The sequence below is a fragment of the Pseudomonas chaetocerotis genome, assembly GCF_015712105.2.
GTDB lineage: Bacteria > Pseudomonadota > Gammaproteobacteria > Pseudomonadales > Pseudomonadaceae > Aquipseudomonas > Aquipseudomonas chaetocerotis.
On sequence record NZ_JACFYX020000002.1, the window covers coordinates 56,843 to 171,914 of the forward strand.

Annotated in this window: 100 protein-coding genes, 1 pseudogene and 2 riboswitches (2 of these 103 cut by a window edge); of the genes and pseudogenes, 46 read left to right on the top strand and 55 right to left on the bottom strand. The window is 64.9% G+C overall.

Annotation, left to right across the window (positions count from 1 at the left end; all coding sequences use genetic code 11):
- Positions 1-349 carry the 3' end of a carbonic anhydrase gene (locus tag H3221_RS04265; protein WP_160016531.1) on the top strand. 380 nt of this gene lie to the left of the window's left edge, so 349 of the gene's 729 nt are visible here — the last part of the coding sequence; its start codon lies off the left edge, out of view; the stop codon is at positions 347-349.
- Between the two features lie 179 nt (positions 350-528).
- On the opposite strand, the gene H3221_RS04270 is transcribed toward H3221_RS04265, so the two are convergent.
- The 4 genes from H3221_RS04270 to H3221_RS04285 form a co-directional block, all read right to left on the bottom strand.
- Positions 529-831: a P-II family nitrogen regulator gene (locus H3221_RS04270; RefSeq protein WP_196475625.1), complete on the bottom strand. Its 303-nt coding sequence runs from the start codon at positions 829-831 to the stop codon at positions 529-531.
- A 1-nt stretch (position 832) separates the two neighbouring features.
- Complete coding sequence (locus tag H3221_RS04275; protein ID WP_196475624.1) at positions 833-1,774, bottom strand: sodium-dependent bicarbonate transport family permease; 942 nt, start codon at positions 1,772-1,774, stop codon at positions 833-835.
- Between the two features lie 417 nt (positions 1,775-2,191).
- Positions 2,192-4,003, bottom strand: a complete 1,812-nt coding sequence (oadA, locus tag H3221_RS04280) for a sodium-extruding oxaloacetate decarboxylase subunit alpha (protein WP_196475623.1) — start codon at positions 4,001-4,003, stop codon at positions 2,192-2,194.
- A gap of 8 nt (positions 4,004-4,011) precedes the next feature.
- The gene (locus H3221_RS04285; protein ID WP_106734162.1) at positions 4,012-5,427 is read right to left on the bottom strand and encodes an acetyl-CoA carboxylase biotin carboxylase subunit; all 1,416 of its coding nucleotides are present in this window, start codon (positions 5,425-5,427) and stop codon (positions 4,012-4,014) included.
- A gap of 154 nt (positions 5,428-5,581) precedes the next feature.
- On the opposite strand from H3221_RS04285, the gene H3221_RS04290 reads away from it, so the two are divergent.
- Together H3221_RS04290 and H3221_RS04295 are read left to right on the top strand one after the other, a co-directional pair.
- A complete protein-coding gene (locus H3221_RS04290; RefSeq protein ID WP_318011412.1) occupies positions 5,582-6,556 on the top strand; it encodes a LysR family transcriptional regulator in 975 nt (324 codons plus the stop codon).
- A 71-nt stretch (positions 6,557-6,627) separates the two neighbouring features.
- A complete protein-coding gene (locus H3221_RS04295) occupies positions 6,628-7,815 on the top strand; it encodes an XdhC family protein (RefSeq protein WP_196475622.1) in 1,188 nt (395 codons plus the stop codon).
- 343 nt (positions 7,816-8,158) lie between these two features.
- On the opposite strand, the gene H3221_RS04300 is transcribed toward H3221_RS04295, so the two are convergent.
- From H3221_RS04300 to hexR, 4 genes are all read right to left on the bottom strand, one after another.
- Positions 8,159-10,396 (bottom strand): xanthine dehydrogenase family protein molybdopterin-binding subunit, encoded by a 2,238-nt coding sequence (locus tag H3221_RS04300; protein ID WP_196475621.1) that lies wholly within the window; start codon positions 10,394-10,396, stop codon positions 8,159-8,161.
- A 14-nt stretch (positions 10,397-10,410) separates the two neighbouring features.
- Positions 10,411-10,869, bottom strand: a complete 459-nt coding sequence (locus H3221_RS04305) for a (2Fe-2S)-binding protein (protein WP_196475620.1) — start codon at positions 10,867-10,869, stop codon at positions 10,411-10,413.
- 211 nt (positions 10,870-11,080) lie between these two features.
- A complete protein-coding gene (locus H3221_RS04310; RefSeq protein ID WP_196475619.1) occupies positions 11,081-11,293 on the bottom strand; it encodes a PA3496 family putative envelope integrity protein in 213 nt (70 codons plus the stop codon).
- Between the two features lie 97 nt (positions 11,294-11,390).
- The gene (gene hexR / locus H3221_RS04315; RefSeq protein WP_017676165.1) at positions 11,391-12,257 is read right to left on the bottom strand and encodes a transcriptional regulator HexR; all 867 of its coding nucleotides are present in this window, start codon (positions 12,255-12,257) and stop codon (positions 11,391-11,393) included.
- Positions 12,258-12,525: 268 nt separating this feature from the next.
- Between hexR and zwf the strand changes: the two genes are divergently transcribed.
- Positions 12,526-13,947, top strand: coding sequence for a glucose-6-phosphate dehydrogenase (zwf, locus tag H3221_RS04320; protein ID WP_224490512.1), 1,422 nt, complete (start codon positions 12,526-12,528; stop codon positions 13,945-13,947).
- Between the two features lie 48 nt (positions 13,948-13,995).
- On the opposite strand, the gene H3221_RS04325 is transcribed toward zwf, so the two are convergent.
- Positions 13,996-15,261, bottom strand: a complete 1,266-nt coding sequence (locus tag H3221_RS04325) for an MFS transporter (RefSeq protein ID WP_196475617.1) — start codon at positions 15,259-15,261, stop codon at positions 13,996-13,998.
- Positions 15,262-15,434: 173 nt separating this feature from the next.
- Positions 15,435-16,379 (bottom strand): zinc ABC transporter substrate-binding protein ZnuA, encoded by a 945-nt coding sequence (gene znuA, locus H3221_RS04330; protein WP_196475616.1) that lies wholly within the window; start codon positions 16,377-16,379, stop codon positions 15,435-15,437.
- A gap of 66 nt (positions 16,380-16,445) precedes the next feature.
- Between znuA and zur the strand changes: the two genes are divergently transcribed.
- From zur to H3221_RS04365, 7 genes are all read left to right on the top strand, one after another.
- The gene (gene zur / locus H3221_RS04335) at positions 16,446-16,931 is read left to right on the top strand and encodes a zinc uptake transcriptional repressor Zur (protein WP_160016520.1); all 486 of its coding nucleotides are present in this window, start codon (positions 16,446-16,448) and stop codon (positions 16,929-16,931) included.
- Positions 16,928-17,716: a zinc ABC transporter ATP-binding protein ZnuC gene (gene znuC, locus H3221_RS04340; RefSeq protein ID WP_196475615.1), complete on the top strand. Its 789-nt coding sequence runs from the start codon at positions 16,928-16,930 to the stop codon at positions 17,714-17,716. The genes zur and znuC overlap by 4 nt, the downstream gene beginning before the upstream one ends.
- Positions 17,716-18,504: a zinc ABC transporter permease subunit ZnuB gene (gene znuB / locus H3221_RS04345; protein WP_160016518.1), complete on the top strand. Its 789-nt coding sequence runs from the start codon at positions 17,716-17,718 to the stop codon at positions 18,502-18,504. The genes znuC and znuB overlap by 1 nt, the downstream gene beginning before the upstream one ends.
- Positions 18,505-18,621: 117 nt before the next feature.
- Entirely contained in the window at positions 18,622-19,461 is an 840-nt protein-coding gene (locus H3221_RS04350) for a PA5502 family lipoprotein (RefSeq protein ID WP_196475614.1), read from the top strand.
- 169 nt (positions 19,462-19,630) lie between these two features.
- Entirely contained in the window at positions 19,631-20,638 is a 1,008-nt protein-coding gene (locus tag H3221_RS04355; protein ID WP_196475613.1) for a methionine ABC transporter ATP-binding protein, read from the top strand.
- The gene (locus H3221_RS04360) at positions 20,638-21,306 is read left to right on the top strand and encodes a methionine ABC transporter permease (protein ID WP_074676952.1); all 669 of its coding nucleotides are present in this window, start codon (positions 20,638-20,640) and stop codon (positions 21,304-21,306) included. The genes H3221_RS04355 and H3221_RS04360 overlap by 1 nt, the downstream gene beginning before the upstream one ends.
- 64 nt (positions 21,307-21,370) lie before the next feature.
- Positions 21,371-22,141 carry a MetQ/NlpA family ABC transporter substrate-binding protein gene (locus tag H3221_RS04365; RefSeq protein WP_196475612.1) on the top strand — a complete coding sequence of 257 codons (771 nt, stop codon included), beginning with the start codon at positions 21,371-21,373 and terminating at the stop codon, positions 22,139-22,141.
- Between the two features lie 188 nt (positions 22,142-22,329).
- On the opposite strand, the gene H3221_RS04370 is transcribed toward H3221_RS04365, so the two are convergent.
- Positions 22,330-22,728 (bottom strand): YbaN family protein, encoded by a 399-nt coding sequence (locus H3221_RS04370; protein WP_196447222.1) that lies wholly within the window; start codon positions 22,726-22,728, stop codon positions 22,330-22,332.
- A complete protein-coding gene (locus H3221_RS04375; protein WP_192984421.1) occupies positions 22,721-23,311 on the bottom strand; it encodes a biliverdin-producing heme oxygenase in 591 nt (196 codons plus the stop codon). The genes H3221_RS04370 and H3221_RS04375 overlap by 8 nt, the downstream gene beginning before the upstream one ends.
- Before the next feature lie 240 nt (positions 23,312-23,551).
- On the opposite strand from H3221_RS04375, the gene H3221_RS04380 reads away from it, so the two are divergent.
- From H3221_RS04380 to H3221_RS04390, 3 genes are all read left to right on the top strand, one after another.
- Complete coding sequence (locus tag H3221_RS04380; protein WP_160016512.1) at positions 23,552-24,073, top strand: RNA polymerase sigma factor; 522 nt, start codon at positions 23,552-23,554, stop codon at positions 24,071-24,073.
- A 62-nt stretch (positions 24,074-24,135) separates the two neighbouring features.
- Positions 24,136-25,086: a FecR family protein gene (locus tag H3221_RS04385; protein WP_196447531.1), complete on the top strand. Its 951-nt coding sequence runs from the start codon at positions 24,136-24,138 to the stop codon at positions 25,084-25,086.
- Positions 25,087-25,191: 105 nt separating this feature from the next.
- Positions 25,192-27,804, top strand: coding sequence for a TonB-dependent receptor (locus H3221_RS04390; RefSeq protein WP_196475611.1), 2,613 nt, complete (start codon positions 25,192-25,194; stop codon positions 27,802-27,804).
- 59 nt (positions 27,805-27,863) lie between these two features.
- Here the strand turns inward: H3221_RS04390 and H3221_RS04395 are convergent, their stop codons facing one another.
- The gene (locus H3221_RS04395; protein WP_196475610.1) at positions 27,864-28,733 is read right to left on the bottom strand and encodes a LysR substrate-binding domain-containing protein; all 870 of its coding nucleotides are present in this window, start codon (positions 28,731-28,733) and stop codon (positions 27,864-27,866) included.
- Positions 28,734-28,877: 144 nt separating this feature from the next.
- Between H3221_RS04395 and H3221_RS04400 the strand changes: the two genes are divergently transcribed.
- Positions 28,878-29,303, top strand: a complete 426-nt coding sequence (locus H3221_RS04400) for a VOC family protein (protein ID WP_196475609.1) — start codon at positions 28,878-28,880, stop codon at positions 29,301-29,303.
- Positions 29,304-29,318: 15 nt separating this feature from the next.
- On the opposite strand, the gene H3221_RS04405 is transcribed toward H3221_RS04400, so the two are convergent.
- Positions 29,319-32,201 (bottom strand): EAL domain-containing protein, encoded by a 2,883-nt coding sequence (locus H3221_RS04405; RefSeq protein WP_196475608.1) that lies wholly within the window; start codon positions 32,199-32,201, stop codon positions 29,319-29,321.
- A 324-nt stretch (positions 32,202-32,525) separates the two neighbouring features.
- Here H3221_RS04405 and H3221_RS04410 point away from each other — a divergent pair, with 324 nt between their 5' ends.
- Complete coding sequence (locus H3221_RS04410; RefSeq protein ID WP_196475607.1) at positions 32,526-33,233, top strand: DUF1266 domain-containing protein; 708 nt, start codon at positions 32,526-32,528, stop codon at positions 33,231-33,233.
- Complete coding sequence (locus H3221_RS04415) at positions 33,230-35,890, top strand: DUF805 domain-containing protein (RefSeq protein ID WP_196475606.1); 2,661 nt, start codon at positions 33,230-33,232, stop codon at positions 35,888-35,890. Before H3221_RS04410 ends, H3221_RS04415 begins: the two co-directional genes overlap by 4 nt.
- Positions 35,891-35,962: 72 nt before the next feature.
- On the opposite strand, the gene H3221_RS04420 is transcribed toward H3221_RS04415, so the two are convergent.
- Positions 35,963-37,630 carry a molecular chaperone HscC gene (locus H3221_RS04420; RefSeq protein WP_196475605.1) on the bottom strand — a complete coding sequence of 556 codons (1,668 nt, stop codon included), beginning with the start codon at positions 37,628-37,630 and terminating at the stop codon, positions 35,963-35,965.
- A gap of 118 nt (positions 37,631-37,748) precedes the next feature.
- On the opposite strand from H3221_RS04420, the gene uvrD reads away from it, so the two are divergent.
- The 5 genes from uvrD (at position 37,749) to H3221_RS04445 (ending at position 43,930) form a co-directional block, all read left to right on the top strand.
- Positions 37,749-39,932 (top strand): DNA helicase II, encoded by a 2,184-nt coding sequence (gene uvrD, locus H3221_RS04425; RefSeq protein ID WP_196475604.1) that lies wholly within the window; start codon positions 37,749-37,751, stop codon positions 39,930-39,932.
- A gap of 23 nt (positions 39,933-39,955) precedes the next feature.
- Positions 39,956-41,050, top strand: coding sequence for a TRAP transporter substrate-binding protein (locus H3221_RS04430; RefSeq protein WP_196475603.1), 1,095 nt, complete (start codon positions 39,956-39,958; stop codon positions 41,048-41,050).
- Between the two features lie 53 nt (positions 41,051-41,103).
- Positions 41,104-42,186, top strand: coding sequence for a TRAP transporter substrate-binding protein (locus H3221_RS04435; RefSeq protein ID WP_196475602.1), 1,083 nt, complete (start codon positions 41,104-41,106; stop codon positions 42,184-42,186).
- A 152-nt stretch (positions 42,187-42,338) separates the two neighbouring features.
- Positions 42,339-42,920 carry a TetR/AcrR family transcriptional regulator gene (locus H3221_RS04440; protein ID WP_196475601.1) on the top strand — a complete coding sequence of 194 codons (582 nt, stop codon included), beginning with the start codon at positions 42,339-42,341 and terminating at the stop codon, positions 42,918-42,920.
- Between the two features lie 155 nt (positions 42,921-43,075).
- Positions 43,076-43,930, top strand: coding sequence for a Tim44 domain-containing protein (locus H3221_RS04445; protein WP_196475671.1), 855 nt, complete (start codon positions 43,076-43,078; stop codon positions 43,928-43,930).
- Positions 43,931-44,031: 101 nt separating this feature from the next.
- Here the strand turns inward: H3221_RS04445 and H3221_RS04450 are convergent, their stop codons facing one another.
- Positions 44,032-44,502: a GNAT family N-acetyltransferase gene (locus tag H3221_RS04450; RefSeq protein WP_196475600.1), complete on the bottom strand. Its 471-nt coding sequence runs from the start codon at positions 44,500-44,502 to the stop codon at positions 44,032-44,034.
- A 105-nt stretch (positions 44,503-44,607) separates the two neighbouring features.
- Between H3221_RS04450 and H3221_RS04455 the strand changes: the two genes are divergently transcribed.
- Positions 44,608-45,015: an SMI1/KNR4 family protein gene (locus H3221_RS04455; RefSeq protein WP_017676192.1), complete on the top strand. Its 408-nt coding sequence runs from the start codon at positions 44,608-44,610 to the stop codon at positions 45,013-45,015.
- Positions 45,016-45,188: 173 nt separating this feature from the next.
- Here the strand turns inward: H3221_RS04455 and H3221_RS04460 are convergent, their stop codons facing one another.
- Positions 45,189-45,842, bottom strand: a complete 654-nt coding sequence (locus H3221_RS04460) for a GntR family transcriptional regulator (protein ID WP_196475599.1) — start codon at positions 45,840-45,842, stop codon at positions 45,189-45,191.
- Between the two features lie 247 nt (positions 45,843-46,089).
- Here H3221_RS04460 and H3221_RS04465 point away from each other — a divergent pair, with 247 nt between their 5' ends.
- Together H3221_RS04465 and H3221_RS04470 are read left to right on the top strand one after the other, a co-directional pair.
- Positions 46,090-47,484, top strand: a complete 1,395-nt coding sequence (locus H3221_RS04465; RefSeq protein WP_196475598.1) for an aspartate aminotransferase family protein — start codon at positions 46,090-46,092, stop codon at positions 47,482-47,484.
- Between the two features lie 221 nt (positions 47,485-47,705).
- Positions 47,706-49,073 carry a glutamine synthetase family protein gene (locus H3221_RS04470; protein WP_196475597.1) on the top strand — a complete coding sequence of 456 codons (1,368 nt, stop codon included), beginning with the start codon at positions 47,706-47,708 and terminating at the stop codon, positions 49,071-49,073.
- Positions 49,074-49,106: 33 nt separating this feature from the next.
- Here H3221_RS04470 and H3221_RS04475 read toward each other — a convergent pair whose 3' ends face one another.
- Together H3221_RS04475 and H3221_RS04480 are read right to left on the bottom strand one after the other, a co-directional pair.
- Positions 49,107-50,354: a hypothetical protein gene (locus tag H3221_RS04475; RefSeq protein WP_196475596.1), complete on the bottom strand. Its 1,248-nt coding sequence runs from the start codon at positions 50,352-50,354 to the stop codon at positions 49,107-49,109.
- Positions 50,354-51,064 carry a tetratricopeptide repeat protein gene (locus tag H3221_RS04480; protein WP_196475595.1) on the bottom strand — a complete coding sequence of 237 codons (711 nt, stop codon included), beginning with the start codon at positions 51,062-51,064 and terminating at the stop codon, positions 50,354-50,356. Before H3221_RS04480 ends, H3221_RS04475 begins: the two co-directional genes overlap by 1 nt.
- A 92-nt stretch (positions 51,065-51,156) precedes the next feature.
- Between H3221_RS04480 and H3221_RS04485 the strand changes: the two genes are divergently transcribed.
- Positions 51,157-51,648, top strand: a complete 492-nt coding sequence (locus H3221_RS04485; RefSeq protein WP_196475594.1) for an acyl-CoA thioesterase — start codon at positions 51,157-51,159, stop codon at positions 51,646-51,648.
- 27 nt (positions 51,649-51,675) lie between these two features.
- Here the strand turns inward: H3221_RS04485 and H3221_RS04490 are convergent, their stop codons facing one another.
- On the bottom strand, positions 51,676-52,209 hold the full coding sequence (locus H3221_RS04490; protein WP_196475593.1) for a TFIIB-type zinc ribbon-containing protein: 534 nt from the start codon (positions 52,207-52,209) through the stop codon (positions 51,676-51,678).
- Positions 52,210-52,331: 122 nt separating this feature from the next.
- Between H3221_RS04490 and H3221_RS04495 the strand changes: the two genes are divergently transcribed.
- Positions 52,332-52,727: a DUF3301 domain-containing protein gene (locus H3221_RS04495; protein WP_196475592.1), complete on the top strand. Its 396-nt coding sequence runs from the start codon at positions 52,332-52,334 to the stop codon at positions 52,725-52,727.
- Positions 52,728-52,796: 69 nt separating this feature from the next.
- Here the strand turns inward: H3221_RS04495 and H3221_RS04500 are convergent, their stop codons facing one another.
- Positions 52,797-53,678, bottom strand: a complete 882-nt coding sequence (locus H3221_RS04500) for an alpha/beta fold hydrolase (protein ID WP_196475591.1) — start codon at positions 53,676-53,678, stop codon at positions 52,797-52,799.
- A gap of 38 nt (positions 53,679-53,716) precedes the next feature.
- A complete protein-coding gene (locus H3221_RS04505) occupies positions 53,717-54,694 on the bottom strand; it encodes a CobW family GTP-binding protein (protein ID WP_196475590.1) in 978 nt (325 codons plus the stop codon).
- Positions 54,695-54,789: 95 nt separating this feature from the next.
- Between H3221_RS04505 and H3221_RS04510 the strand changes: the two genes are divergently transcribed.
- Positions 54,790-55,140: an NADH:ubiquinone oxidoreductase gene (locus H3221_RS04510; RefSeq protein ID WP_196475589.1), complete on the top strand. Its 351-nt coding sequence runs from the start codon at positions 54,790-54,792 to the stop codon at positions 55,138-55,140.
- A 276-nt stretch (positions 55,141-55,416) separates the two neighbouring features.
- Here the strand turns inward: H3221_RS04510 and H3221_RS04515 are convergent, their stop codons facing one another.
- Genes H3221_RS04515 through dksA form a run of 3 tightly spaced genes read right to left on the bottom strand, consistent with a single transcriptional unit; the run spans position 55,417 to position 57,703 of the window.
- On the bottom strand, positions 55,417-56,061 hold the full coding sequence (locus tag H3221_RS04515; RefSeq protein ID WP_196475588.1) for a DUF1826 domain-containing protein: 645 nt from the start codon (positions 56,059-56,061) through the stop codon (positions 55,417-55,419).
- Positions 56,061-57,266 carry a zinc metallochaperone GTPase ZigA gene (gene zigA, locus H3221_RS04520; RefSeq protein WP_196475587.1) on the bottom strand — a complete coding sequence of 402 codons (1,206 nt, stop codon included), beginning with the start codon at positions 57,264-57,266 and terminating at the stop codon, positions 56,061-56,063. Before zigA ends, H3221_RS04515 begins: the two co-directional genes overlap by 1 nt.
- Positions 57,267-57,280: 14 nt before the next feature.
- Positions 57,281-57,703, bottom strand: coding sequence for an RNA polymerase-binding protein DksA (gene dksA / locus H3221_RS04525; protein ID WP_160016484.1), 423 nt, complete (start codon positions 57,701-57,703; stop codon positions 57,281-57,283).
- Between the two features lie 71 nt (positions 57,704-57,774).
- Between dksA and folE2 the strand changes: the two genes are divergently transcribed.
- Positions 57,775-58,665 (top strand): GTP cyclohydrolase FolE2, encoded by an 891-nt coding sequence (gene folE2 / locus H3221_RS04530; protein ID WP_196475586.1) that lies wholly within the window; start codon positions 57,775-57,777, stop codon positions 58,663-58,665.
- Between the two features lie 245 nt (positions 58,666-58,910).
- On the opposite strand, the gene H3221_RS04535 is transcribed toward folE2, so the two are convergent.
- The 3 genes from H3221_RS04535 to H3221_RS04545 all read right to left on the bottom strand — a co-directional run bounded on the left by H3221_RS04535 (position 58,911) and on the right by H3221_RS04545 (position 63,440).
- Positions 58,911-60,824, bottom strand: a complete 1,914-nt coding sequence (locus H3221_RS04535; protein WP_196475585.1) for a DUF2207 domain-containing protein — start codon at positions 60,822-60,824, stop codon at positions 58,911-58,913.
- Positions 60,825-60,942: 118 nt separating this feature from the next.
- Positions 60,943-62,871: a DUF2207 domain-containing protein gene (locus H3221_RS04540; protein WP_196475584.1), complete on the bottom strand. Its 1,929-nt coding sequence runs from the start codon at positions 62,869-62,871 to the stop codon at positions 60,943-60,945.
- Positions 62,872-62,873: 2 nt separating this feature from the next.
- Positions 62,874-63,440 (bottom strand): LemA family protein, encoded by a 567-nt coding sequence (locus H3221_RS04545; protein WP_125834124.1) that lies wholly within the window; start codon positions 63,438-63,440, stop codon positions 62,874-62,876.
- 91 nt (positions 63,441-63,531) lie between these two features.
- Between H3221_RS04545 and H3221_RS04550 the strand changes: the two genes are divergently transcribed.
- From H3221_RS04550 to H3221_RS04560, 3 genes and pseudogenes are all read left to right on the top strand, one after another.
- The gene (locus H3221_RS04550) at positions 63,532-65,451 is read left to right on the top strand and encodes a DUF294 nucleotidyltransferase-like domain-containing protein (RefSeq protein ID WP_196475583.1); all 1,920 of its coding nucleotides are present in this window, start codon (positions 63,532-63,534) and stop codon (positions 65,449-65,451) included.
- Positions 65,448-66,155, top strand: coding sequence for a 3'-5' exonuclease (locus H3221_RS04555; protein WP_196475582.1), 708 nt, complete (start codon positions 65,448-65,450; stop codon positions 66,153-66,155). Before H3221_RS04550 ends, H3221_RS04555 begins: the two co-directional genes overlap by 4 nt.
- A gap of 58 nt (positions 66,156-66,213) precedes the next feature.
- A pseudogene (locus tag H3221_RS04560) lies at positions 66,214-66,372 on the top strand (DUF2986 domain-containing protein); the annotation flags it as partial.
- A 207-nt stretch (positions 66,373-66,579) separates the two neighbouring features.
- Here H3221_RS04560 and H3221_RS04565 read toward each other — a convergent pair.
- Positions 66,580-67,482 (bottom strand): LysR family transcriptional regulator, encoded by a 903-nt coding sequence (locus H3221_RS04565; protein ID WP_196475580.1) that lies wholly within the window; start codon positions 67,480-67,482, stop codon positions 66,580-66,582.
- Between the two features lie 184 nt (positions 67,483-67,666).
- On the opposite strand from H3221_RS04565, the gene H3221_RS04570 reads away from it, so the two are divergent.
- Positions 67,667-69,055 carry an L-serine ammonia-lyase gene (locus H3221_RS04570; RefSeq protein ID WP_196475579.1) on the top strand — a complete coding sequence of 463 codons (1,389 nt, stop codon included), beginning with the start codon at positions 67,667-67,669 and terminating at the stop codon, positions 69,053-69,055.
- A 184-nt stretch (positions 69,056-69,239) separates the two neighbouring features.
- Here H3221_RS04570 and H3221_RS04575 read toward each other — a convergent pair whose 3' ends face one another.
- Complete coding sequence (locus tag H3221_RS04575; RefSeq protein WP_196475578.1) at positions 69,240-70,907, bottom strand: BCCT family transporter; 1,668 nt, start codon at positions 70,905-70,907, stop codon at positions 69,240-69,242.
- 282 nt (positions 70,908-71,189) lie between these two features.
- Here H3221_RS04575 and cls point away from each other — a divergent pair, with 282 nt between their 5' ends.
- Complete coding sequence (gene cls, locus H3221_RS04580; protein ID WP_196475577.1) at positions 71,190-72,635, top strand: cardiolipin synthase; 1,446 nt, start codon at positions 71,190-71,192, stop codon at positions 72,633-72,635.
- A 103-nt stretch (positions 72,636-72,738) separates the two neighbouring features.
- Positions 72,739-73,464 (top strand): substrate-binding periplasmic protein, encoded by a 726-nt coding sequence (locus H3221_RS04585; RefSeq protein ID WP_196475576.1) that lies wholly within the window; start codon positions 72,739-72,741, stop codon positions 73,462-73,464.
- 24 nt (positions 73,465-73,488) lie between these two features.
- On the opposite strand, the gene H3221_RS04590 is transcribed toward H3221_RS04585, so the two are convergent.
- The 18 genes from H3221_RS04590 to cbiE all read right to left on the bottom strand — a co-directional run bounded on the left by H3221_RS04590 (position 73,489) and on the right by cbiE (position 95,795).
- Complete coding sequence (locus H3221_RS04590; protein WP_196475575.1) at positions 73,489-75,624, bottom strand: TonB-dependent siderophore receptor; 2,136 nt, start codon at positions 75,622-75,624, stop codon at positions 73,489-73,491.
- Positions 75,625-75,789: 165 nt separating this feature from the next.
- Positions 75,790-76,305 (bottom strand): DUF3617 domain-containing protein, encoded by a 516-nt coding sequence (locus H3221_RS04595; protein ID WP_196475574.1) that lies wholly within the window; start codon positions 76,303-76,305, stop codon positions 75,790-75,792.
- A gap of 145 nt (positions 76,306-76,450) precedes the next feature.
- On the bottom strand, positions 76,451-76,858 hold the full coding sequence (locus H3221_RS04600; protein WP_196475573.1) for a DUF1850 domain-containing protein: 408 nt from the start codon (positions 76,856-76,858) through the stop codon (positions 76,451-76,453).
- A complete protein-coding gene (locus H3221_RS04605; RefSeq protein WP_196475572.1) occupies positions 76,855-78,882 on the bottom strand; it encodes a TRAP transporter permease in 2,028 nt (675 codons plus the stop codon). The genes H3221_RS04600 and H3221_RS04605 overlap by 4 nt, the downstream gene beginning before the upstream one ends.
- 184 nt (positions 78,883-79,066) lie before the next feature.
- On the bottom strand, positions 79,067-80,020 hold the full coding sequence (locus tag H3221_RS04610; RefSeq protein WP_192984313.1) for a TAXI family TRAP transporter solute-binding subunit: 954 nt from the start codon (positions 80,018-80,020) through the stop codon (positions 79,067-79,069).
- 533 nt (positions 80,021-80,553) lie between these two features.
- Positions 80,554-81,894 carry a sigma-54-dependent transcriptional regulator gene (locus H3221_RS04615; RefSeq protein ID WP_196475571.1) on the bottom strand — a complete coding sequence of 447 codons (1,341 nt, stop codon included), beginning with the start codon at positions 81,892-81,894 and terminating at the stop codon, positions 80,554-80,556.
- Between the two features lie 146 nt (positions 81,895-82,040).
- Positions 82,041-83,798 carry a sensor histidine kinase gene (locus H3221_RS04620; protein ID WP_196475570.1) on the bottom strand — a complete coding sequence of 586 codons (1,758 nt, stop codon included), beginning with the start codon at positions 83,796-83,798 and terminating at the stop codon, positions 82,041-82,043.
- 40 nt (positions 83,799-83,838) lie between these two features.
- Positions 83,839-85,023 (bottom strand): C17 cyclopropane fatty acid synthase CfaB, encoded by a 1,185-nt coding sequence (cfaB, locus tag H3221_RS04625; protein WP_196475569.1) that lies wholly within the window; start codon positions 85,021-85,023, stop codon positions 83,839-83,841.
- Between the two features lie 156 nt (positions 85,024-85,179).
- Complete coding sequence (locus H3221_RS04630) at positions 85,180-85,983, bottom strand: HvfC/BufC N-terminal domain-containing protein (RefSeq protein WP_196475568.1); 804 nt, start codon at positions 85,981-85,983, stop codon at positions 85,180-85,182.
- Positions 85,974-86,819, bottom strand: coding sequence for an MNIO family bufferin maturase (gene bufB, locus H3221_RS04635; RefSeq protein WP_196475567.1), 846 nt, complete (start codon positions 86,817-86,819; stop codon positions 85,974-85,976). Before bufB ends, H3221_RS04630 begins: the two co-directional genes overlap by 10 nt.
- A gap of 56 nt (positions 86,820-86,875) precedes the next feature.
- A complete protein-coding gene (gene bufA2, locus H3221_RS04640; RefSeq protein WP_196475566.1) occupies positions 86,876-87,133 on the bottom strand; it encodes a BufA2 family periplasmic bufferin-type metallophore in 258 nt (85 codons plus the stop codon).
- A gap of 115 nt (positions 87,134-87,248) precedes the next feature.
- Entirely contained in the window at positions 87,249-88,256 is a 1,008-nt protein-coding gene (locus H3221_RS04645; RefSeq protein WP_196475565.1) for a FecCD family ABC transporter permease, read from the bottom strand.
- A complete protein-coding gene (locus H3221_RS04650) occupies positions 88,253-89,194 on the bottom strand; it encodes an ABC transporter substrate-binding protein (RefSeq protein WP_196475564.1) in 942 nt (313 codons plus the stop codon). The genes H3221_RS04645 and H3221_RS04650 overlap by 4 nt, the downstream gene beginning before the upstream one ends.
- A 149-nt stretch (positions 89,195-89,343) precedes the next feature.
- On the bottom strand, positions 89,344-90,111 hold the full coding sequence (locus H3221_RS04655) for an ABC transporter ATP-binding protein (protein WP_196475563.1): 768 nt from the start codon (positions 90,109-90,111) through the stop codon (positions 89,344-89,346).
- A complete protein-coding gene (locus H3221_RS04660; RefSeq protein ID WP_397427958.1) occupies positions 90,111-92,219 on the bottom strand; it encodes a TonB-dependent receptor in 2,109 nt (702 codons plus the stop codon). Before H3221_RS04660 ends, H3221_RS04655 begins: the two co-directional genes overlap by 1 nt.
- Before the next feature lie 334 nt (positions 92,220-92,553).
- A riboswitch (cobalamin riboswitch) is annotated at positions 92,554-92,747 on the bottom strand.
- 134 nt (positions 92,748-92,881) lie between these two features.
- Positions 92,882-93,580, bottom strand: a complete 699-nt coding sequence (locus H3221_RS04665; RefSeq protein ID WP_196475562.1) for a (2Fe-2S) ferredoxin domain-containing protein — start codon at positions 93,578-93,580, stop codon at positions 92,882-92,884.
- Between the two features lie 296 nt (positions 93,581-93,876).
- Positions 93,877-94,596, bottom strand: coding sequence for a cobalt-precorrin-6A reductase (locus H3221_RS04670; RefSeq protein ID WP_196475561.1), 720 nt, complete (start codon positions 94,594-94,596; stop codon positions 93,877-93,879).
- Complete coding sequence (cbiE, locus tag H3221_RS04675; RefSeq protein WP_196475560.1) at positions 94,593-95,795, bottom strand: precorrin-6y C5,15-methyltransferase (decarboxylating) subunit CbiE; 1,203 nt, start codon at positions 95,793-95,795, stop codon at positions 94,593-94,595. The genes H3221_RS04670 and cbiE overlap by 4 nt, the downstream gene beginning before the upstream one ends.
- 250 nt (positions 95,796-96,045) lie before the next feature.
- Positions 96,046-96,243, top strand: a riboswitch (cobalamin riboswitch).
- A 92-nt stretch (positions 96,244-96,335) separates the two neighbouring features.
- Here cbiE and cobG point away from each other — a divergent pair.
- The 5 genes from cobG (at position 96,336) to H3221_RS04700 (ending at position 101,824) form a co-directional block, all read left to right on the top strand.
- The gene (gene cobG / locus H3221_RS04680) at positions 96,336-97,670 is read left to right on the top strand and encodes a precorrin-3B synthase (protein WP_224490495.1); all 1,335 of its coding nucleotides are present in this window, start codon (positions 96,336-96,338) and stop codon (positions 97,668-97,670) included.
- On the top strand, positions 97,663-98,289 hold the full coding sequence (locus H3221_RS04685; protein ID WP_196475559.1) for a precorrin-8X methylmutase: 627 nt from the start codon (positions 97,663-97,665) through the stop codon (positions 98,287-98,289). The genes cobG and H3221_RS04685 overlap by 8 nt, the downstream gene beginning before the upstream one ends.
- Positions 98,289-99,029: a precorrin-2 C(20)-methyltransferase gene (locus H3221_RS04690; protein ID WP_196475558.1), complete on the top strand. Its 741-nt coding sequence runs from the start codon at positions 98,289-98,291 to the stop codon at positions 99,027-99,029. Before H3221_RS04685 ends, H3221_RS04690 begins: the two co-directional genes overlap by 1 nt.
- Before the next feature lie 159 nt (positions 99,030-99,188).
- Complete coding sequence (gene cobJ, locus H3221_RS04695; protein ID WP_224490497.1) at positions 99,189-100,838, top strand: precorrin-3B C(17)-methyltransferase; 1,650 nt, start codon at positions 99,189-99,191, stop codon at positions 100,836-100,838.
- Between the two features lie 146 nt (positions 100,839-100,984).
- Entirely contained in the window at positions 100,985-101,824 is an 840-nt protein-coding gene (locus H3221_RS04700; RefSeq protein WP_196474397.1) for an AraC family transcriptional regulator, read from the top strand.
- Positions 101,825-101,889: 65 nt separating this feature from the next.
- Here H3221_RS04700 and H3221_RS04705 read toward each other — a convergent pair whose 3' ends face one another.
- Positions 101,890-102,882, bottom strand: a complete 993-nt coding sequence (locus tag H3221_RS04705; RefSeq protein ID WP_196474396.1) for a GlxA family transcriptional regulator — start codon at positions 102,880-102,882, stop codon at positions 101,890-101,892.
- A gap of 94 nt (positions 102,883-102,976) precedes the next feature.
- Here H3221_RS04705 and H3221_RS04710 point away from each other — a divergent pair, with 94 nt between their 5' ends.
- Both H3221_RS04710 and H3221_RS04715 read left to right on the top strand, forming a co-directional pair.
- Positions 102,977-103,588: a LysE family translocator gene (locus H3221_RS04710; RefSeq protein ID WP_196474395.1), complete on the top strand. Its 612-nt coding sequence runs from the start codon at positions 102,977-102,979 to the stop codon at positions 103,586-103,588.
- A gap of 150 nt (positions 103,589-103,738) precedes the next feature.
- Positions 103,739-104,755 carry an SEL1-like repeat protein gene (locus H3221_RS04715; RefSeq protein ID WP_196474394.1) on the top strand — a complete coding sequence of 339 codons (1,017 nt, stop codon included), beginning with the start codon at positions 103,739-103,741 and terminating at the stop codon, positions 104,753-104,755.
- 46 nt (positions 104,756-104,801) lie between these two features.
- Here H3221_RS04715 and H3221_RS04720 read toward each other — a convergent pair whose 3' ends face one another.
- Entirely contained in the window at positions 104,802-105,371 is a 570-nt protein-coding gene (locus H3221_RS04720) for a flavin reductase family protein (protein WP_196474393.1), read from the bottom strand.
- A gap of 84 nt (positions 105,372-105,455) precedes the next feature.
- Positions 105,456-106,199 carry an SDR family oxidoreductase gene (locus H3221_RS04725; RefSeq protein ID WP_196474392.1) on the bottom strand — a complete coding sequence of 248 codons (744 nt, stop codon included), beginning with the start codon at positions 106,197-106,199 and terminating at the stop codon, positions 105,456-105,458.
- A 140-nt stretch (positions 106,200-106,339) separates the two neighbouring features.
- On the opposite strand from H3221_RS04725, the gene H3221_RS04730 reads away from it, so the two are divergent.
- The 4 genes from H3221_RS04730 to H3221_RS04745 all read left to right on the top strand — a co-directional run bounded on the left by H3221_RS04730 (position 106,340) and on the right by H3221_RS04745 (position 110,805).
- Positions 106,340-107,251, top strand: coding sequence for a LysR family transcriptional regulator (locus H3221_RS04730; RefSeq protein ID WP_196474391.1), 912 nt, complete (start codon positions 106,340-106,342; stop codon positions 107,249-107,251).
- A gap of 166 nt (positions 107,252-107,417) precedes the next feature.
- Positions 107,418-107,897: a carboxymuconolactone decarboxylase family protein gene (locus tag H3221_RS04735; RefSeq protein ID WP_045733537.1), complete on the top strand. Its 480-nt coding sequence runs from the start codon at positions 107,418-107,420 to the stop codon at positions 107,895-107,897.
- Positions 107,898-107,923: 26 nt separating this feature from the next.
- Positions 107,924-108,541: an FMN-dependent NADH-azoreductase gene (locus H3221_RS04740; RefSeq protein WP_196474390.1), complete on the top strand. Its 618-nt coding sequence runs from the start codon at positions 107,924-107,926 to the stop codon at positions 108,539-108,541.
- 119 nt (positions 108,542-108,660) lie between these two features.
- A complete protein-coding gene (locus tag H3221_RS04745) occupies positions 108,661-110,805 on the top strand; it encodes a TonB-dependent receptor family protein (protein ID WP_196474389.1) in 2,145 nt (714 codons plus the stop codon).
- A 95-nt stretch (positions 110,806-110,900) separates the two neighbouring features.
- Here the strand turns inward: H3221_RS04745 and cobF are convergent, their stop codons facing one another.
- The 4 genes from cobF to cobN form a co-directional block, all read right to left on the bottom strand.
- The gene (cobF, locus tag H3221_RS04750; protein WP_196474388.1) at positions 110,901-111,662 is read right to left on the bottom strand and encodes a precorrin-6A synthase (deacetylating); all 762 of its coding nucleotides are present in this window, start codon (positions 111,660-111,662) and stop codon (positions 110,901-110,903) included.
- A complete protein-coding gene (locus tag H3221_RS04755) occupies positions 111,659-112,426 on the bottom strand; it encodes a vWA domain-containing protein (RefSeq protein ID WP_224490514.1) in 768 nt (255 codons plus the stop codon). The genes cobF and H3221_RS04755 overlap by 4 nt, the downstream gene beginning before the upstream one ends.
- Positions 112,408-113,409: an ATP-binding protein gene (locus H3221_RS04760; RefSeq protein ID WP_196474387.1), complete on the bottom strand. Its 1,002-nt coding sequence runs from the start codon at positions 113,407-113,409 to the stop codon at positions 112,408-112,410. Before H3221_RS04760 ends, H3221_RS04755 begins: the two co-directional genes overlap by 19 nt.
- Before the next feature lie 277 nt (positions 113,410-113,686).
- On the bottom strand, positions 113,687-115,072 hold the 3' portion of the coding sequence (cobN, locus tag H3221_RS04765) for a cobaltochelatase subunit CobN (protein ID WP_196474386.1). The gene runs 2,361 nt beyond the window's last position; 1,386 of the gene's 3,747 nt are visible here — the last part of the coding sequence; its start codon lies off the right edge, out of view — the gene reads right to left on this strand; it ends in the stop codon at positions 113,687-113,689.

Sequence of the window (115,072 nt, forward strand, 5' to 3'; positions counted from 1 at the left end):
GGCGGTGCTCAACCCGGCCTCACTGGAAACCATGCCCACTGTAAAAGCCTGGCTACGTCATGCCGAGGTGGCGCGCAGCGTAGTGGCAGAGAACTGCAACTGCAGCGACGACAAGGAAGCCCTGAGCGTACTCACCGAAGAGAACGTGGTGGCGCAGCTCAACCACCTGTGTACCCACCCGTCGGTCGCGGCCAAACTGGCGCGCGGCCAACTGTTCATTCATGGCTGGGTGTATGACATCGAAACCAGCCAGATCAAGGCCTACGATGCAGAGTTGGGCAGCTTCCTGCCGCTCGACGGCGACAAGATTCCAATGGCGACGCCACGCGCACGTTTTCCACAGAGCTGAAAGCCCTTGCAGGGTGGCCGCGCACCGAGCCTCACCCGGTCGCGGCTAAAGTCCCTCCCACAAAACGCACCGTGAACGTGGGAAGGACTTTAGGCCGTAGGGTGCGCCGCGCGCACCAGACTCCCCCCGATCACGGCTAACCTGGGCGGGTGCGCATAGCGCACCCTACCAGGGATCAGTCAGAACTTCTCCCCACGCAGCACTTCCACCTGCGCCAGGTAGCAGACCATGGCGAAGTGGTCGTAGTAGCGGGCCTGCAGATGCTCGGCGATGCGCTCGGCCAGCTCGCGGTTGCAGATGATTTCCAGACGGATATTGCCCTCGGTGTCCCAACCGGCGCTGCGCACGCCTCGGTGTCCACGGCCCCGGGCGTCGGACACGGTCCAGCCGGGTGCGCCGAGCGCTTCAAGATCGGCCAGCAGACGCTTCTCCAGCGCCGCCTCGCAGATCACGGTAAGCAGGGTGCGGCTATGTGCGTTCATCTCAGAACCCCCAGGCGATCAGTCGTTCGGCCAGCGCCAGGTACAGCGGAATGCCGATCAGGATATTGAATGGGAAGGTGATGCCCAGCGAGGCGGTCAGCGACAGCGACGGGTTAGCCTCGGGCAAGGCCAGGCGCATGGCCGCCGGCACCGCGATATAGGACGCCGAGGCCGCGAGCGTGGCAAGCATCGCCGTGCCGCCCAGGCTCAGGCCCATGAAGCGTGCCAGCAAGGCGCCGATCAACGCACCGAGTAGCGGCATCAGCAGGGCGAAGGCCGCCAGACGCACACCGAACTGCTTAAGCGCACCGAGCTGGCCGGAGGCGATCAGGCCCATCTCCAGCAGGAAGAACGCCAGCACCGGCTTGAACATGCTGGTGTAAAGCGGCTCCAGCGGCTTGATCGCCTCCTTGCCGGCGATGGCGCCGATCACCAGGCCGCCGAGCAACAGCATGATGCTCTTGCCGAGAAAGATCTCGCGGCCCAGTTCGCCCCAGTGCGTCTCGCGCGAAATGCCCTTGGCCAGAACGATACCGACCAGGATCGCCGGAATCTCCAGGATGGCCACGAACAGCGGCATGTAACTCTCGAACTCGATACCCTTGGCCAGCATGTAGGCCACCACCACGGCGAAGGTACCGGCACTGACCGAACCGTAGTGCGCCGCCACCGCCGCAGCGTTGACGCGGTCGAAGCGCAGGCTGCGCAGCAGGACGAACGCCAGGATCGGCAGCAGCACGCCGAGCGCCAGCACCAGCGCCGACTGACCGAGCAGCTGCAGGCTGGCCTGCTGTGCCAGCTCCACACCGCCGTGCAGACCGATGGCCAGCAAGAGAATGATCGACAGCGTCTCGTACAGCGCCGCCGGCAGCTTCAGCTCACTCTTGAGCAGGCCGGCGACCAGGCCGAAGACGAAAAACAGCACCACCGGATCCAGACCCACCTCAGTTCACCTCCCCTGCTTCTCAGGGTGCGCTGTGCACACCTGCCACTGTTCACCACCCGCCCCGGTGCGCACGGCGCACCCCACCCGGACGGCCACGTACACGCAAAGGAAAGGGCCATGCCCAGGCACAGGGCAGTGCTGATCGCCCTGCTTTGCCTCGCCACGAAGGCGAAGCGCCGGGGCATGGCCGGAAAGCTTAGCCGGCATACCCGGCTGCCCCCGCGCTGGCGAGTAGCACAAACGCCGTTAGCGTTTTGCGCGGGGCCACCGAGGGGTGAAGCACATGGATGTGCCGTACAAAAAAGGGAGCCTCGCGGCCCCGGGGACAAACCTGCGCCGTGGCGCTGAATAAAAAAGGAGCCCGGGTTACGCCCCGTCAAACTTGCCCATCCAACAGGCCGGGCTCCATAGAGGTTAACCTTCGATTTCCACCAGTACTTCGCCCGGATTGACGCGGTCGCCCTTGGCCACGTGAACGGCCTTGACGGTACCGGCAATCGGCGCCTGCACTTCGGTTTCCATCTTCATTGCTTCGGTGATCAGCACCGCCTGACCAGCCTTGACCATGTCACCTTCCTTGACCAGCACATCGACGATGTTGCCCGGCATGGTGGTGGACACGTCGCCCGGTGCACCGGCCTGCTTGCGCTTGCCAGCGGCGCCTGCGACGTATTCATTGAGCGCCTCGAACACCACTTCTTCCGGCATGCCGTCGATGGACAGATAGAAGTGGCGCTTGCCGTCGCCCTTGACGCCCACACCGGTAATGTCCACGCGGTAGCTTTCGCCATGCACGTCGACCACGAACTCGGTCGGCACGCCTTCACCACCCACCGGCGCGGCCTTGCCCTGGCCATTCGGCACGGGCAGTAACTCTTCCGGCTTGAGGGTGCCGGCCGCACGCTCCTCGAGGAACTTGCGCCCGATATCGGGGAACATGGCGAAGGTCAGCACGTCCTCTTCGGACTTGGCCAGGCTGCCGATCTCTTCACGCAGGCGAGCCAGCTCGGGCTTGAGCAGATCGGCCGGGCGCACGTCGATCACTTCCTCGCTGCCGATGGCCTGCTTGCGCAGTTGCTCGTCGACCTTGCCCGGTGCCTTGCCGTAACGCCCTTGCAGGTAAAGCTTCACTTCGTTGGTGATGGTCTTGTAGCGCTCGCCGGCCAGCACGTTGAAGAAGGCCTGGGTGCCGACAATCTGCGAGGTCGGTGTCACCAGCGGTGGGAAGCCGAGGTCGGCACGCACGCGCGGGATCTCTTCCAGTACTTCGTTCATGCGGTTCAGCGCACCCTGCTCCTTGAGCTGGTTGGCCAGGTTGGAAATCATCCCGCCCGGCACCTGGTTGACCTGCACGCGGGTATCCACGCCGGTGAACTCGCTCTCGAACTGGTGGTACTTCTTGCGCACGGCATGGAAGTACATGCCGATCTCCTGGATCAGCTCCAGGTCGAGGCCGGTGTCGAACTCGCTGCCCTTGAGCGCGGCGACCATCGACTCGGTACCCGGATGGCTGGTGCCCCAGGCCAGGCTGGAGATAGCGGTGTCGATATGGTCGGCACCCGCTTCGATGGCCTTGAGCTGGCACATCGAACCGAGACCGGCCGTATCGTGGCTATGGATGAATACTGGCAGATCCACTTCGCTCTTCAGCGCCTTGACCAGTGCGAAGGTGGCGTACGGCGTGAGCAGACCGGCCATGTCCTTGATCGCGATGGAGTCGATGCCCATCGCCTGCATGGCCTTGGCCTGGGCAACGAACGCCTCGGTGGTATGCACCGGGCTGGTGGTGTAGGCGATGGTGCCCTGGGCGTGCTTGCCGGCAGCCTTCACTGCCTCGATGGCCACGCGCAGGTTACGCACGTCGTTCATCGCGTCGAAGATGCGAAACACGTCGATGCCATTGACCGCCGCCTTGGCCACGAACGCCTTGACCACATCATCGCTGTAGTGGCGGTAGCCGAGCAGGTTCTGCCCGCGCAGAAGCATCTGCAGGCGGGTGTTGGGCAGCGCCGCCTTGAGCTGGCGCAGGCGCTCCCACGGATCTTCCTTGAGGAAGCGCACGCACGAGTCGAAGGTGGCGCCACCCCAGACTTCCAGCGACCAGTAGCCGACGCGGTCGAGCTTGTCGCAGATCGGCAGCATGTCCTCGGTGCGCATGCGCGTGGCCAGCAGCGACTGGTGGGCATCGCGCAGGACGGTATCGGTAACGGTGATCTTCTTGCTCATGATGTCCCCTACAGGCCCGCGTGGGCAGCGATGGCGGTGGCGATGGCGATGGCCAGGTGCGACGGGTTGCGCTTGATCGAGTACTGGGTCAGTTCCGGGTGGCTTTCGACGAAGCTGGTGTTGAACTGGCCGCTACGGAATTCCGGGTTACGCAGGATTTCCTGGTAATAGGGCGCGGTGGTCCGCACGCCCTGCACACGCATGTCGTCCAGCGCGCGCAGGCCACGGTCCATCGCCTCTTCCCAGGTCAGCGCCCAGACGATCAGCTTCAGGCACATCGAGTCGTAATAAGGCGGAATGGTGTAGCCGGTATAGATCGCCGTATCGGTGCGTACGCCGGGGCCGCCGGGCGCGTAGTAACGGGTGATCTTGCCGAACGAGGGCAGGAAGTTGTTCTTCGGGTCCTCGGCATTGATGCGGAACTGCAGGGCATAACCGCGGTGGATGATGTCTTCCTGCTTGACCGACAGTGGCAGGCCGCTGGCGATGCGGATCTGCTCGCGAACGATGTCGATGCCGGTGATTTCCTCGGTGATGGTGTGCTCCACCTGCACCCGAGTGTTCATTTCCATGAAGTACACCTCGCCTTCGGCGAGCAGGAACTCCACGGTACCGGCGTTCTCGTAGCCCACGGCCTGCGCAGCGCGCACGGCCAGGTCGCCGATGTAGGCACGCTGCTCGGGGGTGAGCTGCGGGCTGGGGGCGATTTCGATGAGCTTCTGGTTGCGGCGCTGGATCGAGCAATCGCGCTCGTACAGGTGCACGGTGTTACCGAAGCTGTCGGCGAGGATCTGCGCCTCGATGTGCTTCGGATTGACGATGCATTTTTCCAGGAAGACTTCCGCGCTGCCGAAGGCCTTGGTCGCCTCGGAGATGACGCGCGGGTACGCCTGCTCCAGCTCCTCGCGGCTGTTGCAGCGACGAATGCCGCGACCGCCACCACCGGAGGTGGCCTTGAGCATCACCGGGTAACCGATGCGCTCGGCTTCGCGCAGGGCCTCAGCCAGGTCAGCGACGTTGCCCTCGGTGCCCGGGGTGCAGGGCACACCAGCGGCCATCATGCTGCGGCGGGCTTCGGTCTTGTCGCCCATGCGGCGGATGACTTCCGCACTCGGACCTATGAACTTGATACCGCGTTCGGCGCATATCTCTGCAAGCTCGGCATTTTCGGAAAGAAAACCGTAACCGGGATGCAGCGCGTCGCAACCGGTTTCCACGGCCAGATTGACCAGCTTGCGCGGGTTCAGATAGCCGGCCAGCGGATCTTCGCCAATGCTGTGCGCCTCGTCGGCACGCTTCACATGCAGGGCATGACGGTCCGCATCGGAGTAGATCGCTACCGAGCGGATACCCATCTCGGCGCAGGCCCGCACGATGCGGACGGCGATCTCACCACGGTTGGCGATCAGTATTTTTCTTATCACGATCCAATCCTCAGCGCAGAGCTGCAAGGGCCGCTGCAACAGTTGGTTGCAAACGTGATGAAACCCTATCCGGCTATACGAATTAACAAAAATGAATAATTATTTGATCGTGCATAAGTAATTACTTATGCATTGATCGAACGAGGACGAAACCGTGCGTAAAACCCTGCTGCGCATGACCTTGCGCCAGCTTCAGGTATTCCGTGCCGTGTGCGAGCACGGCTCCTACAGCCGCGCGGCCGAGGAAATGGCGCTGACCCAGCCCGCCGTCAGCCTGCAGATTCGTCAGCTGGAGGAGCTGGTCGGCCAGCCGCTGTTCGAGTACGTCGGCAAGAAGCTCTACCTGACCGAAGCCGCCGACGCACTCAAACGCGCCAGCAGCGATATCTTCGGCCGCCTGGAAAGCCTGGACATGCAGCTGTCTGACCTGCAGGGCTCACTGCAGGGGCAGCTCAACCTGTGCGTGGAATCCAGCGCGAAATATTTCATTCCCCACCTTTTCGCCGAATTTCGCCGCCAATACCCGGAAGTCAGTCTGAATCTCACGGTGGTCAATCACGCGCTGGTGGTGCGTCGCCTGACCCAGAGCCGCGACGACCTGATGATCATGAGCCAGGTGCCGCAGGACATGGCGCTGGACTTCATGCCCTTCCTCAACAACCCCATCATTGCCGTGGTGCCACCGGATCATCCCCTGTGCGAGGCGGACAGCCTGCAGTTGCACGACCTCACGCCCTACCCGCTGCTGATTCGCGAAAGCGGCTCGGGGACCCGCCGCGCCTGTGAGGAGTACTGCCATCAGAAACGTGCGCACTTCCCGAATACCCTGGAAATCGGTTCGCTGGAATCGCAGCGCGAGGCGGTACTGGCCGGACTCGGCATCGCCCTGCTGCCGCGTCATGCCGTGCGCCTGGAATTGCAGCATGGCCTGCTGCGTGAACTGCCGGTGGCCGAGCTGCCATTGCAGCGCAGTTGGTGCGTGGTGAATATCCGTGGCAGGCGCCTGTCGCCAGTGGCGCAGGCCTTCGTCGACTTCATCCGCACCGAGCGCGCGCAAATCGTCAAACTGGCCGAACGCTTCCAGCCCAGCCACGCAGGATCGGGCAAGAATCTCGCAGGATCGGCCTAACCCTTCTTAACTGGCATACGGGACATTGGCAGCCTGGGATCGCTCCACCAAAACCTGCCTGGGAGAAATCAATGCTGTCGGGAATCAGCGCCCTGCTCGGCGCCCTTCGCGCGCTCGAACGCGACAACGGCCAGGCCGTGCTCGCCACCGTGGTCAAGGTCGAAGGCTCAGCCTATCGCCGCCCCGGCGCGCGCATGCTGATCCCGCTCTACGGCGGCACCGTGGGCACCATCAGCGGCGGTTGCCTGGAGTCCGAGGTGGCGAAGAAGGCCTGGTGGCTGACCGATGGCGGCGAAGCCGTGATCCGTCGCTACAGCACCGCCACTCAGGACGACGATGACGATCAGGATGCCGCACTGACCTTCGGGCTCGGCTGCAACGGCACCGTGTATGTACTGCTCGAGCGCCACAGCGCGGAAAAACCGCTGGCCGTGCTCGAACTGCTGCGCCAGGTGCGTGAGAGCGGCCAGGCGGGGGCGGTCGCCACGGTGATCTGCAGTTATCGCAACGCCCGTGTGCGTGTGGGTGAGCGCCTGTTGCTGCATCCATCGCTAAGCGACAATGGCCGCCTGCTCGATCCCGCGCTCGACGCCGAGGTGCGCGCCGACCTGCAGCGAACGCTGGCCACGGGCCGATCGTCACTGCGCAACTACCGCGATGAGCGTGGCGAGATCGAGGTGTTCTGCGAGTACCTGGCGCCGCAGCGGCGGCTGGTGATCTTCGGCGCCGGGCATGACGCACAGCCGCTGACGCATATGGCCAAGGTGCTGGACTGGCACGTCACCGTGGTCGATGGCCGCGCCCATTTCGCCCGCGCCGAACGTTTTCCTGATGCCGACGCCGTACTGCAGGTCGATGCCCGGCCACCCTACGACCTGCACGCGCTCACCGACGGCGCGATGGTGGCGATCATGAGTCACAGCTACAGCCAGGATCGTCATTGGCTGGGCAACGTACTGCAGGGCGCGCCGGCTTACATCGGCCAACTGGGGCCGCGCGACCGTACCGAACGCCTGCTGGACGAGATTCGCCAGCACAGCGAACAACTACCGGCGCTGGAACGGCTGCACTATCCGATTGGCCTGGACATCGGCGGCGACACACCGGAAAGCGTGGCCACGGCGATTCTCGCCGAGATGACCGCCGCCATTAACCTGCGCGCAGGCGGCATGCTCAAGCACCGCCAGGCGGCGATCCATACGCCAACGCCGCTGGACTGCAGCGATATCGAACCCGCGGCCAGACTGACCGCCTCCTGAGCAGCGATAGAGCAGGTGGACAAGCTTCGCGTTGTCCACCCTACGTACTGACCACGGTTGGTGGGCTAAAGCCCACCCTACGGCCTGCAATCCCTCCAGCTCAATTACATCCACTCCACCGCCGAACTCAGACTGGCAGGGTGGGCTTCAGCCCACCACGGCTGGCGGGCCAACGCGGATCGCTGCCCCCACGAGCTGAGTTTGATCCACCTACAGGAGCGAACGGCGGCGCCCCGCTTGATTCGCGCTACCACCGCAGCCCGGATGCAAGCCGGGAAAACCAGCCTCCATAAACGCAAACGCCCGGGATAACCCCGGGCGTTCGTGTTTCCAGTATCGTCCGTCAGGCCTTGATTTGCGCCGGGAACGGCAGCTTGCGCAGACGCACGCCAGTGGCCGCGAACAGGGCGTTGGCCAACGCTGGCGCCAGCGGCGGTACGCCCGGCTCACCGACACCGGTCGGATTCGCCGCCGACGGTACGATATGTACCTCGACCTTGGGCATTTCGTTCAGGCGCAACACCTGGAAGTCGTGGAAGTTCGACTGCTCGACCCGCCCTTCCTTCAAAGTGATCGCGCTGTGCCGGGCGGCCGCCAGGGCGAAGCCGATACCGCCCTCCATCTGCGCCTTGATCACGTCCGGGTTGATGGCGATGCCGCAGTCCACCGCGCACACCACGCGATCCAGACGGTAGCTGCCATCAGCCTTCACCGTGACTTCGGCCACCTGCGCCACGAACGAACCAAACGACTCGTGCACGGCAATGCCACGCCCGCGTTTCTCGCCCTCGGCACCCGCCGCCAGCGGCTTGTCCCAGCCGGCTTGTTTGGCGGCCAGCTCCAGCGCACCGCGATGACGCGGATGACTGTCCAGCAACGCATGGCGGAAGGCGTAAGGGTCCTGGCCTGCAGCGACGGCGGCCTCGTCGATCATGGTTTCAGCGACGTAGCCGGTGTGGGTATGGCCGACCGAGCGCCACCAGAGCACCGGCACCTTGATATGGGTCGGCGTGCTCAGTTCCACCTGCAGGTTGGGCACCGCGTAGGACAGGTTGGAGATCCCCTCCACCGAGGTGTGGTCGATCCCGTCCTTGACCAGGAACGGCTCCATCGAGGTGCCGGCGATGATCGACTGACCAACGATACGGTTGTGCCAGGCCTGCAGCTTGCCGGCTTCATCCAGGCCAATGCGCACGCGGTGCAGGTACAACGGCCGGAAGGAACCGCCACGGGTATCGTCCTCGCGCGTCCAGACCATTTTCACCGGGGCATCCACGCCCTTGTCGCGCGCCGCCTTGGTAATCGCCACCGCCTCCAGCAGGTAGTCCGACACCGAGCTGGCGCGACGACCGAAGCTGCCGCCTGCATACAGTTGGGTCAGCGAAACCTGCTCGGGCGTCAGGCCCAGATAGCTGCTGATGATGGCCTGGTCGACGGTCTGGAACTGCTCGCCGTTCCAGATTTCGCAGCGGTCATTGGACAGCTTCACCAGGCAGTTCATCGGCTCCATCGCCGCGTGGGCCAGATAAGGAAACTCGTACTCGGCCTCGACGGTTTTCGCCGCCCGGGCCAACGCCGCATCGGCGTCGCCTTTGCTCGCTGCTGGCAGGCCTGGCTTGCTGGCGCTGTCGCGGTACTGCGCAAAAATCTCCTCGCTACCCAGAGTGAAGGCCTGGCTCTCGTCCCACTCGATCACCAGCGCATCACGACCCTGCCGCGCCGCCCAGGTGTTCTTCGCCAACACGGCGACACCGGAACGACCGTGGGGCAGATCGCGAAACTCCACCACCTCGACCACATCACGCACGGCTTTTGCCTTGCTACTGTCGACCGAACGCGGCACGCCCCCGAAACGAGGCGGATAGGCGACCATGGCCACCAGCATGCCCGGCAGCTTGAAGTCCTGGGTGAAGATGGCGCTGCCATCGGTCTTGCCCGGGCTGTCCTTGCGGCGCAGCTCGCGTTTGCCGATCAGCTTGAAGTCCTTGGGGTCCTTGAGTTGCACCTGCTCCGGCACCGGCAGTGACGCCGCCGCCTCGACCAGTTCACCGAAGCCGGCGCTACGGCCTGAGCCCGCGTGACTGACCACGCCCTGACTGACGCTGATTTCACCGGCCGGCACGCCCCAGCGCTGTGCAGCGGCAGCCACCAGCATGGCCTTGGCGGTCGCACCGGCATTGCGCATCTGCTCCCATGAGTTGGCCATGGCGGTGCTGCCGCCAGTGCCCTGCATGGGGCCGAAGGCGAGGTTGTTGTAGCGCTTGGCGTCGGCCGGCGCACCTTCGACGCGCACCTTGTCCCAGTCGGCATCCAGCTCTTCGGCGAGCAAGGTGGCCAGGCCGGTGTAGCTGCCCTGGCCCATTTCCAGGTGTTTGGCCAGCACGGTCACGGTGCCGTCGAGGTCGATACGGACGAAGGCGTTCGGCTCCAGCGGGCCGCCGGCCGCCAGCGCGTCCGTACCGCGGATCAGCGGTGCGAAGAAGATGCCCAGCGCCAGGCCACCTGCCCCCTTGAGCAGGGTGCGACGACTGACATTGAGGATGCCGCGAGTGGCGCTATCGGGGGTTTCGATCTTGCCCATGTCTATGCGCCTCCTCAGGCCAGTTTGCCGGCAGCTTCGTGAATGGCGGCACGAATCCGCACATAGGTGGCGCAGCGACAGATGTTGCCGCTCATAGCCGCATCGATATCGGCATCGCTCGGCGCCTTGTTGCTGCTCAGCAGCGCTGTCGCTGCCATGATCTGCCCGGACTGACAGTAGCCGCACTGCACCACGTCCAGTTGCCGCCAGGCTTCCTGCACCACCTTGCCCACGGCGTCTTCGCCGACCGCTTCGATGGTGCTGATGCGCTTGCCAACCACCGCCGATACCGGGGTTACGCAGGAGCGGGTCGGCTGGCCTTCTACGTTCACCGTACAGGCGCCGCACAGGGCCATGCCACAGCCGTACTTGGTGCCAGTGAGATTGGCGACGTCGCGCAATGCCCAGAGCAGCGGCATGTCAGCGGCCACGTCCAGCTCGTGGTCCTGGCCATTGAGATTCAGGGTAATCATGGTCTGCCCACCTTGTTCTGATGGTGTCTGATAGTTCCGGCATGGCGTGCCGGTGGTCACGGTCAACCCCGCACACAGGGGGCCAGATCACCACTGTAGTGGGCGCAAAACCTGCTGTCGCCGCCGATCACCGAGATCGGCAGAACCGGGCAATAAGTTCGTAGAATCGGGCAAGCTCAATGCCCTGCCCGCAGGCAGGGCAACAAGAAAGTCAGGCGGCGCGGCGCGAATCAGCTTCGGCGTGCGGGAGGTAGCTGGCAGAAATCAGCTCGGGGAAGTCGGCAAGCTCGCGTTGCAGCTGGCACTGCTCGGCATAGTGCTCGATGGCCCGGCGATAGGCCATACGGCGCTGGTCTTGCAGTTTGCGCCGGGTCTTGGCGTCAGGTTGGTCGTGCAGTTGCGCGTCATCGAAGATACGAGGCATCTCGGTTCTCCCGGAACGAGGACTGGAGGCCTCAGCTTGTTCCGCGAAGATGACGCTTTGACGGCGTGAAGATGAACAGGCGGTGAACCCGTTTCTCTCAATCCTCGGTGTTGCGCAGCGACTTCGGCGAAAGGCGCAAGCTGCGCAGGCTGCGCTTGACGCTCTTGAGGTGGTTGACCAGGCTCGGCCCGCGCGCCATGGCCACGCCCATGGCCAGCACGTCGATCACCACCAGGTGGGCGATGCGCGAAGTCAGCGGGGTGTAGATCTCGGTATCTTCCTGTACGTCGATGGCCAGGTTGACGGTCGACAGCTCCGCCAGCGGTGTCTGGCTAGGGCACAGGGTGATCAGGCTGGCGCCAGACTCACGCACCAGGTTGGCGGTGATCAGCAGGTCCTTGGAGCGGCCGGACTGGGAAATGCACACCGCCACGTCGCCCGGCTGCAGGGTCACCGCACTCATCGCCTGCATGTGCGGGTCGGAATAGGCCGCGGCGTTGAGCAGCAGGCGGAAGAATTTGTGCTGGGCATCGGCAGCCACCGCGCCGGACGCACCGAAGCCATAGAACTCCACGCGCTGAGCCTTCGAGCAGGCGGCGATGGCGCGCTGCAACGCCTCGGGGTCGAGCTTCTCGCGCACTTCCATCAGCGTATGCAGGGTGGTGTCGAAGATCTTCAGACTGAAGTCGGCGACCGAGTCATCCTCGTGAATCGCGAACTGACCGAAGCTGGCCCCGGCGGCCAGGCTCTGCGCCAGCTTCAGCTTGAGGTCCTGGAAGCCGCTGCAACCGATGGCACGGCAAAAACGCACGATGGTCGGCTCGCTGATGCCGACGCTGTGCGCCAGCTCGGCCATGGAGCTGTGCATCACTGATGCAGGATCGAGCAAGACGTGATCGGCCACCTTGAGCTCGGACTTGCGCAGGAGGTGGCGCGACTGGGCGATGTGTTGCAACAGATTCACGGAGATAGGCTCTATGCAGAAAAGGGTCTACCGCGGCACTCGGCGAGTCATGGCTCGGTTATGATCGGCGGTCGGCGGTTGTAGTGACCTTGTAGTTATACTACATAGCCCGCGCCCGCGCACAGCCAAGCGGCTGCCAATTCGCTGAACGAACTTTCCGGCAGAGGGGCGCACCCGATCTTTTCACTGCCTCTTTGCTGCAAACGCAGGTAGCGTGCAACGGCCTGCCACAACGAGTCGGAGTCTTCCCTTGAGCATCCCCTGCGACATGCTGGTCTTCGGTGGTACGGGCGACCTGGCCCTGCACAAGCTGCTGCCAGCGCTCTATCACCTGCACCGCGAAGGACGCCTGCACGCCGATGTGCGCATCCTCGCCCTGGCCCGAAGCAGCCACAGCCGCGAAGCCTACCAGGCGCTGGCCGAGCGTCACTGCCGCGCTCAGGTGGCGCGCGCCGATTTTGCCAACGAGACCTGGGCCAGCTTCGCCGCACGCCTCGACTACTTCGCCATGGACGCTGCGCAGAGCGCCGACTTCGGCCGCCTGGCCAAACGCCTGGGGCGTGATGACGCGCGCGTACGGGTCTACTACCTGGCCACCGCGCCAAGCCTGTTCGAGGACATCGCCGCACACCTGGCCAACGCCGGCCTGGCAGGCCCGGCGGCGCGCATCGTGCTGGAAAAGCCCATTGGCCACTCGCTGGAATCGGCCCGTGCGATCAACACCGCCATCGGCGCCGTGTTCGACGAAGCGCGGGTGTTTCGCATCGATCACTACCTGGGCAAGGAAACCGTGCAGAATCTCATGGCACTGCGCTTCGCCAACGCCCTGTTCGAGCCGGTATGGCGCGCCGGGCATATCGATCACGTGCAGATCAGCGTGTGCGAAACCCTTGGTGTGGAGAACCGCGGCGGCTACTACGACAAAGCCGGCGCCATGCGCGACATGATCCAGAATCACCTGCTGCAACTGCTCTGCCTGGTGGCCATGGAGGCGCCGGTGCGTTTCGACGCCGAGGCGGTGCGCAACGAAAAAGTGAAGATCCTCGAAGCACTGAAGCCCATCTCCGGCCTCGACGTGCAGGACAAGACCGTGCGCGGCCAGTACACCGCCGGCAAGATCGGTGGCCATGACGTGCCCGCCTACTACTTCGAGAAGAACGTCGACAATGACAGCGACACCGAAACCTTCGTCGCCGTGCAGGTCGAGATCGACAACTGGCGCTGGGCTGGCGTGCCCTTCTACCTGCGCACCGGCAAACGCCTGGCGAAGAAGGCCTCGGAAATTCTCATCCAGTTCAAGCCGGTCCCGCACCGCCTGTTCCACGAAGGCGAAGCCAACCAGTTGCTGATCCGCCTGCAACCGGAAGAGCGCATCAGCCTGCAACTGATGGCCAAGAATCCCGGCAAGGGCATGCACCTCAAACCGGTGGAGCTGGATCTCAACCTCGCCAACGCCTTCAACCAGCAACGTCGCTGGGACGCCTACGAGCGCCTTCTGCTCGATGTGATCGACGGTGATTCGACGCTGTTCATGCGCCGCGATGAAGTGGAGGCGGCCTGGCAGTGGGTCGATCCGATCCTGCAGGGCTGGCACCAGCACTACCAGAGCCCGCGCCCCTACCCGGCCGGCAGCGACGGCCCGGAGCAGTTGCAACACCTGCTGGAACGTCACGGCCGGCACTGGGCCTGAAGGCGTAGCCCGGATGCAAACCGGGGGCTTTCAGCACCGCCACGGATTTCATCCGGGCGACTGGCTTGCAGCTTGTAGCCTAAGGCTGCCTCGGTGTAGCAACACCATCGCCAGCACCAGTACGCCCAGCGCTCCGGCGCCGAGGAACACCCCCTCGTACCCCAGCGCCTTGGCCAGTACCCCGCTGCTGGCCCCGACGAAGCCGGACAACAGCACCTGCGCCGACGCCTGCAGGGTGAAGTCGGCGCCTTCGTGTTCGGGGCGACACATGCGCATCATCGCGGCGAACAGGGCGACGGTGGACATGCCGTCAGCCAGTTGTTCAAACAGCGTCACGGCGTAGACCAGCCCGGTATTACCACCCTGTCCCACCAGCAAGGCCAAGGCGGCAATGCCGATGGCCTGCAGGGCGCCGAACAGGATCAGCGCACGCAGCACGCCGATACGGGCGTAGAGCAGGCCGCCAATCATCGCGCCGACGATGCCGGCCAGGCTGCTGATCAGCGTCAGTTGGCCAAGCTCACTGGTGCTCCAGCCCTGATCCACCAGCATCGGTTTGATCATCGGCGAGCCGAGTGAGTCGCCGAGCTTGAAAGTCAGCACCACCGCCAGCCACAGCAGCATGCCGGGCTGCGCCAGCAGCCCGCGATAGTGGTTCAGCAGCAGACGCGGGCCGAGGGCGGTTTCGGCCAGGGCTGGCTGGAAGGGCAGCACACGACGCTCGGGAAACAGCCAGATCGGCACAGTCATCAGCAGAATCAGGCCGGCCAGCAGACCGAGCGCGAGGCTCCAACCCAGCGGGTCGATCACCAGCAACAGGCCGCTGCCGCTGACGATCATGCCGACCTTGTAGCCGCCTACCTGCAGGCTGTTGCCCAGGCCGCGCCAACGTTCGGGCAACAGGCGCACGGTAAGGCCGTCGGTGGCGATGTCCTGGGTCGAGGCCAGCAGGTTGATCACCAGCAGCAAGCCGAGCAACAACCACAGGCCGGAGCCGAACAGCGTCTGCGGGGCGAGCAGCGCCAGTGCTGCGACACAGGCGATGACGCCGCTTTGCAGCGGCAGTATCCAGCCACGGTGGTGTCCCAGGCGGGGTGATGCCAGTCGATCGACCCAGGGTGCCCAGCACACCTTGAGCAACCAGGGCAGCGCCAGCAGCTTGAGCAGGCCGATCAGGGCCAGGTCGACGCCATGTTGGCGCAGCAGCACCGGCAGCGAGTGGGCGATCAGCCCGGAGGGCAGGCCCTGCGCGCAGTACAGCGAGGCCAGCAGCACCAGTGTGGCGTTGGACGGACGAGGTGCGGTTGGCGACATGGCGAGCGCTCGCGGCAAAAGCGCAAGCCTAGTGGCTTGCGCCAGCGAGCGGCAACGTGAGGATGGTTACAGTTCGTAGGGTGCGCCGTGCGCACCGGGGATGAAGTCAGGCATGGTGCGCGCGGTACGCTCGGCAGGCTACGCGAGGAAGGCCGCGGTGCGCACAGCGGACCCTACAAGCTATTCAGGCACTCGCTCAGGCCGTCGGCCAGGTTTTCCAGCAATTGCTCGTAACCGGTGGCATTCACTGGCAAGGTACCGCCCAGCGCATCCAGTTCCGCCAGCTTGACCGGCAAACCGGCGCTGAGTGTTTCGGCCAGGCGCGGACGCAGCGGCGGTTCGCTGAACACGCAGCTCGGGCCAGCTTCTTGCAGCGTCTTGCGCATGGCAGCGACATGGCGCGCGCCGGGCTGTACTTCGGTCAACACGCTGAATACGCCGGCGTGCTTGAGGCCGTAGGCAGCCTCGAAATAATCGAAGGCCTCGTGGAAGACGAAGTACGGCTTGCCCTGCAAGGCAGCCAACTGCGGACGGATACGGCTATCGAGCGCATCCAGGCGCGCTTCGAAGGCTTGCAGGTTGGCAGCGTAACGCGCGGCGTTGGCAGCATCGAGCTGAGCCAGGTCGGCCGCCATGCGCGCGGCGATCACCTTGGCGTTGTCAGCGGCCAGCCACAGGTGAGCATCCAGGCTGCCTGGGCGGTGATCATGGTCATGACCCAGGTCGTCACCGGCCTGTTCGTGCGCGTGATCATGATCATCGTGGCCATTTTCATGCTCTTCATGACCTTCACCGAAGTGACGCAGGGTCATGCCGGGCAGATCCTGCACCGCCACCTGCGGCTTGTCACGACTGCCCAGCATGCGCGGCAGAAAACTCTCCATGTCCGGGCCGATCCAGTACAGCAGGTCGGCATCATGCACTCGCCGTACGTCGGATGGGCGCAATGCATAGTGATGCGGTGAAGCACCAGGCGGCAGCAGCACCTCAGGCTCGCCAACACCGTCCTGCACTGCCGCAGCGATCAGTTGCAGCGGCTTGATAGTGGTCAGGACACGCACTTCGGCCTGGGCAGTGGCGACGAAAAACAAGGCAAAGAGACAGAAAAGACGCAACACGGGGCATACTCGGATGGACATGAACGGGTAATATAATAACGTCTCTTATCAGCGCCGTCCTTGCCCATGACCGACACGCCCCTGGCAGCACGCCCTCACGACCACTCCCGCTGCGTCAGCCATGCGCTGGCCGAGGCCGAAGCCATCTGCACTCGCCAGGGCCTGCGCCTGACCGCCCTGCGCAAACGCGTACTGGAACTGGTGTGGGCCAGCCATAAGCCGCTCGGTGCCTATGACATTCTCGGCGTGCTGAGTGACGAAGACGGTCGCCGTGCCGCGCCACCTACGGTTTACCGCGCGCTGGATTTCCTGCTGGAAAACGGCCTGGTGCACCGCATCGCCTCGCTCAACGCCTTCGTCGGTTGCAGCCACCCCGAGCACGCGCATCAGGGCCAGTTCCTGATCTGCCGCGCGTGCCATGCGGCGACCGAACTGGAGCAACCGGCGATCAGCCAGGCCATCGTCGACGGCGCGGCCGGCGTCGGTTTCGTCGTCGAAAACCAGACCGTGGAAGTGGTCGGCCTCTGCGCAGGCTGCAAGGGCGCGGCATGAGCGATGCGCTGATACAGCTCGACGGGGTCGCTGTCAGCTTCAACGGCCAGGTTGTACTGGATGACGTGCAACTGAGCGTTCAACCTGGCGAAATCGTCACCCTGATCGGCCCCAACGGTGCCGGCAAGACCACCCTGGTGCGCGTGGTGCTCGGCCTGCTGCAGCCTGAGCGCGGCAACGTGCGCCGGGCGCCACGCCTGCGCATCGGTTACATGCCGCAAAAACTCCACGTCGACGCCACCCTGCCGCTGTCGGTGCTGCGCTTCCTGCGCCTGGTGCCGGGGGTGGATCGCAAGCGCGCACTGGCGGCACTGGCCGAGGTGGGCGCCGAGCAGGTGATCGACAGCCCGCTGCAGAGCATTTCCGGTGGTGAGATGCAGCGCGTGCTGCTGGCTCGTGCCCTGCTGCGCGAGCCGCAACTGCTGGTACTCGACGAGCCGGTGCAGGGCGTCGACGTGGCCGGCCAGGCCGAGCTGTACCGGCTGATCTCGCGGCTGCGCGAGCGCCATGGCTGCGGCGTGCTGATGGTCTCGCACGACTTGCACCTGGTGATGAGTGCCACCGACCAGGTCGTCTGCCTCAACCGCCATGTGTGCTGCTCCGGTCACCCGGAGCAGGTCAGCGGCGACCCGGCCTTCATCGAACTGTTCGGCCAGGACGCCAAGAGCCTGGCCGTCTACCACCACCATCATGACCACGCTCACGACCTGCATGGCGGCGTAGTTCAGCCAGGCCTGACCATCCACGGCCCGGCCCACGTTCACGGCCCTGGTTGCAAACACTGATGCCCGATTTCCTCCTCAACGCCCTGCTCGCCGGCCTGACCCTGGCCCTGGTGGCCGGTCCGCTCGGCTCCTTCGTGGTGTGGCGGCGCATGGCCTATTTTGGCGACACCCTGTCCCACGCCGCCCTGCTCGGCGTGGCATTGGGGCTAATGCTCGACGTCAGCCCGACCCTGACGGTAACGGTCGGCTGCGTGCTGCTCGCGGTGCTGCTGGTCACCCTGCAACAGCGCCAGCCGCTGGCCTCCGACACGCTGCTCGGCATCCTCGCCCACAGCACGCTGTCGCTGGGTCTGGTGGCGCTGAGCTTCATGCATGACGTGCGCATCGACCTGATGAGCTACCTGTTCGGCGACCTGCTCGCCGTCAGCCCCACCGACCTGGCCTGGATCATCGGTGGCAGCGCATTGGTGCTGGCGCTGCTGGCCTGGCTATGGCGACCGCTGCTGGCAATCACCGTGCACGAGGAACTGGCGCGGGTCGAAGGCCTGCCGGTGGCGGCGATTCGCCTGGCGCTGATGCTGCTGATCGCCGTGGTGATTGCCGTGGCGATGAAGATCGTCGGCGTACTGCTGATCACCTCGCTGCTGATCATCCCCGCCGCCGCCGCCCAGCGCCACGCGCGCACACCGGAGCAGATGGCCGTGGGCGCCAGCCTGCTCGGCCTGCTCGCAGTGTGCTGCGGCCTGGCGCTGTCCTGGTATCAGGACACGCCGGCCGGGCCATCCATCGTGGTCAGTGCCGCTGCGTTGTTCCTGGCCAGTTTCGCATTACCCAAGCGCAACACCTGATCGCGTGCTCTGCGTAGCCCGGATTACATCCGGGCTACGGCCCGACCGATCGAGATGAAATCAGCGGTACGAACCTGTATGATTGCGCGTTTTTTGCACAATTCGAGACGCGTAGTTATGAAGTCGTTCGCTTTTCGTGGTCTTCCGCTTTTTCTGGTTCTACTTCTGGCCAGTTGCCAGAGCAGCCAGCAGCACAGCCTACCGCCAGTCGACGATCTGGTCGTCGCCTTCCGCCAGCTCGACCTGAGCCTGGCCGAAGAACGCCTCGACGACGCGCGCAGCCAACTGAGCACGCTGCAGCAGCGCGCCAGCGGCGACACGCGCCTGGAGCAGTACCAGCGCCAGCTGGCCGAGGCTTATATGGAGCAGGGCCACGAAGCGCTGCAGCAGGGCGATCTGGACCGCGCCGCGCAGGCACTGGGCCAGGCCCGCAGCCTGATGCCTCAGGCGCCAGCCCTGAGTCATGACCTCAACCAGGCCATCGACAGCGCCCGCACGGCGCGCCAGGCGGCTGCCGAGCAACAGGCGCGCGATGCGGCCGCCAAGCTCGACGCCGAGCGTCAGGAACGACTGCGCCAGCAGCGCCTGACCAGCGAACGCCAGGCCGCGGCGAGCGGCGCGGCGATACCTGCAAGCCAGCCGACGCCCGTGGTCGAGAGCAAGCCGACAGCACGTCTGATCGATCCGAGCGCGGCCACCAGCATCGTGGCCATGCCTATGCTGGACAGCCAGGACAACGAAAACCTGCGCCGCCTGCTCGACAGCGTGGCCGCCGATGTCGTGACCTTTCGCTGTGCGGTGCGCATCGAAGTACGCGAGGCCAAGGATTACCCTTGGGTCGCTGCACTGCTCTCGGCACGCATCAAGAAACTCGACCCGAGTTTCCGCCCGCAGTTGAGCCAGAAGATCGTCCCTCAGCAGATACCACGCCTGCTGTTGAGCCCAAAGCGCAGCTGAGGCAGTCCGCTGATCGTTAATGCCATTTTGTAATAACCATAGGCCAACAAAGATTTTCTCGGCCTAAACACCGCCGGGTAGACTAGCGCCCTTTTGCGTCTACCCGGCGCCAACGGCCGCTTCAGCAATCCCGGAATTCGGCCCTGAACATACCCAAAAGGTCGTTCGCGTGATCCAGTTTCAATCCGTCCACAAAGCCTACCGCGTCGCCGGTCGCGAGATTCCGGCCCTGCAGCCCACGACGCTGCAGATCGGCAGCGGCCAGGTGTTCGGCATCATCGGCCACTCCGGTGCCGGCAAGAGCACCCTGCTGCGTTTGATCAACCGCCTGGAGGAACCCTCCGGCGGGCGCATCGAGATCGACGGTGTCGACGTCACCGCCCTCGATGCAGGCGGCCTGCGCCGCTTCCGCCAGCAGGTCGGGATGATCTTCCAGCACTTCAACCTGCTGTCGTCGAAGACCGTGGCCGACAATATCGCCATGCCGCTGCGCCTGGCCGGTGAGCTGAGCCGCACCGAGATCGACGCCCGCGTCGCCGAGCTGCTGGCCCGCGTCGGTCTGCAGGATCACGCCAACAAATACCCGGCGCAGCTCTCCGGCGGGCAGAAGCAGCGCGTCGGCATCGCCCGCGCACTGAGCACCCGGCCGAAGATCCTGCTGTGCGACGAGGCCACCAGCGCCCTCGATCCGCAGACCACCACCGCCGTGTTGCAGCTGCTGGCCGAGATCAACCGCGAACTGGGCTTGACCATCGTGCTGATCACCCACGAGATGGACGTGATCCGCCGCGTCTGTGACCGCGTGGCGGTGATGGATGCTGGCGTGATTGTCGAGGAAGGCCCGGTGGCCGAGGTGTTCCTGCACCCGCAGCATCCGACCACGCGGCGCTTCGTGCAGGAGTCCGAGCATGTCGACGAGGCCGAGCAACGCGACGACTTCGCCCATGTCGAGGGCCGCATCCTGCGCCTGACCTTCCAGGGCGAAGCCACCTACGCACCGCTGCTGGGCACCGTGGCCCGTGAAACCGGGGTGGACTACAGCATCCTCGCCGGGCGCATCGACCGCATCAAGGACACCCCCTACGGCCAACTCACCCTGGCCCTGACCGGTGGCGACATCGACGCCGCGCTGGCGCGCTTCGAAGCTGCCGACGTGCATCTGGAGGTACTGCGCTGATGCTCGAACAACTGCTACCCAACGTGTTCTGGCCGGAAATCTGGCAGGCCAGCCTCGACACCCTGAACATGCTGCTCGGCTCGATGCTGTTCACCGTGCTGCTCGGCCTGCCGCTCGGCGTGCTGCTGTTTCTCACAGGCCCGCGCCAGCTGTTCGAGCAAAAAGCCCTGTACGGCGCGCTGTCGCTGGTGGTCAACATCCTGCGCTCGGTGCCTTTCGTCATCCTCTTGATCCTGATGATCCCCTTCACCGAGCTGCTGGTCGGTACCTCGCTGGGTGTGGCCGGCGCCATTCCGCCGCTGGTGGTGGGGGCCACGCCGTTCTTCGCGCGCCTGGTGGAAACCGCGCTGCGCGAAGTGGAGCGCGGCATCATCGAAGCGACCCAGGCCATGGGTGCCAGCACCTGGCAGATCATCACCCGCGCACTGCTGCCAGAGGCGCTGCCCGGCCTGCTCGCGGCCACCACCGTCACCGCCATTACCCTGGTGTCCTACACCGCCATGAGCGGCCTGATCGGTGGCGGTGGCCTCGGCGACCTGGCCGTGCGCTACGGCTACCAACGCTACCAACCGGACGTGATGGCCGTGACCGTGATCCTGCTGCTGATTCTGGTGCAGGTGCTGCAGATGGTCGGTGATCGCCTCGTCGTACATTTTTCTCGCAAGTGACTATGAAAAGCGGCGACTCGCCACCCGCGAGACCCGCGCCAACTTTCCCAAAAGGAACCTTGAAATGAAGAAACTGCTGACTGCCCTGGCTGCCTGCGCGGCCTTCTCGGCCCAGGCCGAAACCCTCAACGTCGCCGCCACCCCGGTGCCACACGCCGAGATCCTCGAGTTCGTCAAACCGGCCCTGGCCAAAGAAGGCGTGGAACTGAAGGTGCGCGTATTCACCGACTACGTGCAGCCCAACCTGCAAGTGCAGCAGAAGAACCTCGACGCCAACTTCTTCCAGCACCAGCCGTACCTGGACGAGTTCAATGCCAGCCGCAAGACCGATCTGGTCAGCGTTGCCGGTGTGCACGTCGAGCCCTTCGGCGCGTACTCGAGCAAGATCAAGGACCTCAGCGAGCTGCCGCAGGGCGCCACCGTGGCCATCCCCAACGACGCCACCAATGGCGGCCGCGCCCTGCTGCTGCTGCAGAAAGCCGGTGTGATCACGCTCAAACCGGAAGCCGGCATCCTCGCCACACCGAAGGACATCGTCGAGAACCCGAAGGCGATCAAGGTGCGTGAACTGGAAGCGGCCACCCTGCCGCGCGTGCTGAGCCAGGTCGATGTCGCCCTGATCAACACCAACTACGCCCTGGAAGCGAAGCTGAACCCGACCCAGGACGCCCTGGCCATCGAAGGCAGCGACTCGCCGTACGTCAACATCCTGGTGACCCGCGCCGACAACAAGGACAGCGAGGCCGTGCAGAAGCTGGTCAAGGCCCTGCACAGCGCCGAGGTGAAGCAGTTCATCGAAGAGAAGTACAAAGGCGCCGTCGTCCCGGCGTTCTGATCACCGCTGACGCTGTACCCGATGCCGCGCCGCTGCAAAGCTGCGCGGCATTTTCATGTGCGGCATGCTTCGGCAAGCCCTCGGCGATCCGTAGGGTGCGCCGTGCGCACCAGGGCGCAACGCAGTAACCGCCCCGGATTGCATCCGGGCTACGATCATCCGAAATCGTCGGTGCGCACGGCGCACCCCTACTTGGCTCTGGTTTTTTCCGGACGCGTCCAGATGAACAGTGCGCCGCAACTCATGCCGGCAGCGGCGAACAGCACGGAAGGCAGGTGATCGACGGTCAGCAGCAGGATGATCAGCGCTAGCAGCATGCTGCCACTCGCCACCCACTTGGTACGCCGGGCGATCAGGCCGCCGTTCTTCCAGTCGCGCAGCGGCGGGCCGAACACCCGGTGGTTCTCCAGCCAGGCGGCCAGACGCGGCGAACTGCGCGACGCTGCCCAGGCCGCCAACAGCACGAACTCGGTCGTGGGAAGGCCCGGCAGTATCACTCCGAGCATGGCCATACCAATGCTCAGGTAGGCCAACAGCAGCCATAGCCAACGCTGCCAGGCCGAGCGCGCCAGCGTGATTTCAGGCAAAGCAGCGTTCCAGGTGTACGGTGAAACGCTCGAAGGCCGCGATGGCCGCTACCTCGGCCAGACGCTCCTGCTCGGCATCCAGTTCGACGCTGTCGAGCACGGCGGTAAACGCCTTCCAACCCTGAGCACGACCACCTTCCGGCTCGCCCAGATGACGCGCGCCAAAGGTCTCGCTCAGGCCCAGCGCCGGCATGCGTTTGAGCAGGAAAGCGGCGCCCAGCTTGGAGCCTTCGGAAACGAACAGCCAGGCGAGCGCTTCGCCGGTGCCCATGACCTTGTTGCGGATGGCGTCATCGCCCTCTGGCAGCGCGCGCTGCAGATCGGCCAGGTCCAGCACAGCCTGCTCGACACGGCAGCGCTGCGGCAGATCAGGCACCAGCCTGATCAGCTGCGGGTCGTTATAGAGCTTTTCCAGATCACGCTGGAACAGATATTGGGCGGCCACGAAGTGGGAAAACCGCTCCGGGCTCCCGAACGGATCATGGCTCTTGACCAGGTTGTCGAGGTGACTGTGCGGCTCGTGGGTAATCTGGTTCAGGCGCTGCGAACGCAGCGGATGGGACAGTTGCGAAGAGGCGGTCATGGAAAGCTCGCTGATGACTGGCATGAAGTAAGGCAGCCCGTCCCCTGCACCGCTCGATGAAGCCTGCAGGACGTTAGACCGCCACTGCCTTATAAAGACGAACGAACCTGCCAAGCTCCGTAAAAATAAAGCGAAACACATGGATATGACGCTGCAGACGGGCTTCGCGCACGCGCTCGCTATCCGGCCTTATTAAAAGTGATTATTATTCACGAAGTAGTCGGCGAATCAGGCTTGCCAGTGACCATCTCCAATCTAGACAGCGTATTCATCAGCCAGCGCACCCCGCTGCTGCGCACGCTGGTAAAAATCGTGAAGAACGCCAGCATCGCCGAGGAGCTGGTGCAGGAAACCTACCTGCGGGTCGCCCGTAGCCTGCGCGACAAACCGGTCGATCACCTCGAACCCTTTCTCTTCCAGACAGGCCGCAATCTGGCGCTCGACCACTTGCGCCGCGAGCGCATGCAGTCACGCACCATGCTCGATGACGTGCCGGACGCCATCATGCAGGCCGTTCCCGCTCCGGGTTCATCCAGCGAAGACAGTCTGCACGCCGAACGCCTGCTGCAACGGCTGGGCAACGCACTGGAGCAGTTGAGCGAACGCCAGCAGCGCATCTTCATCCTCAGCCGTCTGCATGGTCAGGGCTATGCCGAGATCGCTGCAGAGCTCGGCGTGTCAGCCAGCACGGTGCAGAAAGAGCTCAAGTTGATCATGACCCTGTGCATGACCCTGCTCGAGCGCCTCGCGCCTCCGACATGAGCAACTATCGCTCACCCGCACCTTCGGCCAGAATATCGCCCCCCGGTTTCGAGAACAGCCCGATGCACCCGCAGCAGGGAACCCCCAACGACAGCGACGCATCGCTGAGCCAGGCGCTGGACTGGCTGCTTCTGCTGGAACATGCGGACGATGATTGCCGGGCGCGATTCACCGAATGGCTGGCCGCCTCCCCTGCCAATGCCGAAGCATTCGAGCGTGCGCAACAGTGCTGGCAATCATCCACGCTGGTCACCGCAGCCGCGCGCCTGGAGCAGCGCAGACAACCGGCGCCCAGGCGCTCGCGGCGCATCGGTAGAACGCTGGCGATCGCCGCCTCGCTGCTGCTGGTGGTCGGCATCACCCTGCAAAGCGATCTGCTGCTGCGCCTGCGCGCCGATCATGTCACTGCCGTTGGCCAGCGCCAGAGCCTGGATCTGGCCGATGGCTCGCACGTTCTGCTCAACACCGGTAGCGCGTTCTCCAGCCAGATCGACGCGAGCCAGCGCGTCACGCAGTTGCTCAGAGGCGAAGCCTATTTCGATGTCGCCAAGGACAGCAGCCGTCCATTTCAGGTTGCCGCTGGCCCCGTTCTGATATCGGTACGCGGCACCGCATTCTCCGTGCGCTACCTCGACGATACCGCCGAAGTCAGCGTCGAGCGGGGCGAGATCGAAGTACATGCGCGCGGCAACGACACGCGCATCTACCTGGTAAGCGGCGATAGCATCCGTGTCGGCCCGGACGGTGTCGGCAAGCGCATACACGGTGCCACAGCCAATCAGCTCGCGTGGGTTCAGGGCCGCCTGATCTTCGATGACCGCCCTTTGCACGAAGTCCTGGATGAACTGCGCCGCTACTACCCCGGCTGGATCATCAACCGCAACGCCCGTCTGGATGATCTACGCATCACCGGCAACTATCGCCTGAGCGAACCGGCCGACATCATGCGCTCGCTGGCGCAGGTGACCTCGGCGCAGCTTCAAGAGTACCCATCGCTGCTGATTCTCAACTGATAAAAAGAATTTTTACGCTCCAAGAGGGCTTCGTTCGTCCCGTCATAACAATGCAAATAATTCGCATTAACTGACCTTCCGACGACACCCGCAGAGAGCACAACGATGCCCCTTCACACCAGGCGCCCGCATTTCCCGCGACTGTCCACCGCCAGCCTGTCGCTGCTGGCACTCTCCATCGCCTGCGCCAGCCTGCCGCTGGCCAACGCTGCCGAGCCGTCGCCTGCAGCACAGCAGCAGAGCCAAAGCGGTTACCGCTTCGCCATCGAGCGCCAGCCCCTGGTTTCGGCGCTGAACGCATTCAGCGACGTCACGGGGTGGCAGATCGGCCTGCCGGCACAATTGGCCGACGGCATCGACTCGCCGGGAACCAGTGGCCGCCAATCGCCGGAGCTGGCCCTGGCGCGCCTGCTCGAAGGCACCGGTTTGAGCTACCGCAGCGTTGGGGAACGTAGCGTGGTGCTGGTGAAGAATCCTGCGCAATCGCTCGCCCTCCAACCAACTACGGTCACCGCCACGCTTCACGAGCAGGATGTAAACGCCGTTCCCAGCACGGTCAGCGTGCGCGATCGAACAATCCTGGACCGCAACAACATCAACACCATCAAGCAGCTGGTACGCGACGAGCCTGGCGTCTCCGTCGGTGGCACTGGTCAGCGCTCCGGCCTCACCGGCTACAACATCCGTGGCATCGATGGTAACCGGGTGTTGACGCAGGTCGACGGCGTCGAGATCCCTGCCAGCTTCTACTACGGTCCCTATGCCAATACCCAGCGCAACTATGTCGACCCGGAGATCATCAAGCGGGTGGAAATTCTCCGCGGCCCGGCCTCGGCCCTGTACGGCAGCAATGCCATTGGTGGTGCGGTGAGCTACTTCACCCTCGATGCTGACGACATCATCAAGGATGGCCGCAACAGCGGCGCCCGCCTGAAGACAGGCTACAGCTCCGCCGACGAAAGCTGGCTGAACTCGGCCACCGTCGCCGGTCGCCATGAGGACTTCGATGCGTTGCTGCACCTGTCACAGCGCAACGGCCATGAGACCGAATCCTACGGCAATCACGGCGGTACCGGCCTGGATCGTACTGCGGCCAATCCGGAAGACGTACGCACCACCAACGTCCTGGCCAAACTGGGTTGGAACTACAACGGCAGCGACCGCCTGCAGTTGACCTATGAGAAATACAAGGATGATCGCGACAGCAATCAACTCAGCGCCGTCGGCGGGCCGTTCAACGCCCCGACCATCGGTGCAGGGCAGAACTACTACGCGAGTCGTGCTGGCAACGACACCATCATCCGCGAGCGCTTCGGCCTGGAGCACAGCCTGGCGCTGGACAGTCTGCTGGCCGACAGCCTGAAATGGAGCCTGAATTACCAGATCGCCAAGACCGACCAGAGCACCCAGGAGCGCTACACCCCCAGGAACTTCTTTACCCAGGCCATCACCCGCGACGTGATGCGCTATCGCAGCACCGACTACAAGGATCGCCAGTGGGTGCTCAACGCACAGCTGGACAAGGCCTTCGCCCTGGGCGAAACCGATCACCTGCTGACCTACGGCTTCAACCTCAAGCGCCAGGAAGTCACCGGCCAGCGCAGCGGTTATGGCGTCTGCCTGCGGGCGCTGGGCGCCAACTGCCCCACCGTCGGCGCGATCAGCAGCAATAGCGGCGATACCCTCACCACCCAGAGCGACTTCCCGGATCCAACCATCGATGTCTACGGCGTATTTGCGCAAGACGAAATCCGCTGGAACCAGTGGACGTTCCTGCCGGGTGTTCGCTACGACCGGACCAAACTCAAACCCGATCTGACCGACGAGTACCTTGCCAGCGCCCCCGCAAGCAGTACCTTCGACCCCACAGACGCGAGCACGACCTGGCAGCGCGTTTCACCCAAGCTCGGCGTGACCTATGCCTTCGATGAGCACTACACCGGCTTCGCCCAGTACGCCGAAGGCTTCCGCACACCTACGGCCAAGGAAATGTATGGCCGCTTCCAGAACAACAACCCGCCCTACATCGTGGAGCCCAACCCCGACCTCGACCCGGAAACCAGCCGCAGCCTGGAGACCGGTCTGCGTGGCAACTTCGAGGGCGGCAGCTTCAGCCTGGCCGTGTTCTATAACCGCTATCGCGACTTCATCGACGAGGATGCCGTAGGTGCAGCTGGCGGCCTGACAGTGTTCCAGAGCCGCAACATCAGCCGTGCCAGCATTCGTGGTGCGGAAGCCAAGGGCCGCCTGAATCTGGACAACTTCGGCGCACTGCCGGGTCTGTACGCGCAAGGCTCGATCGCCTATGCCCGTGGTCGCGACGAGGAAACCGGCGAGCCGCTGAACAGCATCAACCCGCTGACCGGCGTATTCGGTCTGGGCTACGAGCAGGAACGCTTCGGCGGCCTGCTGAACTGGACACTGGTCAAGCGCAAATCCCGCATCGACCAAAGCGGCTTCAACTCTCCGACCGGCGACGGCAGCCAGTTCGCCACACCCGGCTATGGCATTGTCGATCTGACCGGCTACTACAAGCTGACCGACGATCTCACCGTCAATGCCGGTCTGTACAACCTGACGGATAAGAAGTACTGGCAGTGGGACGACGTGCGCGGCTACGACGGTAACGGAGAGGCCGGCGTGACCGCCCCCGCCAATCTCGACCGCCTGACTCAACCGGGGCGCAACTTCTCGATCAACCTGGTCTGGGACATCTGAGCCGGCAGCCGGAAGTGACTGCAACTGTCACTTCCGGCGCAGACAGCAGTGCGCGGCCATTACCCAGGCGCATCTCTCGACAGCAGACAGCTCAACAAACAATCCAGGGCCGGCTGGCGCTGCGCACGGCGCACCAGGGCGACGAGCTCGCGATGGAAGGTCAGCTCACCCAGCTCGATCACCCGCAGACGCGTCGGCCTTTGCAGCCACAGACCCGCACGCGGTACCAGGGCCACGCCCATGCCGTTTTCCACCAGCCGCACGATGGCTTCCAGTTCATCCAGCTCCAGCGCCTCGCGCACGTTCAGGCGTTGCTCACGCAGGAAGCGCGTCACCTGGCGCCCGCCGAACGAAGCGCGGTCGTAACGCACGAAAGGCTGCTTGGCGAGCAGGCGCAATGGGTCTTCCCCGTCCACGTCCAAGGGTGCGATCAGCACGAAGGGCTCGCACGCCAGCGGTACCTCCAGCAGCTCCTTGGGTAAGGCAAACGGCGGTTTGATCAACAGCGCCAGATCCAGCTCACCGGCATCCAGCTGGCTGAACAGCTGCAAGGACACGCCCGGCACCAGCTTCAGTTCGACCCGCGGTGCCAGTTGCCGAAAGCGCGGCAGCGCCTCGGCCAGCAGACCGGTCTGCAAGGTGGCGATGGCGCCGACGCGCAGCTCGCCCTGCCACTGATCGGCCGCCTGCGGCAGCGCCATCTGCGTGTACAGCGCAAGCATCTGCTCGGCCAGCGGCAGGGCGTGGCGGCCGGCTGCGTTGAGCACGGCGGCGCGACCGCTGCGGTCGAACAGGCGCACGCCGAGGTGCTGCTCCAATACGCGCATCTGCGCGCTGACCGCCGACTGGGTCAGCCCCACCTGCTGGCCAGCGGCAGCGAAGGTGCCCAGGCGAGCGACGGTGATGAAAGTTTTCAGTTCACGCAGCATCGGCGTCTCGAATGATCAAAATTATTTGAGCTTGCGCGCAAGAATATTAGCTTTCCGACAATTTCGCTGTTGGTAGGCTGGTGCAATAAAGATCGATGGCGGGTTGCACCCGCCCTACCCATAACAAATCAGAGGTATTGCGTGATGGCCCTTGCTCCCTTTCACCTGGCGATTCCCGTATACGACCTGGCCGCCGCGCGGCATTTCTACGGCGAGGTGTTCGGCTGCGCCGAAGGTCGTAGCAGCGAACACTGGGTGGATTTCGATTTCTTCGGCCACCAGTTGGTGATCCACGAAGCGCCGAAGATGGCTTATCAGGAATCGGCCGCCAGCAACCCGGTGGACGGCCACGATGTGCCGGTGCCGCATTTCGGCGTGGTGCTCGGCTGGGCCGACTGGGAAGCGCTGGCCGACCGTCTGCGCAGCCGCGAGACGACGTTCGTCATCGAGCCCTACGTGCGCTTCAAGGGCCAGGTCGGCGAGCAGGCCACCATGTTCCTCCTCGATCCTTGCGGCAACGCCCTGGAGTTCAAGGCGTTCAAGGACATCGGCCAGCTGTTCGCCAAGTAAGCGCGAGGAAATCCTTCAATCCAGTGGATTGTCGATCTGCGCGCGCAGCAGTTCGGCGAAGGCGCTCGCCTCCACCGGGCGGCTGATCAGAAAGCCCTGGATCTCGTCACAGTTCTGGCTCTTGAGGAAATCCATCTGCGCCTGGGTTTCCACGCCCTCGGCCACCACTTTCAGCTCCAGGCTGTGGGCCATGGCGATGATCGCGCGGGTGATCGCCGCATCCTCGCCACCGGGCGACAGATCGCGGATGAAGGTCTGGTCGATCTTCACGTAATGCACCGGGAAGCGCTTGAGGTAGCTGAGCGAGGAATAGCCGGTGCCGAAATCGTCGATGGCCAGTTTGACCCCCAGCTCACGCAGCTGACGGAAGGTGACGATGACGCTGTCGACGTTGTCCAGCAGCTGGCTTTCAGTCAGCTCCAGCTCCAGGTACTGTGGCGCCAGGCCGGTTTCTTCGAGCACCTGGCGCACCAGGCTGGTGAGGTTGCCCTGGCGCAACTGGTACACCGAGATATTCACCGACACCCGTATCTGCGCCAGCCCCTCCTGCTGCCACTGGCGCGCCTGGCGGCAGGCCTGACGCAGCACGAACTCGCCAATCGGCGCGATCAGCCCGGTCTCTTCGGCCAGGCCAATGAACTCGCCAGGCGCCACCATGCCCTGCTGCGGATGGCGCCAGCGCACCAGCGCCTCGGCGGCGTTGAGCTGGTCATCGGCGAGGTTCAGCTTGGGCTGGTAGAACACTTCCAGCTGGCCTTCGTCGATGGCCTTGCGCAGCTGGTTCTCCAGTTGCAGGCGCTCCAGGGTGCAGGCCTGCAGGTTGTCGGTGAAAAACTGGAAGGTGTTGCCACCCAGGTGCTTGGCATGTTGTACGGCCATGTTGGCCTGGCTGATCAGTGCACTGATCTCGCGGGCGTAGTCCGGCAGCAGACTGATGCCCAGCGAGGCGCTGATCACCAGCTCGTGCCCACCGACGGTCATCGGCACACGCAGCTTGGCCAGTAGTCGACTGGCCACCCGCGCCAGGCTGGAAAGGCTGCCGTAGGCATCGAGGATGATGGCGAACTCGTCGCCCGAGAGCCGCGCGATGCAGTCGGCCTCGGGCACGGCCTGGGTCAGGCGGCGGCTCATCTGCCGCAGCAACTGGTCCGCCACTTCATGGCCGAGGCTGTCGTTGAGCAGCTTGAAACGGTCGAGATCGATATGCACCAGGGCGATGCTGCGGCCGCTCTGGCGGGCGCGCTGGCTGGCATCGTGCAGACGCTCCTTGAACAGACTGCGGTTGGCCAGGCCGGTCAGGTCGTCATAGTGCGACAGGTAGCGCAGGCGCTCCTCGGCCTCGCGCCGCGCACTGAGATCGGCGAAGAAACCGACGATATGACTGGGCCGACCTGTTACATCCCGCACCAGGTTGAGCTGCAGCCATTGCGGGTAAAGCTCGCCGCTCTTGCGCGTCTCGATCAGCTCGCCCTGCCAGGTGCCGCTGCTGTCCAGCTCCTGGCGGATCATCTGGTATTGCCGGCGCATTTCGCGGCTGCCGATCAGGCTGGTCACCGTGCGCCCGACCACTTCTTCGCGGCTGTAACCGGTCACCGCGCTGAACGCACGGTTGACCGCCAGCACGCGGTAGTCGGGGTCGAGAATGAAGATGCCTTCGCTGGCCGCTTCGAACACGGTCGCCGCCAGGCGCTGCTGTTGCTCCTGCTGACGCCGTGCGCTGACATCGCGCCGCGTACCGAGCATGCGCCGTACACGGCCGGCGGCATCGCGCTCGACCGCACGGCCACGGTCCTCGACCCAGACCCAGTGGCCATCGACATGGCGCACGCGGTACTCGATCTGATAATCCTCGCTGCGTCCCTTGAGGTGCCGGACCAACGCCCGGCGTAGCCCCGGCAGATCATCCGGGTGCAGGCGCGGGGTCAGGTCGCGCAGCATCACTTGCACCTGGCCCGGCTCCAGACCAAACAGCTCGCGCAGGTGCGAGTGGTGCACATGATCACTCTCCAGGTCCCAGTCCCACAGGCCCAGCTCGCTGGCTTCCAGCGCCAGGGCCAGGCGCGCCTGGCTCTTGCCCAGGGCATGGGTCGCTTCGTCCAGCTCCAGGGTGCGTTCGGCCACGCGCATTTCCAGCTCGCCATGGGCGCCACGCAGTTCGCGCTCGGCGCGGCGACGTTGCTCCACCTCGCGCGCCAGTTCTTCATTGAGTCCTTCGGCGCGCTGCTTGGCGTGCTCCAGATTGCTGATCAGCGCCAGGTTGTGAAAACGCTGCAGCAAGCTGCGCTGCACCAGGCGGTTGACCTGCCAGGCCACCACCAGCAGGGCGAGCAACAGCATGACACCGAGCAGACCCCAGCCGCGCTGCAAGCCGTTATCGCTGAGCAGCAGGAAGGCCGCCGAAGGCAGCAGGCAGGGCAAGGCGAACGTAAGGAAAGCGGACAGGCTGACGGCATAGGCCACGCTGGCCGAGAGAATGGCGGCGGCGATCAGGCCGTAGACCAGCGCCTGTTGGTAGAACACATCGGTAGGCACCAGCACGATCACGGCAAAGGCGAGGGTGAGGCCGGAAGCACCGGCGCCGAAGAGAAAGATACGTCGCCAGTAAGGCTCGGCCTGGCGACTCGGCAGCGCCTCGTTGAAGGCATTCACCTGAGTCAGGCGCAGCAGCGCCAGCAGCACGACCCAGCCCAGCCAGACCGCAAGCATCGGTGCGCTCTGCTGACTCCACAGCAATAGGCTGCAGGCCAGGCCAACCAGCAGCATGAGTAACGTGGGCAGGCGCGACCCCTGAAACAACAGACGGGTACGCTCGACGGCAATGTCCGTGGCGAACTGACGTTCAGCCTGATGCGGGTCCAGCGTCACCTCTTGAACTACGGCGCTAGTCGTGGCGGTCATAGGCGATTTTCTTGTAATGGTTGCCTGAGGGTATCGGGCGTTTTTTCGGCCCCCTCAACCCTGACGTCGCCGGAGAATACCCGAGACAGACGCCGTGCCCAACAGCGATGTGGGCAATTTCAAGGCTTGGCGCCTGACTGGCGGCGCCAGTGCTGGCCTTTTGCCTGACTACAACTACCCTTTGCAGCCTGACCCGCCGGTCGTCGGCTGCTCGGCGCATTTTCCGACGGTTCACCCACAACCCCCACGAGCGACTTGCGGCGCCCCCGCAACAGCTCCTAGGATGGGCACCCTCCGCACTCAGGGAAGCACGGCCAAACGCCCATGGATGACTTGCAACAACGCTGGCTCTTTGCCCTTTCCGCGCCGATGGTGGCGATCAACACCCACTCGGGCGCGCAATACGGGCAGCCTGATTTCTATCCGGACAGCGAGTTCGTCGACCTCAGCGAGTCCTGGGATATCGCGGATCGCCCCGCACTTCTGGCGATGATCCAACGCATGACCGACGACGGCCATGCACGCGATCTGAGCGGCGCCTACTGGGATAACGCGCGCCTGCTACCGGGCGAATGGCAGGCGCTGGTCGACAGCCTCGACGAAGGCCAACGGGTGGCCTATCGCTACGTCGCCGACACCATACTGGTCTGCGGCTCCGGTGGCATCCGCGCCTGGGACCTGGGGCGCATGAGCTTTCTCGCCCGCATCGGTCAGTTGAACGGCTGGCTGAGCCTCGAGGAAAACCTCTGGCTGCATAGTCGCCTGAGCCTGCGGGCGCGCTACTACTACCAGGGCTGGCACAGCTATCTGGCCGGTTTTCTCATCGGCCGCTGCTACTGGAACTGCCTGGGCCACGAGCAACCGGACGAACAGGCGCTGTGCATCAGCCGTCAGGGCAGTGACCCGACGCACCGCGCCCTGGTGCGCGAACTGACACTGAGCCCGGCCGCCGGATTCGACCAATTGCCCTGGGACATGGAACTGGATCTGCCGGAAAAACCGGCATCGCTGGAGGCGTTCGACTGGTCATGAGTTGCTGGGAACACCTCGGCATAGCGCCGACTGACGATCAGAACAGCATCCGCAGCGCCTATCGCGCACGCCTGCCCGACGTCCACCCGGAGCGCGACCCCGAGGGCTTCCAGGCCCTGCGCGGCGCCTACGAGGACGCTCTGCGCCAGGCCCGCGGCGAAGTCCCGGCGACAAGCGAACGGAGCGCACCACCCAGCGCCAGTGAACAGGCCGTGCAACAGTTCGTCGAACTGCTGCAGGACGCCGGCCGGCGCTTTCGACCCGAAGCCTGGCAGGACTACTGCCGGATGCTCGACCAGTTGCCGCTCGACGTACTTGAAGGTCTCGATGGCTCGCTGCGCGGTCTGCTGCTGAGCAACGGGCCGCTGTCGCATCGCTGCGTGAACCTGCTCACCGAGCGCATGGCCTGGGCCAATCGCCTGATGCAAATGCCCTTCGAGGAAGCCGAGGCACTGGATCAGTTGCTCCAGCGCATCGCCGAACCCGACCCGTTCGACCTCGCCAGCCTGTCCGAGTGGCCGACCGTCGCGCAGGTGGAAAACCTCTGGTACGTGCGCACCCTGGAGCATCTGTTCAGGAACCGGCCACTGCAGGAATTTCGTGGCTGGTGCTCGCTGCACCTGTGCCTGCCAATGCCGGCCGACCCGGACTACTATCCGCGCCTGTATCGCCAGTGCACCCTGGCCGGGGTGGCCCTGGGCGGTGCCCTGGAGCACTACCAGGCGCTGCATGACGAGACACCCGACGACCTCGACATCCAGTACCTGCTGGCGCTGCAGAAGCAGCACCATGACCTGGACGCCCTCGACCTGTGGACGCGTCTGTGGCATGAACGCGAGATACCCGAGGCGGCCGCCTGGATGCTGGCCTGGTGCGCTCATCACTCGCCTGAACGCCTGCCGCTGCTGATCCTGGCGTTCAACCGCAGCCAGATCGAGCTTGGTCATGAGCATCCGCTCGACGCCTATCAGTTAGCCGATGGCGAGCCCGCCCAGACGCCGCAAACCCTGGCGCGCTGGCAGCGCGCCGCCGTCAGCGAACTGCCGCCGCTGGCGCGCACGTTCATCGCCTGGCAGATGGGGGACAGCGAGTGGCCATTCCTTGCCGAGTTGCTCGGCGCTGCGGACACGCCGCTCACGCGGCTCTATCGCCAGGCCTGGCTGCTGCAACGTGGCGACGACAGTGACCTAGAACACCTGCTGAACCTGCAGACCGGCGACCATCCGCTCGATGCCGTGCTGGTGCAGGGGCTACAGCACCACGCCCGGCAACAGCGCCAGTGGCTGCGCGAATCGCCTGCGCTGCAGGCGCTGCAACAGGCATCGAGCAGCCCAGGCGCGAAACTGCCGCAGGCGCTCGGTGACAACACCGTGGCTCGTGCCCAGATGTTGCGCGGGCTCAGGCGCTTGCGCCGATACGACGAGGCGACGCTGCAACGCCTGGGCGAACTGCTCGCGCCACTGCCAGGCTGGTTGCTGCCGCCCTGCCTGCAGTTGCAAATGGCCCTGCAGCGCAGCGGTCGCAGCCTGCCAGAGCTTCCCGACGATGGCGACGCTCGCTGGCACTGGCAGCGCCAGACACTGTTGCTGCTGGGCCTGCTGGAACAGCCTGAACAATGGCTGGAGCAACTGGATCAAACTCTCGCCGACCTGCCCACCGATGCCGAGCATCCGGCCCACGAGGCCAAGGCGCAGTTGCTGGCGAATACCACCACGCCTCGTCGCTGGCTGCTGGATCTCGACGAAGCTGATCCACTGCAAGGGTTGATCGCCGCCGGGCAGGTCAGCCCGGACATTCTCCTCGGCAGCCCGCGTCTGCCGTCGGTCGCCCGTATCGGAGCCTGCGCCGAGCAACACAGCCACGAGCTGGCAGGCGACCCGTTCGGTCAGATGCTGCTCGACGCCCTGCTCCATCACGACCCGGATCTGCCGCAAGAGGAACGCAACCTGGCCTTGCAACGGCTGCTGGCGTTCACCTGCCCTGGCACCTGGTTCGAGCCCTTCCGCGAGGGACTGGTCAAGGGCCGACCACAGAACCTGGCGCAATCGATCTGCACCGATAACGGGCTGGTGTTCGCCACCATGCAGGCGATCTTCGATGGCATGCGCGATCTGCTCGGCGGCGCCAAACCGCATCTGCCCTCGACCAGCCAGTTGCGCAAGTTGCAGCAGGCCAAGGACTCCAGCGCCACACCGACGGCCGTCCGCCTGGCGATCACCTTGCTGCTGTCGCGTTGTGAGCGCCTGCTACCCAAGCACGCGCCGGCCACCTGGCGTTCACAGTGGCAGATATGGCGACTGGGCGGACGCCTGAACCGGATCAACTTCACCCTGCAGACTCTGGCCCTGGCAGGGGCCGCACTGCCACTGAGCTTACTTGTCGACAAACTCAGCAGCGACCTGGCGCTGGCGGTGCTCGCCGGCGCCGTCCTCGTCCTGATCACCTGCATGCTGCGTCGGCTGCATGACATGAGCCGTGGCGTGGGTACGTTACTGATGTTGCTGCTGGGCAGCTTCATGCTGCCCTACATGCTGCTGGTGCTGTTCTTCTGGCCCAGCGACCCATTGCCCAACCGTTACGGCCCGCCCGGGGGCAAGGCGGCCAGCACACAGGGCCTGCAGGCGCGCCTGCGGCGCCTGAACGGGGTCAGGGACTGAATCTCGTCAGGCTCGCGGGGACGCTTCGCTACACTTGGCGCACCCTGCGAGGCCTTCGGAGCACCCGCCGGGTCAGAAGCGCAGCGCGTCCAGCGCCTGCTCCAGACGCTCACGCGCGGCAGTGATCGGCTGCTCCTGCTGGGCGCCGAGCACGCTCTGAAACTCGTCCAGCCACTGACCGATCTGCTCGCGCTCAGTACCCAGGGTCTGCATCCAGGCACGCTCCAGGCGGGCCAGAAGGGTACGGTTGTGCAGCGTGTCACGCGGATGAATCTTCAGGCTGGCCAAGCGCGCCTGGCTGGCGGCACGCGCCTCGGCACTCAGCCCGGTGGGGCTGCGGTCGATCACGTGGCCATGGCGCTGGCCACTCTCCAGGGTCACGTCCACTTCCAGCAAACCGTTGATGTCGTAGCTGAAACGCACGTCCAGCGCCTGCACCTGGCCGGTCTGGGTCAACTTCACCTCGAAGGCGTCTACGAAGATGTTGTCGCGCACCCAGGGACGCTCGCCCTGATAAACCTCGATGCGGATGTATTCCTGCTGCGCGTGGGTGGTGTAGTAGCGCTGCACGCGCGACGCCGGGATCACCGTGTTGCGCTCGATGATCGGCGAGAAGGCGCCCGGCTGCTCATCGCTGCGCCGCGAGGAAATACCCAGCGTGTAGGGGCAGACATCGGTGAGGATGATCTCCTCGATGGCCCGGTCGCGCGCCTTGCACGCCGCCTGCGCGGCGGCGCCGAGGGCAACGATGGTGTCCGGGTCGAGGTGACGATAGGGCAAGCGGCCGAACAAGGTGGCGACCAGTTGCTGCACCACGCTCATGCGCGTGGCACCGCCGACCAGCACCAGGCTGTCCAGATCACGTGGGTTGAGCCGCGCATCGCGCAGCGCCTGCTCGATGGGCTGGCGCAGGCGTGCCAGCAGCGGCGCCCAGATCTGCTGCGCGCGGGCGTCGTCCAGCGGCCACTGGCGGCCATTCCACTCGAGCGTCTGCGGCCCTTCGGCAAGACGTCGCTTGAGCTGCTCCAGCGCATCTTCGAGGCTGGCCAGGGCCTGGCCGTCCAGCTCGCTGCGCGACAGCCCCCAATCGCCCAGGCAGGCCTTGAGCAGGGCTTCGGTGAAATCCTCACCGCCGAGGAAGTTGTCACCGGTGGAAGCATGCACCTCGATCAACGGCAGGGAGTATTCCAGCACGGTGACGTCGAAGGTGCCGCCGCCCAGGTCGAAGATCAGCGTGCGCTCGAACTGCTGCTCATGCAGCCCATAAGCCATGGCCGCTGCGGTGGGTTCGTTGATCAGGCGCTCGACGCGCAGCCCGGCCAGCTCGGCGGCGAATACCGTACGTTTGCGCTGTTCGTCGCTGAAATAGGCCGGTACCGAGATCACCGCCGCGCTCACCGGCACCCCGAGATACGCCTCGGCGTCCGCCTTGAGCGAGCCCAGCATCAGCGCCGACAGTTCTTCCGGCGTGAACTGGCGATCGCCCAGGGTGAAGCGTTTGTCGCTGCCCATGAAGCGCTTGAAGGCGGCCACGCTGCGCAATGGATGGGTGGTCAGGCGCGCCCGGGCGGCAGCGCCGACGAGAATGCTGCCGTCCTCGTCCAGGCTCACCGCCGAGGGGGTCAGTACATCGCCGAGCGCATTGGGGATCAATTCGGCTCGCCCGTCACGCCAGACGGCGATCAGGCTGTTGGTGGTGCCCAGATCAATGCCCAGCAGCGGGCTGTCACCAGTCGACATTGCTATCGCGACTCCCTCAAATCCATTGAAGGGCGCAGTCTACCCCGCACACGGGCCCCGGCAAACTGCCTCGTCGCTGGCGTTTGCCCTACCCTGCAGCGCCCCCTAGAATGCCGCGATGCAAAACGACCTCGATCACAGACTCACGACCCTCAATCCCGCCCAGCACCATGCGGTTACCACGCCGCCTGGTCATCAGCTGGTGCTGGCCGGTGCCGGCTCGGGCAAGACCCGCGTGCTGGTGCACCGCATCGCCTTCCTGATCCAGCGCCTGGACGTCTCGCCGCACAGCATCCTGTCGGTGACCTTCACCAACAAGGCGGCCGCCGAGATGCGCCACCGCATCGAAGACGTGCTGGGCCACGCCCCTGCCGGCATGTGGGTCGGCACCTTCCACGGCCTGGCTCACCGCCTGTTGCGTGCGCACTGGAAAGAAGCAGGACTGGCCGAGAACTTCCAGATTCTCGACTCCGACGATCAGCAACGCCTGATCAAGCGAGTGATCCGCGACCTCGGTCTCGATGAACAGCGCTGGCCGGCCAAGCAGGCGCAGTGGTTCATCAACGGGCAAAAGGACGAGGGCATCCGCCCGCAAGGCATCCAGGCCAGCGGCGATCTGTTCCTGGCCACCATGCGCAGCATCTATGAAGCCTACGAGGCGGCCTGTGCGCGCACCGGCGTCATCGACTTCGCCGAGCTGCTGCTGCGTGCCCTCGATCTGTGGCGCGACAACGCCGGGCTGCTGGAGCACTACCAGCGTCGCTTCCGCCATATCCTGGTCGACGAGTTCCAGGACACCAACGCCGTGCAATACGCCTGGCTGCGCTTTCTGGCCAAGGGCGGCGAGAGTCTGATGGTGGTGGGCGACGACGATCAGTCGATCTATGGCTGGCGCGGCGCGAAGATCGAGAACATCCAGCAGTTCGACAGCGATTTCGCTGATGCCGAGATCATACGTCTGGAGCAGAACTACCGCTCCACCGCGAACATCCTCAATGCCGCCAACGCGCTGATCGCCAACAACCAGGGACGCCTCGGCAAGGAGCTGCGCACCGACGTCGGTGATGGCGAGCCGCTGGCCCTGTACGCTGCTTTCAACGAGCATGACGAAGCGCGCTACGTGGTGGAAACCATCGAGGACGCCCTGCGCAAGGACGGCCTCAAGCGCAGCGAGATCGCCATTCTCTATCGCTCCAACGCCCAGTCGCGGGTGCTGGAAGAGGCGCTGCTGCGCGAAAAGATCCCCTATCGCATCTACGGCGGTCAGCGCTTCTTCGAGCGCGCCGAAATCAAGAACGCCATGGCCTACCTGCGCCTGCTCGACGGGCGCGGCAACGATGCAGCGCTGGAGCGCATCATCAACGTGCCAGCACGCGGCATCGGCGAGAAGACCATCGAGACCATCCGCGAGTACGCCCGCGCCCATGACGTGCACATGTGGGAGGCGATTCGCCTGATGCTGGCGGTCAAGGCGCTGCCTGGCCGCGCCTCGGGCGCACTGACCGGGTTCATCGAACTGATCGACGGCCTGGCCGAGCAGGTGCTTGCCATGCCGCTGCACCAGATGACCCAGGTGGTCGTCGAAAAGAGCGGCCTGCTCGCCTACCACGAAGCGGAAAAAGGCGAGAAAGGTCAGGCCCGGGTCGAGAACCTGGAGGAACTGGTCAGCGCCGCACGCGCCTTCGAGAACGATGAAGACGACGAGCTGACCCCGTTGCAGGCCTTCCTCACCCACGCCTCGCTGGAGGCCGGGGACACCCAGGCCGCCGAGAACGAAGACAGTATTCAACTGATGACCCTGCACAGCGCCAAGGGCCTGGAATTCCCCCTGGTGTTCCTGGTTGGCATGGAAGAGGGTCTGTTCCCGCACAAGATGAGCCTGGAAGAACCGGGCCGATTGGAAGAAGAACGCCGCCTGGCCTATGTCGGCATTACCCGTGCCATGCAGAAGCTGGTGATCAGCTACGCCGAAACACGGCGTCTCTACGGTAGCGAGACCTATAACAAGGTGTCGCGCTTTGTCCGCGAAATCCCCGCACCGCTGATTCAGGAAGTACGCCTGAGCAACAGTGTCAGCCGCCCGATGAGCACCAGCTCGATGGGTGGCGGCAGCCTGTTCGCCGGCAGTGCCATACCGCAAACGCCCTTCAACCTGGGTCAGCGCGTACGTCACAGCCTGTTCGGCGAGGGCACCATCCTCAATTTCGAGGGTGCTGGTGCCCAGGCGCGGGTCCAAGTGAATTTCGAAAACGAAGGCAGTAAATGGCTGATGCTGGCGTATGCCAAGCTGGAAGCCTATTAGCACACCGTATCTGGAGATAATCGATGAATCGCCGCAATCTGTTCGGCGCTGTACTGGCTCTGATCGCCGCCATCGGCCTGGTTGGCTGCAAAGAAGACAAGCCTGCCACCCAGCAGGCCGCTGCCAAGCCGGCAGAAGCCATCCACTGGAAGATGGTCACCTCCTGGCCGAAGAACTTCCCCGGCCTGGGCACCGCTGCCGAACGCCTGGCCGAGCGTATCAATGCCATGAGCGCCGGACGCCTGACCGTCAAGGTCTACGCCGCCGGTGAGCTGGTGCCGGCGCTGGAAGTGTTCGACGCCGTATCCCGCGGCACCGCCGAGATGGGCCACGGCACACCGTACTACTGGAAGGGCAAGGTGCCGGCTGCGCAGTTCTTCAGCAGCGTGCCGTTCGGCCTGTCCACCCTGGAAATGAACGCCTGGCTGAGCAAGGGCGGCGGCCAAGCGCTGTGGGACGAGACCTACGCACCGTTCGGCGTGAAGCCGCTGTCGGCCGGCAACACCACCATGCAGATGGGTGGCTGGTTCAACAAGGAAATCAACAGCCTGGGCGACATCAAGGGCCTGAAGATCCGCATGCCGGGCCTCGGCGGCGAAGTCTGGAGCAAGCTCGGCGCGATTACCGTCAACCTGCCCGGCGGTGAAATCTTCACCTCCCTGCAGACCGGCGCCATCGATGCCACCGACTGGGTCGGCCCTTACAACGACCTGGCCTTTGGCCTGCACAAGGCGGCCAAGTACTACTACTTCCCGGGCTGGCAGGAGCCACAGGCGGTGGTCGAATCCATGGTCAACCAGAAGGCCTTCGACGCGCTGCCGGCCGACCTGCAGGCCATCGTCGTCGAAGCCGCGCGCGCCGCGACCCTGGACATGATGGACGACTACGTATTCAACAACGCCAAGGCGCTGCAAAGCCTCAAGAGTGAAGGTGTGCAGTTCAAGCGCCTGCCGGACGAGGTACTGCAGGCCATGCGCGAGCAATCTGACGTGGTGCTCGAGACCCTGGCCGCCGAAAACGACCTCAACGGTCGCATCTGGGCTTCGCAGAAGGCCTTCCTCGAAGAGGCCAGCGCCATGCAGGCACTGACCGAGAAAGAACTGTACAACTGGCGTTGAGCCAACTGAACGGGGCCTGGAAACTGGCCCCGTTTTTCATAGGGATTGTGCCCATGCGTCTTCGCTTTCTGCTCTTCCTTCCCCTGCTCGCCTTTGGCCTGATCGGCTGCAAGGACGACTCCGCGCCGGCCGACCAGGCCGCAGCCCCCGCCCAGACCTTCCACTGGAAGATGGTCACCACCTGGCCGAAGAACGCACCCGGCACCGGCACCGCAGCCGAACGCCTGGCCGAGCGCGTCAACGCCATGAGCGCCGGGCGCCTGACCATCAAGGTCTACGCCGCTGGCGAGCTGGTGCCGGCACTGGAAGTGTTCGACGCGGTATCTCGCGGTACTGCCGAGCTCGGCCACGGCACGCCCTATTACTGGAAGGGCAAGGTACCGGCCGCGCAGTTCTTCGGCGCGGTGCCCTTCGGCCTGTCCACCCTGGAGATGAATGCCTGGCTGAACAAGGGTGGGGGTCAGGCCTTGTGGGACGAAGCCTATGCGCCATTCGGCCTCAAGCCCCTGACTGCGGGCAATAGCACCATGCAGATGGGCGGCTGGTTCAACAAGGAAATCAACAGCCTGGCCGACATCAAGGGCCTGAAGATCCGCATGCCGGGGCTCGGCGGCGAAGTCTGGAGCCGCCTGGGTGCGACCACCGTGGTGATGCCGGGTGGCGAAATCTTCACAGCCCTGCAGACTGGCGCCATCGATGCCACCGACTGGGTCAGCCCCTACAACGATCTGGCCTTCGGCCTGCAAAAAGCCGCCAGGTACTACTACTACCCCGGCTGGCAGGAGCCGCAGTCGGTGCTCGAGCTGCTGATCAATCAGAAGGCCTTCGATGCACTGCCGGCCGACCTGCAGGCCATCGTCACCGAAGCAGCGCGTGCGGCGACCCAGGACATGATGGACGACTACGTCTACCACAACGCCCTGGCACTGGACGAACTGAAGAAAAGCGGCACGCTGCTCAAGCGCTTCCCCGACGAAGTGCTGCAGGCCATGCAACGTGAGAGCGAACAGGTGCTGGGCGAACTGGCCGCGCAGAGCGAGCTCAACGGCCGAATCTGGGCCTCGATGCAGGCGTTCCAGGCGCTGGCCACCTCGATGCAGGCGCTGTCGGAAAAGGAGCTGTACGACTGGCGCTGAACTGGCATTGCAGCGTAGACGGTGCGCGTGACGCATCCTACCCGTGCCTCACAACGGAGACGCAACCCAGGGCGCTCCGCGCGCACCAGCCGTCAGAGGCTCCGTTTGTCGTTCCAGGCTGCGCCTCATGCCCCGGCGGCCATACTTCCCGGATGAAACAGAAGCCGACCGACCCCGCCCGGATCCTAGATAGCGCCCTGCAACTGGCCGACGTCTGTGGCTGGGAGCGCCTGCACCTGTTCGACGTCGCCGCCGCACTCGACATTGGTCTGGACGATATCGCCCGTCACTACCGCGACAAGGACGATCTTGTGGAAGCCTGGTTCGACCGCGCCGACCAGGCCATGCTCGGCCATGCGAGAAATACTGATCTGCAGGGCCTGAACGCCGAACAACGCCTGGAAAGTTGCCTGCTGGCCTGGCTCGACAGCCTGGCAGCACATCGCGCAGTGACCGGACAGATGTTGTTGTACAAGCTCGAACCCGGGCATATCCACCTGCAGGTGCTCGGTCTGATGCGTATCAGCCGCACCGTGCAGTGGTGGCGTGAAGCCGCTGGCCGGCAAAGCCTGCACCTGCGCCGCATCGCCGAAGAAACCCTGCTCACCGGCGCCTACCTGCGCAGTTTCGTACACTGGCTGCGCCATCCCGAAGAAGATGCAGCAACCTTCCGCGCCTTTCTCCGTGGCCAACTGCGCTGCGGCCCGCTGCCTCTGCTGCTGCAACGCCGGTAGGGTGCGCCATGCGCACCGGGGCCGCTTCGATACTGAACCGGGCGCGCATGGCGCCGCCTGGAATAGGCAAAAGCCGGAAACATTCTGTCACTGGTCATGCGCCCCCGTGGCGGGCAAGATGCCGTCCAAGCTTTTCCACAAGAGAGAAAACCGTGATGCAGCGTTTCCTCAGTATCGCCATGGTGCTGTGCCTGGCACTGACCTTCAGCTTCGAAGCCCACGCCAAGCGTTTTGGCGGTGGCAAATCCTTCGGCTCCGCACCCAGCCACCAGACCCGCCAGGCCACACCGCCGGCGCAGTCCACTGCTCAGGCGCCCGGCCGCCAACAACCTGCCGCTGCCGCCAGCGGTGCTTCGCGCTGGCTCGGCCCGCTGGCCGGTCTGGCCGCCGGTGGACTGCTGGCCTCGATGTTCATGGGTGATGGTTTCGAAGGCCTGCAGATCATGGACATGCTGATCTTCGGCCTGATCGCCTTCCTGCTGTTCCGTTTCCTCGCCGCCCGTCGTGCCCGCCAGCAGCCGCAAATGGCCGCTGCCGGTGCGCCCTACCAGCGTGAAATGCCGAACGCCGACAACGCACCGGCCGCTGGCAGCAATATCTTCGGTGGTCGCCTGGCTTCGGCCACTCCGGTGATCAACGCCCCAGCCTGGTTCAACGAGCAGAGCTTCATCGCCGCCGGCCGTGAGCACTTCATGAACCTGCAGCAGCACTGGGACGCCGACGAGATGGACAAGATCGCCGAGTTCGTCACCCCGCAACTGCTGGAGTTCCTCAAGCGCGAGCGCGCCGAGCTGGGTGATGGCTTCCAGTCCACCTACATCGACGAACTCGACGTGCAGCTCGACGGCGTCGACGACAATGCCGAGAAGACCATCGCCACCCTGACGTTCAGCGGTGTCTCGAAGACCTCGCGCTTCGACCAGGGCGAGCCGTTCAGCGAAAGCTGGCGCCTGGAGCGCGCCCAGGGCGATAACCAGCCCTGGCTGATCGCTGGCATTCGTCAGAACTGATCGCTACGACGCACAAAAACCCGGGCTTGCCCGGGTTTTTCATTTCAGGACTTGCCGGTTATCGCGGCTGAAGCCGCTCCTATAGCCTGATTACCTGCCCATCACGACAGCTCTGTAACAGCCCGGCGCATGCCGATATGCGGGATGTCGTCCTCCAGATAGACCTCGGTCACCGCCACGAAACCGTAACGGCCGTAGTAGCCCTGCAGATGCGCCTGCGCCGACAGATAGACCGGCACGCCCGGCCAACGCTGGTGGCACTCGAGCAGCGCCTGCTCCATAAGCCGGTGACCCAGCCCGGTGCCACGCGCCCGCTCGGCGATCACCACCCGACCGATCACCACCTCGCCCTCCATACGCTGCGGATCGAGCAGGCGCAGATAACCCACCAACCCCGACTCGTCGCGTGCCAGCAGGTGGCAGGTGTCACCGACCAGGTCCTGGCCATCGGTTTCCAGATAGGGACAGTTCTGCTCGACCACAAACACCTGGGTACGCAGCGCCAGCAGTGCATAGAGGGTCGCGGTATCGAGTTCGCTGTGGTGCAGGCAGTGCCAGGCAAGAGATGACATAAAAGGGCTCCGCAAAAGCGCCAGTATGCAGTGACGACGACATGTTTTCATTCTGCCGGCCAGCTACTGTATAAAGCCGATCCCCCCTGATGAGGAGCCGACGCCGTGGAAGAAGTCATCGAACAGCTGCGCGAACTCAACGAGCCGGTACCGGTACCGCTGGAGCTGCCGGAAGAAGAAACCCTGGTGGAGATTCAGGAGCAGATCCTCATCCACTTACCCTTCGAGCTGCGCGAATACCTGCTCAAGGTCAGTGATGTGGTCTATGGACGCCTGGAACCAGTGACCGCCAGCGATCCGCAATCGCACACCTATCTGCCGGAAGTCGCCGCCGAAGCCTGGAGTCTGGGCCTGCCACGCGATCTGGTGCCGCTGTGCCAGGACGGCCGCGATTATTACGCCGTGGACGTGGAGGGCCAGGTCTGGCTGTGGGACGGCGACGAAGGCGAACTGACCGACGAAAGCTGGGACTCGGTCTGGCACTGGTGCCGCGACGTCTGGCTGGAGAGCTGAGAACACCTTCGCCGTAAGGTGCGCCATGCGCACCAGCCTCGCGGAAACCATCAGCATGCGCGGTGCGCGCAGCGCACCCTACACGTACTGGTGCCGCGACCTGTGGCTGGAGTCCGCGAGAGGGGCTTCAGCGGCGAGCCCCATAAAGTGAGTGACGCGAGCGAGCATCGTCCTCACACCTCGCCCTGCTCCAACGCCAGCAGGTTGAGCAGGAATCGCGCGAAATACAGCAAATCCTGCTCCATGGCCTGGCGCGCGCCCTTGGCATCGCCGGCCTCGATGGCGGCGAAGGCGTCTTCATGAAAGTCGTTGAGCCGTAGCGACAGGTCGGCGCCAGTGAACAACCGGTTGAAGAATGGTCCGATCTGCAGCCATAGCGACTCGATCGAACGCATCAGCACCGGGTTGCCGCAAGCGCCGTACAGATGCAGGTGAAACTGGCTGTTGGCGCTGAGGTAGTCCTGCACCTGGCGGGTCTCGATGGCCACATCCATGCGTTGCACGCAGTCACGCAGCAGAGCCAGGTCATCGCGGCTCAGGCGTGGCGTGGCCAACTCCACCGCCAGGCCTTCCAGCGCCAGGCGCACCTGAAAGATGTTCTCGTAGCGCTCGCGGGTCATCGAGGGGACCCGCACCGAGCGCTGCTGCTCGCCCTCCAACGCGCCCTCGGCCACTAGCCGCTGCAGGGCCGCGCGCACCGGCATCGGGCTGGTACCCCACTCGCTCGCCAAGTCGCGGATCTTCAACCGCTCTCCAGGCTGGAAGCGCCCGGCCAGAAGACCTGAGCGGATGTTCTGATACAGCTGTTCCTGCAGATTGTCAGCCATGCGCTACCTCCCTCGGTGGCGCCGGCAGTTGAGCGAGGGTCAGGCTACAGTCACGCATGAAAGGCTCCAGTGGGAAATGTGGCGAGTCTACGTCAGGAACTTATTTTGTGTGAAAAATGGCTGACCATTAAATATTTAGTGATCACAAATACAGGCTTATAGATGAAATATCCGATTATAATCAAGATATTTACTATTTTGTGATCACAAAATATCATGCGAGCAGCATTCAATCGAGGTATGCCCCATGACCACCGCCAGTGGTATCAGCCCAATCGCCGTTGACCGTTTCGTCGCGGCCGAGCGCGAACTGTTCCTGTCACGCAACCCGAAGTCCGTGGCCCTGGCCGAACGCGCCCGCCACTCGCTGTATGGCGGCGTACCGATGCACTGGATGGCCGACTGGTCAACGCCGGTGCCGCTGTTCGTCGAGCGCGCCAAGGGTGCGCGCTTCTTCGACGTGGACGGTCATGAGTACATCGACTTCTGCCTGGGCGACACTGGCACCATGTTCGGTCACTCGCCCGATCCAGTGGCCCGCGCCCTCGCCGAGCAGGCCAACAACGGCCTGACCACCATGCTGCCCGGCGAAGACGCCGTGGTCTGCGGCGAGCTGCTGGCCCAGCGCTTCGGCCTGCCGTACTGGCAGGTGACCGCCACCGCCACTGATTCCAACCGCTATGTACTGCGCTGGGCGCGCGCCATCACCGGGCGCAAGACCCTGCTGGTGTTCGACGGCTGCTACCACGGCACCGTCGACGACGTGATGGTGCGCCATCGCGATGGTCAGACCGTGCACCGCTCAGGCCTGGTCGGCCAGGCCTATGACCTGACCGAGCACAGCCGCGCCATTCCCTTCAACGATGTCGAAGCCCTGGAAGCGGCGCTGGCTCAAGGCGACGTCTGCGCCCTGCTGTGCGAGCCGGCGATGACCAACATCGGCATGGTCCTGCCCGATCCGGGCTTCATGCAGAAATGCCGCGAGCTGACGCGCCAGTACGGCAGCCTGCTGATCATCGACGAAACCCACACCATCTCCACCGATATCGGCGGCTGCACGCGTCTGTGGGGCCTCGACCCGGACTTCTTCGTGGTCGGCAAGCCCATCGCGGGTGGCGTGCCGTGCGGCATCTTCGGCTGCAGCGCGGCGATGGCCGAAGCCATGACCCAGGCACGCCTGCGCGCCAGTGAGGCAAGCCATGGTCACGGCCACAGCGGCATGGGCACCACCCTGTCGGCCAACGCCCTGGCCATGCACTGCATGCGCGCCAACCTGGAGCAGGTGATGACTCAGGCTGCCTACGACCACATGCTGCCGCTGGCTGCTCGTCTGGCCGAAGGCTTCCGTCAGTTGATCGACAAGCACGGCCTGAAGTGGTCGGTGACCGAGCTGGGTGCGCGCTGCGAATTCCAGTTCTGCGCCACGCCGCCGCGTACCGGTGCCGAGGCCGAAGCAGCGTTCCATGACGAGCTGCAGATGGCCCTGCACCTGTACCTGATCAATCGCGGCATCCTGATCACACCCTTTCACAACATGACCCTGTGCTGCCCGAGTACCACCGAGGCCAATGTGGACAAATTGATCACTATGCTCGATGCGGCCCTCACCGAGCTGCTGGCCATCCCCGGCGCCCGCGAGTAATACAGCTTGTAGGGTGGATGACGCTTTACCCATCCACCACGCGCGGTGAAACGGTGGATGAAAAGAGCGTCATCCACCCTACGCCCTTGAACATCCCCGGCGCCAGGCTCTGAACATCCCTTCTCCCTCCGGGAGAAGATGCCCAAACAGCGGATGAGGGTCTTCCCTCACCCCTAGCCCCTCTCCCAAAGGGAGAGGGGCAGAAAAGCAAGGACACCACCATGCAATTCGCCCATCCCCAGGAAGCCCGCGACTTTCTCGCCAAGCACCCAGAAGTTCGCAGCATCGAGCTGATGCTGATTGACGCCAACGGCATCCCGCGCGGCAAGCTGCTGCACCGCGACGAGCTGCTGGCCATCTACGAGAACGGCCGACCACTGCCCAGCTCGATCCTCTCGCTGACCATCCAGGGCGAGGACGTCGAGGCCAGCGGCCTGGTCTGGGAAGTGGCCGACGCCGACTGCTGGACCTATCCACTGCCCGGCAGTCTGACCCTGCAACCCTGGCGCGCGGTGCCAACCGGCCAATTGCAGGTGAGCATGCACCCGACCCAGGGCCTGCCGGCCACGCCGGGCGATCCACGCCATGTGCTGGTGCGCGCCATCGACGCGCTCAAGGCCGGCGGCTATCACCCGGTGATGGCGGTGGAGCTGGAGTTCTACCTGCTGGACAAGCAACGCGACGCCAATGGCCGCCCACAGCCGGCCGTGCAGATGAACGGTGTGCGCCCGCAGGCGCCGCAGGTCTACGGCGTGTATGAGCTGGAGCAGATGCAACCCTTCATCGACGACCTCTACGCCGCCTGCGAAGCGCAGGGCCTGCCGGTGCGCACGGCGATCTCCGAATACGCGCCGGGCCAGCTCGAACTGACCCTGGAACACCGCTTCGATGCCCTGCAGGCGGTGGACGAAGGCGTGCGCTACAAGCGTCTGGTCAAGGGTGTGGCCAATAAACATGGACTGCAGGCCTGCTTCATGGCCAAGCCGTTCGGTGATCTGGCCGGCAGCGGCATGCACATGCACGTCAGCCTGGCGGATGAACAGGGCAATAACCTGATGGCCTCGGAAGATCCCCATGGCACACCGCTGCTGCGTCACGCCATCGGCGGCATGATGGCCACGCTCGACGACGCCCTGGCGATCTTCTGTCCCAACGCCAACTCCTTCCGCCGCTTCCAGGCCAACAGCTACGCGCCGCTGGCCAAGAGCTGGGGAGTGAACAACCGCACAGTGTCATTCCGCGTGCCGGGCGGGCCGGCCAACAGCCGCCATGTCGAGCACCGCATCTGCGGCGCCGACGCCAATCCCTATCTGGCGGCGGCGGCGATCCTTGCCGGTCTCCACAAGGGTATCCGCGAGCAGATCGATCCGGGCGCGGCCATCGTCGGTAACGGCTACGAGCAGGCCCGGGAAACCCTGCCCACCGACTGGCTCACCGCGCTGCGCAACCTGGAAGGTTCGAGCTGGGCGCGCGAAGCGCTGGGCGAGGAGTTCCTCAAGGTATTCCTGGCGATCAAGTGGGCGGAGTATCGCCAGTTCATGGGCGAGGTCGGCGAGCAGGACTGGCGCTGGTATCTGAGTCACGCCTGAGTCGGCCAGGTGGATGAAAACCCTACGCTCAGCTCACAGCAGCAGGCAGCGCGCGCCGTCATCCTCCAGCATGGGACCGGCAAAGCACAGCCGGCCCTGCTCATCGAGCTGTGCTGGCTGCCCCGGATAGTAGGGGTTGTCGAAGGCGCGCAACTGCTCGGCACTTGGCGTACCTTGAGGCAGTTGGGACAGCCCCTGCAGCAGGCGACGATAAGCTTCGAGGTCCTGTAGTCGTACCGCATAGCGGCGATAGTCAGGCGCCCCAATTTCAAGCAACACGTTACCCATTGGGTTGCGCCAGCTGCGTTGCCACTGGGCAGCGGGCAACTGCTGCAGCTCCCCGACAAACACTTCAGGTGAGCGCCGCGACAGCTCGGCCGCCGGCTGATAGAACGTCAAGCTGGCATTGGTGCTCATCTGTGGACGCAGGCCCCACCGCAGCATCAGCCACTCTCCCAAGCTGTTCTCGGCCTCGGGCAACGCCTCGAAAAGTAACGCCATGCCCTGAAACTCATGCTGCAGCGGCATCAGCAGGCTGCGTTCAGCGTCATCGAATGCAGGCACACTGCTCGGCACCGGCATCAGCCCCTTACGATAGAGCACGGCCTGCCAGAACATGTTGCGCTCGACCATGCGCGCCAGAATCATCTTCGCGATCAGCGTATCAGCGCGGCGCAGTTGGCCTCGCAGCAGGTGCAGCTCCTCATCGAGACGCGCCCGAACCTGCTCACCTTCGCCCTCCTGAGCCACCTTGAGCAGTTGCAGAGTCAGCAGCTGCTGGCCACTCAGGAGGTAACGGTGCGGCGGCAACGGGGCAATGAGGCTGGCCTCCAGAAGATTGCGGTAGTCATCGAGCTGGAGAAACTCCCAGTAGCGCTCGCGCAGAAGACGCTGCTCATCCGTCTCGACCCAGCCAGACACCCCGCTCAGCAGCGTGGTCAGACAGCCCTCTTTCTCTACCGCACAGAACAAAGGTCCCTGCGGTAAGGCCAACGTGGCAACCCGCGGCTCTGCAAAGCCCTCATCCAGCGGACCGTGGCTGCGGCGCCAGTCGCGATAGGCCTGTAGCCGCGCGGCACCCAGTGCCTCTGGCGTTTGCCCAGGGTCAGCATCCAGACCATTGAGAAACACGTAGGCGCGACTCTGCCTGTCATCGACCTGAGCCTGTTCGAGCCAGGCTCGAGCGTCGGCACTCAGCGGCTCATCCCGCACCCAGGCGTAGCCACCCGCGACCAGCAGCACGGGCAGGCCCACGAGCAGCGCAACGATCCCTGTGCGCATCACCGATCCACCTTGATGTACTCGCCCGCCACACTGATACCCATGCCGCCGTAGTCCTGGCAGCTATCGGCGAACACCTCCTGCACGCGCAACTCGATGCCCTCGCGCAACAGCTGCACCGCGCAATCGCTGCCCAGGCCAGCATCCTCCAGGCGCATCTGCACGCCGTCGCCGACCAGCTTGCCATCCAGCTCGCCGATGGCGGCCGGGCCGTACTCCTCGACCCGGGCACCGGCGCGCACGGGCGAGAAACTGGCGTGATAACCGCCATTGCCGTCCTCGCTGATCTGCAGCTCGCTCCACACCGCCTGGCCGCCATAGCGCAGGTAGCGGCCCACGGGGCTGGCGCTCAGCACCGGATAATCCAGTGCCTCGGCTACCTTGCGCAGGTGCAGGCGGGTCGAGGAACCGCTTAGGTTGTTAGCCAGCGCCACGCCCAGCCAGGCGCGCGCCATACCCGCCTGACCGGCGCGCAGGTTGGCCAGGATGAGATTGTTCAGCGCCAGCTCCAACTGTGCCGTGTCGCCGTTCTCGACGCGTCGTAACTGACGTTCGAACGCTTCGATGGCCTGCTCATGGCGACCGTCCTGGTAAGCGACGCTGCCGACCTGATTGCACTGCACCACCGTGGCGCATTCTTCGGTCGCCTGCACGGCACCGGCGAGCCCCAGCAGCAGCGGTAGAGGCAGAAATTTCGAGCGGATCGGCATGGATGACATCCTTGCAATAGTGAGTGTGTATCTTGCATCCCCAACGCCAGCAGGCCTTACTCTCATAAGCCCCACACGTACTCGGAGCAACGATGGAAGCCGGAACCGCGCAACTGACGATGACCGTACTGATGACCCCGGATATGGCCAATTTCTCCGGAAATGTCCACGGTGGCACCCTGCTCAAGTACCTAGACGAGGTCGCCTACGCCTGTGCCAGCCGCTATGCCGGCTGCTACGTGGTGACCCTGTCGGTAGACCAGGTGATGTTCCGCGAACCGGTACATGTCGGTGAGCTGGTCACCTTCCTCGCCTCGGTCAACCACACCGGCCGCACGTCAATGGAGATCGGCATCAAGGTGATCACCGAGAACATTCGCGAGCGCTCGGTGCGCCACACCAACAGCTGCTTCTTCACCATGGTCGCGGTCGATGCTCATGGCCGCCCGGCACCGATCCCGGCCCTGCAACCGGATACTGCCGATGGCCTGCGCCGTCAGCGCCAGGCCAAGCAGCGCCGGCAGATTCGCGACGAGTTGCAGCAGCGCTACCAGGCGTTGAGCGACGAAAAGAACCAGGCCTAGGCGTGTAACGGGCGGGGTATCGCTCCCTCAATCGTGACCGATATAGAACAGCAGCTCGCGGCGCTGCGGATGATCCTTGAGCCAGGCACGAATCTCGTCGGCGCGGACGATGGCTTCTTCACCGGCAATGCGGCTGAAGCGCTCGCGGCGGGCCTGCTCGCTGGCCTGCTGGCGCACCTGGCGCTGCCAGGCCTCGGTGAAGATCGCCGGCATACGCTGGCTCAGCTCCAGGGCCTTGAGCAATTGCCATTCGCCGCTGTCCAGCCAGGCTTCGTCGCACGTGGCGCATAGGTCGAGACGGTTGGCGCGGGTGCCGCTGATCTGAAACTTGCTCATCAGCTTGGCGCACTTGGGGCAACTCAGGGCATGACGGGTTTCGCCCACTTCGGCCTCGGCGGCCAGCTCGGTTGACGTCTCGTGTGCTGGCTGGCGCTCGGCCCAGTCGCGATAGTGCAGCAGACTGACCAGCGTGCCTTGGCACTGTGCGCAACCATGGCCAAGCAGGCCATCTTCGAGTTTTGCCGGTTGCAGGCGACTGGTGCGGCAGGCGGGGCAATGCATGGTGACGTCCTTTTCATCTGAAGAGAGCGAACGCTAATGCAGAGCCGACACATGGGCAAGCCACGATGCTGAGAAACAGGTAGCAGATAAGCTAAGCTTTGTGTCCCCGATCTGGAGTCGCCATGATCAATCTGTTCGATGTCTTCCTGCTGATGCTGTTCGCCACTGCCTGCGCCTGGCTGTGGCGCGGCCACGGCATTCGCGAGCGTGCGCTGAGCTTCGCCAAGCAGCACTGCGCCAAACTCGATGTCGAACTGCTCGACGGCGCCGTGGCGCTGCGCCGCCTGGCCATCCAGCGTGATGCCAAAGGCCATCGCCGCCTGGCGCGACTCTATGACTTCGAATTCACCGTCACCGGTGAACAGCGCCTGCGCGGGCATATCAGCATGTTCGGTCCGCACCTGGGCCGCATCGAGCTGGAGCCTCACCCGGTGCTGGAACCACAGCCCGAACCGGTTGCGGTGCAGCAGCCGGGCAACGTCATCCGTCTGGAAGACTGGCGGCGCAAGGCGCAATAAAGCAGCGCGCGGCCTTGCCCGTAGGTGTCCTCGATAGCCGGCAAGCCGGCTCCTCCGTGATGTAAAAACCTATCGGCCGCGTTGCAGCAGGAAATCGGCCACGCGCTCGGCGCTGTCCACCGGCTGCTCCTGCATGAAGCAGTGCCCGCCCGGCACCACCTGACTGCGCACATGGGCGTTGCTCGCGCACCAGCGCGCCACCGATCTGGCGACGAAGGGATAGGTATGCACGCCCTGTATCACCTCGGTCGGTGTCGTCACCTTGGCCAGCGACGGCCACAGGCGCCGTGGGAAGGAGCCAAAGATATCGGCCTCGCGGCTTGGCCGGCACTTGAGCTCGACGCCGCCCTCGACGTCCTTCAGCGCATGCTCGATATAGGCGTCGAACGCCGCTTCTTCCCAGCCACGGAACATGCCACGGCCATGCAGCGCAGCGTGCGCGCTGGCACGGTCCGGCCACTGCCGGCGGCGTTTCTGTGCCTTCTTCGCCATGCCGGTACGCTGCGCCAGGCCGACCACATCGGACAATGCCATGACGCCGATCATCGCCGGGCTGAACAGCACCGGATCGAGCAGCACCGCACGCCGGAACAACTCGGGATGACGCGCCAGGATCAGGCTGGTGAGCACGCCACCGAAGCTGTGACCAAGGGCGAAGCGCGGCACGTCACCGAACGGCCCACGCAAGGTGTCAAAGGCTTCCACCGCCAACTCGGCGCTGCGGTTCCAGCCATGGAAGCGACCGCCATGGTCGCTGTCGCCATGGCCCTGTACATCGCATAGCCATAGGTCGAAATCCTCGGCCAACAGCGCCAGCATTGGCGTGTAGACACGCCCGCAATAGCCATTACCGTGCAGGAAATGCAGGAGCGGCTTGCCCGACGGCGGCGTGTGCCAGCCACGCAGGGTGAAGCCGGCAGAGGTGTCATGAGACCAGGGCAGCAGTTGCATTCAAGGTTATCCACAGCGACGAAAGCGCGGCGAGTTTATCAGCCTGTCGTGGGGATTCGGCAGGCGGTGAACGAGGCCGTCAGCGCGTCGGCGTTCTGCGCCTGCTCGAAGATCAACTCCAGCCGTGAGTCCTTGCGCCATTCACTCGCAGGCCAGGCCTGGAGCACTTGCCCCTGCAAGGCATTCAACGAGCGCCAGCCCTCGGCGCCGTGCAGCACGGCCTTGGCCCTGCGCCAACTCAGGCTCTGCAGCCATTGGCTGACCTGCGCGAGATCGAAACGCTGGCTCGGGTGCCAGCGCCAGCCGATGCTCCAGCCTTCGGGCTGGTCCTGCACCTGACAGATCGGCTCGGCGGCGTTGCGCCAGATCTGCGCCATGCCCGTCATGCCTGTGGGGAACTCGGCACTCACCTCGATGGGCGAGGCCTGCGCCGCCAGCCCCGGCAGCAGGGCCAGGTCGAGCAAGCCCTGTTCCGTCCAGAGCAACGGCACGGTCGGCAACTCGGCGGCGATCCGCGTTCGCGTCGCCTCGTCCAGACACTCACTCTTGTTCAGCAGCAGCAAACCAGCAGCACCCAACGCCTGGCGCTGCACATCAGGCAGCGGTTGACCTGTCGCCAACGCAGCAGCATCCAGCACCATCAGCGCCGGCTGCACGGCCAGCACGCCGAGCCACGGCCGCTGACGCAATTGCGCCAGCAACTGCGCCGGATGCCCCAGGCCGGACGGCTCGATCAGCAGGCGATCGGGCTTCGCTTTGCGCAGCAGGCGCCCGAGGCCAACCTGAAACGGCGCGCCATTGACGCAACACAGGCAACCACCGGCCACTTCGGCCATGGCGATGCCGTCGTCGCCTCGTTCCAGCAAGGCGGCGTCCAGGCCGATCTGACCGAATTCGTTGATCAGCACCGCCCAGCGTTCGTCCGCCGGTTTCTGCGCCAGCAGGTGACGGATCAGCGTGGTCTTGCCGGCACCGAGCGGGCCAGCGATGAGGTGGGTAGGGATTTGACTGAGCATGAATCTATGTTCGGCGGTTCGCCAGGCAAGTGCCAGCAAAGACTGCAAAGAACCAGCATGTTAGATTCGCCGGCAGTTTTTCGGGAGTCGAAACGATGCGTGCATGGCTGTTGCTGTTTTCCCTGCTGCCGGGCCTGGCCCTGGCCCAAGCCTGCGTGGTGCATAGTCAGGCCGAGCGCCTGAGCGTGCAGATCTGCCAGGAGAATCGCAACATCCCCGACACCCTGTTTCGCGAAGGCTTCTGCCAGCCGCAGTTGCAAGGCCAGACCGTCGAGGTGGAGTTCGTCGAACAGTGCCCGAAAGGCGCCCACGGCGTCTGTCAGAACGCGCGCGCCGGTAGCGGTCTGTACCTGCAGGATATCCACTACTACGGCGCTGCCAGCGACGCGCTGTACCTGGAGCCGGCCTGCAAAACGCAGTATCAGGGCCAGTGGATCAAACCCTGACATCAAAGCGTCACCAATTAAGCGCCTAATGACTCCGGGTACCTCACGTAACCCTCATGTCGAGTCACGCGTCGACATGATCTCTTGGTGCTTAAGGCCGGGGCAGTTGCTCCGGCCTATTTTTTATGGCTCTCCACCAGTAGGGTGTCGCAGGCGACGTCAAAGAGTGTTCCCGGCGATTACCGCTGGCGCACCTGCGCGTAGGGTGCGCCGTGCGCACCGCCAAACACCGAAGTATTCGCGATGCGCGCAGCGCACCCTACGGAAAGAGCACGCTCACGCCAGCCAGTCCAGGGTCAGCAGCAAGCGCCGCTGCCCGGCAGGCGGCTGCGGCGAGCGATGGATCAGCCCGCGCCCTTCGTTACCGTGCCATTTCTCGCCCTTGGCCAGCGCCACATGGCCGGTGTCGAGACGCCGGATCAAGGCCTCGTCCTGCGGCTCTGCACCCGGCTGACCGAGCTTGCTGCGCGGCATGGCGCCCTCCTCCAGCCAGTCGCTGCCGACACCGGCATAGCTGGTAATCAGCCGTACCGGTACATGGTCAACATGAAAACGCGGGCACATGGCCTTATCCAGCGCGCGCAGGCGCAGGCCAATGCGCTCGGCATCGAGCAGGCAGGCATAGGCGCGCACCAGCCAGGTCACGTCGGCGAGAAAGGCCGCCTGGCCCGGCAGATCGGCGTACTGCGCCACCAGGCCGTCGAGGTTCGGCTCGCTGTCCGGCTGCGCCAGCTCCAGGGTCATGGACTGCGCCAGCGGTTCGCCTTGCGCCAGCAGGGTCTCGGCGAAGTCGATGATCTGCGCCGGCAGACGGCGCTGCCAGACGGCCAGATTGATGCAATCGTGCAGCACCTCGCCGAGCACCTGAATGTCCTCGCCCAGCACCTGCCGGGACACTTTCGGCAACTGCAGGGCGAACATCAGGCGGCCTCCTGCTGCCAGGCACCGAAGGGGTCGGCGAGCAGGCGCCAGGCTTCCGGGCCGCCGGCCATTTCCTCGTCGGTGAGCAGGCAGTCGTCCAGCTCACGCACCAGCCGCGGGAAGTCGATGTTCTGGCCGATGAACACCAGCTCCTGGCGGCAGTCGCCGACCTCGGCGCTCCAGTGCTTCATGATCGCCTGCAAGCCTTCTTCGTCCTGCGGCCAGTGCTGCTTGGCCACGAAGCGCCACCAGCGCCCGGCCAGGCCATGGCGCATCAGCCCGCCGGCCTGCGACCAGCTGCCGGCCTCCTGATACTTGCTGGCGAGCCAGAAAAAACCCTTGGAGCGCAGCAGGCGGCCATTGCGCCATTCCTGAGACAGGAAGTCGAAGAAACGCTGCGGATGGAACGGCCGGCGCGCACGGTAAGCGCTGGAGGCGATGCCGTATTCCTCGGTTTCCGGCACGTGCTCGCCACGCAGTTCCTTGAGCCAACCCGGGGCCTGCGAGGCGCGGTCGAAGTCGAAGCGGCCGGTGTCGAGGATCTTGTCCAGAGCGATCTGGCCCATGCTCATGGCCTGGATGTCGGCGTGGGTATTGAGGCCACGGAGGATGGCCATCAGTTCTTCGCGCTCGGCCTGGCTGATCAGGTCGATCTTGCTGATGAGGATGACGTCGGCGAACTCCACCTGCTCGATCAGCAGGTCGGTGATCGAGCGTTCGTCCTCCTCGCCCAGTGTCTCGCCACGGCTGGCCAGGCTGTCGGCCTCATGGAAATCACGCAGGAAGTTCACCCCATCGACCACCGTGACCATGGTATCCAGCCTCGCCAGGTCGGACAGGCTGCGCCCCTGCTCGTCACGGAAGGTGAAGGTTTCGGCCACCGGCAGCGGCTCGCTGATGCCGGTGGACTCGATCAGCAGGTAGTCGAAGCGGCCTTCGCTGGCCAGGCGGCTGACCTCATCCAGCAGGTCTTCGCGCAGTGTGCAGCAGATGCAGCCATTGCTCATCTCCACCAGCTTCTCTTCGGCACGGTTGAGGCTGACGTCCTGCTGGACGGTGGCGCCGTCGATGTTGATCTCGCTCATGTCGTTGACGATCACCGCGACCTTGCGACCTTCGCGATTCTTCAGCACATGGTTGAGCAGGGTGCTCTTGCCGGCGCCAAGAAAGCCGGACAACACGGTAACGGGTAGACGCTGATTCATGGGGTATTCCTCGTTCAGTCACGGTCACGCTGATGTTTTTCGCGCTGCTCCTGCCGCTCCTTGGCTTCGATGCACAGGGTCGCGGTGGGGCGCAGCAGCAAGCGCTTCAGGCCGATGGGTTCGCCGGTCTCGGCGCACCAGCCGTATTCGCCACGCGCCAGGCGTTCGAGCGCCTGGTCGATCTTGTCCAGCAGCTTCTTTTCCCGCTCCAGCAGGCGCAGCTGCCACTGACGCTGCTCCTCGGCGGCACCGATATCGGCGACGTCGCTGCTGGTATCGGGCTGACGCAGCTCGGTGAATTCCTCGTCGATGCGCGCCTGCAACTCGGCTCGCTGAGTCAGCAGCAACTCGCGGAAGAACTGCTGCTGGGCGTCGTTCATGTAGTCAGCGGCTGGCTGGGCCAGCAGCTCGGCTTCGGTAGTCGCGGTCAGGGTCATGGCAAATCGGCTGGCTTGTTTTAATTGTTATAACATAACATTAATTTCTGACAGCTACTCACGGATTTGCGATGAACGAACAGCCCCTGCCGGATATTGCCGCCCAAGCCACCCACCACGACCTGCCGCTGGACTGGGTCGGCATGGCCGGCATCGCCCTGCCCATTCGCCTGGCGGACGCCGCCGTGACGGCCAGCGTCGATATCGGCGTCAGCCTCGACGATGCCGGCGCACGCGGCATCCACATGTCGCGCCTGTACCTGGCGGCGCAGCGTCTGGTGCATCAGTCATTGAATGTACCGGCGGTGCTGCAGGTGCTGGACGACTGCCTGAGCAGCCACCAGGCGCTGTCCGACAGCGCCACCCTGACCCTGCGCGGCGAGGTGCCGCTCAAGCGTCCGGCGCTGGTCAGCCCATTGAACGGTTGGAAGGGCTACCCCTTCGAGGTACGTGCTCGTCAGGACGGTCGCGGAGTGAATATCGAATTACAGGTCGAGGTCGGTTACTCCTCCACCTGCCCTTGCTCGGCAGCGCTGGCACGGCAGCTGATCCAGCAACGCTTCGCCTGGGACTTTCCCGATCAGCAGGTGGATTACTCCAGCGTGCTCGACTGGCTCGGCTCGACCCAGGGCATCATCGCCACGCCGCACAGCCAGCGCAGCACGGCGACCCTGCAACTGCGCCTGGCGCCAGGCTGCGTCGACCTGCCCGTACTGGAGTTGATCGACAGTGCCGAGCAGGCCCTCGGCACGCCGCTGCAGACCGCGGTGAAGCGCGCCGACGAACAGGCCTTCGCCCTCGCCAACGGGCAGAACCTGATGTTCTGCGAAGACGCCGCACGCCGCTTGCACCGCACGCTGCGCCAGTTGCCGCAAGCCAGCGCGTTCCGCCTCAAGGTCGTGCATGCGGAAAGCCTGCATGCCCACGACGCGGTGGCGCACAGCTGCTGGAACTGGAACTGAGCCATGACGGCCGACGCCTGCTGGTTACAGCTGGAATCCGCCGAGGTCGGCCACGCCGTGGCGCTGAGCAAGGTCCTGGGGCCATCGCCTGCAATGAAGCCGGATTGATCCGGTGATCGCCCTGCGCCACGACAGCTGCGAGGTGCTCACATGCTGCATATCACCGACACGCGCGAGCTGGGCCTGCTCCGGCCAGGTACGGGAGGATTGCCAGGAGCGGCCGCTGCGCTACCGACGCGTCTGAGTTACCAGCCGCCGCCTCCGCCGCCGCCAGCCCCTCCGCCGGAGGAGCCTCCGCCATGGGAGGCGGACGAGCCGTAGCCGCTGCCACTGTTGCTGGAACCGGAAAAGCTGTCGACGGATCTCGGCACCTCTGGCGGTACGGAAGCCGTCATCAGCATCCGGTCGAGACTCCAGGCAAGCGCCATGGCCTCACCCGAGGTCATCATCCGAGTGAAACCCTGTGGCTGGTAGTCCACCTCCACAGGCGCCAGCGTGCCCTTGCGCAGCTCGGCGGTGAACCGCTGGGTCCACTGCTGCTCGACCCCCAGAGCCATGGCGTAGGGCAGATGCCGTTCGTACAACGCAATGCTCATCACGGGAGCCTGGCCTGCCTTGTCCAGCACGTCCTTCTCGGCCAGGCTCAGGTAATTACGGTAGCCCTCCAGCTCATCGAGCAGGCGCCGTCCGGCGATGGAGGGCGAGCGCATGAACGTGCGTGCCACGGCGACGATGACGAACAGTGCCAGACACTGCAGCACCGCCGCACCGCCCACAAGTCCTGCGGCCAGACCCAGGCTGATCAGGACGAACAGCATCAGCAAGAGTGCCGAACCGATCATCTCGTGGGTCAGGCAGTAGAACATCCCGGCCCCCAGCAGTACCCCCAGCAGCATCACCCAAACGGCGGTGTTCGCAGCCTCCGAGTCGCCCGTGGAGGTCACCAGCAGAGCGATCCCCGTCATCAGGGCGAAGAACGCACCTAGCAACCAGGACCCGGTATGGTTACTGAAGTTGTTTTGCTCGATCCCTTCGAAGCTCTTGAGCAACACCTCCAGAGCTTTCGTCAGACGCGGTTCATAGCGGCCACCCAGGGTCAGCGAGCCATTTTTCTGTGCTATCAGGGCATCGAGCATGCGCCGCTCTTCCTCGCGTATGGCATCCCCGTCTGCCTCACCACGCGTCAGCACCAGGCCGTCGGCGTTGCGCTGCAGGCTCAGCCAGCCGCGAATGGCCAAGTCGGTGAACATGATGCTCAGCGCACGCACGCCCTTGCGGTCATTGCCCAGGCCGCGGCGCCACACGTACCCGGCCATCAAGGGGCTGACGCCCCGAGGCAGCTCGAACAGGGGGATCACCAGGCCTCTACCCGGCCCCCGGCCGTCTGTCCACCAGAGGCGTGCGTAGAACAACAACAGCCCGCTGAAAGCGAGCACCAGCAGGATAAGACGCAAGTTGTCGGCCAGCAGTATCAGCAACTCGTCCCACCAGCCGGGTCGGGCGACCAGCCCCGCCTGCCAGGCCAGGGCGACGGTAAAGCCTTCGCGCGCGTCCAGCTCGCGCGTGGTCGCCAGGCGCAGACGGTTACCCTGCTGCTCGATCACCTCGTAGGCGCCCTCACGCGAACCCTGGTAGCCGGTATAGCCATGTGCCGCCTCGATGTGCGCGCCCTCCGGCAGCAACACCTCGACGCTGGCCCGACGGATCGGCAGCTGCCAGTCATTGCCGGTGACGTTCCAGTAGAGCTCATCGACGCGGGCGTGGTGCAGCAGTTGCGCATCCATGCGGTAGGTCAGCTCGTAGACATAGGGGCCGGGCTGAAGCATGACATCGGCACGGCCCAGACGCAGGCGAACGCCGTGCTCATGCGCCTGTTGCGTGACAGTTTCCGGCTGACCGTCACGCGTGGCCGAGAGCAGCGTCAATGGCGTGCTGCGCAGCAGACCAGTGCCCAGGCTGTAGCCTGTGGGGATGTCACGATAGATGCCGCGAGATATCTGTCGCCCTTCGGCAATCACGGCGATGCGCTCGGTCACCCGCACCTCGCCACTGGGCTCGACCTGCAGGTGCACGTCATAGCTCTGGATGGCCTCTTCGGCCTGCGCACTGAAGGCGCAGAAGCAGCACAGCAACAGCAGAATTCGCAGTCTTCCTGACATCACACTCTCCTTGGCGCTCACAACCGCCTGCCTGGGCGAATCGAGGCGGCACCCTACCCCAGTCAACTCGGCAGAAAAAGCGAACGTCGCACATCAGCGGCACTCGCCACAGACGCCTCTACCAACCCCCACCGCCACCGCCGCCACCTCCGCCACCCGAGGAGCCGCCCCCGGACGAACCGCCGCCGCCCGACGAACTGCTCGACGGCGGCGACGAAGCCAGGGCCGTGGCGCTGGCGAGGCCGGCGGCCAGCGCGCCACTGAGGGCCTGCGGTGAACTGTAGTTACTGCGGCTGTGGTACCAGCTCGGTTGATAGTCGCGCTGCGCCGGGTCGATCAGGCCGCTGGCCAGGGCCTCGCTGAAGCGCGCGCTCCATTTGTCTTCCACGCCCAGGGCCATGGCGAAGGGCAGATGGCGCTCGTACAGCGCGATGCTCATCGCCGGGGCGTCGCCTGCCAGGGCCAGGGCGTCACGCTCGGCCAGTTGCAGGTAATCACGGTAGCCTTCCAACGCATCGAGCAGACGCCGCCCTTCCAGGGTCGGTGCCGGCAACAGGTAATAGAACACCAGCACCAACACGACATAGGCGACGACCAGCAGCAACGCCGGCACCGACACCGACGCAGCGACCATCATCAGCCCCACGGGCACCGGCCAGCCGAACATCAGCGCGACCAGATACAGCCCCATCTGCTTACCGAAGCTGGGCTGGTGACGGGCCATGTTGAACACGATCAGTGCCGGCACGCCAAAGCCCAGGCTGAACACCAACCCGGCCAGACCTGTGCCCCACTCATCTCCACCCTGGCCACTCAAGAGCACGGTGGCCGCACATGCCAATGCGGCCCACACCAACCCCAAGGCCCAGATGCCGCGGTTGTTGGCGAACCAGGCCTTGCCCTGCTCGCCCAGCTGGCTGCTCAGCCCGGCCACCGCGTCCGCCAGGCGTGGCTCGTACTCGGTGCCGATGATCAGTGCGATGCCGGCCTTGTTGGCCGGGAACAGGCGCTTGCGCAGGTCGCGATCCAGCTCGCTCATGTCGCCGCCCGCGCCCTGGTCGCGGGCCAGGCTGAAACCACCACCGTGCGGCTTGTCCTCGATATGCAGGTGCTTGCGGATGGCCATGTCGGTGAGCCATACGCTGAAGGCGCGCGCCTCGCCGAAAGCGCCACGCAACCCACGATGCCAGAGATAGCCCGCCTGCACCGCGCTCATGCCCTGCGGCCCCTCGAACAGCGGGATGATCACGCCCTTCTGCGGATCGCGGCCGACGCGCTTCCAGGCGCGCAGGTAGAACAGCAACAGACCGATCAGCAACACGCCGCCGATGCCAACCCCCAGATTGTCCAGCACGGCGCGGCTGGCGTTCTGCACCAAGCCTGGACGTGGCACCAGTCCGGCCTGCCAGTCCACGGCCACGGTCAGGCCGTGATAGGCCGGCAGCGTCTCGGTGGTGGCCAGGCGCAGGTAGTCATCGCGCCGTTCGAGTATCCGGAAGTCCTGGCCCCGATCGCCCTGGGCCCCGGTATACGCAGCCAACTGACCGATGCGCGCCCCCGCCGGCAGGCGCACCTCCACCGTGGCCTGGCGAATGGGGAAAAGCCAACCGTTGCCGGTGACGTTCCAGTACAGCTCGTCCGTATCGGCGTGATGCAACAGGGCGCGGCCAACCCGATAACGCAGCTCGTAGCGATAGCGCCCCGGCTCCAGCAGGATGTTCGGCGAGCCCAGGTAGAAGCGCACCCAGGCGCCGTTGCGCTCGCGGCGTACCGACTCGGGCCGGCCATCGCGGGTCACGCCCAGCAGGGTGATCGGGCTGCTTTGCTCCAGCCCCATCGGCAACGCATAGCTGACCGGCAGATCGCGATAGATGCCACGGCGAATGTCCCGACCTGCGGCACGCACGGTAATGCGCTCGGTCACCAGCAGGTTGCCGTCCGCCTCGACCTGCAGGCTCACGGCAAAATCCTCGATGGCCTCCTGCGCCAGCGTCACGCCAGGCAAAAGAACCAATAGCAGCAACAGGCCACGCAGCCATCCGTGCATGTTCAGAACTCCATCTTCGGCGACTGACCGTCAAGCGGATCATCCAGCGTGAAGTATTCGGCCGGGGTAAAGGAAAACAGGCGCGCCACCAGATTGCTCGGCACCGACTCGACCAGCACGTTCAGCTCACGCACCGCGCCGTTGTAGTAACGCCGCGCCATCTGGATATGGTTCTCGACCTCGCTGATGTTGCCCTGCAACTCGCGAAACTGGTCGTCGGCCTTGAGCTCGGGGTAAGCCTCGACCAGGGCGAAGAGCTGGCGCAATTGGCTGCCCAGTTGCGCCTCCACTGGCGCGCGCTGGCCCAGCGGCGAGTCGGCCAGTTGCACCGCACGCATGCGCTCCTGCACCAGCGCCTGCAGCGTGCTCTGCTCGTAACTCATGTACTGCCGTACGCATTCCACCAGCGCCGGAATCAGGCTGGCGCGGCGCTTGAGTTGCACATCGATGCCGCTGCCGGCCTCGGCCACGCGGTGACGGTTGAATACCAGGCGGTTGTAGTAGAAAACCGTGGCGCCGCCGAGCACCAGCAGCGCGCCCACCAGCCACCCTAATCCTGAAACCTGCATAGCCTCTCCTTGATTGGCCGATGACCACTCACTTTGCGCTGACATCGTGGCAGCCCGTATCCTGTAGTGCCAGCCAGTCAGCGAGGCCCGCATGCAGATCGAGTTGATCGAGATCCGCGACCACCTGAATCGCTTCGCCCCTTTCGACAATCTGCCGGAGCAGACTCTCGACGAGATCGCCCGCCAGGTGCAAGTGGGCTACTTCAAGGCCGGTAGCGAAATCCTCGCCGTCGGTGCGCCGATCCACGAGCTGCACTACGTACGCAGCGGCGCTGTGGAAATCCACAGGCGTGGCGGCGAGCTGCACAACCGCCTGACCGAGGGCGACATCTTCGGCCAGGCCGGCCTGCTGCGCGGCAACAAGGTGCGCCTGGGCGCCACCGCGCTGGAAGATAGCCTGATTTACTTCATCCCCGGCGTGTTGTTCCAGCAACTGTGCGAGCAGTTCGACAGTTTCGCCGACTTCGTCGAGGCCGAAGGTCAGTCACGGCTCAAGTCCGCGCTGGAAGACAGCCACGGCAAGGCTAGCGAGCTGATGAAGATCAAGGTGCGCAAGCTGATCTCGCGCGGAGCGGTCAGCGTGCCGCTGGACACGCCGATCCAGCAGGTGGCGCAGGTGATGACCGAGCACAGTGTGTCCTCGGTGATCGTCGTCGATCCCGGCACGCGCTGGCCCGACCCGCACCAGGTGGACGTGGCCGAGCAACAGACCCAGGTGATGGCCGGCATCCTTACCGACCGCGACCTGCGTACCCGCGTGGTTGCCGCTGGCCTGCCCAGCGACACCCCGGTCAGCCAGATCATGACGCCCAACCCCATCACCCTGCAGGCCGACGACTCGGTGTTCGAGGCCATGCTGTGCATGCTGCGCAACAACATCCACCATCTACCGGTGCTGCATCGCCGCCGCCCGGTGGGCGTGGTGGCGCTGGCCGACATCATCCGCTACGAGTCGCGCAGCAGCCTGTATCTGGTCAACGGCATCTTCAACAAGACGTCGGTGGAGGGGCTCAAGAGCCTGCTGCCTGACCTGCGCGCCACCTTCGTGCGCATGGTCGCCGACGACGCCAGCGCGCACATGGTCGGCAGCGCCATGAGCGGCATCGGCCGCGCCTTCAGCCAGCGCCTGCTGGAGCTGGCCGAACAGAAACTTGGCCCGCCGCCAGTGCCTTACTGCTTCATGGTCGCCGGCTCCATGGCTCGCGACGAGCAACTGCTGCTCACCGACCAGGACAACGCCCTGGTGCTCGACGACCGCTTCGATGCGGACGAACACGACGCCTACTTCGCCGAACTGGCACAGTTCGTCAGCGACGGCCTGGCCGCCTGCGGCTACAGCTACTGCAAGGGCGGCATCATGGCCACCAACCCCAGGTGGCGACAGCCGCTGAAGGTATGGCGGCAATACTTCAGCGAATGGATCGAGCGGCCCAACCCGGAAACCCTGCTCAACGCCAGCATCTTTTTCGACCTCGACGGCCTCTACGGCGAAACCGAGCTGGTGGAAAACCTCAAGGACCTGCTGGCGCAGAAGGCCAGCGCCAGCGCCGCCTTCCTCGCCGCGCTGGCGCGTAACGCGCTCAACCGCACGCCACCGCTGGGCTTCTTTCGCACCTTCGTGATGGAAACCGACGGCCGCCACCGCAACATCATCAACCTCAAGGGCCGGGGCACCGCGCCGCTCACCGACCTGATCCGCGTGCACGCCCTGGCCTGCGGCTCCAAGGCGCAGAACTCGCTGGACCGTCTCGACGCCATCGCTGCCACCAAACTGCTGCCCAAGGAGGCACTGGAGCACCTGCGCTATGCCTTCGAGTTCCTCAGCCTGGTGCGTGTGCGCCATCAGGCCCGTGAAGTCGAGGCTGGCAACGCGCCCAGCAACTACATCGAGCCGGAACAGTTCAGCGCCAGCGAACGCCAGCACCTCAAGGAAGCCTTCCAGGTGATCAGCAACGCGCAGAAATTCCTGCGCTTTCGCTATCCGGCGCAACCGACGGGCCGCCCGCGATGAGCGAGCGCGCGGCCCAGGACTGGCCGCAACTGTTCGCCAGCCTTGCCGACAGCAGCCGCGACCCGCGCCTGCGCGCCTTCTACGGCGCCGGCTGCGTCGCGGCTGATACACCTCTGCAGGATGTCCCACTGGTGGCGCTGGACGTGGAAACCACCGGCCTCGACCCACGCGAGAACGCCATCGTCAGCCTTGGCCTGGTGCCGCTGAGCCTGCAACGCATCCGCTGCAGCGAGGCGCGCTACTGGGTGGTCAAACCCACCGGCGAGCTGAACGCCGAATCGGTCACCTTCCACCACATCACCCACAGCGACATCCGCCACGCCCCGCGTCTGGCCAGCGTACTCGACGAACTGCTCGAAGCTCTGGCCGGCAAGGTCGTGGTGGCGCACTACCGCAATATCGAGCGCAGCTTCCTCGACCAGGCCGTGCGCCAGCACCTGGGCGAAGGCCTGGTCTTCCCCATCATCGACACCATGGAACTGGAAGCCCGCCTGCACCCCAAGCGCACCGTGAGCTGGTGGGACCGCCTGCGCGGCCGCGAGCCCCTCTCCATCCGCCTGGCCGACAGCCGCCTGCGCTACGGCTTGCCGCTGTACTCGGCGCACCATGCACTGACCGATGCCTTGGCCTGTGGAGAACTGCTGCAGGCGCAAGTGGCAACCCACTATCCGGCGCATACGCCGATCAGCGCACTCTGGAGCTAAACTCCAGCTTCCACGCAACGCGTGAGAACTCTCGAATCAAGACAGCGCAAACACTCCCATGAATCGCCGCAAAAAGATAAAGCAACTACTCGAGGCCCACGCCAAGAAGGCCAATGCCAAACTCGCGCCTAGAAGCAACAAACCCAAGTACATCAGCAAAGCTGACAGGGTGAAGTTGGAGGCTGAAGCAGCACAAGAACCCGTCACGTCCATTGAGTCAGTAGACCGTATATGCAGCGCACAACCGGTGGATGAAAAAAGCGTCATCCACCCTACGTGAAGACGCATTCGAACTTTCGGGCGTAGGGTGGATAACGCGAAGCTTATCCACCGTCAGACGGGCCTCTAGCAGACCTACAACCGAAAAGCGCCTTCTCCCCTGGCTCCTGGGGAGCCAAAGTCTCGCGGCTGAAGCGGGATGGGGTTAGCCGAGGACTTTGTCGGCGGTGTACACCGCCTCGTCGAGAAATACATTCACCGCCGGGTGATCACGCTCGCCCTTGCGGTAGGCGAGAAACACGCCACGCTGGATAGCCGGCAGCAGCGGTATGGCGGTGACGCCGGGTAGCGTCCGTACCAGGCGCAGGCCGGAGACGATGGAGATGGAGTTGCCCGAAGCGACCATGGCCGCGACCATCTCGAAGCCGGCGCAGTGGGCGTTGATGCGCGGCGCATAGCCCGAACGGCGGCACAGGTTGGTGATGAATTCGCCGAAGGAGCTGCCGGTGGAGTCCAGCGCCCAGGCTTCGTCGCGCAGCTCGGCAATGGTCAGGCTGTCGCGCCTGGCCAGTGCATGGTCGATGGGCAGCAGGACGTGCAACTGATCCTGGGTCAGGGGAATCAGCGCGTAGTTCTCGCGGTTCTCGTCGGGCTGCACGGCCAGGTCGTCGATCACTGCCACGTCGATCTGCCAGGCGCCGAGGGCACTGAGGCTTTCCTGCGGTTCCAGCTCCAACACCACCACGTTCAGCCTAGGGTAGGCGCTGCGCAGCGCACGCACGGTTTCCGCGATCACCGCCACGGCGATCGAGGGGAAAGCGGCCACACGCAACTCACCGGCGATTTCCCCACGCAGCAGCGCCAGCTCCGAGCGCGCTTCGTCGAGCACCATCAGAATGCGTTCGGCATGCGCCACCAGGCGCTCGCCAGCCGGGGTAAGCACCACGCCGCGACCGCGCCGTTCGATCAGCGCCATATCCGCTTCGCGTTCGAGCTGGGAAACCTGCTGCGAAACCGCCGAAGGCGTCAGGTGCAGCGACTCGGCGGCCGCCGCCATGGTGCGGCAGCGGGCCAGTTCACGCAGGGTGCGCAGGCGGGTGATGTCCATGGCGCAATCTCAATAGTTAAGGGTCGCTAACGAATAGGTTAAAAATAAATCAGTATACATAATGATATGGCCGGCCTTAGATAGAGATATCCACACGCGCTGAACCGGGCGCGTGGTTCACCCACATACAAGGCATCACTGAAAACCCGATTTTCAGCCGTGCCTACAGAAGAAGAATCTCGCCATGGCTATCAGCGTTTTCGACCTGTTCAAAGTCGGTATCGGCCCCTCCAGCTCCCACACCGTCGGCCCGATGCGCGCGGCCGCGCTGTTCACCCACGCGCTGGAGAACCACGGCCACATGCCGCAGGTGACCCGTGTCGCCGCCGAGCTGTACGGCTCGCTGGGTGCAACCGGCAAGGGCCACGGTAGTGACAAGGCGGTGTTGCTTGGCCTCAGCGGCCATGAGCCGGACACCGTCGACGTCGATCAGGTGCCCGGCTATATCGAGGCCATTCGCCGCGACAAGCGCATCCTGCTGGCCGGCAAGCATGCCGTCGCCTTCGACGAAAAGGCCGACCTGAAGATGTTCCGCAAGGCGCTGCCGCTGCACGCCAACGGCCTGCGTTTCGCCGCCTTCGATGCTGCCGGCATTCAGGTGCACGAGGCTACCTATTACTCGGTGGGCGGTGGCTTCGTGGTCAGCGAGGCGATCCTCGCCGACGGCTCCAAACACAAGGTCATCGCCCCGGACGCCACCAGCCTGCCGTTGCCGTTCAGCAGTGGCGCCGACCTGTTGCGCCTGGCGCGCGAGAACGGCATCGGCATCGCCGAGGTGATGCGCCGCAACGAACGTCACTGGCGCAGCGACGAACAGACCGACGCGGGCCTGCTGGAAATCTGGAAGGTGATGCAGGCCTGCGTCGACCGTGGCTGTCGCACCGAGGGCATCCTGCCGGGCGGTTTCAAGGTGCGCCGCCGCGCCGCAATCCTGGCGCGCAAGCTCGGTGGCTTCCAGCGCAGCTACCTGGAAGACCCGCTGCGCATGCTCGACTGGGTCAATCTCTGGGCCCTGGCGGTGAACGAGGAGAACGCCGCCGGTGGCCGCGTGGTGACGGCACCGACCAACGGCGCCGCCGGCATCATCCCGGCGGTGCTGCACTACTATGCCAACGCCATTTCCGGCGCCAGCGAGCGCGGCATCATCGACTTTCTGCTGACCGCCGGCGCCATCGGCATCCTCTACAAGGAAAACGCCTCGATCAGTGGTGCCGAAGTCGGCTGCCAGGGTGAAGTCGGCGTGGCCTGTTCGATGGCGGCCGGCGCGCTGTGCGCAGTACTTGGCGGCACCCCGGAGCAGGTCGAGAACGCCGCCGAGATCGGCATGGAGCACCACCTGGGCCTGACCTGCGACCCGGTCGGCGGCCTGGTGCAGATCCCCTGCATCGAGCGCAACGCCATCGCTTCGGTCAAAGCCATCAACGCCGCGCGCATGGCGCTGTACGGTGACGGCTCGCACTATGTGAGCCTGGACAAGGTGATCAAGACCATGCGCGAAACCGGTGCAGACATGCTGACCAAGTACAAGGAAACCGCGCGTGGCGGCCTGGCGGTGAACATCATCGAGTGCTGATGCACTCTCGCCAGATGCGAGAACGCCGCGAACCCTGACAGGTTCGCGGCGTTTTCGTTTGTGGCCTGGTTTCCCCGCTCCCATTTATGGGAGAGGGGATCAGACCACACAGCGACGTTTTCCTCGATGCCCTTCTCCCTTGGGAGAAGGTGGCGCCAAGCGCCGGATGCGGGGGTAGGCCCGCCTAACGCGGCTCGCTCATCAGGCCTTTGACGATGGAAATACAACCCACCAGCAGCACGATAGTGAACGGCAACCCCGTCGACACGGCCATGGCCTGCAGCGCCACCAGGCCACCGCCGAGCAGCAGGGCAATGGCGATAACGCCTTCGATGCTGGCCCAGAACACGCGCTGCGGCACTGGAGCGTTGACCTTGCCGCCAGCGGTAATGGTGTCGATCACCAAGGATCCGGAGTCCGACGAGGTAATGAAGAACACCACCACCAGCACGATGCCGATGAACGAGGTGATGCCGGTCAGTGGCATCTCGCCGAGCATGCTGAACAGCTTCAGCTCCAGGCCGGCGTCCTGCGCACCGGTGAAACCATCGACCAGCAGTTGGTTGATGGCAGTGCCACCGAAGGCGGTCATCCACAGCACCGAGACCAGCGACGGCACCAGCAGTACGGCAACGAGGAATTCACGCACACTGCGGCCACGACTGACGCGGGCGATGAACATGCCCACGAATGGCGACCAGCTGATCCACCAGGCCCAGTAGAAGGCGGTCCAGCCCTGGCTGAAGTTGGCGTCTTCACGGCCGACCGGGTTGGACAGCGCCGGCAGGTACTGCAGGTAAGCACCCAGGTTCTTGAAGAAGTCAGTGAAGATCACCAGGGTCGGCCCGGCGATGATGATGAACAACAGCAAGGCCATGGCCAGGCCCATGTTGATCTCCGACAGGCGCTTGACGCCTTTGTCGAGGCCGGCGACCACCGAGGCCAGAGCGATCAGGGTGATGGCGACGATCAGCAGTACCTTGGTGGTGTCCGTGGCCGGAATGCCGAACAGGTACTCAACACCCGCCGCCGCCTGCTCCGCGCCCAATCCCAACGAAGTGACCAGACCGAACAGGGTGGCGAACACCGCGAGGATATCGACGATGTGTCCTGGCCAGCCCCAGACGCGCTCACCGAGGATCGGGTAGAAGATCGAACGGATCGACAGCGGCAGGCCCTTGTTGAACGAAAACAGCGCCAGTGCCAGCGCGACGATGGCATAGATCGCCCAGGGGTGCAGGCCCCAGTGGAAGATGGTCGCGGCCATACCCAGGCGCACGGCTTCCTCGGCGTTGCCGGCGGCGCCGCCAAGCGGTGCCCAGTCGGTACGCACGCCGTCCTCACCAACAGTGATCCCACCCATCGCCGAGCTGTAGTGCGACATGGGTTCGGATACGCCGTAGAACATCAGGCCGATGCCCATACCGGCGGCGAACAGCATGGAGAACCAGCCCATGTAGGTGTAGTCGGGGGTCGCGTCCTTGCCGCCGATGCGCACCTTGCCCAACGGCGAGACGATCAAGCCCAGGCACAGCAGGACGAAGATGTTGGCGGCGCCGATGAAGAACCAGGCCATGTGGTGGGTGAGCCAGTCGCGCACACCGCTGAACAGTGGTTCGATCTGGTTCTGCAGGGCCAGGGCGAGGATCACGAAGATCACCGCGACCAGCGCGGAGATGGTGAAGACCTTGCCATGAATGTCGAGGGCGAAGACGAATTGCCCTTTGATGTTGTCCTGACCGATGACGTAATCGGTGTCGATCAGGTTGGCTTCACCGGTCGGTGCCGGGATGCCTTCGTGGGTTTCCGCTACGGGTGGCGGGGTCGTGTCATGCGAAGGGACGTTTCCCATACTTGGCGTGCTCCTTGATGCGTTTGACTCGCTAGACGAGCGTGAACAGGACGGATGCCCTCCTCCAATTAAAGACGACCTGCAAACGGGTCGAACCGAAAAGGGTAACACATGAATTCCGCTCACTCAGACTCACAGACACATGAAAGTCTCGAATAATTCCTCGAAAGGTGGCAATTTGCCCGACACTGCCATTCTCCAGATGCCCATGGCAGGATGCTTGCGAACGCTGCGCAACCCCCGTGGTCAGCTGCACACAGCCTGTGCAAAGGAAGACCCTGCATGCCTGCGGATTTCGGCATCCCCCATCTGTTCGCGTACCTGATCGCTACCATCCACGCCCTTGGCGTACTGGCCGCGATCCACGCCGTGCTGACCGTGCGCACCGCCCAGGGCGCGCTGGCCTGGGGGTTATCGCTATTCTTCATGCCCTACCTGACGCTGCTGCCGTATCTGGTGTTCGGCCGCAGCCGCTTCGATGCCTACGTCAAGGCGCGGCGCCAGGCCGACAAGGAAATGCACCACGCCATGGCCGAGCAGGACTGGCGCCCCTGGGTCGAGGAAGCCAAGGCAGCGCACCTGTCGCCGGCCTACGACCGCCTGCGCGCGCTGCCACGCCTGTCGCATCTACCCGGCCTGACCGGCAACCGCGTCGAACTGCTGATTGATGGCGAGGCCACCTTCGCAGCGATCTTCGCAGCCCTGGCCAGCGCCCAGCAGGTGATCCTGCTGCAATTTTTCATCATCCGCGACGACAGTCTCGGCCGACGCCTGCACGGCGTACTGCTGGAGCGCGCAGCCGCTGGCGTGCAGGTGCACGTGCTGTACGACGGCGTCGGCAGCCATTCGCTGTCCGCCGCCTTCATCGACCGCCTGCGCCGCGGCGGTGTGCAGGTACACGCCTTCCCCACTCGCTCCGGGCTGTTCAACCGCTTTCAGCTGAATTTCCGCAACCACCGCAAGATCGTCGTGGTCGACGGCGAGATCGGCTTTCTCGGCGGGCTCAACGTCGGCATCGAATACCTCGGGCAGAAGCCACCACTGGCACCCTGGCGCGACACTCACGTCGAAGTACGCGGCCCGGTGGTGGCCAGCCTGCAGGAAGCCTTCGCCGAGGACTGGTACTGGGCCTGCCAGAAGCTGCCGCCGCTGCTGATGCCGAGAAAGCAGGATGAGCCCGGCCTGCTCTGCCAGGTGATCGCCAGCGGTCCGGCCGACCCGCAGGAAACCTGCTCGCTGCTATTCGTCGAGGCAATTCACGCGGCGCGCGAACGGGTGTGGCTGAGCAGCCCCTACTTCGTGCCCGACGAGGCGCTGTTCGCCGCCCTGCGCCTGGCGGTGATGCGCGGCGTGGACGTGCGTCTGTTGCTGCCGTCGCGCCCCGATCACCGCATTGTCTATGCCGCCTCCAGCCTCTACGCCTTCGAGGCGCTGCGCGCTGGCGTACGCATCTTCCGTTACCAACCGGGGTTCCTGCACCAGAAGGCGCTGCTGATCGACCACGATGTCAGCATGCTGGGCAGCGCCAACCTGGACAACCGATCCTTCCGCCTCAATTTCGAGGCCAGCCTGCTGACCTTCGACGAGGGCTTCAACGTCCAGGTGGCGAGCATGCTGGAAGAGGATTTCAGCCGCTCACGCGAACTGGTCAACGCCGACCGGCGCAACCTGCACCGCTTGCAGCGGCTCGGTATGCGCGTCGCACGACTGATCTCGCCGATTCTCTGAGCACTGCGCCAACCTGATGCCTGCAAGACTTTGAACAGGCCCCGAGGCACGGCTATGGTTATCAGGCCAACCGCTGTTAGCTGTCAGCGAGAACCTGCCCGCCATGACCAAGTGCCTTGCGCTGTTGCTCTGCCTGTTCGTCCTGCCCGCTCTGGCCCAGGAGGACATTCACGTCGGTGTCGAACTGCAGCCCTACCAACCTTACTCGGATGTGGAGAACGGCGAGTACCGCGGCTACGCACGCGATCTGCTGGACGCTTTCGCCGCCGAGTACGACTACCGCTTCGTCTATACGCCGTTGCCGGTCAGGCGCCTGCTCAGTGATTTTCTGTCCGGCCGGGTCGACCTCAAATTCCCCGATCACCCACAATGGAACGCCGACCAGAAAGCCGGCCATCGCATCCACTACAGCGCCCCGGCGGCGCCCTACATAGATGGCATTCTGGTCAAGCCGCAGCACCTCGGTCAGGGCCAGCAGCGGATCGAACTGCTCGGCACGCAGAACGGCTTCACGCCCTGGCCCTATCTGCAGGACATTCGTGCCGGAAAAATCCGCCTGATCCAGGCCAACCAGATCGACTCGTTGCTGCGCATGGCAGAAAGCGACCGCGTCGACGGGGTCTACCTCAACCCCAAGGTAGTGGCTTACCAACTGGTGCAGATGCGCATGGCCGCCGACAGCCTGGTGTACGACCCAGACCTGCCGCATGTGGAAGATCACTACTACCTGTCGAGCATCCACCACCCGCAGCTGATCGAGCTGTTCAACCGTTTTCTGCTGGAACGGGCCGAACTGGTCGGAGAAATCCGCCGCCGCCACGGGCTGTGAGTCGGCCCGTGGCGCGGCCGCGGCTCAGTACTTCCAACTGACGCTCATGCTGGCATTACGCGGAGCGCCGTAGTAGGCCTGCGTCCAGTACAGGCTGTTCAGGTACTTTTCGTCGGTGAGGTTGTTGAGGTTGGCCGACACGCTCCAGTTCGGGTCGATGTCGTAGCTGGCCATCAGGTCGACCACGGCGTAGGCCTTCTGCTCGGCATCGGCAGTGCCGATGGAGGTCCGACCGTCGTCGGCCGTCAGCGACACAGCGGTCTTGATGCTGTCCTGCCAACGCACCGCCGCACCCACCTTGAGTTTTTCCAGACCTGGCACGCGATAGGTCGCCGCGGCCTTGACCATGTGTTTGGGCGAGTAGGTCACGGCATGCCCGCCGTCGGCATTGGTGATATCGACGAAGGTGTAGCCAGCGCTGAGCTGCAGACCGTCCAGCGGTTCACCGGAGAACTCCAGCTCATAGCCTTCACTGGTCAGGCCTTCAATGGCGCGGTAGTAGGCAACCGAACCGATCACGCCAGCCTGCTCGGCGAAGTTGTCCTGCTCGGTACGAAACACCGCCAGGGAAACGTTGACCTTGTCGTCGAACAATTCGCCCTTGATCCCGGCTTCGTAGTTCACTCCTTCCAATGGTGCCAGACGCGACCCCGTCACGTCGGTCTTGGTCTGCGGGGTGAAGATTTCGGTGTAGCTGGCGTAGACCGAGTACTGCTCGTTGAGGTCATAGACCACGCCGGCATAGGGCACGACCTTGCCACTGTTCTTCGACGACTTGGCCAGACCGTAGTTGGTGCCATCGCTCTTCACATCGATCACCCGAGCACCGGTGATCAGGCTCAAGTCGTCGGTCAGGCTCCAACGGGCAGCACCGTATATGCTCTTCATACGATCAGTGAAATCACTGCCGGCGCTGCCATTGTCATTACGCGGCTTCGGGTAGTCACCACTCCACTGCTCCAGCGGCGGCAGCATGGTGCCGGTGCTCGAGTCATACCAGGACAAGTCCTCCAACTCGGAGCGCGACCAACTGCCACCCACGGCAGCCTCGTGCTGGCGCCCGGCAAAGCTGAACGGGCCGCTAGCCTGCACATCGACGATCAGCTGTTTGTTCTTCTCGCTGTACTCGGACGGATAGGAGTACAGACCGGCACCGGTCGTGCGATTGGGTGTGCCGTAGACGTAGAACATCGAGCCGTCGCTTTTCTTCTCCACATGGGTGACTACGGTCTTGGCCTGCCAGCCGCTGTCGAAGGTATGCGCAAGCTCGGCGAAGGTGCGGTTTTCCTTGTTGTCCCAGTAAGCCCAGTCGGTGGAAGTGCTGGTAGAGCGCGAATAGTGGGTCTTGCCACCATCCTGATAGACCAGCGGCAGCGCGCCCCACATCGGTGAGTTGGCGTCGCTGGTCTGCAGGGTGTGGCCAAGGGTGAAGACGGTGCGGTCGTCCAGATCGAACTCCAGCACGCCATGAAACACATTCTTCTCGCGCGAGTAGCGGTCGAGATAGGAGTTCTTGTTCTCGTTGGCATACACCACGCGCCCGCGCACCGTGCCGGCATCGTTGAGTGCGCCGGATACGTCGGTATCGATACGCCGTTTGTCCCAGGAGCCGGCTGTCAGGTCCACGCGCGCCTGGGGCATGGCGGTTGGCCGCTTGCGCACGAAATTGACGGTCGCCGACGGGTTACCAGTGCCGGAAATCAGGCCGTTGGCGCCGCGAATGACTTCCACACGCTCGTACATGGCGGTATCCAGATCGCCCTCGACGTTACCGTAGACGAACGGCACGGAGATACCGTCGTACTGGAAGTTGGTGATGTCGAAGCCGCGAGCGGTGTAGTAGGTGCGATCCGTCTCGACTTCCTGCACCTGCACGCCCGGCACAGCTTTGAGCGCGTCATTGACGCTGGTGAGTTGGAAATCGCGCAGTTGGGCGCCGCTCAGGATGGAGATCGACTGTGGCGTCTGCCGCGGGGTCAGGTCGAGCTTGGTCGCAGCACTGCTGGGTGTGGATTTGTAGCTATCGACCTCGGCCACCGCACTGCTGCCAACCACGGTCTGGGCATCGAGTTCGAGCTGCTCCTGCTCGGCGGCCATGGTTTGATTGAAACTGCAGGCGGCCGCAATTGCCACGGCCAGGTGGGTTTTTCTGCTGAACAAGGGACGGTCTCCTGATGCGCTGTCGATAGCCGCTGGCAGTCCCTTCGCAGCCAAATGCCTTCCTGGCAGGCACCTGCCAATCGCAAATGCAAATAATTAGCGAAAAATTCTCGCAGCAAGATCGCGCCTCAGTCAATACGAATAATTTTCATCCTCTTCTGTGTGTCAGTTTCTTTTGAGCACCCCGCAATCCGCCCCGACCCAACGGGCTCGGCTTTCCACGCTGCTCGGCTGGCCGTTGTAGGTACCGGTGACCTGGGTGGTGAATTCCTTGTCGCTGACGAAGCGGGTTTCCCCTTCACCCTGAGCATCCGGGCAGTTGAAGCGGAATTTCCACAGTGTCGCGCTGCGCTCAAGGATCTCGTTGCTGCAGCCGGAGTCGGGATCGTGCAGGGGGATTTCCTGCGCCTTGATCTGCTCGGCGGTGAGGCACATCTGTACCCCACCCGCACCGAGCTTGATGCCCTGCTCGGCCATCATGCTCTCCATCATCTGCCGCTGTTCGGGCGGCAGGTTCTGCATCTGCGCCAGCATTTCCTGCATGCCGGGCATAGCCTGGCCACCCACCTGCATGTTGTGCGAACTGACTTCCCAGACGCCGGGCTGGATATCCAGGGCGCTGGCCATGACAGGAGACAGACACAGAGCAAGCGGGAAGGCGAAGCGAACGAGTGGGCACATGACGGGTCTCCTGGGCAAGTGGTTAGCCAAGCCTAGCAGGCCGCAGACGAACAAAACCCCCACCGGCTCGCGCCGTATGGGGGCTTCCTTCTTTCTTTTGCACCGGCACTTGTGGCGCCGGGAGCCTGGGTCCGCTCTGGCGAACCTAACCCGCGTCAGGCGCGGGGGAGCTCAGCTCACAGCTCCAGAGTTCCAACGCCGGCTGGCTCGCTTGTGGCGGGCCGAGCCAGTCGCTCATCGGGCGACAACGCTGGTTGAAACACAGTTGGTAATCCCCGGCTTCAGGCGTACGCCCGACTCGCAGGGGTTGCAAAGGCGGTAGCTGACGCTGGTAGTGCCAGCTGCCATTGCGCAGTTCGGCGCCGTCGGGAATTTCCATTCCGGCGCCGGAACCCTTGACTCGCGCCTCACCGAGAACCAGACCCTCGGCGGTGACGCGGTAATCCTCTTCCCAGCGAATCTTCTCGATGGTGTGGGTCCAGGCCAGGGTGAAGGCCGGTGCGGGCAACTCTACCCATACCGCGCCAGCCAACCCCAGGCACAGACCGATCACGCTGTCGCTGCCTCGGCACGGCGGGCGCGCCAGACGTGCTGAGCGATGAAAATGGCGCTGAGTACGAAGCCGATTTCGTCACTGACCGGGGTGGCGAGAATCAGGCTGGCGCCAGCGGCCAGACCCAGAATGCGCTCCCACCAGGTCAACTTGGCTTGCAGGTAGCCGGTGAACACTGCACCCCAGATACCGATGGCCAGCATCGCCTTGAGGCCGACGTAGGCGGTCGCCAGCAGGCTATCACCCTGCAGCATCAACGCCGGCGAGTAGACCGCCATGAAAGGCACGACGAAGCCAGCCACCGCGATGCGTACGGCCCACAGGCTGATTTTCAGACCACGCTCCTTGGCGATGGGCGCTGCGGCGAAGCAGGCCAGCGCTACCGGCGGCGTGAGGTCGGCCATGATGCCGAAGTAGAAGACGAACATGTGCGAAACGATCAGCGGCACGCCCAGTTCCAGCAGCGCCGGCGCAGCAATCGAGCTGGTGATGATGTAGTTGGGGATGGTCGGGATGCCCATGCCCAGCACCAGGCAGGTGAGCATGGTCAGCACCAGCGACAGGAACAGGTTGTCCTGGCCGATGGCGAGGATGTAACCGGCGAAGGTGGACGCCACCCCGGTCAGCGACACCACACCGATGATCACACCAACCAGGGCACAGGCGATGCCCACCGGCACGGCATGACGCGCGCCCTCGACCAGCGCGTGCAGGCACAGGGTCAGGGTTTCGCGGCCGCCCTTTACGAACCAGCAGATCGCCACCAGCACGGCGATAACGCCGAACACCACGCCGATACCGAGCCGGAAGAAGCCAGCGCAGAGCACGCCGAGGGCGATCCAGAAGGCGAAGCGCATGGCCTTGGACGAAACCTGCAGGATGATCGCCGAGCCAAGGATGACCATGGCGGTCAGGGCCAGGCCGACGGTACCGGAGAACAGCGGGGTACGACCGGAGAACAGCAGGTAGATGAGAATGAACAGCGGGATCAACAGGAACCAGCGTTCGCGCACGGCCTTCCACGGGTTCGGGCATTCGTCCTTGGGCAAGCCGCGCAGGTTGGCGCGCTTGGCCTCCAGGTGAACCATCCAGAATACCGAGCCGAAGTACAGCAACGCCGGGATCAGCGCGGCCTTGGCCACTTCGAAGAAGGGCACATTGATGGTCTCGGCCATGATGAAGGCCACGGCGCCCATGATCGGCGGCATGATTTGGCTGCCCATCGACGAGGTCGCCTCGACGCCACCGGCGAAGGCCGAACGGTAGCCGAAACGCTTCATCAGCGGGATGGTGAACTGGCCGGTAGTGACCACGTTGGCGACGCCGGAGCCGGTGATGGTGCCCATCAGCGCCGAGGACACCACCGACACCTTGGCCGGGCCGCCGACCTTGTGGCCGAACAGGCCCATGGCGAAATCGGTGAATAGCTTGATCATCCCGGCCTGCTCGAGAAAGGCGCCAAACAGGATGAACAGGAAGATGTAGGTCGCCGACACGTATGTCGGCGTGCCGTACAGGCCTTCGGTGCCGAACGACAGCTGGTTGACGATCTGGTCGAGGCCGTAACCGCGATGCATCAGCTCGCCCGGCAGATACTGGCCGAGCATGCCGTAGGCGAGGAACAGCGCGCAGATGATCGGCAAGGCGATGCCCATGACCCGGCGGGCCGCTTCGAACACCAGTGCGATCAGGATCAGGCCGATGACCATGTCGCCGGTGGTCAGGTCGCCCGAGCGCTGGATCAGATCCGCCTCGAAGTACCACTGGTAGATCGCCGTGGCCATGCCGGCCAGGCCCAGCAGCCAGGCCATGGGCTGCCACGGACGACCCTTGCCGAGCGCCGGGAAGCTGATGAACACCAGCAGCAGCAGGAAGCCGACGTGCACCGCACGCAGCACCTGGGTCGACACCGGGTGAAAGGCTGCGGTGATGATCTGGAAGATGGAAAACAGCAGGGCGACGGCAAAGAGCGCCTTCGGCCAGTCGGACGGGCTGGCAGCCAGGCCGTTGTTTTGTTCACTCATGGAGTGCAAACCTCATGACTACTTCGATACGGGGACAGAGTCGCCAACAAAACCCACCGTCCATGAACGCCGGTTTTATTCGCGATTCTGGGGGTCTGTCCGTTCCGACCTTTGCGCTCAAAAGCAACATCGGCGTGGATGCAGAGCAGGCAGGCCGCGACCCATGCCGCGGCCTGAACCGGCATTACAGCGCGCCGGCTTCCTTGTAGAAGCGCTCGGCACCCGGGTGCAGCGGGATCGGCAAGTTCTTGGTAGCGGTTTCCAGCTTGATGTCCTTGGCCGCAGAGTGAGCGGTGCCCAGGCGATCGAGGTTGTCGAACATCAGTTTGGTCATCTGGTAGGCCACTTCGTCGGAAACGCCTTCATGGCTGACCAGGATGTTGGTGATGGCAACGGTAGGTACGTCGGCGTCCTGGCCATCGTAGGTACCGGCCGGGATGGTGGCAGCCTGGTAGGCAGCGTTGTCGATCTTGGTAGTCACTTCGGTCGGGATGGCAACGAAGCTGATCTTCATGGTCGAAGCCAGGTCACGAATGGCGGCCATGCCCAGGCCCGAGGACTGCAGGGTGGCGTCCAGTTGGCGGTTCTTGATCAGCTCGACCGACTCGGCGTACGGCAGGAATTCGACCTTGCCCATGTCCTCGTAGGTCAGGCCAGCCGCTTTGAAGATGGCGCGAGCGTTGAGCTCGGTACCGGACTTCGGCGCGCCGACGGAGATGCGCTTGCCCTTGAGGTCTTCCAGGGTCTTGATGCCGGATTCGGCGTTGGCAACGATCTGGATGTAGTTCGGGTAGGTACCGGCAATGGCGCGGATTTTCTTCAGCGGCGCCTTGAAGCCTGCGTCTTCGACGCCGTTCCAGGCATCGGCTACCGAGTCGCCCAGAGCGAAAGCCAGCTCGCCACGACCGGCTTGCAGCAGGTTGAGGTTTTCCACCGACGCCTTGGTCGCCTGGACCGAGGTCTTGGAGCCCTCGATGCCGTTGCTGTAGAGCTGCGAAAGGGCCACGCCAATCGGGTAGTACACACCGCTGGTACCACCGGTGAGCACGTTGATGAAGGTCGGGGCGGCAAGCACAGCGGTGCTGGCAGTGATGGCCGCGGCGGCGGCAAACAGGCTGAGTTTCTTGGTCAGTCGCATGGAAGTATCTCCGTCGTTGTTATTGGCTGTATGCAGAGTTTCACTCTAGACGACGCCGCACAGGCAGCGTCGACATTGCGCGATCAGCAGCGCAGGGTGCAGCTTCGGACAAGAGCCGCGGCAGGCGCAGCACGGAGGCCCATGCACGGCAGCGGATGCGGCATGGCGCGAGGGACATGGCAGTTCATGGGCTGACCTCTTGTCGTTGTTATGGTCGCCACGTCGGCAAGATGCTGCGCGGCTACAACTGTCATAGCAGATGCCGTGCCAGGGGCTGAAAAGCCCGAGATAGAGGGGTTTTATCGATAGACCCATGGGTCACTGAGCGGGAAACCGCTTACATCCGAGCAAGCATAGGCAACAATCCGCTCACCGGGTAACCGGACGCAATCCGAGAATGAGGTGATCGCTACCTCCCGGATCGCATCCGGGTTACGGCTGCCCGCCAGACCGTAGGGTGCGCCGTGCGCACCGGCTGGCTCGAGAGCGTGGCACAAGGTGCGCACCGAGCACCCTACATGCGCCGCGCCTGACTATTCCTCGCCGCCCGGCAGGTAATCACCGCGTGCCAGGCCATGACGCTGCATCTTCTCGTTGAGGGTGCGGCGCGGCAGTTGCAGCATTTCCATTACGGCAGCGATGTTGCCCTGGCATTGCAGCAGGGCGTTGTGCAGACATTGCGCTTCGAAGGCCTCCATCTGCTGCGCCAGCGCCTGGCCGGCGAAACGCTCGGCCGGCGGCGGACTGGAAAGCCCCAGGGCATGCCGCTCGGCAGCGTTGATCAGCTCACGCACGTTGCCCGGCCAATCATGACCGAGCAACCGGGCCAGCTCGCTCGGGGCCAGTGGCGGCGCTTCGCGCCCATGACGCAGCGCCGCCTCGTGGGCGAAATGTTCGAACAGCAGGGGAATGTCCTCGCGGCGCTCACGCAGCGGCGGAATATGCAGTGTGGCGACGTTCAGGCGATACACCAGGTCCTCGCGAAAACGCCCGGCCTTGACCTCGTCGAGCAGGTCCGGCTTGGACGCACTGATTACCCGCAGATCGACCTGGATGCTCTTGTTCGAGCCGAGGCGCTCCAGGGTCTTTTCCTGCAGCACGCGCAGCAGCTTGACCTGTTGCGCCAGCGGCAGGCTCTCCACCTCGTCGAGAAACAGGGTACCGCCATCGGCATGCTCGATACGGCCGATGCGCCGTGCCTGGGCGCCTGTGAAGGCGCCGCTTTCGTGGCCGAACAGCTCGCTTTCGAAGATGGTCTCGGGAATCGCCGCACAGTTCAGCGCCGCGAAGGCCTTGCTTGCACGCGGACTGAAGTCGTGCAGACAGCGCGCCACACGCTCCTTGCCGCTCCCGGTCTCGCCACGGATCAGCACATTGACCGAGGTACCGGCCAACTCGAGGATCTGCCGGCGCAGGTTTTCCATCGACCGCGAAATGCCGATCAGTTGGCTCTCGATACGGCCCTTGTCGGCCACCTGCCGACGCAGCTGACGGTTCTCGCAGACCAGCCGGCGCTTGTCCAGTGCGCGCCGCACGCTGTCGAGCAGACGCTCGGGGGTGAAGGGTTTCTCGATGAAGTCATAAGCACCCTGACGCAGCGCCTGCACCGCCATGGGCACATCACCGTGACCGGTGACGAGGATTACCGGCAGGTCGGTGTCCACCTGCAGCAGCTTGTCCAGCAGTTGCAGGCCATCGCTGCCGGGCATGCGCACATCGCTGACGACGATACCGGGGAAGTCGCGGTCGACCAGCGCCAGCGCTTCGGCCGCGCTGGCGCAGGTCCGCACGTCGAAACCGGACAGCTCCAGCCACTGCTGCACCGCCTCGCGAATCGCCGCTTCGTCGTCGACCACTATGACCTGAGCGCTCATGGCACCTCCTGTTCAAAACGGCGGGCAGTGTAGCCCGACGAATACAATCCGGGGGAGCGACCGGTGCACACGGCGGCGCCCGATCGTAGGGTGCGCCATGCGCACCGAGCAAAAATCTGTCGCGGCTAAAGCCCCTCCCACCGGCATCAAGGTGCGGCCGGCAGCCTCAGGGTAAACACCGCGCCCAGCTCACCATTGTGCGCCTCCAGCATGCCGCCGAGATCGCGCACGATACCGTAGGACACCGCCAACCCGAGCCCCAACCCCTGCCCCACCGGCTTGGTGGTGAAGAAGGGTTCGAATACCCGACCCAGGGTTTCCTCGGCGATGCCACCGCCACTGTCCTCGACGCTGAGCAGGCAGCCGTCGTCTTCGCGGGCGATGCGCACCAGGAGGATGCGCGGCTCGCTGTCGGCCATGGCATCGAGGGCGTTGTGCAGCAGGTTGAGAATCACCTGCTCGATGCGGATCGCATCACCCAACACCTCGGCCTCTTCGTCGATCTGCGTGCGCAGCTCGACCTGCTCGCTACGCATGCGTGGCGCCAACAGTTGCAGGGCCTGCTCCAGCACGTCACCCAGGCACAGGCGCTCGCTGAGGCCGGCCGGGGTCTTGCGGGCGAAGGTCTTGAGGTGGCCGGTCAACGCGGCCATGCGCTGCAGCAGACCATCGATACGCTGCAGACCGTCGCGCACCGCTTCCGGCCGACCACTGCCCGCCAGCAGGCGCAAGCTGCCGAGTTGCATCTGCAGGGCAGTCAGCGGCTGATTGATCTCGTGCGCCAGGGCCGCCGACATCTGCCCCAGCGCGGCCATCTTGGCAGCATGCACCAGGCCGTCCTGGGCTTCGCGCAACTCGGCGGTGCGCAGCGCCACCTCGCGCTCCAGACGTTCGCGGATACCAGCCTGCAAGCGCTGGTTCTTGCGCCGCTGGGCGAGGAACAGAAACAGGAAGGCTAAGGTCATCCACACGCCGGCAGCGGCCAGCCGATAGCTGCGCACACTGTCTGCCAGGCCGACCGGCTCGCTGAGCAGATGCAGGGTCCAGCCCTCCTCGGGCATGTGCAGGCGCTGCCAGAGATAATCGCGGTTGCCGTCAGGGCCATCCACACGCGCCCAGTCCGCATCGGCGTCAATATGCCGATGCACCTGATGCGCCAGCGGCTGCAACGCCTGCTCGGCATAGCGGCGCACCTCCACCAGTTCAGCACGCGCCTGCTCGTTGAGCGGCTGCAGAGCGCGGAAACGCCAGATCGGCTTGTTGCTGAGGATTACCACCTGATAGCTGTCGGCGACCATCAGCACCCCGGGCTGGCCGACCCATTCTCGCTGCAGGTCTTCCAACTCCAGCTTGACCACCAGCACGCCGAGCAGTTCGCCCTTGTCGTCGCGCACCACATGAGAAAGGAAGTAGCCGGGAATCCCCGTGGTCACACCTACCGCGAAGTAGCGCGCGCCGCCATCACGCAAAGCGTTCTGAAAATAAGGGCGAAAGGCGTAGTTATTGCCGACGAAGCTGCTCCAGTCGCGCCAGTTGCTGGCCACCAGGGTTTCACCCTGGGCATCGAGCAGGTACAGCACGGTGGAGCCGGCGGCCGCGTTGAGCCGCTCCAGGCGCTGGTTCAGCGCCAGGCGCAGCTGACGGTCATGCGGTGCGCGCAGCAGGCTACGAATGTCGCTGTCCAGCGCCAGCACCTCGGGTACCGAGCTGAAGCGCTCGACCAGGGTTCGGATCGACTGGGCATAGAGCTGCAGTTGCCCGCGCGCCTCGACGCTGCGCTCGTCCCAGGCGCGGTGCTCGGCATAGCGTCCACCCAGCCACAGGCTCACCAGCAGGCCGGCAAGAATCGCCAGGACGGTGAGCAGAACGCGGGAGCGATAACGGGGACGCTGCGGCAAGGGCATGGGCGGCTCGCGGAATCAGGACGAGCCGCATGTTACCCCATCAGGCGTAGAGGTCAGCACGTGTCCATGGCAGATCATGACCACCATCATCGCGCGGCTTCACCGCCAGGATCTGATGCAGGTTCATCCAGCCATGCTGGAAGCCATAAGCGCAGCCGGCCAGGTACAGGCGCCAGATGCGCAGGGATTTTTCCGGTACCCACTGCGCCGCCTTCTGCAGTTGCCGCTCCAGGCCCTGGCTCCACAGCTGCAAGGTGCGCGCATAGTGCAGGCGCAGGCTCTCGACGTCGACGATCTCCAGCCCGACCTCGCTGATCGCCTTGCTGATGGTCACCAGATGCGGCAGCTCGCCCTGCGGAAACACGTAGCGGTCGATGAATTCGCCGGCGCCACGACCCACCGGGCGGCCGTCGGTGAAACGCGAGGTGATGCCATGATTCATCACCAGACCACCGGCCCTGACCGCGCCGAACAGGCGCTGGCAGTACAGCGGTAGATTGGCGTGGCCAACGTGCTCGAACATGCCGACGCTGACCACTTTGTCGAAGCGGCCATCTTGCGGCAGATCGCGGTAATCCAGCAGCTCCAGGGTCACGCGCCCTTCCAAGCCCTCCTCGACCACGCGCTGGCGCGCCAACTCCAGCTGGGCGTGACTGAGCGTGATGCCATAGACCTCGACACCGAACTCGCGCGCGGCGAAACGCGCCAGGCCACCCCAGCCACAGCCGACGTCGAGCAGCCTGTCGCCCGGTTGCAGGCGCAGCTTGCGACACAGGTGGCGCAGCTTGGCCTGCTGGGCCTGGTTCAGGTCTTCCTGGCCGGTTTCGAAGTAGGCGCAGGAGTAGACCATGTCGCGGTCCAGCCACAGCCGGTAGAACTCGTTGGACAGGTCGTAGTGATAGCTGACGGCCTCGGCGTCGCTACGCTTGTCGTGGGCGAGGTAATGCTGCGCGGGTGCGGATTCATCACCGAGCAGTGCCGTGCTCAGCGCATCGCCAACTTCGATGGCTTCTTCAATGGGGCCTTCCAGATCCACCCGTCCTTCGACGTAGGCCGCGCCCAGTGCATCCAGGCTGGGGTGAGCCAGTTGCGTGACCAGCGTGGGATCCTTCACGACCAGCGTCACTCTGGGCTTGGGCCCAAGGTCGATCTGCTTGCCGTCCCACAGTTTCAGGCGCAGCGGCAGTCGTAGATCACGAAGTGCGGTGGGCAATTGCGCGAGCATGGTCATCTCTCCTGGCCAGGAGTGCGTCTTACAGAGACTAGCTTAGATGACCTTTGCACCCTTCCAGCCGTTCGATCCTGGCGACTAGCGGCACGTGAGATCGAAGTGACTGGCGCAGAGTACGTCTGAGTTCGCTGGCGGATTGCGCAGCAATGCCTAAGCCGGCAGCGACTGAGCGCTATCGACCCGCTGCAGCAGGCCGTCAGCCAGCCACTGGCGCAACCAGCTCACCGCTTGAACCGGTGCCTGTTCGCCCAGGTGCGCCAGCTCGCCGCACAACTCGGCAAAGCACCAACCCTGCACGGCCATACCCTGCAACGCTGCCGCTTCATCGGCGGCCAGACTGCGATAGCGGGTAATCAGTTGGTCGCGCCAGATCACACAGGTCTGCGCCTCGGCCAGTGGCTGGCTACCGGGGAAGTCGCCCTGCCCCTTGCACGCACGCCAGATCGCCAGGCTGTTATACCGGCACTCGAGCCACTGAACGCTCGGCAACAGGCGGACTTGCAAGGTCGGCCACGCCTCGGCAGGCAGCTCTGCCACCTGCGTCAGGCTCAGGGGCTGGCCCTCGGGCGCATCGAAGGCCAGGGTAAAGGCCCATTCCAGCTGCGCCAGTTCGCTGAGCGGCGCGGCTTGCGCGGGTATCAGGTAGCCATCGATGAACGCCGCCAGCTGTGCGCCGAGCCAGCGCAGGCTGAAGTGTTGCGAGGGGTGCGCATCGAGGTAAGACAGGGCCAGGGTGTCGAATTCGTCGTCACCAAGCCAGCCATGCACCGCCGGAAAATCACCACGCAAGGCTTCCAGCAGGCGCGCACGGTAAGCGTTGTGATAAATCGCCAGACCCTGTTCGGCACTCAGCGCCGCGCTGCCCAACAGGCTGGCCTGCAAGGCCGGGTTGGGCTGGGCATCGGGGCTGAGCAAATAGGCCTGAACCTGCGCCTGCCAGTCACTCAGGCGCATTGCGGCGTGCCTTGCAATGCTTGAGCGGCGAACCGGCGCGCGGTATTCAGCTCGTCGAGCAGTACGTCCAGATCGGGAAAATGATCGTCGCGCTCCAGCAGCGTGGACACCGGGCCGAGGTGCTGCAGCGTGCGCTGATAAAGCTGCCAGACCGGGTCGCTGACCGGCTGATCATGGGTGTCGATCAGGTAGCTGCCGTAATCACTGTGGCCGGCCAGGTGCAACTGACGGATGCGCGACCTGGGCAGGCTGCTGATAAAAGTCCAGGCGTCGAAACCATGATTGCGCGCGCTGACGTAGACATTGTTGACGTCCAGCAACAGCTCACAGCCACTCAACTCGCTGAGCGCGGCGAGAAATTGCCATTCGCTGAATTGATCATCGGCGCAGCGCAGGTAGCTGGAGACGTTTTCCAGCACCAGCGGCCGCTCGATCACGTCCTGCACCTGGCGCACCCGCGCGGCCACATGCTGCAGGCTCTCCTCGGTGTAGGGCAGTGGCAGCAGGTCATGCAGTTGGTGGGCATTGCCCTGGCTCCAGCACAGATGATCGGAGATCCACGCCGGCTGCACGCGCGCAGCCAGTTGCTTGAGCTGACGCAGGTAGTCGCGGTCCAGCTCGTGCGGGCCACCAATCGACAGCGACACGCCATGCATGACCAGCGGGTACCGCTCGCCGATGGCATCGAGAAAGTAGAGGGCCTTACCGCCCGCTACCAGATAGTTTTCCGAGACGATCTCGAACCAGTCGATGGCCGGCTGCTGCTCGAGAATGGCTTGGTAGTAGGTGCTGCGCAGGCCCAGGCCGAAACCCAGATTGCCGCGTTGAGCATTCATCGCTGGCTCCTCGCTCGGTGATGCGGGGCAACCGCAGCGCGGCCGCCCCTGCTCATTTACTCGCCGACAGTACCGCCTGCTGCATCGCACTCGGCCTTGGTCATCGCCTTGAAGCCGTGCCCCTTGCAAGCGCCCTGGCCTTTGCAGCTGTTCTCAGCGGTCTTGCAGTCGTTCTGGCCTTTGCAGGACGTGACGCCGTAGCAATGCACCTTGGCTTCTTCAGCAGCGACGACAGTGCCGGACATGCCTGCAAACATGGCAGCAGCAGCGAAGGCGATGGCGGCACCAGTAGCAGCGGTGGATTTCATGGTCATGTGCGTATCCTCGGGTGATCTGGGTTAGCCGGGCTAAGGTGTTTTGCGTGCCGGCACTGAACTAGAGCGACGGGGCGAACTGGCGTTACAGCAGCGCTGAAAAAACTTTCGCGACTCAGCGCCGACGCAGCAACAGAACGAAGAACACCCCACCGATGGCGGCGGTGACGATGCCGATGGGCAGGTCCTGCGGCGCCAGCCAGGTGCGTGCGGCGACATCGACCCAGACCAGCAACAGCGCCCCCAGCAGCGCCGCCACCGGCAACACGCGACGATGCTCGGCGCCGACCAGAAAGCGCGCCACGTGCGGCAGCATCAGGCCGACGAAGCCGATGGCACCGGACAGCGACACCAACACCCCGGTGAGCAGCGAGGCCACCACGAACACCAGCAGGCGCACCCGGCGTGGCTCCAGGCCCAGGCTCACGGCGCTCTGCTCGCCGGCCATCAGCGCGTTCAGCGCGCGGCCCAGGCCCAGCAGCACGACCAACGCCAGCAGCAGGCACACGGCCGGCAGCCAGAGCAGCTCCCAGCGCGCCAGCCCCAACCCGCCAAGCATCCAGAACAGCACCGAGCTGGCCGCGTGCGGGTTGCCCAGGTACAGCAGCAGGTTGCTCGCCGCCATCATCACGAACGACACCGCCACTCCGGCGAGCAGCAGCCGATCACTCTCCAGCCGACCGCCACGACTGGCGATGGCCAGCACCAGCAGCATGCTCGCCAGCGCACCGGCGAAGGCCGCCAGAGGCAGGCTGAGCAGGCCGGCGAATTCGCCCAGGTAGAGCACCACGAGCACCGCGCCGAAGGCTGCGCCGGAACTGACACCGAGCAGATGCGGATCGGCCAGCGGGTTGCGCGTCACCGCTTGCAGCGCCGTACCGACCAGCGCCAGCCCGGCGCCCACCAGCGCGCCAAGCAGCACCCGCGGCGCGCGCAGCTGCCAGACGATGCTGTCCTGGCCGACGCTCACCGCCGCATCGGGCGCGCTACCGAACAGGTGCTGTCCCAGGATCGCCAGCACGCGCTCGAGCGGTACCTGCGCCGCACCGAAAGCCAGCGAGACGGCGCAGGACAGCGCCAGCAGCGCGGTCAAGCCGAGCAGCAACAGACGAAATCGACTCACCGGGAAAAAATCTCAGGGTGCAGCGCCGCCGCCAGCGTCTCGATGGCCATCGCATTGTCCAGGCTTGGAGTGACGGCCAGGTACGACAGCACCACGAAACGCTGCTCGCGGATCGCCGTCACGCCCTGCAGCGCCGGATGCTGCATGAGAAAATCGCGCTTCTGCGCCGCCGTGCGCTCACCATAATCGACGATCAGGATCAGTTCCGGGTCCTGCTCGACCACCGACTCCCAGCCGACCTTCATCCAGTTGGCCGCCACCCGATCCATCACATTGCGCCCACCCGCCGCCTCGATCAGCGGCTGCGGCATGCCCAGACGTCCGGCGCTGAAGGGCACGTCTTCGCCGCTGTCGTAAACGAATACGCGCGGACGCGTCGGCTGCTCACCGAGCTGATTGCTGACGGCGGCCACGCGCGCCTGCATCCCTTGCACCAGTGCTTCGGCACGATCCTCGACGGCGAAGATGCGGCCCAGGTTGCGCAGGTCGTTGTACAGATCATCAAGACTGGCGACGCGACCCGGCATGACATGCGCACAGGACTCGCTCAGCTCGTACACCGGAATGCCGAAGCGCTCCAGACTGGCCGGGGTGACCTCGCCGCCGATGCGCATGCCGTAGTTCCACCCGGCGAAGACGAAATCGGCGCCCGCGCCCAGCAGGTTCTCCAGCGAGGGATAACGCGCGGCCAGCTCGGGCAGATCATCCAGATCGGCCTGCAGCTCCGGCGTCGGCGTCTTCCAGCCACTGACACCGCTGTAGCCGACCATGCGCTCCTTCAGGCCCAGAGCCAGGAGCATGGCGGTCAGGGTGATGTCGTGGCTGACCGCACGCTGGGGCGGCTGCTCGATGGTCAGTTGGCGGTCGCAGCTGGTGACGGTGACGGCCCAGGCGGGGCTGGCCAGCAGCAGTGCCAAGCCGAAGGTGAACAGGCCCATCAGACGACGGCGGATAGGCTCCCCTCCCCCATGTATTGGGGGCGCGCCTGGTGAAGAGGGGCTGGGGGAGAGGGCAAGAAGGCCAGCCCCCTCTCCCCGGCCCTCTCCCACAAGCGGGAGAGGGGGTAAAGCTAGCGCGCGAACATTCATCAAACGATCCAGGTAATACGCGGATGACCCGCCAGTGGATGGGTATCGACCAGCGCCTGCACGCCGAACACCTGCTGCAACAGCTCGGCGCTGAGCACGTCGGCGGGCGTACCGATGGCCACCAGACGGCCCTGATCCAGCACGCAGAGACGGTCGCAGAAGGCCGCCGCCAGGTTGAGGTCGTGGAAGCTGGCCAGCGTCGCCAGGCCCAGCGCCTTGATCTGGCCGAGCAGTTCGAGTTGGTAACGCGGGTCGAGGTGGTTGGTCGGCTCATCGAGAATCAATAATTGCGGCTGTTGCACCAAGGCGCGGGCCAGCAGCGCGCGCTGCTTCTCACCGCCGGACAGCTGGGCAAAAGGCTGCCGCGCCAGCGCAGCGAGGCCGACCTGCGCCAGTGCCTCGCTGACCAGGCGCTGGTCGTCGGCATCGTCGCCATCGAACAGGCCCTTGTGCGGCGTGCGGCCCATGGCCGCCACCTCATGCACGCGCAGGCCGAAGTCCTGCGGAAACTCCTGCAGCACCACCGCCACCCGCTGCGCGCTCCAGCGCGGCGAGCGCTGCCACAGCGCCTCGCCGTCCAGCTCGACGCAGCCGACGCTGGGCCGCTGGAAGCGGTAGGCGCAACGCAGCAGGCTGGTCTTGCCACTGCCGTTGGGGCCGATCAGCCCCAGCAACTCGCCGTCGCCAACGTCCAGGTCGATGCCGTCGAGCAGCGGACGCTGCCCATCAGGCGACCAGGCCAGCTCGCGGATGTGCAGGCGCCCCATCAGAAGCTGTAATCCGCAGTGACGAAGAACGAGCGCGGCGCCCCCAGGTACCACTGCTCGCCGTCGCTGTTGGCGCTGGTGGCGTACTGGCGGTCGAACAGGTTGTTCAGCTCCAGGCCCAGGCGCACGTCCGGCAACGCCTGCCAGGCGATGTTGGCGTCGACCACGGTATAGCCGGGCACCGTGGCGGTATTGGCCGTGTCGGCATAACGCGCATCGACATAACGCGCGCCGATGCCAGCGTCGACCCCGCTACCAAGGTCCTTGTTCAGCCACAGGTTGGCGGTGCGTCTGGGCACGTTGGTCGGGCGATTGCCGCTGCGGTCACCACCGCCTTCGACGAAGTCGTCGTACTCGGCACGCACCAACGCGGCGTTGGCCGACACCTGCCAGCCCTGACCCAGCGCCAGTTCCAGCGTGGCTTCCAGACCATCGGAAGACTGCTGGCCAATCTGCTCGGTGGGCGAGGTCGGGGTTTCGCGGCTGAGCAGCTTCTTCTTGACGATGTGGTAGGCGGCCAGCGTCCACTCGCCCTGGCCATTCCAGAACATCTGCTTGAGGCCGATTTCGCTCTGCCTGGCTTTGCTCAGGTCGAACTGCTGCTGGCTCGGGCTGAGGGTCAGCAGGTTGTTCACCCCTTCGGTGCTGGTGGCGTACTGGCCGTACAGTGACAGATCGGGCGTCAGCGCGAAGACCAGGCCGGCGCGCCAGTTGCCGCCACTCAGGCTGCGGTCAACGCTGCTGCCATCGATCAGGTTGTCGCGCTGGATATGCACCTGGTCACGGCGCACACCGGTGACCAGCGACAGGCGCTCGCTGAGCTGGGTACGGTTCTCGGCGAACAGCGAGAACTGCCGCGCCAGGTTGCGCTCACGCGACCCGTAACCGCGCGGATCACTGCTCTGGTAATGACCGCCACCGGAGCCGGCCAGTGGCACGCTGTCGCTGAAACTGCTGGCAAAGTCGTGCTGGCGGGCGAAGTGGATGCGGTTGTAATCCACACCGACCACCGTGCGGCTGTCGAGGCCGAACAGGGCGTGGTCGAGGGTAAAGGTCTGGCGGTCGCCAACCTGCTCCTGGGTGTGCTTGATCTCGTAGAACTCGCTGCGCTCGACCGTATCGCCCGGCTGCCAGCGGTAGGCTTCGGCGTTGCGCCAGTAACGCTGGGTCTTGATGTAGTAGAGCTGGTTGCTGGCACTCAGCACATCGTTGATGTGCCAGTCGGTGGTCAGGCGGGTGATCTGGTCGTTATAGCGAATGTCGGCGTTGGCGACGTTGTAGTTACGCTCGCGGATGCTTTCGCGGTAGTGACCATCGACCAGCGGGGTGCCGAAGTAGCGCTCGGGACGCTGGTCACCGTGATCGTGAGACAGGGTGAAGCTCAGGTCATCACTGGCGGCCCAGCGCAGGGCGGCACTGAGTGCAATGCTGTCCGAATCCCCGCGGTCGACCCAGCCATTGCTGGCCTGTTGGTTGACGTTGAAGCGGTAGCTCAACGAATCGCTCAGCGAGCCACCGCTGTCCAGCGCGGCCTGACGGCGGTCGTCGCTGCCGTAGCCGAGGCGCAGCTGGTTGCGAATCTCACCCGCGAAGGGCTTCTTCGGCACCACGTTGATCACCGCGCCCGTGGCGCCTTCGCCATAGAGCACCGACGCCGGGCCACGCAGCACGTCGATGCGCTGCACCGACCAGGTGTCCACCGGGAAGGTTACGGTGCCGGCGCCGATGTACTGGCGAGTGCCGTCGTACAGTTGCATGGTCGAGGAATGGCCGCTGAAACCGCGTGCCGACAGCGCCGTACCGCCATTACCCGGCGTGCCGATGCTGCTGATGCCCGGCGTGCGGGTCACGGCATCCTGCACGCTACGGTTGTTGCGCTCGCGCACGTCTGCACCGCTCAGGCTGGTGGTGCTGGCCGGCGTTTCCATCGCCGACAGGTCGAGGCGTGAGCCGGACGTGGTCGGCGTGTGCAGCGTGGTCTCGCCCTCCTCCGCGGCTTGCGCCTGGACGGTTACAGCGGGGAGATCGACAGCGGATTCGTCGGCCATGACGGTACCGCCAGCCAACAGCAGCAATGGCAGAGAACAGAAACACAAGAGGGGCTGCACGTGAAGAGTTCCAGGGCGTTGAAGAGGCTCGTCGAGTCGCTTCGAGGCGTTGGAATCGGGCCTTGCAACGGCCAGTGACGACCGCTGATGACCCTGGCCTGAAGCGATAATGTTATTGTTATAACATAACATTATCTTGTTTTGCAGGTAACCGGAGACGGCCTCAGGCCCTTCTTTCAGGCAGGAAGAAAAGAGGTTCTTGTAGCGGAAATGGCGCGCCATATTGCTTCCATCGCAAAGAGAAAAGGCACGGCAATCCGATGGAAATGCGCAACAGCAGACAGGGGCACGAGGGCGCCCTACTGGAGTCAACGCCCGCCCACCGCGGGTTGCCAGACACAAACGACTCCAGGCCGGTCTCCGGGCTTGCGAGGGTCATGAACGCATCGCCTTCCCATGCGCGTGGCGCACAGTGGCGTTTCGATGCGGTCGCTCGCTTACCGTTGCGGGGGCAGCGTCGGACTTCAACCGACTTCCCGTTTCACCTCACGCGCGGCGGCGTGAGACACCTGAAGCGGGGCGGATATGACCACCCGCACCCGCTCAAGTCAAGGCGCTGGGGCAATTGTGGGAGGCACTTTGGGGCAGACTTAAGCGTAGGGTGGACAACGCGCAGCTTGTCCACCGTGACGACACCTCACCTGGACTATCCGCAGGTGTAACTAATGGCCGCCCTGCTCATCGATACGCAACTCTGGCAACGCCCTACCCGCCACCAGGCGCTCATCCACCAGACGAATCACCGCCGCCTCGTCCTTGATGCCATACCACTCGCCCTGTGGATAAAGGCTCGCGGTCGGGCCCAGATCGCAGGGGAACTGGCACTGGCTGCGGGTGATATGCACGCCGCCCTCGCACTCCAGCTTGCCGGCAGCCTTGAGCCGCTGGCGCAGGGTTTTCCACAGGCCCAACGCGCCCTTGCGCGTGCAGCGCGGACCGTTGCACAGCAACAGGCGCTGCGCATGCGGCGGAATCTGCGACCAGGCGTGATGCGCCGGCACAGGCGGCACATCGCTGCAGGGGATATGCGCTTCGCGCTGTTCCAGTAGCGCGCCCAGGCCATCGAGCCAGGTGTCCTCCAGCGCCGTGCAGACCACGAACACCTCGGCTGCGTCACCGCGTTCGGCGATGCGCTCGCGCAGCCAGTCGCGGTGCGCGGCATCGGCGCGCGGCTCCAGATCGACCACCAGCAGCGGTCGCGGCGCCTCATCGATGGCCTGCCAGAAACCGTCCTGCTCGCTGTCATGCAGATGCGCCTCGCCCAGCAGCGCGGTGATGCGCTGCTGCAGACGCTCGGACGATGCACCACGACCCAGGCCGGGGGCGATGAACAGAATGCGGGCGTAGGGGGTTTGGCTCATGACGGTCTCCAGAACGGGCCGGCAGTCTAGCAGCGCGTGTAGGGTGGATCGCGCTTTATCGATCCACCGTTGCGGTGGACGTGAAAAGCGACGTCCACCCTACGCAATTGCGCGCAGCGCGTAGGCCGTCGTTGGCGGGTTTACCGATGGCACCCACGCGCTGCGTGGGCATCTGCGCGTGTGACGCTCCGCGTCGTGCCTGGCGAGGTTGGTTGCTGTGCCAACGTGATGGACGCAGAGCGTCCAGAACTGAATTCCCACGCAGAGCGTGGGAACGATCAGCGGCAGCCGTCCAGTTACCGCTCGAGCGCCTCCCACAGGGCGTTCGGCTCGGCGAACTCACGCGTCACCACCGGCAACTCAGGCCGGCGCAACAACAACACCGGCAGACCCAACTCACGCGCCACCTGCAACTTCGGCTCGGTGGACGCGCTGCCGCTGTTCTTGCTCACCAGCACGTCGCAGCGGATACGGGCGAACAGCGCGCGCTCCTCGTCCAGCGTAAATGGCCCACGCGCACCGATGATCTCGGCGCGCGGGGGCGCCGGCTCGGCCTGCAGGCAGCGCATCGTCCAGTGCTGGTGCTCGGGAATTTCGTGCAGGTGCGCCAGCGGCTCGCGCCCGGAGGTGAAGAATGGCCGCTCGAAAGGCGCCAGCGCACGGGTCAGTTCTTCCCAGTCGTCCACCTCGCGCCAGTCATCCCCGGCGCCAGGTTGCCAGCCAGGACGACGCAGCGCCCAGCAGGGCACACCGGTGATCTGCGCAGCACGCGCCGCGTTATGGCTGATCTGCGCCGCATAGGGATGGGTCAGATCCAGAAGCAGCTCGATGCCTTCAGCCGCGATAAAGGCAGCCAGCCGCTCGGCGCCGCCAAAGCCCCCGACGCGCACGCGGCACGGCAGGTCATCCGGCACTCGCCCCAGACCGGCCAGGCTGTAGACCGTCTCAGGCCCCAGACGACGCGCCAGGCGCAGCGCCTCGGTGGTGCCGCCGAGCAGCAGGATGCGCGTAATCATGGCTTGCGCACCGCCAGCAGAGTGATCGGCAGTGCCGCGCGCCAGGTATCGAAGCCGCCCAACGGCTGTGCCTGGGCCACAGTGAGCCGCAGCAGCTCGCCGCCCTGCTGTTCGCGGAAGGCCACCAGCGCCATCTCGCTCTGAAGGGTCACGGCATTGGCCAGCAGGCGCCCGCCCGGCTTGAGCGCAGCCCAGCACTGCTCCAGCAGGCCGGGCACAGTGACGCCGCCACCGATGAAGATGGCATCCGGCGTCGGCAGTCCGGCCAGCACCTCGGGCGCATGCCCGGCGACCAGTTGCAGCCCGGGTACGCCGAAAACGTCGCGGTTGTGGCGGATATGCGCCTGACGCCCTTCGTTGGCCTCGATGGCGATGGCGCGGCAGGCTGGGTGCGCGCGCATCCATTCGATGCCGATGGAGCCGCAACCGGCGCCAACGTCCCACAGCAGCTCGCCGGGCAGCGGCGCCAGGCGCGCCAGGGTCACTGCGCGCACGTCGCGCTTGGTCAGTTGCCCGTCGTGGCGATAGGCCTCGTCCGGCAGACCGCAGGTCGGCGGCAGCAGTTGCGCTTCGGCGTCAGCCAGGCAGTCCACGGCCAGCAGGTTGAGATCGGCGCCACGCGGCAGGTTCCAGCTCGCGGCCAGGCCATCGAGGCGGCGCTCGTCAGACCCGCCAAGGTGCTCCAGCAGGGTCAAGCGGCTGGCGCCGAAACCGCGCGCACGCAGGGCTTCGGCAACCTGCGCGGGCGTGTCGCCATCGGCGCTCAATACCAGTAGGCGCGTGCCGGGATACAACCGGGCATTGAGCGTGGCCAGCGGACGGCCGACCAGTGACAGCACCTCCACCGCCTGCAATGGCCAGCCCAGGCGCGCCGCCGCCAGCGACACCGAGGATGGCGCGGGCAATACCCGCAACTCGTCGGCAGGCACCTGGCGCGCCAGACTGGCGCCGACGCCGTAGAACATCGGGTCACCACTGGCCAGCACGCACACCGCCTCGCCACGCCGCGCCAGCAGCGGCTCAAGGTCGAAGGGGCTGGGCCAGGTTTCCCGCTCGCCGCTGATGCACGGCGGCAGCAACGCCAGTTGGCGCGGCGCGCCGACGATGCGCGTGGCTGCCAGCAGCGCGCGGCGCGCGGCCTTGCCCAGGCCGGGATAGCCGTCTTCGCCGATACCGACCAGGGTCAACCAGGGTTTCATCCAATGTCCTCGCACAGGCCCGACGGACCGCCTGTCCGCGCTCCGGGCAAAGCGGGCATAATAGCGCCTTCGTCGGTGCCCTTTATAAGTGGGCCTAAGAGTCTGTTTACGATCTCGCGAGCTAGAGCCATGCAAGGCGCAACGACCAACGGGAGTAACAGCCAAAGGCTGGCCCGGAGGGTGAGCGCCAGCGAATAAAAGCAGGCGAGGAAGCGCAGTGTGCTGTAGCACATGAGCATTCCGAGTCTGCTTTTAACGCAGCAGGGCCGACGCGCCGCAGATCGTAGACAGGCTCGAAGAGGGAATCCGGAGCGATCACTGATCGCCACCGAGCTGCCCCCGCAACTGTAAACAGCGAGTCCAATGCAATCAGCCACTGGGTAACTGGGAAGGCGCGGCGGACGAAGACCTGTCAGCCAGGAGACCTGCCGACGAACGCTGGTCGCGAGTGCCAACATCGGGCGGGGTGTACCGATGCCATGAAGTCTCCTATGGGATTTCGCTGGTTAGGTCGCCGCGTCTTTGTTGCTGGTGAACCCTGTGCGCGACCGCTCCATCACTGTCGAATCAATCCTGCCCCGGGCCTCTGCCTGCCCCGGTCTGCTGCGCATCGTACCTGCGCTCGATGGCGGCATCTGCCGCATCAAGCTGCCCGGCGGCGTGCTGAACAGTGCCCAGGCGCGGGCGATTGCCGAAGCTGCGCGGCTACATGCCAGCGGCGTGCTGGAGCTGACCAACCGCAGCAACCTGCAGATTCGTGGCGTGCTCCCCGGCCGGGAAGGTGCACTGATCGATGCACTGCTGAGCGCCGGACTCGGCCCGCGCGTGGCCGCCGCTGACGATGTGCGCAACCTGCTGCTCAGCCCTGCTGCCGGCTTCGATCCGCAGGCGCGAGTGGACGTGCGCCCGCTGGCCAACCAGTTGCTCGACCTGCTGCAGGACACTCCAGCGCTGCATGCCCTGTCGCCCAAGTTCGCGCTGCAACTGGACGGCGGCGAAGCCCTGGCCATGCGCGCACACCCCCACGACCTGTGGCTGGCCGCCGAGAATGAACGGCACCTGTTGCTGGGCCTGGCCGGCTGCCCCCTCGACACGCCATTGGCGCGAATCGAGGCGACCCAGGCGGTCACGCTGGTGCGCGAACTCCTGTTGCTGTTTCTCGAACTGGCGACTCCCGAGCAATCACGCATGCGCCAGTTGCTGACGCAGATCCCTGCCGACGAATTGCTGCAACGCCTGCAGGCACGTCTGGATTTCACCCTGCAGGCCCCACCGGCGTGGCAGCCTGCCGCAACGATCAAACACACGCCGGCAGGGATTTATCCACAGGCGCAGAATGGCCTGCACATGGTGTTGGCCGGTGCTCGGCTCGGTCGACTGCACGCCGAACAACTGCTGGCGCTGGCCGAGCTGAGCGAGCGCCACGGCGACGGCGAGCTGCGCCTGACACCCTGGCAAGGCGTACTGCTGGGCAATGTGCCCGAACCCGCCAGCCGTGAACTGCTGGCAGCACTGGGCGAACTGGGCCTGCTGACCCACGTCGACGAGCCGCTGCTTGGTCTGGTCGCCTGTACCGGCTCGGCCGCCTGCGCACGCGGCCTGGCCGACAGCAAGCACCATGCCCTGCACCTGGCCGACCTGCTGCGCGAAAGCGGCGCGCGACCACAGGTGCACCTCAGCGCCTGCCCGCGCAGTTGCGCCAGCGCCCGCGTGCAGCCCTACACCCTGCTGGCCAGCACGCCCGACCACTACCAGCTCTATCAACGCACGCCCGAGGCGCCCGGTTTCGGCCGTCTGCTGGTGCCCGCCATGACCATCGACGAGGCTGGCGCCTGGTTCGCCCGCCAACACTCCGCAGGAACACCCGATGCTTGATTACATCCGCGACGGCCAGGAAATCTACCGCCGCTCCTTCGCCACCATCCGCGCCGAAGCCAACCTCGATGGCATTCCCGCCGACCTGGAAAAACTGGCCGTGCGCGTGATCCACGCCTGCGGCATGGTCGATGTGGTGCAAGACCTGCGCTTCTCCCCCGGTGCTGGCGCTGCCGGCCGTGCGGCCCTGCTGGCTGGCGCGCCGATTCTCTGCGATGCACGCATGGTCGCGGAAGGCATTACCCGCCCACGCCTGCCGGCCAACAACCCGGTGATCTGCACCCTGCACGATGCCGGCGTGCCGGAGCTGGCCCGCGAAGTCGGCAATACCCGCTCGGCGGTGGCCCTGGAGCACTGGCGCGAACACCTGGGCGGCAGCGTGGTGGTGATCGGAAACGCGCCCACCGCGCTGTTCTACCTGCTGGAAATGCTCGACGCCGGCGCGCCGAAACCGGCGCTGATCATCGGCATGCCGGTGGGCTTCATCGGCGCCGCGGAATCCAAGGATGCCCTGGCCGAAGACAGCCGTGGCGTGCCTTACGTGATCGTCCGTGGTCGTCGTGGCGGCAGCGCCATGGCGGTAGCAGCGGTCAACGCCCTCGCCTCGGAGGTGGAGTGATGGCCGGTCGTCTGCTCGGCCTCGGTGTCGGTCCCGGCGACCCCGAGCTGCTTACCCTCAAGGCCCTGCGCCTGCTGAAAAGCGCACCCGTGGTGGCCTACTTCGTGGCCAAGGCCAAGCACAACGCCGGCCATGGCGGGAATGCTTTCGGCATCATCGAAGCGCATCTGGACGCCGCCCAGCAGCGCCTGCCGCTGGTCTACCCGGTGACCACCGAGAAGCTGGCCCCGCCGCTGTCCTACGAGGATGTGATCGCCGATTTCTACGACACCTGCGCCGAGCAGATCGCCCGCCTGCTGGACGCCGGCCAGGACGTGGCGGTGATCTGCGAGGGCGACCCGTTCTTCTACGGTTCCTACATGTACCTGCACGACCGCCTGGCCGGCCGGTATGAGGTGGAGGTGGTGCCCGGCGTGTGCTCCATGCTCGGCTGCGCCTCGGTACTCGGCACGCCGCTGGTGTATCGCAACCAGAGCTTGAGCGTGCTGTCCGGCGTGCTCCCGGAGGACGAGCTGGAACAGCGCCTGCGCGACGCCGAAGCCGCCGTGGTGATGAAGCTCGGGCGCAACTTCGACAAGGTGCGCCGGGTGCTGCGCAAGCTCGGCCTGGACCACCGCGCCCACTATGTCGAGCGCGCAACCATGGCCAGCCAGAAGATCGTCGCGCTGGACGAGGTGGAGCCGATGGATTCGCCGTATTTCTCGATGATCCTGGTGCCTGGCCAGAAATGGCGGGGGTGAAACCGTAGAGTGGATGACGCTTTTTTCATCCACCATCGCGGCGGTGGATGGGTGAAGCGTCATCCATCCTGCGCCCTACCGCAATTTGCTTGAACGTAGCCCGGATGCAATCCGGGACACCCATTCCCCGGATTGCATCCGGGCTACAGGATTTGCAGCATGAACATCGTCATCCTCGGCGCCAGAGCGCTGGCCACTGCACACCGCCTCCAGGCGCTTTATCCACAGGCCGTGATCCATGGCCTGCGCGGGCGCGCCGACGGCGCCGAGCGCCACTACGACGATTTCGGCGACACCCTGCGCGCCCTGTACCGTGCAGGCGAGCCGCTTGTGGCGCTGTGTGCCGCCGGCATCGTGATCCGCAGCCTCGCCCCGCTGCTCGCGGAAAAGGGCACCGAACCGCCGGTGCTGGCCCTGGCCGAAGACGGCAGTGCAGTGGTGCCGCTGCTCGGTGGCCTGGCCGGGGTCAATCGCCTGGCCCGCGAGATCGCCTCGCACCTGGGCGTGACGCCGGCCATCACCACCAGCGGCGAACTGCGCTTCGGCACCTGCCTGCTGGAGCCGCCAGCCGGCTATTCACTGGCCGACCTGCAGCAGGGCAAGCGCTTCGTCAGCGACCTGCTCGGCGGCGAGACGGTCCGCATCGAAGGCCAGGCGCCCTGGCTGGAGGCCGCGCAACTACCTGTGGATAAAGCCGCCTGTCGGGTTATCCACATCACCGCAGAAGCGCGCCCCGCGCAACCGGACGAGTTGCTGATCCACCCGCGCTGCGCCGCTGCGCTGATCGAACGCCCCGGTGCCGACCTGCTCGTCCGCCTGCAGCAGGCGCTGGCCGCCGCCAAGCTGGCGCCGCCAGCGCTGGCCGTTCTGCTCGCGGACAAAGGCTGGATGGCCAACGCCGAACTACACGCGACGGCACAGGAGCTGAAACTGCCGCTGCGCTTTATCCACAGCACATCCGCGCTGCCAGCCGAACATCATATTGGTGACGGCCTACGCCTGCTGCTGGACGAGCAGCCGCTGGATATCGAGCGCCTCGGCCAGCGCCGTGGACGCCTCAGCGTGGTTGGCCTCGGCCCCGGCGCCGCCGAACACATGACCCCCGCCGTGCGCCGCGCCCTCGACGAGGCCGAAGACCTCCTCGGTTACGACACCTACGTGAAGATGGCTGGCCCGCTGCGCGCGGATCAGTGCGCACACCCCAGTGACAACCGCGAGGAGCTGCAACGCGCCGCCCACGCCTTCGAGTTGGCCGCCAATGGCCGCCGGGTGGTGATGATTTCCTCGGGTGACCCCGGCGTTTTCGCCATGGCCGCCGCCGTGATGGAAGCGCTGGAAAGCCCGCAAAGCGACGCCTGGCAGGGCGTTGAACTGGAAGTGTTGCCGGGCGTCTCCGCCGCCCTGGCCACCGCCGCCAAGGCCGGCGCGCCGCTGGGTCATGACTTCTGCCTGATCTCGCTTTCCGACAACCTCAAACCCTGGGCAGTGATCGAAAAACGCCTGCAGCACGCCGCCATCGCCGACCTGGCCATGGCCTTCTACAACCCGATCTCCAGGGCCCGCCCCTGGCAGCTCGGCCGCGCCCTGGAGCTGCTGCGCCAGCACCGCGAACCGCAGACCCTGGTGGTGCTCGGTCGCGATATCGGCCGGCCCGCCGAAGCGCTGCGCAGCCTCACCCTCGGCGAGCTGACCCCGGAGATGGTCGACATGCGCACCCTGGTGATCATCGGTTCCAGCCAGACTCGCCGTTTCCCCCGCGCAGATGGCGGCGAGTGGGTCTACACGCCGCGCTGGTATCCCGATCTGTAGGAGCCCGCTTGCGGGCGATCCAGCACCGTCGAACACCTTGATCGCCGGCAAGCCAGCGCCTACGAAAGGCGCCTGCACAAACCTTCTAGTCCTGCTCGCCGAACGCGCTAAGCTCTGACGTTCACAGCACAAACGGGCAGCAGGCGATGAACGCGCAGTCATGGGTCGACCTCAAGCAGGATGCCGATACCGGTATTGAGGTGATCCGCGCGCATTTCGAGGGCCACGCCTACGATCCGCACTGGCACGACAGCTACCTGATCGGCTTCACCGAACAGGGCGTGCAGCAGTTTCACTGCCGCCGAGCGCTGTTCAGCAGCGTGCCGGGACAAACCTTCTTCCTCGAGCCCGGCGACATCCACGACGGCCATGCACCGACACCAGGCGGCTTCACCTACTCCACCCTCTATCTCGAGCCAGCCTGGCTGGAGCGCGCGCTGCCGGCGCTGTTCGAGCAGGCGCCCAGCGATTGCCTGCCCGGCGTACCACTCACCCAGCCGGACGACCCCGGCCTGCTGCCGTGCATCGCCAATGCCCTGCAGGCGCTGAGTGACGACGAGCCGCGCATGGTGCGCGACGCCGCACTGGATGCGCTGCTGGAGCGGATCTCGCGCAGCCTGCACTGGCGCCAGCGCCTGCCGGGCAACCCGCAGATCGCCAGCGTGGCCCTGCGCGCACGCGAGTACCTGCATGCGCACTTTCACGAGAACATCGGCCTCGACGAACTGGCGCACGTCTGCGGCGTCGACCGCTTTCGCCTGAGCCGCGCGTTCAAGGCTGCCTTCGGCATCGCCCCACACGGCTACCTGATCCAGCTGCGCCTGGTGCGCGCCCGCCGCCTGCTGGCCCTGGGCACGGCGCCAGCGGATGTCGCCAGCGACCTGGGTTTTGCCGACCAGAGCCACCTGGGCCGCTGGTTCCGCCGCGCCAACGGTCTCACCCCGGGCGCCTACCGCAACCTCTGCACAAAGCTTCAAGACCACTGAGATAGCTGCCCGGAAAATCGCGCCATAGCGGCGTTGCCCTGACATTCGCCGCGAGAACGCGGCACCTACAAGTTGGAGGATTTTGCGCCGCCCTGACGGCGGAAGGTGCCGGGCGCCAGACCGAAACGCTGGCGGAACAGCTTGCCCAGGTGGCTGGCATCGCTGACGCCAATCTCGTCGGCGAGTTGCGCCAGGCTGTGGCTGGAATTGAGCAGGCGCCAGCGCACGTGCTGAAGGCGCAGCTCGTTCCAGTACTCGCGCGCACTCATGCCCTGGCTGGCGTGAAACAGACGGTCGAGCTGACGACGACTGATGCCGACGCTGGCCGCCAGCTGCTCGATGCCGTCGGCACTGGCCAGGCCGTGACGCATCAGGGCGATGGCGCGGTCGACATGGCGCTCACCGCTCGACGTCGTGTGCAGCGAACGCAGCGCGTGCTGACCGCTGCGTGTCTCGTCCACCAGCATGTCGGCCAGGCCCTTGAGCGCACGCGCCCGGCCGCTGCCCTGGGCCAGCAGCTCCACTGCCAGGTCGATGGCCGCCGTGCCTCCCGCGCAGGAGATCCGCGCGCCATCGAAGCAATACAGGCGCTCATGAGCCAGACGCAGGTGCGGGAAGCTGGCACGGAATTCCGCCTCATGGCGCCAGTGCACCGCCACCCGATGGCCGTCGAGCAGGCCGCAGGTGGCGAGCAGAAAGCTGGCGTTGTCGATCGCTACCAGCTTCACTCCGGCGCGCGCCGCACAACGCAGCAATGGCTGGTAAGCCGGTGCCAGCGCGGCGGTGGCCTGCGCGTTGCGCCCGCCGAACAATACCAGGTAGTCGTAGTCGGCCAGCTTCAGCTCATCCGGCGTAGCCTCGATGCGCAGCGCTGCACCGCTGCTGGACAGCACGTGTCCCGGCTGCAGGCCGAGGATCGTCCAGGCGCAGTAGCGCTGGCGGCTGTAGTCCTCGTCGTCGGCGCTGAAGCGCAACTTGTCGAGAAAACCACCGAACGGCAGCAGGGCGAACTCCGGCAACGGCAGCAGGAGAAAACGCAGATCGGGTTTTTCGGTCATGCTCAGTCCATAACCAACCGTTAGATGACCAGAATCTACCTCATTCTTGCCCCTACCGCCGACTAGACTGGCCGCGCACTCACAGGAGACCCGCATGGCCCTCGAACTCTGGCTCGTCTACTTCGTCGCCACCCTCGGCCTGGCGCTGACGCCCGGCCCCAACAGCCTGCTGGCGCTGACCCACGGCGGGCTGTATGGCGCACGCATGGCGCTGGCCACCATCCTCGGCGGTGTGGTCGGCTTCAGCACGCTGATCGCCCTGGCCATGTTCGGCCTCGGTGCCCTGCTCAAGGCCGCGCCCAACGCGCTACTGGCGCTGAAGTGGATCGGCGGCGCCTACCTGATCTGGCTGGGCGTGCAGCTGTGGCGCTCGCCGCCGATGAACCTGACGCTGGCCGATAGCGGCGCCCGCCCCAGCGCCAGCCGGCTGTTTCGCCAGGGCCTGCTGTCGGCGTTGTCGAACCCCAAGGTGATCCTGTTCTACGGCGCCTTCCTGCCGCAGTTCGTCGACCCGCAGCGCGGCCTGGCCGTGCAGTTCGTGGTGATGGCAGCGACCTTCGCCGTGGTCGAGTTTCTCGTCGAGCTGCTACTGGCGCTGCTGGCGATTCGCGTACGCCCATGGCTACAGCGCGGCGGCCGTGCCTTCAACCGCAGTTGCGGCGTGCTCTTCGTGTTGATCGGCGTGGCGTTGCCGTTGGCGCGCTGATACAAGGAAGGACGGTTGCGAGTGTTACCTGCCTCACAGCCTGAGGACGCAACCTTGCCAGGATGACGCTGACCGATAGAATGCCGCCCTACCGATGCACCGGACGACCAGCGTCCGGGCATATCCAACCAGCGATTAAGGACGATCAATATGCGGCACTTTCACTGCCTGCCAGTAGTTTTCTCCGCTCTGATGCTCGGCTGTGCCAGCACGCCCGAGCAGCACGACACGACTGCGGATCTCAACGCCACCCTGCCCAAGTTGACGCTGAAGACCGTGCTGCCCCCTGCGCAGGCAAATTCGTACTGCACAGCGCAAATGGACAGCGACATTCTCTATGGCTTGGGCATGCAGCTGTTCAACGCCAACGACACGGCAAACGCCAAAAGCTGCCTGATTTTCGCCGCTCCCGAACACAACCGGGCCTTCTGCTACCTGTCGCTGATTGCCGACAGAGACCAGGAAAAATCCCAGGCCGAGAGGGATCAGGAATCCTTCAACTACATCGCCTATGCCGCGAGCCAGAACGATTGGTGCGCAGAGTACGGCATGTGGCGCATCTACCAGATCGGTAGCAAAGGCGTGGAGCGGGACCCGGAGCGTGCCAAGCGCTGGCTGGAGCGCTCGGCTCTGCACGGCTATGGTGAATCGCAAAGCGCTCTTGCCTATCGCTACGAGGCGGACGAGGACTTGGCCTCCAGCCTGGCCTGGTCACGCATCGTCGGCGACGACCACGCCGAACAGCAAGAGCAGCTGCGTCAGAAGATGGATGCCAAGCAACTCGATTCCAGCGACAAGCTCTATGAGAGCCTCCAGAAACGGGTCATCAGCAAGGAAGCCATGTACGCAGAAGCGCGCGAAGAGGATATAGGCCGCTATTCGGCGACCATCCACCTCAACGATCCCGAGGTTCTGCAGGGCATGGAGACGGAGCAGCGTCGCGACTTCATCCGCCAGGCCATGTTCACCGCGCTGGAACTGCCCTACGTAGAGACGCGCGAGCAGGTCACCCTGTACATGGTGCTGTCGCGCCGTGCCCAGATGCTCGAACCGGGTGCCGACATCCTGCAAAACCCGCAACTGGTGGCGCTCCTGCAGAATACGGAGCTGTCGTTTGAGCAGGCGGATGCCGATGCTCGGCGGATCATCGAAGACACTTATCGCTGAAACGCCCTCTCCAAGGCCCATGATCCTCATCATGGGCCCTGTCACTTCAGGCCTTGAGCGCCTCGCCAATCGCGTAGTAATGACCGCCCGCCACGTGATGCAGACTGCGCAGGCTCGGGTCGGCCGTTTCGAAATGCCAGCGACCGTCGCGGAACACGCGCTCGTCCGCCCAGGCCGCGATCACCTCGCCGATGAACAGGTCGTAGGCCTGCTGATTGTGCGGCTCATCGAGCAACCGGCAGACCAGCCAGGCCGAGCAGCCCGCCACCAGCGGCAGGTCGTGGCCTTCCATCGTGAACAACTCGACGCCGGCATGGGCCAGCTTCGCCGGATCGTCGGCCAGGCTGGCGTTGCCCACCGCCTGGGTCAGTTGTAGCTGCGCCACCGTCGGCACCTGGATGGCGAACAGGCCGCTGCCCTCGATGAGCGCGCGGGTGCGGGTGGCCTTGTCCAGCACCAGGGTGAGCTTCGGCGGGTCGAAATCCAGGGCGCAGCACCAGGCAGCCGCCATGACGTTATCCACAGCCTGATGACGAGCCGACACCAGCACGGTGGGGCCGTGGTTGAGCAGACGGTAGGCCTTGGCCAGGTCGACGGGACGGATAGGCACGCTCATGCAGACTCCTCGAAACAAAAAAAGGCGCTCGCATGCTGGCCCGTGAAGGCCCGCATCGCAAGCGCCTGCCGCAGCGGCTGTGGATCAGAACTCCTGCACGGTCGGACGCAGGACGATCTCGTTGATGTCGACGTCGGCCGGCTGTTCGATGGCGTAGGCGATGGCGCGCGCCACCGACTCAGCCGCAATCGCCTGCTTGTAGAAGTCGACGACGAAGTCGCGGCTCTGCGGGTGGGCGCTGCCGAACTTCAGCTCCGAATCCACCGCGCCCGGCTCGATGGTGGTGGTGCGGATACTGCCGCCGACCTCGTGACGCAGGCCTTCGGAGATGGCGCGCACAGCGAACTTGGTGCCGCTGTAGACGGTACCGCCCGGGCTGAACACCTTGATCCCGGCCACCGAAGCGATGTTGATGAAGTGCCCGGCGTTCTGCTGCTGGAACACCGGCAGTGCAGCAGCGATGCCGTACAGCACGCCCTTGATGTTGATGTCGATCATGCGCTCCCACTCCTCGACGCGCACGTCGCTCAGCGGCGCGATGGCCATCAGCCCGGCGTTGTTGACCAGCACATCGACGCGACCGAAGGTGTCCAGTGCGCCCTGGATCAGCGCTTTCACCTCATCGGCGCGGGTCACGTCGGTCTGGTAGGCCACGGCCTCGCCGCCACCGGCGACCAGCTCACTGACAAGCTGCTCGAGACGCTCCTTGCGCCGCGCCGCCAGCACCACCTTGGCGCCCAGTTGGCTGAGGTGACGCGCGGTGGCTTCGCCCAGGCCGCTGCTGGCGCCGGTGATGACCACGACCTTGCCGGAAATGTTGTTGCTCATGGGTAAGCCCTCTCTCGATTCGTTGGAGTGTCCGTGCCATACGCCGGACATGGGCTCACGTTAGAGGTGATTTCAGTTTCAATGAATGGAAGAGTTTGGATTAGGCTATTCCATATTCTGGAACACATAGGCACCCCGACATGCTCAACCGCATGGAGATGATCCGCATCTTCTGCAGCGCGGCCGACTGCAGCAACTTCCGCGAGGCGGCCACTCGTCTGGGGGTTTCCCCGCAGGCGGTGACTCGCGCGATCAAGGCGCTGGAGGAGGAGCTCGGCGAGATTCTCTTTCACCGCAACACCCGCCAGGTGCATATCACCGCTTTCGGCGAGGCCTATGCGGTGCGTGCCCGGCAGATGCTGGAGGATTTCGACGCGCTGTTTCGCGGCCACCGCGCCGATGCCGAATCGGCCATTGCCGGGCGCATCGGCATCACCGCGCCGCAGGCCATCGGCAAGCGCTTTCTGGTGGCGTTCCTGCAGCCCTTGCTCAAGCAGCACCCACAGCTGGTAATGAACCTGCGCCTGGAGGACGAGATCACCGACGCGGTGGACGCGCAGATCGACATCGGCATCCGCGTCGGCTTCCTGCGTGACAGCCGCTATGTCGCCCGCGCCCTGGCACCCGTGCCCCTGCAGGTGGTGGCCACACCGGAACTGATCGCTGCCAGCGGCGCGCCGCGTGACCTCGACGAGTTGCAGCAACGGCCGCTGTCGGTGCTGATCGACCGCAAGAATGGTCGTCCCTGGCCATGGACATTCGCCCATGGCCCCAGCCTGCATCCGCCCACGCCCGCGCTGGTGTGTGACGACCCCGAAGCCGAGCTGGAGGCCGTGCTCGCCGGCCTGGCCTACGGCCAGTTGCCCGCCTACCTGGCGCAGCCCTACCTGCAGAGCGGCCACCTGCAGGCGGTGCTGACGGAGCAGGCGCCCGATCCCTGGCAGTTGTTCATCTACCGCCCACAGCAAGGTCCCGTGCCACCGCGTGTACGCCTGGTGTTCGAGCACCTGCGCGCCTGCTTTTCGGATCCGGCGCAGTTTCCCCAGGGCTGAGGTCGCGATATGTCAAACGCCGAGAAAGTGGACCAGTAAAAATCCACGAAAATGGATCTATGTGGCTAGACCACTGCTGCGTACATTCGTCCTCACCGGGCCGCAGTGGTTCTGCCAGTTGCAGAGGGGCATCGGTTTCTTCTCAACTCGCATAGGGATCAAAACCATGAGCCAGCGCCTCGACTACTTTGCACTCTCCCCCAAGGCCTCCGGCAAGTACGCCGAGTTCTCCACGCTGCTGACCCGCAGCCCGTTCCTCGCGCCGCTGGCTCATCTGGTCATGCTGCGTGCCTCGCAGATCAATGGCTGCGCCTTCTGCGTCGACATGCACGTGAAGGAAGCGAAGATCCATGGCGAGCGCGAGCTGCGCCTGCACCATGTCGCCGTCTGGCGCGAATCGCCGCTGTTCTCCGCGCAGGAGCGCGCCGCGCTGGAGTGGACGGAAGCCCTGACCCAGCTGTCGCCGCATGGTGTGTCCGATGCCATCTACGCCAGCGTGCGCGAGCAGTTCTCCGAGCAGGAACTGTCGGACCTGAGCTTCCTGGTGGTCGCCATCAATGGTTGGAATCGCCTGAGCGTGGCCTTCCGTAATGTGCCGGGCTCCGCCGACAAGCAGTTCGGCCTGGACAAGGCTGACCTGGCCTGAAGCCCGATCTCAGAGAGGTTACGCCCATGCCTGCGACTATCCGTGTGCTGCGCCTGATCAGCAGCCCGCGTGGCGCTGAATCAGAAAGCCTGCGTCTGTCTCACCTGGTGCTCGACGGCCTCGGGGGCCAGCACTCACTGGAGGTGCAGGACGTCGACCTCAACGATCTGCAACATGTCGACCGGGACTATGCCATGGCTCTGGCCTCTCCCTCTGACAGTGACCAGACAGAGCCCGGCAGCGCCCTGCGCCGCTCCGCCGAGCTGATCCGCCAGCTCGACGAAGCAGATGTGCTGCTGATCGCCACCCCCATGCACAACTACACCGTCCCCTCGACACTCAAGACCTGGGTCGATCACGTGGTGCGAATCCGCATGACATTCAACGGCACGCCACAGGGTAAAGTCGGCCTGTTGCGTGATCGTCCGGTTTACGTGGCAGTGGCTTCGGGCGGGCTGATCAGCGGAGAACAGGCACGCCAGCCTGACTTCCTGCGCCCCTACCTGCAGGTGGCGCTGGGCACGGTGGGGCTCAAGGATATCCACTTCTTCTGCGTCGAGGGCACGGCCAGAGGAGAACAGGCATTGCTGGAGGCGCGCGCTGTGGTGCAGTCACAGGTCGCCGCGTTTTTCTCCGCCAAGTGAAACGGCTGGCACTACGTCAGGCATCTGAGCGAAGGATTCCGTAGGGTGGCGGACGGTGGTGACGAATCGCCTGCGTCATCCATCAGACAGACTCGTAGCCCGCTCAATGGAACCTTCGCATGTTGCCCCAGCCGCTGTACGCTCGACCGGCCCGCCTGGCCCTGCTGACCTTCAACTGCCTGGCAGCGCCAATCGCCCTGGCTCAGCAGCCCGTGCAACTGGACGCCATGCAAATCAGTGGCGCACCGCTGAGCGAAATCGAGGCCGCGCAGGAAGCGCTGAAACAGGTCCCCGGCGCCACCAACCTGGTGGACATGGACAAGGTCGAGCAGGGCCGCGTGGCCGGCGTCGCCGACGTGCTGGCCTACCAGCCGGGCGTCTACGCGCAGTCGCCGGGCAACGAGGGCGTGAAGATCAGCGTGCGCGGCTCGGGCATCAACCGTGGCCCCGGCTCGCATGCCTCCGGCACCCATATCCTGCTCGACGGCCTGCCGCTGACCGGCCCCGGCGGCACACCCTACGAACTGCTGGAACCCCTGTGGATAAGTCGCGCTGAAGTGTTGCGTGGCGCCAATGGCTTCGACCGCGGCTCGCTGGCCCTGGGCGGCGCCATCGACTACATCACCCACACCGGCTACACCGCGCCCAAGCTGCAGCTGCGCTATGAAACCGGCAGCCGTGGCTACCAGAAACGCAACATCGCCTCCGGTCAGGTGCTGGGCGATTTCGACTATTACCTCGCCCTCACCGACAGCCACACCGATGGCTATCAGGATCACTCATCGGGCAAGGGCAAAGGCGTCGCCGGCAACTTCGGCTACAGGCTCAACGAGAATCTGGAGACGCGCTTCTACCTGCGTTACCGCGAAACCGAGCATGAAACGCCGGGCCGCCTGAGCAAAGCGCAACTCAAGGACGACCCGCGCCAGGCCGCTGCGGCCAACCGCAGCATCGACGCCCATCGCGACCAACCCGGCAGCACCTGGCTGGCCAACAAGACCACCTGGCGCATCGACGACGACGCCACCCTGGTCGCTGGCCTGGCCTATCACCACTATCCCATGGATATCACCGAGACCGCCTACCGCGGCGGCGCCTACCGTATCCGCGTGGACTACAGCGACGTCAGCGGTAGCCTGAATTACACGCGCCGGCATACCCTGTTCGGGCTCAACAGCAGCACCACCATCGGCTGGCGCAGCACCACCAACCTGCCGAGCAGCAAAGCGAAAGAGACCGCAGCGTTGCCGATCAACGTCAACGGCACACCCTATCCGGCCGGCACCCTGATGCGCGACTACGAGCACCTGGGCTCAGACAACGTGCTGCATATCGGCAACGAGCTGGAGCTGACCCCCGACCTGTGGTTGACCAGCGGCCTGGCGCTGATCCATACCCGCCGCGACGTGCAGGTGACCTGGCCAGCCAACGGCGACAAGCTCGACGAAAGCACCTGGGACTACGCGCCACGTATCGGCCTGCGCTACCAGCTCAATCCCGATGTGCAGCTATTCGGCAATATCAGCCGCTCGGTAGAACCGCCACATGCCTGGTCGATGCTCTGGGGCTCGCCGCTGCGCTTCTCCAGCACCACCACGCAGCCCTATGCCGCGCGCCAGCGTGCTGCCATCAGCCTGGACAACCAGACCGCCACCACCTTCGAGGTCGGCGGGCGTGGTGATTCCGCACTGGGCCAGTGGGAGCTGACCTACTACTACTCGCAGGTACGCCATGAACTGCTCACCGTCGAGATCGAGCCCAACGTCTTCGCCGAATCCAACGCCAGCCCCACCGTGCACCAGGGCATCGAAGCCGGCCTGACCAGCCCGCTGTGGCAAGGTGGCGCCGCTGGCGCCCTGAGCCTGCGCCAGGCCTACACCTTCAGCGACTTCCACTACGAAGGCGACGATGCCTTCGGCGACAACCGCCTGCCCGGCCTGCCACGCCACTACTTCCAGGCCGAACTGCGCTACGACCACCCGAGCGGCTTCTACGCCGGGCTGAACACCCAGTACGCCTCGAAAGTGGCGGTGGACTATGCCAACTCCTACTACGCCGATGCCTACGCCACCTTTGGCGCCACCCTCGGCTACGCCTCACCGAAGGACGACTGGCAAGCCTGGCTCGACCTGCGCAACCTGACCGACAAACGCTATGCCGCCACCGTGACGCCGGGCTATGACGACAAGGGCGCGGATATGGCGCGCTCCACGCCCGGGGAAGGGTTTGGGGTGTATACGGGGGTTTCCTGGAGTTGGTTGTGAGCCCGCCTGGTGGATGTAAACAGCGACATCCACCCTACGCACAACAGGCATAGGGTGAGCAACGCTCTTCTTGTCCACCGCTTCAGCCCTCGGCCCTACGCCATACCGTCCTTACGCAGCAGATAACTGTCCATGATCCAGCCATTGCGCTCGCGCGCCTCGGCGCGGGTCATGGCAATGCGTTCAGCCACCTCATCCAGCGGCCCGGCGATGAGGATTTCATCGGTGGTGCCGACGTAGGCGCCCCAGTAGATATGCAGGCCGTGGCCAACGAAGCGGCGGTAGCTGTCCTTGGCGTCGAGCATCACCGCCACGCTGTCCACGCCCTGCGGCCAGCCCTCGGCGAGCAGGCGGCCGGTGGTGATTTCCACGGCGCGGCCGATGCTGTTGAGCGGGATGCGGTGGCGCGCGGTCAGCGCCTGCAGGCTGGTGATGCCAGGTATGACGTCGTAGGTGAAATCACTTCGGCGCGCGGCGATGGCCTCGATGATGCGGATACTGCTGTCGTACAGCGAGGGGTCGCCCCAGACCATGAAGGCTGCCGTCTCGCCATCGGCCATCTGCTCGTCGATCAGTTGCTCGAACACCGCCTGCTTGTCACGGTTGAGTTCATCGACGCTGGCGCGGTAGTCGGCGGCATCGCGTTCACGTTCCGGCTGCTGGCCTTCGGCGAAACGCGGCGTGCGGCCATCGAGAAAGCGTGCGCAGATCTCCCGACGCAGGGCGTTGAGCTTGTGCTTGGCCGCGCCCTTGTCCATCAGGAAGATCACGTCGCTGCGACGCAGCGCCTTGATCGCCTGGAAGGTGATGTAGTCCGGGTCGCCGGCGCCGATGCCGACCAGCAGCAGGGTTTTCATGGGGTTCTCCAGGTAACGGACAACCCGTAGGAGCCGGCTTGCCGGCGATCATCACCCGCGAGGCCAGGTGCCCCCGCAGCTCCTACAGGCAGTAAATCATCGATATGTTGGTACTCGGCCTGCAGCGCCTGCGCCAGCTGGCGGGCGCGGCCCAGGCGGATGGGCGCGCGTTCGGTGTCGAGCAGCAGGGTCGGACACGGCAGCGGCGCGAGCGTTGGCCAGTCGCGCAGGCGGCCATCGGTGAGGATCAGCAGGCGCTGGCGCTCGTGCGGTTTCGCGCGCTGGCGGCGCAGCAGCCAGTCGCCGGCCTGATTCAGCGCGTCGAGCAGCGGCGTACCGCCTCCTGCGCCCAACTCGTGCAACCAGCGATGCAGCTCGGCGCTGGCCTTGCGTCCCTGCCACAGCCACCGAGCTTCGCGGCCACCAGCCTGCAGCACGGCCAGGCGCGCACGCTGGCGATAGGCGCTGTCGAACACTTCGGCGAGCACGCCCTTGGCCCGGCTCAGGGCGCCATGGCGCCGGGTCGAGGCGGAGGCATCGACCAGCACCAGCCAGAGTTCCTCAGCCTGCTGGCTGCGCGGGCGCAGTACCAACTGTTCGCGGCGTTGCGGTCGGCCCTTCCGCAGAGTGGCCGCCCAGTCGATACGACCTTGCGAGCCGCTGCGGGCAGCGCCGCGATGGCCGCCGCCGAGTCGTCCGGGCCGGTTACGGGCATCCGCGCCAGTGGCTGTGCGCGGGCGGATGCTCAGGGCTTTTTTGGCCAGCGCGGCGGCACCCGCCGCTCACCCATGGCCTGCGGCTGCGCCAGCAGTTCGCCCCACTGGCCTTCGCCTTGGCTTTGTTCCTGCGCCTGCTGCGGTGCCGGGCTCTGCTCGGACGGCTTGGCAGCAGGCGGTTGCGACTGGCGACGGCGATGGCGCAGAACGAAATCTTCCACCGCGTCGATATCCACAGGCTCGATAGCCGCCGCGCCACGCCAGGCCGCATGAGCACGGGCAGCGCGCAGCCAGACCAGATCGGCACGCAAGCCATCGACACCAGCAGCGAAGCAGCGTTGGCTGATCTCGCCCAGCGCCGCGTCATCCAGCGGGATATCGGCCAGGCGCTGGCGGGCATTGCGGCAACGTTCGCCCAGGGCGTTCTGCTCATCCTGCCAGCGTTGCAGGAACGTGACGGGATCAGCATCGAACGCCAGGCGACGGCGCACGATCTCGGCACGCTCAGCCGGCTGCGGCTGGCCATCCAGCGCCAGGTTAAGGCCGAAGCGGTCGAGCAGTTGCGGGCGCAACTCGCCCTCTTCGACGTTCATGGTGCCGATCAGCACGAAGCGCGCGGCGTGGCGATGGGAGATGCCGTCGCGCTCGACGTGGTTGATGCCACTGGCGGCGGCATCGAGCAGCAGATCGACCAGATGATCGGGCAGCAGGTTGACCTCATCCACATACAACACGCCGCCATCGGCACGGGCCAGCAGGCCTGGGGAAAACTGCGCGCGGCCCTCGCCGAGGGCCGCATCCAGATCCAGGGTGCCAACGATGCGTTCCTCGCTCGCCCCCAGCGGCAGGGTGACGAAGCGCCCACCGTCAAGCAGATCGGCCAGGCCCCGGGCCAGGGTCGATTTGGCCATGCCACGCGGGCCTTCGATCAGCACGCCGCCAATGGCCGGGTCGATGGCCGCCAGGCACAGCGCCAGCTTCAGCGAATCGGCACCGACCACGGCGGCGAGGGGGAAATGATGTTCGGTCATGGACGTGATCCGTGGATATGTACGTAGCCCGGATGCAATCCGGGGCCTTTGGTCGCGCATTTCCCGGATTGCATCCGGGCTACGGGCTGCATGCCCCCGTAGGGTGGGTTAGCGCCGCAGAACGCCGGTCTTATATCTGCAGAAAACCTCGGCGCGCCGCGTAACCCACCGGGCGATGTAACGCGTTGCGCCAATGGTGGGTTACGCCGCACCCGCTTCAGTGAGTTGGCTGGCAACCGCGCCAGGCGGCTAACCCACCCTACGGAAACGCGTCGCTTCATGACTCCTCACTATCGAGCAACAGATTCTCCAGCGCTTCGCGGTACTCGCCGGGATTCTCCCAAAGGCCGCGCTGCTGGGCCTCCAGCAGGCGCTCGAGAATATCGTTGAGCGCGCCTGGGTTGTGCTGCTGGATAAAGTCGCGGGTATCCCTATCGAGCAGGTAGGCATCGGTCAGCAGCGCGTACTGGTGATCATCGACCAGCTCGCTGGTGGCGTCGAAGGCGAACAGGTAGTCGATGGTCGCGGCCAGCTCGAAGGCGCCCTTGTAGCCGTGGCGCTTCATGCCCTCGATCCACTTGGGGTTGGCGGCGCGGGCACGCACCACGCGATTCAGTTCCTCTTTCAAGGTGCGGATGCGCGGCGTATCCGGCTGGCTGTTGTCACCGAAGTAGCTGGCCACCTTGAGCCCACGCAGGGTCTCCACCGCCGCCAGCATGCCGCCCTGGAACTGGTAGTAGTCGTTGGAATCGAGGATGTCGTGCTCGCGGTTGTCCTGGTTGTGCAGCACCGCCTGCATCTGCTCCAGCCGTTCGATGAAGCGCTGCCGTGCCGGTGCGCCCTCCGCGCCGCTGCCGTAGGCGTAGCCGCCCCAGTTGAGGTAGACCTCGGCCAGGTCGGCGCGACTCTGCCACAGGCGTTCCTCGATGGCGTTCTGCACCCCGGCGCCATAGGCGCCCGGTTTGGCGCCGAACACCCGCCAGCCAGCCTGACGCCGCGCTTCGCCGTCATCCAGGCCGCTGTCCTTGAGCGCCAGCGACTCGCGCCAGACCCGTGCCGACAGTGGATTCATGTCTTCCGGTTCATCCAGGTCGATCACCGCTTGCACGGCGTCGTCGAACAGGCGAATCAGGTTGCTGAAGGCATCGCGGAAGAAGCCAGAGACGCGCAGGGTAACGTCCACCCGGGGCCGACCGAGTTGCTCCAGCGGCAAGACCTCGAAGCGTTCGACGCGCTGGCTGCCTGGCTGCCACACCGGGCGCACGCCCATCAGTGCCAGCGCCTGGGCGATATCGTCGCCGCCGGTACGCATGGTCGCCGTGCCCCACACCGACAGGCCGAGCTGGCGCAGGTGGTCGCCTTCGTCCTGCAGATGGCGCTCCAGCAGGCGGTCAGCCGCCTGCACGCCGAGGCGCCAGGCGGTGGGCGTGGGCAGGTGGCGCACGTCGACGGTGAAGAAGTTGCGCCCGGTAGGCAGCACGTCGACGCGCCCACGGCTCGGTGCGCCGCTCGGCCCGGCGGGCACGAAACGCCCTGCCAGCGCGGCGAGCAGGCCACCCATTTCGGCATCGCCGCAGGCATCCAGCAAAGGCGCGATATGCTCGGTCAGCCCGTCGAGGATCAGCGCCACCTCGGCGCCGAAATCTCCAATGCACTCGCCGGC

Bases quoted from the DNA above. Each gene is read 5' to 3' on its own strand.
- H3221_RS04270 (WP_196475625.1), bottom strand. From the start codon at position 831: ATGAACGCACATAGCCGCACCCTGCTTACCGTGATCTGCGAGGCGGCG.
- oadA (WP_196475623.1), bottom strand. From the start codon at position 4,003: ATGAGCAAGAAGATCACCGTTACCGATACCGTCCTGCGCGATGCCCAC.
- H3221_RS04295 (WP_196475622.1), top strand. From the start codon at position 6,628: ATGCTGTCGGGAATCAGCGCCCTGCTCGGCGCCCTTCGCGCGCTCGAA.
- H3221_RS04300 (WP_196475621.1), bottom strand. From the start codon at position 10,396: ATGGGCAAGATCGAAACCCCCGATAGCGCCACTCGCGGCATCCTCAAT.
- H3221_RS04305 (WP_196475620.1), bottom strand. From the start codon at position 10,869: ATGATTACCCTGAATCTCAATGGCCAGGACCACGAGCTGGACGTGGCC.
- H3221_RS04310 (WP_196475619.1), bottom strand. From the start codon at position 11,293: ATGCCTCGTATCTTCGATGACGCGCAACTGCACGACCAACCTGACGCC.
- zwf (WP_224490512.1), top strand. From the start codon at position 12,526: ATGCTGGTCTTCGGTGGTACGGGCGACCTGGCCCTGCACAAGCTGCTG.
- H3221_RS04325 (WP_196475617.1), bottom strand. From the start codon at position 15,261: ATGTCGCCAACCGCACCTCGTCCGTCCAACGCCACACTGGTGCTGCTG.
- zur (WP_160016520.1), top strand. From the start codon at position 16,446: ATGACCGACACGCCCCTGGCAGCACGCCCTCACGACCACTCCCGCTGC.
- znuC (WP_196475615.1), top strand. From the start codon at position 16,928: ATGAGCGATGCGCTGATACAGCTCGACGGGGTCGCTGTCAGCTTCAAC.
- znuB (WP_160016518.1), top strand. From the start codon at position 17,716: ATGCCCGATTTCCTCCTCAACGCCCTGCTCGCCGGCCTGACCCTGGCC.
- H3221_RS04350 (WP_196475614.1), top strand. From the start codon at position 18,622: ATGAAGTCGTTCGCTTTTCGTGGTCTTCCGCTTTTTCTGGTTCTACTT.
- H3221_RS04360 (WP_074676952.1), top strand. From the start codon at position 20,638: ATGCTCGAACAACTGCTACCCAACGTGTTCTGGCCGGAAATCTGGCAG.
- H3221_RS04365 (WP_196475612.1), top strand. From the start codon at position 21,371: ATGAAGAAACTGCTGACTGCCCTGGCTGCCTGCGCGGCCTTCTCGGCC.
- H3221_RS04375 (WP_192984421.1), bottom strand. From the start codon at position 23,311: ATGACCGCCTCTTCGCAACTGTCCCATCCGCTGCGTTCGCAGCGCCTG.
- H3221_RS04385 (WP_196447531.1), top strand. From the start codon at position 24,136: ATGCACCCGCAGCAGGGAACCCCCAACGACAGCGACGCATCGCTGAGC.
- H3221_RS04390 (WP_196475611.1), top strand. From the start codon at position 25,192: ATGCCCCTTCACACCAGGCGCCCGCATTTCCCGCGACTGTCCACCGCC.
- H3221_RS04395 (WP_196475610.1), bottom strand. From the start codon at position 28,733: ATGCTGCGTGAACTGAAAACTTTCATCACCGTCGCTCGCCTGGGCACC.
- H3221_RS04400 (WP_196475609.1), top strand. From the start codon at position 28,878: ATGGCCCTTGCTCCCTTTCACCTGGCGATTCCCGTATACGACCTGGCC.
- H3221_RS04405 (WP_196475608.1), bottom strand. From the start codon at position 32,201: ATGACCGCCACGACTAGCGCCGTAGTTCAAGAGGTGACGCTGGACCCG.
- H3221_RS04410 (WP_196475607.1), top strand. From the start codon at position 32,526: ATGGATGACTTGCAACAACGCTGGCTCTTTGCCCTTTCCGCGCCGATG.
- H3221_RS04415 (WP_196475606.1), top strand. From the start codon at position 33,230: ATGAGTTGCTGGGAACACCTCGGCATAGCGCCGACTGACGATCAGAAC.
- H3221_RS04420 (WP_196475605.1), bottom strand. From the start codon at position 37,630: ATGTCGACTGGTGACAGCCCGCTGCTGGGCATTGATCTGGGCACCACC.
- uvrD (WP_196475604.1), top strand. From the start codon at position 37,749: ATGCAAAACGACCTCGATCACAGACTCACGACCCTCAATCCCGCCCAG.
- H3221_RS04430 (WP_196475603.1), top strand. From the start codon at position 39,956: ATGAATCGCCGCAATCTGTTCGGCGCTGTACTGGCTCTGATCGCCGCC.
- H3221_RS04435 (WP_196475602.1), top strand. From the start codon at position 41,104: ATGCGTCTTCGCTTTCTGCTCTTCCTTCCCCTGCTCGCCTTTGGCCTG.
- H3221_RS04440 (WP_196475601.1), top strand. From the start codon at position 42,339: ATGAAACAGAAGCCGACCGACCCCGCCCGGATCCTAGATAGCGCCCTG.
- H3221_RS04445 (WP_196475671.1), top strand. From the start codon at position 43,076: ATGCAGCGTTTCCTCAGTATCGCCATGGTGCTGTGCCTGGCACTGACC.
- H3221_RS04450 (WP_196475600.1), bottom strand. From the start codon at position 44,502: ATGTCATCTCTTGCCTGGCACTGCCTGCACCACAGCGAACTCGATACC.
- H3221_RS04460 (WP_196475599.1), bottom strand. From the start codon at position 45,842: ATGGCTGACAATCTGCAGGAACAGCTGTATCAGAACATCCGCTCAGGT.
- H3221_RS04465 (WP_196475598.1), top strand. From the start codon at position 46,090: ATGACCACCGCCAGTGGTATCAGCCCAATCGCCGTTGACCGTTTCGTC.
- H3221_RS04470 (WP_196475597.1), top strand. From the start codon at position 47,706: ATGCAATTCGCCCATCCCCAGGAAGCCCGCGACTTTCTCGCCAAGCAC.
- H3221_RS04475 (WP_196475596.1), bottom strand. From the start codon at position 50,354: ATGCGCACAGGGATCGTTGCGCTGCTCGTGGGCCTGCCCGTGCTGCTG.
- H3221_RS04480 (WP_196475595.1), bottom strand. From the start codon at position 51,064: ATGCCGATCCGCTCGAAATTTCTGCCTCTACCGCTGCTGCTGGGGCTC.
- H3221_RS04485 (WP_196475594.1), top strand. From the start codon at position 51,157: ATGGAAGCCGGAACCGCGCAACTGACGATGACCGTACTGATGACCCCG.
- H3221_RS04490 (WP_196475593.1), bottom strand. From the start codon at position 52,209: ATGCATTGCCCCGCCTGCCGCACCAGTCGCCTGCAACCGGCAAAACTC.
- H3221_RS04495 (WP_196475592.1), top strand. From the start codon at position 52,332: ATGATCAATCTGTTCGATGTCTTCCTGCTGATGCTGTTCGCCACTGCC.
- H3221_RS04500 (WP_196475591.1), bottom strand. From the start codon at position 53,678: ATGCAACTGCTGCCCTGGTCTCATGACACCTCTGCCGGCTTCACCCTG.
- H3221_RS04505 (WP_196475590.1), bottom strand. From the start codon at position 54,694: ATGCTCAGTCAAATCCCTACCCACCTCATCGCTGGCCCGCTCGGTGCC.
- H3221_RS04510 (WP_196475589.1), top strand. From the start codon at position 54,790: ATGCGTGCATGGCTGTTGCTGTTTTCCCTGCTGCCGGGCCTGGCCCTG.
- H3221_RS04515 (WP_196475588.1), bottom strand. From the start codon at position 56,061: ATGTTCGCCCTGCAGTTGCCGAAAGTGTCCCGGCAGGTGCTGGGCGAG.
- zigA (WP_196475587.1), bottom strand. From the start codon at position 57,266: ATGAATCAGCGTCTACCCGTTACCGTGTTGTCCGGCTTTCTTGGCGCC.
- dksA (WP_160016484.1), bottom strand. From the start codon at position 57,703: ATGACCCTGACCGCGACTACCGAAGCCGAGCTGCTGGCCCAGCCAGCC.
- folE2 (WP_196475586.1), top strand. From the start codon at position 57,775: ATGAACGAACAGCCCCTGCCGGATATTGCCGCCCAAGCCACCCACCAC.
- H3221_RS04535 (WP_196475585.1), bottom strand. From the start codon at position 60,824: ATGTCAGGAAGACTGCGAATTCTGCTGTTGCTGTGCTGCTTCTGCGCC.
- H3221_RS04540 (WP_196475584.1), bottom strand. From the start codon at position 62,871: ATGCACGGATGGCTGCGTGGCCTGTTGCTGCTATTGGTTCTTTTGCCT.
- H3221_RS04545 (WP_125834124.1), bottom strand. From the start codon at position 63,440: ATGCAGGTTTCAGGATTAGGGTGGCTGGTGGGCGCGCTGCTGGTGCTC.
- H3221_RS04550 (WP_196475583.1), top strand. From the start codon at position 63,532: ATGCAGATCGAGTTGATCGAGATCCGCGACCACCTGAATCGCTTCGCC.
- H3221_RS04555 (WP_196475582.1), top strand. From the start codon at position 65,448: ATGAGCGAGCGCGCGGCCCAGGACTGGCCGCAACTGTTCGCCAGCCTT.
- H3221_RS04565 (WP_196475580.1), bottom strand. From the start codon at position 67,482: ATGGACATCACCCGCCTGCGCACCCTGCGTGAACTGGCCCGCTGCCGC.
- H3221_RS04570 (WP_196475579.1), top strand. From the start codon at position 67,667: ATGGCTATCAGCGTTTTCGACCTGTTCAAAGTCGGTATCGGCCCCTCC.
- H3221_RS04575 (WP_196475578.1), bottom strand. From the start codon at position 70,907: ATGGGAAACGTCCCTTCGCATGACACGACCCCGCCACCCGTAGCGGAA.
- cls (WP_196475577.1), top strand. From the start codon at position 71,190: ATGCCTGCGGATTTCGGCATCCCCCATCTGTTCGCGTACCTGATCGCT.
- H3221_RS04585 (WP_196475576.1), top strand. From the start codon at position 72,739: ATGACCAAGTGCCTTGCGCTGTTGCTCTGCCTGTTCGTCCTGCCCGCT.
- H3221_RS04595 (WP_196475574.1), bottom strand. From the start codon at position 76,305: ATGTGCCCACTCGTTCGCTTCGCCTTCCCGCTTGCTCTGTGTCTGTCT.
- H3221_RS04605 (WP_196475572.1), bottom strand. From the start codon at position 78,882: ATGAGTGAACAAAACAACGGCCTGGCTGCCAGCCCGTCCGACTGGCCG.
- H3221_RS04610 (WP_192984313.1), bottom strand. From the start codon at position 80,020: ATGCGACTGACCAAGAAACTCAGCCTGTTTGCCGCCGCCGCGGCCATC.
- H3221_RS04615 (WP_196475571.1), bottom strand. From the start codon at position 81,894: ATGAGCGCTCAGGTCATAGTGGTCGACGACGAAGCGGCGATTCGCGAG.
- H3221_RS04620 (WP_196475570.1), bottom strand. From the start codon at position 83,798: ATGCCCTTGCCGCAGCGTCCCCGTTATCGCTCCCGCGTTCTGCTCACC.
- cfaB (WP_196475569.1), bottom strand. From the start codon at position 85,023: ATGCTCGCGCAATTGCCCACCGCACTTCGTGATCTACGACTGCCGCTG.
- H3221_RS04630 (WP_196475568.1), bottom strand. From the start codon at position 85,983: ATGCGCCTGAGTGACTGGCAGGCGCAGGTTCAGGCCTATTTGCTCAGC.
- bufB (WP_196475567.1), bottom strand. From the start codon at position 86,819: ATGAATGCTCAACGCGGCAATCTGGGTTTCGGCCTGGGCCTGCGCAGC.
- bufA2 (WP_196475566.1), bottom strand. From the start codon at position 87,133: ATGACCATGAAATCCACCGCTGCTACTGGTGCCGCCATCGCCTTCGCT.
- H3221_RS04650 (WP_196475564.1), bottom strand. From the start codon at position 89,194: ATGGGCCTGTTCACCTTCGGCTTGGCACTGCTGCTGGCCAGCCCCGCC.
- H3221_RS04655 (WP_196475563.1), bottom strand. From the start codon at position 90,111: ATGGGGCGCCTGCACATCCGCGAGCTGGCCTGGTCGCCTGATGGGCAG.
- H3221_RS04665 (WP_196475562.1), bottom strand. From the start codon at position 93,580: ATGAGCCAAACCCCCTACGCCCGCATTCTGTTCATCGCCCCCGGCCTG.
- H3221_RS04670 (WP_196475561.1), bottom strand. From the start codon at position 94,596: ATGATTACGCGCATCCTGCTGCTCGGCGGCACCACCGAGGCGCTGCGC.
- cbiE (WP_196475560.1), bottom strand. From the start codon at position 95,795: ATGAAACCCTGGTTGACCCTGGTCGGTATCGGCGAAGACGGCTATCCC.
- H3221_RS04685 (WP_196475559.1), top strand. From the start codon at position 97,663: ATGCTTGATTACATCCGCGACGGCCAGGAAATCTACCGCCGCTCCTTC.
- H3221_RS04690 (WP_196475558.1), top strand. From the start codon at position 98,289: ATGGCCGGTCGTCTGCTCGGCCTCGGTGTCGGTCCCGGCGACCCCGAG.
- cobJ (WP_224490497.1), top strand. From the start codon at position 99,189: ATGAACATCGTCATCCTCGGCGCCAGAGCGCTGGCCACTGCACACCGC.
- H3221_RS04700 (WP_196474397.1), top strand. From the start codon at position 100,985: ATGAACGCGCAGTCATGGGTCGACCTCAAGCAGGATGCCGATACCGGT.
- H3221_RS04705 (WP_196474396.1), bottom strand. From the start codon at position 102,882: ATGACCGAAAAACCCGATCTGCGTTTTCTCCTGCTGCCGTTGCCGGAG.
- H3221_RS04710 (WP_196474395.1), top strand. From the start codon at position 102,977: ATGGCCCTCGAACTCTGGCTCGTCTACTTCGTCGCCACCCTCGGCCTG.
- H3221_RS04715 (WP_196474394.1), top strand. From the start codon at position 103,739: ATGCGGCACTTTCACTGCCTGCCAGTAGTTTTCTCCGCTCTGATGCTC.
- H3221_RS04720 (WP_196474393.1), bottom strand. From the start codon at position 105,371: ATGAGCGTGCCTATCCGTCCCGTCGACCTGGCCAAGGCCTACCGTCTG.
- H3221_RS04725 (WP_196474392.1), bottom strand. From the start codon at position 106,199: ATGAGCAACAACATTTCCGGCAAGGTCGTGGTCATCACCGGCGCCAGC.
- H3221_RS04730 (WP_196474391.1), top strand. From the start codon at position 106,340: ATGCTCAACCGCATGGAGATGATCCGCATCTTCTGCAGCGCGGCCGAC.
- H3221_RS04735 (WP_045733537.1), top strand. From the start codon at position 107,418: ATGAGCCAGCGCCTCGACTACTTTGCACTCTCCCCCAAGGCCTCCGGC.
- H3221_RS04740 (WP_196474390.1), top strand. From the start codon at position 107,924: ATGCCTGCGACTATCCGTGTGCTGCGCCTGATCAGCAGCCCGCGTGGC.
- H3221_RS04745 (WP_196474389.1), top strand. From the start codon at position 108,661: ATGTTGCCCCAGCCGCTGTACGCTCGACCGGCCCGCCTGGCCCTGCTG.
- cobF (WP_196474388.1), bottom strand. From the start codon at position 111,662: ATGAAAACCCTGCTGCTGGTCGGCATCGGCGCCGGCGACCCGGACTAC.
- H3221_RS04760 (WP_196474387.1), bottom strand. From the start codon at position 113,409: ATGACCGAACATCATTTCCCCCTCGCCGCCGTGGTCGGTGCCGATTCG.